At 70.0% G+C, this 115343-nt stretch carries 106 protein-coding genes and 2 tRNA genes (2 of these 108 running past the window's edge); 15 read left to right on the top strand and 93 right to left on the bottom strand.

Features of this window, described 5'->3' with window-relative positions:
• Positions 1-399, bottom strand: partial view of a P-loop nucleotide/nucleoside kinase family protein gene (locus ABEA62_RS01660; RefSeq protein WP_286215975.1) — the 5' portion only. The gene continues 93 nt to the left of window position 1, outside the view; 399 of the gene's 492 nt are visible here — the first part of the coding sequence; its start codon is at positions 397-399; its stop codon lies beyond the left edge, outside the window.
• 306 nt (positions 400-705) lie between these two features.
• On the opposite strand from ABEA62_RS01660, the gene ABEA62_RS01655 reads away from it, so the two are divergent.
• Positions 706-1290, top strand: a complete 585-nt coding sequence (locus ABEA62_RS01655; RefSeq protein ID WP_345378209.1) for a hypothetical protein — start codon at positions 706-708, stop codon at positions 1288-1290.
• Between the two features lie 145 nt (positions 1291-1435).
• Here ABEA62_RS01655 and ABEA62_RS01650 read toward each other — a convergent pair whose 3' ends face one another.
• Positions 1436-1993 (bottom strand): MarR family winged helix-turn-helix transcriptional regulator, encoded by a 558-nt coding sequence (locus ABEA62_RS01650; RefSeq protein WP_286215972.1) that lies wholly within the window; start codon positions 1991-1993, stop codon positions 1436-1438.
• A gap of 79 nt (positions 1994-2072) precedes the next feature.
• Here ABEA62_RS01650 and ABEA62_RS01645 point away from each other — a divergent pair, with 79 nt between their 5' ends.
• Both ABEA62_RS01645 and ABEA62_RS01640 read left to right on the top strand, forming a co-directional pair.
• Positions 2073-3014 (top strand): EamA family transporter, encoded by a 942-nt coding sequence (locus ABEA62_RS01645; RefSeq protein WP_286215971.1) that lies wholly within the window; start codon positions 2073-2075, stop codon positions 3012-3014.
• A gap of 21 nt (positions 3015-3035) precedes the next feature.
• The gene (locus tag ABEA62_RS01640) at positions 3036-3368 is read left to right on the top strand and encodes an RNA polymerase-binding protein RbpA (RefSeq protein ID WP_286215970.1); all 333 of its coding nucleotides are present in this window, start codon (positions 3036-3038) and stop codon (positions 3366-3368) included.
• A gap of 61 nt (positions 3369-3429) precedes the next feature.
• Here ABEA62_RS01640 and ABEA62_RS01635 read toward each other — a convergent pair whose 3' ends face one another.
• The 25 genes from ABEA62_RS01635 to ABEA62_RS01515 all read right to left on the bottom strand — a co-directional run bounded on the left by ABEA62_RS01635 (position 3430) and on the right by ABEA62_RS01515 (position 31596).
• Positions 3430-4173 (bottom strand): polyprenol monophosphomannose synthase, encoded by a 744-nt coding sequence (locus tag ABEA62_RS01635; protein WP_286216663.1) that lies wholly within the window; start codon positions 4171-4173, stop codon positions 3430-3432.
• A complete protein-coding gene (lnt, locus tag ABEA62_RS01630; protein WP_286215969.1) occupies positions 4167-5696 on the bottom strand; it encodes an apolipoprotein N-acyltransferase in 1530 nt (509 codons plus the stop codon). The genes ABEA62_RS01635 and lnt overlap by 7 nt, the downstream gene beginning before the upstream one ends.
• A 51-nt stretch (positions 5697-5747) precedes the next feature.
• Positions 5748-8516, bottom strand: coding sequence for a DEAD/DEAH box helicase (locus ABEA62_RS01625; RefSeq protein ID WP_286215968.1), 2769 nt, complete (start codon positions 8514-8516; stop codon positions 5748-5750).
• Positions 8517-8525: 9 nt separating this feature from the next.
• Positions 8526-9464, bottom strand: a complete 939-nt coding sequence (locus tag ABEA62_RS01620) for a diacylglycerol/lipid kinase family protein (RefSeq protein ID WP_286215967.1) — start codon at positions 9462-9464, stop codon at positions 8526-8528.
• A complete protein-coding gene (gene tatC, locus ABEA62_RS01615; RefSeq protein ID WP_286215966.1) occupies positions 9461-10204 on the bottom strand; it encodes a twin-arginine translocase subunit TatC in 744 nt (247 codons plus the stop codon). Before tatC ends, ABEA62_RS01620 begins: the two co-directional genes overlap by 4 nt.
• 28 nt (positions 10205-10232) lie before the next feature.
• Complete coding sequence (tatA, locus tag ABEA62_RS01610; RefSeq protein ID WP_286215964.1) at positions 10233-10511, bottom strand: Sec-independent protein translocase subunit TatA; 279 nt, start codon at positions 10509-10511, stop codon at positions 10233-10235.
• 35 nt (positions 10512-10546) lie between these two features.
• Complete coding sequence (locus ABEA62_RS01605; protein ID WP_286215963.1) at positions 10547-11455, bottom strand: helix-turn-helix transcriptional regulator; 909 nt, start codon at positions 11453-11455, stop codon at positions 10547-10549.
• Positions 11448-12422, bottom strand: a complete 975-nt coding sequence (locus ABEA62_RS01600) for a helix-turn-helix transcriptional regulator (protein ID WP_345378200.1) — start codon at positions 12420-12422, stop codon at positions 11448-11450. The genes ABEA62_RS01605 and ABEA62_RS01600 overlap by 8 nt, the downstream gene beginning before the upstream one ends.
• 2 nt (positions 12423-12424) lie before the next feature.
• Positions 12425-13267 carry an ATP phosphoribosyltransferase gene (gene hisG, locus ABEA62_RS01595; RefSeq protein WP_286215961.1) on the bottom strand — a complete coding sequence of 281 codons (843 nt, stop codon included), beginning with the start codon at positions 13265-13267 and terminating at the stop codon, positions 12425-12427.
• A gap of 9 nt (positions 13268-13276) precedes the next feature.
• Entirely contained in the window at positions 13277-13540 is a 264-nt protein-coding gene (locus ABEA62_RS01590; RefSeq protein ID WP_286215960.1) for a phosphoribosyl-ATP diphosphatase, read from the bottom strand.
• 10 nt (positions 13541-13550) lie between these two features.
• Positions 13551-15740, bottom strand: a complete 2190-nt coding sequence (locus ABEA62_RS01585; protein ID WP_345378196.1) for an alpha-galactosidase — start codon at positions 15738-15740, stop codon at positions 13551-13553.
• A gap of 48 nt (positions 15741-15788) precedes the next feature.
• Entirely contained in the window at positions 15789-16253 is a 465-nt protein-coding gene (gene ribH, locus ABEA62_RS01580; RefSeq protein ID WP_286215959.1) for a 6,7-dimethyl-8-ribityllumazine synthase, read from the bottom strand.
• Entirely contained in the window at positions 16250-17491 is a 1242-nt protein-coding gene (ribA, locus tag ABEA62_RS01575) for a GTP cyclohydrolase II (protein ID WP_286215958.1), read from the bottom strand. Before ribA ends, ribH begins: the two co-directional genes overlap by 4 nt.
• The gene (locus ABEA62_RS01570; RefSeq protein ID WP_286215957.1) at positions 17488-18072 is read right to left on the bottom strand and encodes a riboflavin synthase; all 585 of its coding nucleotides are present in this window, start codon (positions 18070-18072) and stop codon (positions 17488-17490) included. The genes ribA and ABEA62_RS01570 overlap by 4 nt, the downstream gene beginning before the upstream one ends.
• A complete protein-coding gene (ribD, locus tag ABEA62_RS01565) occupies positions 18073-19065 on the bottom strand; it encodes a bifunctional diaminohydroxyphosphoribosylaminopyrimidine deaminase/5-amino-6-(5-phosphoribosylamino)uracil reductase RibD (protein WP_286216662.1) in 993 nt (330 codons plus the stop codon). It lies immediately after the preceding gene.
• Positions 19066-19075: 10 nt separating this feature from the next.
• On the bottom strand, positions 19076-19744 hold the full coding sequence (gene rpe / locus ABEA62_RS01560; protein WP_286215956.1) for a ribulose-phosphate 3-epimerase: 669 nt from the start codon (positions 19742-19744) through the stop codon (positions 19076-19078).
• A 20-nt stretch (positions 19745-19764) separates the two neighbouring features.
• Positions 19765-21540 (bottom strand): ABC transporter ATP-binding protein, encoded by a 1776-nt coding sequence (locus ABEA62_RS01555; protein WP_345378192.1) that lies wholly within the window; start codon positions 21538-21540, stop codon positions 19765-19767.
• Entirely contained in the window at positions 21533-22447 is a 915-nt protein-coding gene (locus tag ABEA62_RS01550; RefSeq protein ID WP_286215954.1) for a PfkB family carbohydrate kinase, read from the bottom strand. The genes ABEA62_RS01555 and ABEA62_RS01550 overlap by 8 nt, the downstream gene beginning before the upstream one ends.
• Entirely contained in the window at positions 22444-23682 is a 1239-nt protein-coding gene (locus tag ABEA62_RS01545) for an AGE family epimerase/isomerase (RefSeq protein ID WP_286215953.1), read from the bottom strand. The genes ABEA62_RS01550 and ABEA62_RS01545 overlap by 4 nt, the downstream gene beginning before the upstream one ends.
• A complete protein-coding gene (locus tag ABEA62_RS01540) occupies positions 23679-24665 on the bottom strand; it encodes an acetylxylan esterase (protein WP_286215952.1) in 987 nt (328 codons plus the stop codon). Before ABEA62_RS01540 ends, ABEA62_RS01545 begins: the two co-directional genes overlap by 4 nt.
• A 9-nt stretch (positions 24666-24674) precedes the next feature.
• The gene (locus tag ABEA62_RS01535) at positions 24675-27185 is read right to left on the bottom strand and encodes a glycosyl hydrolase 2 galactose-binding domain-containing protein (RefSeq protein WP_345378188.1); all 2511 of its coding nucleotides are present in this window, start codon (positions 27183-27185) and stop codon (positions 24675-24677) included.
• Positions 27182-28000 carry a carbohydrate ABC transporter permease gene (locus ABEA62_RS01530; protein WP_286215949.1) on the bottom strand — a complete coding sequence of 273 codons (819 nt, stop codon included), beginning with the start codon at positions 27998-28000 and terminating at the stop codon, positions 27182-27184. The genes ABEA62_RS01535 and ABEA62_RS01530 overlap by 4 nt, the downstream gene beginning before the upstream one ends.
• Positions 27997-28950, bottom strand: coding sequence for a carbohydrate ABC transporter permease (locus ABEA62_RS01525; RefSeq protein ID WP_345378186.1), 954 nt, complete (start codon positions 28948-28950; stop codon positions 27997-27999). The genes ABEA62_RS01530 and ABEA62_RS01525 overlap by 4 nt, the downstream gene beginning before the upstream one ends.
• Positions 28951-29031: 81 nt before the next feature.
• Complete coding sequence (locus tag ABEA62_RS01520) at positions 29032-30369, bottom strand: ABC transporter substrate-binding protein (protein WP_345378184.1); 1338 nt, start codon at positions 30367-30369, stop codon at positions 29032-29034.
• A 165-nt stretch (positions 30370-30534) separates the two neighbouring features.
• A complete protein-coding gene (locus ABEA62_RS01515; RefSeq protein ID WP_286215946.1) occupies positions 30535-31596 on the bottom strand; it encodes a LacI family DNA-binding transcriptional regulator in 1062 nt (353 codons plus the stop codon).
• Between the two features lie 143 nt (positions 31597-31739).
• Between ABEA62_RS01515 and ABEA62_RS01510 the strand changes: the two genes are divergently transcribed.
• A complete protein-coding gene (locus ABEA62_RS01510) occupies positions 31740-32711 on the top strand; it encodes a glycoside hydrolase family 113 (protein ID WP_286215945.1) in 972 nt (323 codons plus the stop codon).
• 62 nt (positions 32712-32773) lie between these two features.
• On the top strand, positions 32774-33214 hold the full coding sequence (locus tag ABEA62_RS01505; protein WP_286215944.1) for a hypothetical protein: 441 nt from the start codon (positions 32774-32776) through the stop codon (positions 33212-33214).
• Positions 33215-33258: 44 nt separating this feature from the next.
• On the opposite strand, the gene ABEA62_RS01500 is transcribed toward ABEA62_RS01505, so the two are convergent.
• From ABEA62_RS01500 to ABEA62_RS01300, 41 genes are all read right to left on the bottom strand, one after another.
• Positions 33259-34605, bottom strand: a complete 1347-nt coding sequence (locus ABEA62_RS01500; protein WP_286215942.1) for an RsmB/NOP family class I SAM-dependent RNA methyltransferase — start codon at positions 34603-34605, stop codon at positions 33259-33261.
• Positions 34602-35537: a methionyl-tRNA formyltransferase gene (fmt, locus tag ABEA62_RS01495; RefSeq protein ID WP_286215941.1), complete on the bottom strand. Its 936-nt coding sequence runs from the start codon at positions 35535-35537 to the stop codon at positions 34602-34604. The genes ABEA62_RS01500 and fmt overlap by 4 nt, the downstream gene beginning before the upstream one ends.
• Positions 35538-35577: 40 nt before the next feature.
• Positions 35578-37521, bottom strand: coding sequence for a primosomal protein N' family DNA-binding protein (locus ABEA62_RS01490; protein ID WP_345378181.1), 1944 nt, complete (start codon positions 37519-37521; stop codon positions 35578-35580).
• A gap of 29 nt (positions 37522-37550) precedes the next feature.
• Complete coding sequence (gene metK, locus ABEA62_RS01485) at positions 37551-38717, bottom strand: methionine adenosyltransferase (protein ID WP_286215938.1); 1167 nt, start codon at positions 38715-38717, stop codon at positions 37551-37553.
• A gap of 44 nt (positions 38718-38761) precedes the next feature.
• Positions 38762-40015 (bottom strand): bifunctional phosphopantothenoylcysteine decarboxylase/phosphopantothenate--cysteine ligase CoaBC, encoded by a 1254-nt coding sequence (gene coaBC, locus ABEA62_RS01480; protein WP_286215937.1) that lies wholly within the window; start codon positions 40013-40015, stop codon positions 38762-38764.
• A gap of 3 nt (positions 40016-40018) precedes the next feature.
• Complete coding sequence (gene rpoZ / locus ABEA62_RS01475) at positions 40019-40285, bottom strand: DNA-directed RNA polymerase subunit omega (protein WP_345378178.1); 267 nt, start codon at positions 40283-40285, stop codon at positions 40019-40021.
• A 36-nt stretch (positions 40286-40321) separates the two neighbouring features.
• On the bottom strand, positions 40322-40876 hold the full coding sequence (gene gmk / locus ABEA62_RS01470) for a guanylate kinase (RefSeq protein ID WP_286215934.1): 555 nt from the start codon (positions 40874-40876) through the stop codon (positions 40322-40324).
• Positions 40873-41187 (bottom strand): integration host factor, actinobacterial type, encoded by a 315-nt coding sequence (mihF, locus tag ABEA62_RS01465; protein WP_286215933.1) that lies wholly within the window; start codon positions 41185-41187, stop codon positions 40873-40875. The genes gmk and mihF overlap by 4 nt, the downstream gene beginning before the upstream one ends.
• 3 nt (positions 41188-41190) lie before the next feature.
• Positions 41191-42054 (bottom strand): orotidine-5'-phosphate decarboxylase, encoded by an 864-nt coding sequence (pyrF, locus tag ABEA62_RS01460; protein WP_286215932.1) that lies wholly within the window; start codon positions 42052-42054, stop codon positions 41191-41193.
• Positions 42055-42127: 73 nt separating this feature from the next.
• Positions 42128-45421, bottom strand: coding sequence for a carbamoyl-phosphate synthase large subunit (carB, locus tag ABEA62_RS01455; RefSeq protein ID WP_286215930.1), 3294 nt, complete (start codon positions 45419-45421; stop codon positions 42128-42130).
• A complete protein-coding gene (carA, locus tag ABEA62_RS01450; protein ID WP_286215929.1) occupies positions 45421-46566 on the bottom strand; it encodes a glutamine-hydrolyzing carbamoyl-phosphate synthase small subunit in 1146 nt (381 codons plus the stop codon). Before carA ends, carB begins: the two co-directional genes overlap by 1 nt.
• Positions 46563-47855 (bottom strand): dihydroorotase, encoded by a 1293-nt coding sequence (locus ABEA62_RS01445; protein WP_425557944.1) that lies wholly within the window; start codon positions 47853-47855, stop codon positions 46563-46565. Before ABEA62_RS01445 ends, carA begins: the two co-directional genes overlap by 4 nt.
• An 8-nt stretch (positions 47856-47863) precedes the next feature.
• A complete protein-coding gene (locus tag ABEA62_RS01440) occupies positions 47864-48817 on the bottom strand; it encodes an aspartate carbamoyltransferase catalytic subunit (RefSeq protein ID WP_286215928.1) in 954 nt (317 codons plus the stop codon).
• Between the two features lie 2 nt (positions 48818-48819).
• Entirely contained in the window at positions 48820-49347 is a 528-nt protein-coding gene (gene pyrR / locus ABEA62_RS01435) for a bifunctional pyr operon transcriptional regulator/uracil phosphoribosyltransferase PyrR (RefSeq protein WP_345378290.1), read from the bottom strand.
• A gap of 123 nt (positions 49348-49470) precedes the next feature.
• The gene (locus ABEA62_RS01430; protein ID WP_286215927.1) at positions 49471-50970 is read right to left on the bottom strand and encodes an HNH endonuclease; all 1500 of its coding nucleotides are present in this window, start codon (positions 50968-50970) and stop codon (positions 49471-49473) included.
• 71 nt (positions 50971-51041) lie between these two features.
• Positions 51042-51464 carry a transcription antitermination factor NusB gene (nusB, locus tag ABEA62_RS01425; RefSeq protein ID WP_286215926.1) on the bottom strand — a complete coding sequence of 141 codons (423 nt, stop codon included), beginning with the start codon at positions 51462-51464 and terminating at the stop codon, positions 51042-51044.
• On the bottom strand, positions 51464-52027 hold the full coding sequence (efp, locus tag ABEA62_RS01420; RefSeq protein ID WP_286215925.1) for an elongation factor P: 564 nt from the start codon (positions 52025-52027) through the stop codon (positions 51464-51466). The genes nusB and efp overlap by 1 nt, the downstream gene beginning before the upstream one ends.
• Positions 52028-52072: 45 nt before the next feature.
• Positions 52073-52513, bottom strand: a complete 441-nt coding sequence (gene aroQ, locus ABEA62_RS01415) for a type II 3-dehydroquinate dehydratase (protein ID WP_286215924.1) — start codon at positions 52511-52513, stop codon at positions 52073-52075.
• Positions 52514-52635: 122 nt separating this feature from the next.
• Positions 52636-53700, bottom strand: a complete 1065-nt coding sequence (locus tag ABEA62_RS01410) for an ImmA/IrrE family metallo-endopeptidase (protein ID WP_286215923.1) — start codon at positions 53698-53700, stop codon at positions 52636-52638.
• A 31-nt stretch (positions 53701-53731) separates the two neighbouring features.
• Positions 53732-54031, bottom strand: a complete 300-nt coding sequence (locus ABEA62_RS01405; RefSeq protein ID WP_286215921.1) for a type II toxin-antitoxin system RelE/ParE family toxin — start codon at positions 54029-54031, stop codon at positions 53732-53734.
• 78 nt (positions 54032-54109) lie between these two features.
• Entirely contained in the window at positions 54110-55231 is a 1122-nt protein-coding gene (gene aroB, locus ABEA62_RS01400) for a 3-dehydroquinate synthase (protein ID WP_345378169.1), read from the bottom strand.
• A gap of 11 nt (positions 55232-55242) precedes the next feature.
• Complete coding sequence (locus ABEA62_RS01395) at positions 55243-55785, bottom strand: shikimate kinase (protein WP_345378168.1); 543 nt, start codon at positions 55783-55785, stop codon at positions 55243-55245.
• Positions 55785-56969, bottom strand: a complete 1185-nt coding sequence (aroC, locus tag ABEA62_RS01390) for a chorismate synthase (protein ID WP_286215920.1) — start codon at positions 56967-56969, stop codon at positions 55785-55787. Before aroC ends, ABEA62_RS01395 begins: the two co-directional genes overlap by 1 nt.
• A gap of 117 nt (positions 56970-57086) precedes the next feature.
• On the bottom strand, positions 57087-57974 hold the full coding sequence (locus ABEA62_RS01385) for a hypothetical protein (RefSeq protein WP_345378167.1): 888 nt from the start codon (positions 57972-57974) through the stop codon (positions 57087-57089).
• Positions 57974-58768, bottom strand: a complete 795-nt coding sequence (locus ABEA62_RS01380) for a PilN domain-containing protein (protein ID WP_345378166.1) — start codon at positions 58766-58768, stop codon at positions 57974-57976. The genes ABEA62_RS01385 and ABEA62_RS01380 overlap by 1 nt, the downstream gene beginning before the upstream one ends.
• Positions 58765-59826, bottom strand: coding sequence for a type IV pilus assembly protein PilM (gene pilM, locus ABEA62_RS01375; RefSeq protein WP_286215917.1), 1062 nt, complete (start codon positions 59824-59826; stop codon positions 58765-58767). Before pilM ends, ABEA62_RS01380 begins: the two co-directional genes overlap by 4 nt.
• A gap of 71 nt (positions 59827-59897) precedes the next feature.
• The gene (locus tag ABEA62_RS01370; RefSeq protein WP_345378288.1) at positions 59898-60677 is read right to left on the bottom strand and encodes a prepilin peptidase; all 780 of its coding nucleotides are present in this window, start codon (positions 60675-60677) and stop codon (positions 59898-59900) included.
• A gap of 3 nt (positions 60678-60680) precedes the next feature.
• Positions 60681-62204 (bottom strand): hypothetical protein, encoded by a 1524-nt coding sequence (locus ABEA62_RS01365; RefSeq protein ID WP_286215916.1) that lies wholly within the window; start codon positions 62202-62204, stop codon positions 60681-60683.
• Between the two features lie 9 nt (positions 62205-62213).
• A complete protein-coding gene (locus ABEA62_RS01360; RefSeq protein WP_286215915.1) occupies positions 62214-62879 on the bottom strand; it encodes a PilW family protein in 666 nt (221 codons plus the stop codon).
• Positions 62872-64692 (bottom strand): type IV pilus modification PilV family protein, encoded by a 1821-nt coding sequence (locus ABEA62_RS01355; RefSeq protein ID WP_286216656.1) that lies wholly within the window; start codon positions 64690-64692, stop codon positions 62872-62874. Before ABEA62_RS01355 ends, ABEA62_RS01360 begins: the two co-directional genes overlap by 8 nt.
• A 113-nt stretch (positions 64693-64805) precedes the next feature.
• On the bottom strand, positions 64806-65261 hold the full coding sequence (locus ABEA62_RS01350; RefSeq protein ID WP_286215914.1) for a type II secretion system protein: 456 nt from the start codon (positions 65259-65261) through the stop codon (positions 64806-64808).
• A 105-nt stretch (positions 65262-65366) separates the two neighbouring features.
• A complete protein-coding gene (locus tag ABEA62_RS01345; protein WP_286215913.1) occupies positions 65367-66602 on the bottom strand; it encodes a type II secretion system F family protein in 1236 nt (411 codons plus the stop codon).
• A gap of 2 nt (positions 66603-66604) precedes the next feature.
• Entirely contained in the window at positions 66605-68287 is a 1683-nt protein-coding gene (locus tag ABEA62_RS01340) for a type IV pilus twitching motility protein PilT (protein ID WP_345378161.1), read from the bottom strand.
• Between the two features lie 79 nt (positions 68288-68366).
• The gene (locus tag ABEA62_RS01335) at positions 68367-70025 is read right to left on the bottom strand and encodes a GspE/PulE family protein (RefSeq protein WP_345378159.1); all 1659 of its coding nucleotides are present in this window, start codon (positions 70023-70025) and stop codon (positions 68367-68369) included.
• A 72-nt stretch (positions 70026-70097) separates the two neighbouring features.
• Complete coding sequence (locus ABEA62_RS01330; protein WP_286215909.1) at positions 70098-70934, bottom strand: shikimate dehydrogenase; 837 nt, start codon at positions 70932-70934, stop codon at positions 70098-70100.
• Positions 70931-72064: an endolytic transglycosylase MltG gene (gene mltG / locus ABEA62_RS01325; RefSeq protein WP_345378156.1), complete on the bottom strand. Its 1134-nt coding sequence runs from the start codon at positions 72062-72064 to the stop codon at positions 70931-70933. The genes ABEA62_RS01330 and mltG overlap by 4 nt, the downstream gene beginning before the upstream one ends.
• Positions 72057-72512 carry a Holliday junction resolvase RuvX gene (ruvX, locus tag ABEA62_RS01320; protein WP_286215908.1) on the bottom strand — a complete coding sequence of 152 codons (456 nt, stop codon included), beginning with the start codon at positions 72510-72512 and terminating at the stop codon, positions 72057-72059. Before ruvX ends, mltG begins: the two co-directional genes overlap by 8 nt.
• Before the next feature lie 20 nt (positions 72513-72532).
• Complete coding sequence (gene alaS / locus ABEA62_RS01315) at positions 72533-75202, bottom strand: alanine--tRNA ligase (protein ID WP_286215907.1); 2670 nt, start codon at positions 75200-75202, stop codon at positions 72533-72535.
• Between the two features lie 151 nt (positions 75203-75353).
• Positions 75354-75980, bottom strand: a complete 627-nt coding sequence (gene rpsD, locus ABEA62_RS01310) for a 30S ribosomal protein S4 (RefSeq protein WP_286215906.1) — start codon at positions 75978-75980, stop codon at positions 75354-75356.
• Between the two features lie 167 nt (positions 75981-76147).
• A complete protein-coding gene (locus tag ABEA62_RS01305; RefSeq protein ID WP_286215905.1) occupies positions 76148-77482 on the bottom strand; it encodes a replication-associated recombination protein A in 1335 nt (444 codons plus the stop codon).
• A gap of 50 nt (positions 77483-77532) precedes the next feature.
• A complete protein-coding gene (locus tag ABEA62_RS01300) occupies positions 77533-79110 on the bottom strand; it encodes an S-layer homology domain-containing protein (protein ID WP_345378152.1) in 1578 nt (525 codons plus the stop codon).
• A gap of 206 nt (positions 79111-79316) precedes the next feature.
• Here ABEA62_RS01300 and ABEA62_RS01295 point away from each other — a divergent pair, with 206 nt between their 5' ends.
• The gene (locus tag ABEA62_RS01295) at positions 79317-81518 is read left to right on the top strand and encodes an MMPL family transporter (protein ID WP_286215903.1); all 2202 of its coding nucleotides are present in this window, start codon (positions 79317-79319) and stop codon (positions 81516-81518) included.
• A 27-nt stretch (positions 81519-81545) separates the two neighbouring features.
• Here ABEA62_RS01295 and ABEA62_RS01290 read toward each other — a convergent pair whose 3' ends face one another.
• Entirely contained in the window at positions 81546-82439 is an 894-nt protein-coding gene (locus ABEA62_RS01290) for a LysR family transcriptional regulator (RefSeq protein WP_286215902.1), read from the bottom strand.
• A 71-nt stretch (positions 82440-82510) separates the two neighbouring features.
• Between ABEA62_RS01290 and ABEA62_RS01285 the strand changes: the two genes are divergently transcribed.
• Complete coding sequence (locus ABEA62_RS01285; protein ID WP_286215901.1) at positions 82511-83470, top strand: EamA family transporter; 960 nt, start codon at positions 82511-82513, stop codon at positions 83468-83470.
• 82 nt (positions 83471-83552) lie between these two features.
• Here ABEA62_RS01285 and aspS read toward each other — a convergent pair whose 3' ends face one another.
• Both aspS and hisS read right to left on the bottom strand, forming a co-directional pair.
• Positions 83553-85322 carry an aspartate--tRNA ligase gene (gene aspS, locus ABEA62_RS01280; protein WP_286215900.1) on the bottom strand — a complete coding sequence of 590 codons (1770 nt, stop codon included), beginning with the start codon at positions 85320-85322 and terminating at the stop codon, positions 83553-83555.
• Positions 85323-85378: 56 nt separating this feature from the next.
• Complete coding sequence (gene hisS / locus ABEA62_RS01275) at positions 85379-86737, bottom strand: histidine--tRNA ligase (RefSeq protein ID WP_345378145.1); 1359 nt, start codon at positions 86735-86737, stop codon at positions 85379-85381.
• Between the two features lie 67 nt (positions 86738-86804).
• Between hisS and ABEA62_RS01270 the strand changes: the two genes are divergently transcribed.
• The 3 genes from ABEA62_RS01270 (at position 86805) to ABEA62_RS01260 (ending at position 89790) form a co-directional block, all read left to right on the top strand.
• Positions 86805-87578, top strand: coding sequence for a peptidylprolyl isomerase (locus ABEA62_RS01270; RefSeq protein ID WP_286215899.1), 774 nt, complete (start codon positions 86805-86807; stop codon positions 87576-87578).
• Positions 87575-89143: a DUF349 domain-containing protein gene (locus tag ABEA62_RS01265; protein ID WP_286215898.1), complete on the top strand. Its 1569-nt coding sequence runs from the start codon at positions 87575-87577 to the stop codon at positions 89141-89143. Before ABEA62_RS01270 ends, ABEA62_RS01265 begins: the two co-directional genes overlap by 4 nt.
• A gap of 83 nt (positions 89144-89226) precedes the next feature.
• The gene (locus ABEA62_RS01260) at positions 89227-89790 is read left to right on the top strand and encodes a hypothetical protein (RefSeq protein ID WP_286215896.1); all 564 of its coding nucleotides are present in this window, start codon (positions 89227-89229) and stop codon (positions 89788-89790) included.
• Between the two features lie 15 nt (positions 89791-89805).
• Here ABEA62_RS01260 and ABEA62_RS01255 read toward each other — a convergent pair whose 3' ends face one another.
• From ABEA62_RS01255 to ABEA62_RS01175, 17 genes are all read right to left on the bottom strand, one after another.
• Entirely contained in the window at positions 89806-92058 is a 2253-nt protein-coding gene (locus ABEA62_RS01255) for a RelA/SpoT family protein (RefSeq protein WP_286215895.1), read from the bottom strand.
• 316 nt (positions 92059-92374) lie between these two features.
• Positions 92375-93463 (bottom strand): protein translocase subunit SecF, encoded by a 1089-nt coding sequence (gene secF, locus ABEA62_RS01250; RefSeq protein WP_286215894.1) that lies wholly within the window; start codon positions 93461-93463, stop codon positions 92375-92377.
• On the bottom strand, positions 93463-95271 hold the full coding sequence (gene secD / locus ABEA62_RS01245; protein WP_345378138.1) for a protein translocase subunit SecD: 1809 nt from the start codon (positions 95269-95271) through the stop codon (positions 93463-93465). Before secD ends, secF begins: the two co-directional genes overlap by 1 nt.
• Before the next feature lie 107 nt (positions 95272-95378).
• Entirely contained in the window at positions 95379-96416 is a 1038-nt protein-coding gene (gene ruvB, locus ABEA62_RS01240) for a Holliday junction branch migration DNA helicase RuvB (protein ID WP_286215893.1), read from the bottom strand.
• The gene (ruvA, locus tag ABEA62_RS01235) at positions 96409-96999 is read right to left on the bottom strand and encodes a Holliday junction branch migration protein RuvA (protein WP_286215892.1); all 591 of its coding nucleotides are present in this window, start codon (positions 96997-96999) and stop codon (positions 96409-96411) included. The genes ruvB and ruvA overlap by 8 nt, the downstream gene beginning before the upstream one ends.
• 52 nt (positions 97000-97051) lie before the next feature.
• Positions 97052-97606 (bottom strand): crossover junction endodeoxyribonuclease RuvC, encoded by a 555-nt coding sequence (ruvC, locus tag ABEA62_RS01230; RefSeq protein WP_286215891.1) that lies wholly within the window; start codon positions 97604-97606, stop codon positions 97052-97054.
• 33 nt (positions 97607-97639) lie between these two features.
• A complete protein-coding gene (locus ABEA62_RS01225) occupies positions 97640-98395 on the bottom strand; it encodes a YebC/PmpR family DNA-binding transcriptional regulator (RefSeq protein ID WP_286215890.1) in 756 nt (251 codons plus the stop codon).
• A gap of 245 nt (positions 98396-98640) precedes the next feature.
• Positions 98641-99246, bottom strand: coding sequence for a pyridoxal 5'-phosphate synthase glutaminase subunit PdxT (pdxT, locus tag ABEA62_RS01220; protein ID WP_286215889.1), 606 nt, complete (start codon positions 99244-99246; stop codon positions 98641-98643).
• Complete coding sequence (locus tag ABEA62_RS01215) at positions 99243-99773, bottom strand: NUDIX hydrolase (protein ID WP_286215888.1); 531 nt, start codon at positions 99771-99773, stop codon at positions 99243-99245. The genes pdxT and ABEA62_RS01215 overlap by 4 nt, the downstream gene beginning before the upstream one ends.
• Before the next feature lie 21 nt (positions 99774-99794).
• The gene (pdxS, locus tag ABEA62_RS01210) at positions 99795-100703 is read right to left on the bottom strand and encodes a pyridoxal 5'-phosphate synthase lyase subunit PdxS (RefSeq protein ID WP_286215886.1); all 909 of its coding nucleotides are present in this window, start codon (positions 100701-100703) and stop codon (positions 99795-99797) included.
• Positions 100700-101854 (bottom strand): glycosyltransferase family 4 protein, encoded by a 1155-nt coding sequence (locus tag ABEA62_RS01205; protein ID WP_286215885.1) that lies wholly within the window; start codon positions 101852-101854, stop codon positions 100700-100702. The genes pdxS and ABEA62_RS01205 overlap by 4 nt, the downstream gene beginning before the upstream one ends.
• A gap of 1 nt (position 101855) precedes the next feature.
• Positions 101856-102743 carry a phosphatidylinositol mannoside acyltransferase gene (locus ABEA62_RS01200; RefSeq protein ID WP_286215884.1) on the bottom strand — a complete coding sequence of 296 codons (888 nt, stop codon included), beginning with the start codon at positions 102741-102743 and terminating at the stop codon, positions 101856-101858.
• A complete protein-coding gene (pgsA, locus tag ABEA62_RS01195; protein ID WP_286215883.1) occupies positions 102740-103399 on the bottom strand; it encodes a phosphatidylinositol phosphate synthase in 660 nt (219 codons plus the stop codon). Before pgsA ends, ABEA62_RS01200 begins: the two co-directional genes overlap by 4 nt.
• Positions 103400-103915 carry an HIT family protein gene (locus ABEA62_RS01190; RefSeq protein WP_286216653.1) on the bottom strand — a complete coding sequence of 172 codons (516 nt, stop codon included), beginning with the start codon at positions 103913-103915 and terminating at the stop codon, positions 103400-103402.
• 29 nt (positions 103916-103944) lie between these two features.
• Positions 103945-105936 carry a threonine--tRNA ligase gene (thrS, locus tag ABEA62_RS01185; protein ID WP_286215882.1) on the bottom strand — a complete coding sequence of 664 codons (1992 nt, stop codon included), beginning with the start codon at positions 105934-105936 and terminating at the stop codon, positions 103945-103947.
• 92 nt (positions 105937-106028) lie between these two features.
• Positions 106029-107573, bottom strand: a complete 1545-nt coding sequence (locus tag ABEA62_RS01180; protein WP_345378129.1) for a deoxyguanosinetriphosphate triphosphohydrolase family protein — start codon at positions 107571-107573, stop codon at positions 106029-106031.
• 139 nt (positions 107574-107712) lie between these two features.
• A complete protein-coding gene (locus ABEA62_RS01175; RefSeq protein WP_286215878.1) occupies positions 107713-107871 on the bottom strand; it encodes a hypothetical protein in 159 nt (52 codons plus the stop codon).
• A gap of 205 nt (positions 107872-108076) precedes the next feature.
• On the opposite strand from ABEA62_RS01175, the gene ABEA62_RS01170 reads away from it, so the two are divergent.
• Positions 108077-108412, top strand: coding sequence for a hypothetical protein (locus ABEA62_RS01170; RefSeq protein WP_345378127.1), 336 nt, complete (start codon positions 108077-108079; stop codon positions 108410-108412).
• A 113-nt stretch (positions 108413-108525) separates the two neighbouring features.
• Here the strand turns inward: ABEA62_RS01170 and ABEA62_RS01165 are convergent, their stop codons facing one another.
• Complete coding sequence (locus ABEA62_RS01165; RefSeq protein ID WP_286215873.1) at positions 108526-109719, bottom strand: phosphotransferase; 1194 nt, start codon at positions 109717-109719, stop codon at positions 108526-108528.
• An 88-nt stretch (positions 109720-109807) separates the two neighbouring features.
• Between ABEA62_RS01165 and ABEA62_RS01160 the strand changes: the two genes are divergently transcribed.
• The gene (locus ABEA62_RS01160; RefSeq protein WP_286215871.1) at positions 109808-110149 is read left to right on the top strand and encodes a YciI family protein; all 342 of its coding nucleotides are present in this window, start codon (positions 109808-109810) and stop codon (positions 110147-110149) included.
• A 66-nt stretch (positions 110150-110215) separates the two neighbouring features.
• On the opposite strand, the gene ABEA62_RS01155 is transcribed toward ABEA62_RS01160, so the two are convergent.
• Positions 110216-110290: transfer RNA gene (locus ABEA62_RS01155), tRNA-Val, on the bottom strand.
• 129 nt (positions 110291-110419) lie between these two features.
• Here ABEA62_RS01155 and ABEA62_RS01150 point away from each other — a divergent pair.
• Positions 110420-111973 (top strand): sensor histidine kinase, encoded by a 1554-nt coding sequence (locus tag ABEA62_RS01150; protein ID WP_286215870.1) that lies wholly within the window; start codon positions 110420-110422, stop codon positions 111971-111973.
• A complete protein-coding gene (locus ABEA62_RS01145) occupies positions 111970-112653 on the top strand; it encodes a response regulator transcription factor (protein WP_286215867.1) in 684 nt (227 codons plus the stop codon). The genes ABEA62_RS01150 and ABEA62_RS01145 overlap by 4 nt, the downstream gene beginning before the upstream one ends.
• 6 nt (positions 112654-112659) lie before the next feature.
• Here the strand turns inward: ABEA62_RS01145 and ABEA62_RS01140 are convergent, their stop codons facing one another.
• From ABEA62_RS01140 to ABEA62_RS01130, 3 genes are all read right to left on the bottom strand, one after another.
• Entirely contained in the window at positions 112660-113082 is a 423-nt protein-coding gene (locus ABEA62_RS01140; RefSeq protein WP_286215866.1) for a hypothetical protein, read from the bottom strand.
• A gap of 121 nt (positions 113083-113203) precedes the next feature.
• A complete protein-coding gene (locus ABEA62_RS01135) occupies positions 113204-114088 on the bottom strand; it encodes an aminotransferase class IV (RefSeq protein ID WP_286215865.1) in 885 nt (294 codons plus the stop codon).
• Complete coding sequence (locus tag ABEA62_RS01130; protein ID WP_286215863.1) at positions 114085-115182, bottom strand: chorismate-binding protein; 1098 nt, start codon at positions 115180-115182, stop codon at positions 114085-114087. The genes ABEA62_RS01135 and ABEA62_RS01130 overlap by 4 nt, the downstream gene beginning before the upstream one ends.
• A gap of 136 nt (positions 115183-115318) precedes the next feature.
• On the opposite strand from ABEA62_RS01130, the gene ABEA62_RS01125 reads away from it, so the two are divergent.
• Positions 115319-115343 (top strand) — tRNA-Gly (locus ABEA62_RS01125); it runs 48 nt beyond the window's last position.

The following is a 115343-nucleotide window of genomic DNA, read 5'->3' as shown; positions in this document are numbered from 1 at the left end:
CACGTCATGCGGCCCGTCGCCCCGGCGCCGAGAAAGGCGCTCGAGGATTATGGAGCGGGGCGTGTCGAGGTAGTAGACCACCGGGACGATTCCGGCGGGACGCAGGCACTCGCGGTAGTCGTCGCGTGACCGGCGCGACCAGAAGGACGTGTCGACGGCGACCGACTCACCCGCGGCCACGAGCGAGAGGAGACGGCGCTGGAGGTCGCGGTGGATCGCCTGCGCGACCTCCTCCGGAACGGGGTGGGACGTGTGGCCCCGGCTCCACGCCTCCTCGTCGAAGGACAGCACCTCGTAGCCCGCGTCGCGGCACGCCCGCGCGACCGTGGACTTGCCGGAGCCCGCGGGGCCGCACACCAAGATGACGCGGTCACTGGGGTGCGGAAGGCGGCTGGACATGATTGGCATCGTAGAGAAGCGTGGGCGTGTGCGTGTGGCCGAGCGGGACCGGGTGTGGCAGTGCGCACGCGGGCTTCGCGACCCGGCGATCGCACCAGGCGATGCGCGAAGGCCGATTCTGGGTCGAAAATCGGCAAATCCTCTGCGCGAAGCGGGGCTGGCGAGTGAGCGGCGGGGGAGTGGAGCGCAGGATCGGTCACTCGCGCGAGGCGCGTCGTGCGGGAACGCGGAGACCCGGATACAGTGCAATGCAGCAGGTAGATCCGGCTCGGTGAAGAGTCGCACGGCTTCGGGGGGAGCATGACGGTGAGCGTGTCGTCTCGCAAGTACTTGAGCGCCACTCTCGCCAAGCGTCGCGCCGGTCTCGCGACCGCGGTGGCATCCGTCGCGATTGCGGCCGTGGGCTGCTCGACGCCGGACCCCGTGCCGGAGGGCGAGTACTCGCGCGTCGCGTTCTATGACTCGCTTGAGGCGCTCAGGGCCGACAGCGACGCCGTGGTCGTCGGCCGGGTCATTGATCAGGAGGTAGCAGACGACGTCGAACCTGGGTTCCATTTCACCCTGTCCGATGTCGAAGTGATGGACGCCGATGCGACGTCCGGGCTGGCGGCCGGGGACACCATCGTCGTGCGCCAAGTCGGAGGAGCGGACACTCCGCCGCTGGCCAACCTCCTCGGGCCCGAGAACACGTACCTCTTGTTCTTGACCCTGTCGGGACTGGACGGAAGGCTGGCGACTCAGTTCTATCCGACTGGGGTCGTCGCGGGAATCTACGTCGCACCGGGGATCGACGGCGACACTGTGGAGCCCCTGACATTCACGCAGTTCGAGCGCGACGACGCGGACGACCTTCCGACCGAGATCACCGCGCGGGAAGCTCTGGGCTGGTGATGCGCGGACTGGCCGTGGGTGCGCAAGACATCAGCATGCACGTGCGAGGCGACGAGGAGGAGCGCCGCTGCTACGCGTAATGTCATAATGCGCATTATCGGCGTTAGGCGGAAGGGCGGGCGGAGGCGCGATCGCGACGCCCGGCTCACACCGCCGCGACGCCCTCGGATCGGTCGCCCAGCACCCGACCCATGGCGCGAAGTCCGTCGAGCAACGCCGACCGCTCGGCGTCGGACAGGCCCGACAGGATGCGCACCTCATTGGCCGCGTGCGCGGCGTGCGCGGCTGCCTGGATCTCGACGCCAGCATCGGTGAGCCGCACGCGGACCACGCGGCGGTCGTCATCGTCACGGCGGCGCGTGACAAAGCCGCGCGCCTCGAGGCGCGTCACGCGGTGCGTCGTGGTGCCCGACGTGATGAGCAACGCGCGGTCGAGTTCGCCCGGCGTCAGCTCATAGGGTGCACCCGCACGCCGGAGCGCGCTGAGCACGTCGAACTCCCAACTCTGCAACCCGTACTCGGCAAACACCGCGTCGAGCCGCGCCTGGACCAGCGCCGCGAACCGCGACAAACGTCCGATGATCTCGAGCGCACTCACGTCCAGGTCGGGACACTCCAATGCCCACTGACCCATAATCCGGTCGATCGCGTCCGCCTGCGCCGCCGCGTCCTCGGCGCTTCCCCTGGTATCCGGCTCGGTCATGGCACCATCATGCCAGCGGAATATCTTGACGTCGAGATACCGTTACTATCTTGACATCAAGATATTCGAACGGACCGCCATGAACCGCACCTCGCGCACGGTCGCGCTCACCGCACTCGCCCCGCTCGTGTGGGGCACCACGTACCTCGTCACCACCGAGTTCCTGCCCGCCGATCGCCCGCTGCTCACCGCGACGCTCCGCGCGCTTCCCGCGGGACTCGTGCTCGTCGCCCTCACGCGCACCCTCCCCCGCGGCTCGTGGTGGTGGAAGTCCGCGGTGCTCGGCACGCTCAACATCGGCGCATTCTTCGCGCTCATGTTCGTGGCCGCCTACCGGCTCCCCGGCGGTGTCGCGGCGACGCTCGCCGCGGTGCACCCCCTGCTCGTCACCGCCCTCGCGGGGAGGATCCTCCACGAGCGCGTCACTCCCCTGGCCCGCGCCGCCGCAGGGGTGGGCGTGCTGGGCGTCGCGCTCTTGGTCCTCACCCCCGGAGCTCGCCTCGACGGCTGGGGAATCGTCGCCGGGCTGGGCTCGGCGGCCGCGACGGCCGCCGGCGTACTCCTGACCAAGCGCTGGGGCAGGCCGTCCTCACTCGTCGCGTTCACGGGCTGGCAACTGATCGCGGGTGGACTCGTCCTTGCGGTGGCGCTGCTCGCCGTGGAGGGCCTTCCCGACGGCCTCACCGCCATCAACCTCGCCGGCTACGCGTGGCTCGCCCTGCCCGGCACGGCGCTCGCCTACCTGGCCTGGTTCTCGGGAATCCTGCGCCTGCCCGCGGCGCGTGTGAGCCTGCTGAGCTTCCTCACGCCCCTCACCGCGGGCGCGCTGGGCTGGATGATCCTCGGCCAGTCGCTCTCGACGACGCAACTCGTGGGCGGCGCTTTCGTGTTGGGAGCGGTCGGCGTGGGCGCCGTGGCCGGGCGAAGGGACGATGCTGGCAGGAGGGCCGACGTGCCAGTCGAGGTGGCCGCGGAACAACCGGCAGTCAGCAATCGTTCCGTCCTTGTGCAGGTCACGTGACCGCACGGAAGGAGGACCGCCATGGCCGATCGCGCGCTTCGAGGAATGCGACTGGGAACCCAGTCGATGGAGTCGATCCACAACGCCGAGCTCGCCGAGCGTGTCGAGGTGCACTATGACTGCCCTAACGGACACGTCATGTCGATGCCCTTCTCCGTCGAGGCCGACGTTCCGCTGTCGTGGGAGTGCCACTGCGGCGCCCTCGCGCTCCTCAGGGACGGCGACCGCCCCGAGCCCAAGGACGTCAAGCCGCAGCGCACGCACTGGGACATGCTCCTGGAGCGTCGCACGATCCCGGAGCTCGAGGAGCTCCTGGAGGAGCGTCTCGAGCTGCTTCGCGCGAGCCGCCGCTAGCGGCAGCCGACACCCCGAGCCGACGGCCTCACCTCACGGTGGGGCCGTTTTCTCGTGCTCCTCAGTGGCGTCCGCGTACCAGCCCCGCCGCCTGCCTGGCGCGATGCGCGGCGCCCCACGCCGTCACCTTGATCAGCGCCTCGCGAATGATCGCGCCGCTCATCTTCGACGTGCCCGCCTCGCGCTCCACGAAAGTGATGGGCACCTCGACGACGGATCCACCCGCACGGATCACGCGCCACGCCATGTCCACCTGGAAGCAATAGCCCTGGGACTCGACCGCGGCCAGGTCCAGCCGGCGCAGCATCGTCGCGCGGTAGACGCGGAAGCCGGCGGTGGCGTCCTTGACGCGCAGGCCCAGCGCGAGGCGCACGTACGTGTTCGCCCCCGTGGACAGCCACAGGCGATGGCGCGGCCAGTTGACCACCTCTCCCCCGTCGACCCACCGCGATCCGATCACGAGGTCGGCCTCGCCCGCGCGCGCGAGCAGCCGCGGCAGATCCACCGCACGGTGGGAACCGTCGGCGTCCATCTCGCACAGCAGGTCATAGCCCCGCTCGAGGCCCCACGCGAAGCCCGCGAGGTACGCGGCGCCCAGCCCGTCCTTCGCCGTGCGGCGCAGCACCTGGACCCGGGCATCGTCCCTGCTTCTGGACTCGGCCCAGTCGCCCGTTCCGTCGGGAGAGCCGTCGTCGACCACCAGAATGTCGACCTCGGGGGCGGCCGCGAGCACGGCGTCGAGCTGGCGCGGGAGCGACTCGCGCTCGTTGTAGGTGGGGATGATGACCAGGGTGCGGCTCACCAGTCATACCTTTCGGCGATGCGGCGGCGGATCGCGAGGAGCGCGATCGCCGTCGGAACAATGAGGACACCCCAGCCGATGAACCAGCCGAGTCGCACCGCAGGCGTGAGCTCGGTGCGCAGGCCGACCTTCTCGACCATGTGATCCGCCGTGAACAGGTCGGTGCCGTCGATCACGCGACCGCTCGGGTCGACCACCGCGCTCACGCCCACCGTGGAGATCTGGATGGCCCAGCGGCCCGTCTCGATCGCCCGGATCCGCGTCATCTGGAGCTGCTGCGTGCTCTCTGCGGTGCGTCCGAAGGTCGCGTTGTTGGTGGGGACGATCAGCAGCTCCGCGCCCGACGCGACGGCCTCGCGCACGATCGAGTCGTAGGCCACCTCGAAGCAGATCGGCGTCGCAATGCGCACGGCACGATCGAGGGACGCGATGGGCGCCTCGACCACGGCGGCGCGGCTGCCCGCGAGCATGTCCACCACGTTGTCGACCACGGGCGTGACCTGACGAGCGAGGTCGCGCAACGGCACGTACTCGGCGAAGGGCGCCGGCCGCTGCTTCGAGTAGGTGTCGAGCACCGTGCCCTGCGTGCCGTACAGGAGCATCGTGTTGTAGCGGCCGTCCGGGGGCGTGTAGTCAACCGTCCCGAGCAGCAGCGGCACGCCGGTCGCGGCGATCGCCTGGTCGACGGCCTCCTGCGTCGCGGCGTCGACCCTCGGATCGATGTCGGCCGCGTTCTCGGGCCACACCACGAGGTCGGGCGCGGACTCGGCGGACTCGGCCATGCGCACGGTCTCCGCAAGATGGTTCTGGGTGACCTCACGGGCCTGGTCGAACGAGTCAAGCCCGCGGTCGGGGACGTTGCCCTGAATGGCGGCCACGCGCAAGGTTCCGGCCTGCGCCTGCCCGTCGAGCGGAACAACGTATCCCGCGGCAAGCAGTCCCAGCGCGAGCACGGGCGCGATCGTTGCGGTCACCGCGCGCCGGGTCCGCGCGGCCTCCCACGCGAGGCCGACGAGCGCGCCGGCGAGCACCGTGACGAGGCTCACGAGTGGCACGCCACCGGCCCACGCGAGCCGCGCGACGGGCGTGTCGATCATCGCGTAGCCCAACCGTCCCCACGGGAAGCCGCCGAACGGAAGCATCGACCTCAGCTGCTCGGAGGCGACCCACAGCAACGCAAACACCGGAGCGAGCGCCCAGCGGTGCGTGTCGAGCATGCCCGAGCGGCGCACATGCGCCCACGCGGCGCCCACGAGCGCCCACGCGAGCCCCTCCGCGGCGCTCAGCGCGATCCATGGCACCAGCCCCACCGCGACGTTCGCCCACCACAGGTGCGGGAGCATGAAGGCCGTGCCGTAGACCCAACCGAGAGCGAAGCCACCCCAGGCCGTGGCGCGCTCGAGCGTCCACCACAGCACCGCGACGGAGGCCGGGGCGAGGTACCACCAGCCCGTGTCGGGAAACGCGAGATTGAGACCCACACCCGCGACGGCGGCCAGCAGCAGGTTCCTCAGTCCGGTCAGCACCAGCCAAGCGTAAGCGAGCCGACCGGCCCCTCCGGACAGGCGCGGCCGCTCTCAGTACGCGACGACTCCCCTGCGGATCGCCTTGATCGCGGTGAGCGCCGCGCCGCGCACCGAGGCGCTCGGCGCGACCTCCGCGATCTGGTCGAGGGCGTCGATCACCTGCTTGCACCAGCGCACCATGTCACCCGCCGCGAGGTCCGATCCCTTGAGCACGGCATCGAGGCCCTTGCCCTGCGTCCACCCGTGGATGGGGCCCACGATCCCCCAGTGGGGCGGCGGAAGGTCGGGAAGGCCGCGCTCCTTCTGCAGGTCGTCGACCGTCGACCACAGGCGCACGGTGTCACGCAGCGCCGTGCCCAGGACGCCCCTGGGGCCTCCTGGGATGTTCGGGGGACGCGTCTCGTCCTCCCGTCGCCCCTGGTACAGCAGCGATGAGACGGCCGCAGCCAGCGCGGGGGCGTGCAGTCCCTCCCACGCGCCCGTGCGCAGCGCCTCCGCGATGACGATGTCGTTCTCGGCGTAGAGCCTGCGCATCATCTCCCCGGCGCGGGTCAGTTCGGGAACGCCGTCGACCGTGTCGACGTAGCCGAGCGCGTCGAGGATCTGCAGGCGCTTGTCGAACACCTTCGCGATCGAGCCCGTCGCGCGCTGAATCTCCCCCACGACGCGGTCCTTGTCGCGCAGCGTGCGGTGATAGCGCTCGGCCCAGCGGGCGTGGGTCTCTCGATCGGGGCACTGGTGACAGGGGTGTTCGCGCAGGAGACGGCGCACCTCAAGCTCCTGCGCGGCGTTGCCGCCCGAGGCGTCACCGGCCTCCTCGGCGGCCGCGGCACGCGCCTTCGCCCTGCGCAGGGCGAAGTCCCCTCGCGACTCCTCGACGACCTGCGCGAGTTCGCGGCGGCTGCGCGCGTTGCGCGGGTCGAAACGGCGCGGCATGCGCACCGTGCCCACGGTCTCAATCCCGTGATGGAGCTCCGACACCGCGAGGCGGTGCACGCGGGCGTGCTCGGTCACCACGGTGGGCCGGGGAGCCACGGGGTTGTCGTCCGCCTCGACCACGACCGCGAGGCCCGAGCGGCGGCCGCCACCCACCCGGATCACGTCCCCTCGGCGCAGCGCGGCGAGCGTCGCCGCTGTCGCCTCCTTGCGCACGCGCGCGCTCGTGCGCGACGCGTTCTTCTGCAGCCTGCTCAGGCGCTCCCGCAGCGCCGCGTACTCGATGAAGTCGCCGCGGTCACACGCCACGGCCTCGGCGTAGCCCGCGAGCGTCGCGTCGAGCTCCTTGGCGCGCCGGGCCTTGCCCACGACGGACTGGTCCGCCTGGTACTGCGCGAAGGACATCTCGAGCACCTCGCGCGCACGCTCGACGCCCAGCGTCGCCACGAGGTTGATCGCCATGTTGTAGGTGGGCTGGAACGAGCTGATGAGCGGGTAGGTCCGCCGCGACGCGAGGCGACCCAGCTGGGTCGCGTCGAAGCCGGGATGCTCGACCACCACCGCATGGCCCTCGACGTCGATGCCGCGGCGACCGGCACGGCCCGTGAGCTGCGTGTACTCCCCCGCCGTGAGGTCCTTATGGCCCTGGCCGTCCCACTTCACGAGCTTCTCGAGCACCACCGACCGCGCGGGCATGTTGATCCCGAGCGCGAGGGTCTCCGTCGCGAACACCACGCGCAGCAGCCCCGCGACGAAGAGTTCCTCGACCACCTCCTTGAACAGCGGGATCATGCCGGCGTGATGCGCCGCGATGCCCGCCTCGAGGTTGTCGCGCCAGCGCGCGTAGCCGAGCGCGCCGAGGTCCGCGGCGGGCAGCGCCGAACAGCGCTCCTCGACGATTCGCGAGATCTCGTGGCGCTCCGCCTCGGTGGTCAGCACCATTCCTGCAGCGCGCACCTGGTCGACCGCGTCCTCGCAGCCGGCGCGCGAGAACACGAAGACGATCGCGGGGAGCAGGCCCTGCTGGTCGAGCACGTCGATGACCGCGAAGCGCGGCGGCGCGCGCCGACCCGCGGGGCGCCTGCCGCCGCGCGTCGGGCGTCCGCCCACGCGGGCGCCCGCCCTCGAGTCCTCGTATCGCGACCTCTTGGTGATCGCCTCGAGCTCGGGGTTGAGCGCAGGGGTGAGGCCGGGCGCCTGCGGATCGACGCCCGGCGCGTAGAGGTCGAAGATGCCCTCGCGCAGGAGCACGTGCGGCCACAGCGGCACGGGACGATGCTCGGAGACCACGACGCGCGTGTCGCCGCGTACCTCGCTCAGCCACGCCCCGAACTCCTCGGCATTCGAGACCGTGGCGGACAGCGCGACGATGCTCGTGCGCTCGGCGAGGTGAATGATGACCTCTTCCCACACGGATCCGCGGAACCGGTCCGCGAGGTAGTGGACCTCGTCGAGGATGACCACCCCCAGCCGGTCGAGCGTCGAGGATCCCGCGTAGATCATGTTGCGCAGGACCTCGGTGGTCATCACGACGATGTCCGCGTCGGGGTTGATCGTCGTGTCGCCCGTGAGCAGGCCCACCTTGCCCGGTCCGTAGGCGCGCGTCAGGTCGTGGAACTTCTGGTTCGACAGCGCCTTGATCGGGGTCGTGTAGAAGGACTTCTCGCCCTGACGGAACGCGTGGCGCACGGCGTACTCGCCCACGAGCGTCTTTCCCGCTCCCGTCGGAGCGGCGACCAGCACGCTGTGGCCCTCGGCCACCGCCTCGCACGCCGCGCGCTGGAAGGGGTCGAGCGGGAACGACAGCTCGCCTTCGAACTCGGCGAGGTCGGCGTGGCGCCTGCGCGCCCGGTCCGCGGCGTAGCGCTCGGCGGGAGAGGTCATACCGCCAGGCTACTGGCCCAGGTCCGCCCGTCCGCCCAGCACCGTGAGCGCGCGGGGCGCGACGGTGACCTTGAGCGGCGTGGCCCCCACGAGCTCGCCGTCCGCGAACGCAGGCGGCAGTGCCGCGCCGGAGGGGTCCGGCGCGATCTCGACCGTCTGTGCCTCGACGAACCGCACGCGCGGGTCGCTCACGTGGCTGCCGTCGCGCAGCTTCGGGAACAGGCGCAGGATGTCGAGGCGCGACATGGGCTCGGCGAGCACGAGTTCGAGCGTGCCGTCGTTCACCGACGAGCCTGGCGACACGATGAGCCCGCCGCCAAACACGCGCGCGTTGGCGACCGCGACGAGCGTGCAGCGCTGCGTCCACTCCTTGCCGTCGACCCGGAGCCGCACGCCGTACGGCGAGAAGCGCGGGATCTCGCGCATCGTCGCGACCGTGTACTTCAGCGGGCCCCGAGGATGCGTAATGCTGCGCGCATACGACGCGACGGCGGCATCGATTCCCGCCGACAACACCGCGCCGAAGAACCTGGGCCGCGCCGGCTCCTCGATCGCGTCGCCCACGACCTTGCCCACGTCGATGCTCACGGTCTCGCCGCGCAGACCGTCCTCGATGCGTGCAACCGCGGCCGCGATGTCGTGACGCGGGAGACCGACCGCCGAGGCGATGTCGTCACCCGAGCCGGCCGCGACGATTCCCAGGGGAAGCTTCCGCTCGGCACACACCTGCAGCCCCAGATGGGCCATGCCGTCTCCGCCGACGACGACGAGGGCGTCGAGTTCGCGCCGATGCCGCATGGCCGCCTCGTAGGACGCGGCCCATGAGCCGCGGGACAGGTCGATGAGCCGATGCCCACCCGCGGCAAGCGCCGCCTTCGCCTCGGTTCCCCACTTCGCGCCGCGCCCCGACCCCGAGGTGGGGTTCGTGATGATCCCGAGGGTCCTCACGCGGTCACGTCCGTGCGCGGCCGCCGTGCCACCGCGCGCTCGCGGAGCCGCGAGATGCCCACCGCCACGAAGTACAACGCCACCATCGGACCGGCCATGAAGAGCATCGTCACGGCATCGGGCGTCGGGGTGAGAATCGCGGCAGCGATGAAGATGAGCATGATCGCCCACCGCCATCCGCGCGCCCACGTGCGCGCGGGCACCAGGCCCACCCACGTGAGCGCGACCATGACCACGGGGAAGACGAAGGCGAGTCCGAACGCGAGCACCAGCCTCATCGCGAACGTCATGAACATCTGCGCATCGAGGTAGTTCGCCGCGCCCTCGGGGGTGAAGCCGGTGAGCACGCTGGTCGCGCGCGGGAAGACCCACGCACCGAACGCGACGCCCCCGAAGAACAGCGGAATCGCGGCCCCGAGGAAGGCGAACGTGTAGCGCCGCTCGCGTTGGTGAAGACCGGGAGCGACGAAGGCCCAGAGCTGATAGAGCCACCACGGGGCGCTCACGACGATCCCGAGCACGAGCGACATCTTGAGCTGCATGTCGAGCGCGGTCGCGATGCCGGCGAAGTTAACCTCGATGTTCGCGCCGTCTCGCTCGGCGGCCTCGAGGATCGGGCGCTGCAGCGCCTCGAACACGGGCGTGTAGAGGTACCAGCCCACGACCATGCCGACGGCGATGCCGGCGGCCGCAAGGATGAGGCGCTTGCGGAACTCCCTCAGGTGCTCGGCGAGGGACATCCGAGCATCGGGATTGTCCCGGCGGGCGCTACTTCTCGCCGTCACGCGGCTCGTCCGAGGACGACGTCGCGGTGGTGTCTGGCGTCGACGGCGCCACGGGAGTCGCGGCGGCGCCCGGGGCCGGAGGCATCGCGGGGGCCGCGCCGGACGTCGAGGCGCCGTCCTTCGAGTCGCTCGTGAGCGACGACGTCTCGTCCTTGAGGATGCGCAGCGACTGGCCCAGCGAGCGCGCGAGCTGCGGGAGCTTCGGGGCGCCGAACAGCAGCAGCACGATGACGAGGATGATGAGGATCTCGCGAGGTCCCATGCGGTGTGGCTCCTTCTGAATGGCTGACGGTCAGTCTACCGCTGCACGTCGAGCACGGCCGTAGCCTGCCGGTGCAGCGCGTCGACGAGCCTGCGGGGCGACACGGAGCGCAGGTGAGGGGCGACAGTGAGCAGGCGACCGGCCACCCATGCGTCGTCGGCGACGTCGAACGTGGCGATCACGTCGTCCTCGGCGTCCTCGATCCGCACGCCCGGCATGTCCTCGAGCGCCCAGCGACCCGCGCGGGCGATGCGCACGGTCGCGGTGAAGGCGGGCGTGAGGGTGAAGCCGGCGGAGTCGGTCGGCGGGTGCTCGACCGCGCCGTCGAGCACCGTGACGTCCTCGATGCGGTCGAGGCGCAGCACGCGGTAGTCCTCCGCGCGTCGGCAGTAGCACTCGAGGTACGCGTGGCCATCGATGAGGACCAGCCGATGCGGGTCGACCGTCCGCGAGGTGCGCCGGTCGAGCGCGTCGACGTACGCGACCTCGGCCTGCCGATAGCGGGCGATCGCGTCCACGAGGGCGTCGCGCACCCTGCCGTCCACGGCATCGTCCCCCAGCACGATCACGGGCTCCGCAAGGGCCTCACGCAGCTTCGCGAGCACCTGCGTGCCCGCCTCGGGAAGCGCCCCGGCCGCGCCCATCGTCGACAGCGCGCCGACCAGGGCCACCGCCTCGCGCGGGGACAGCCTCACCTGCGAGACGCCGTCGTTGCGCACGAGCGCGGCGACGTCGGCATCGAACGCGTCGGCGGAGAAGTCGATCGGGTACCACGAGTCGCCCGGCTCCGAGGCGAGCCACAGCGCGTCGATGTCGGCACGCACCTGGTCCACGGTGACGCCGAAGTGCTCCGCGAGCTCGGTGAATGGGGTGTCGCCATGCCGCTCGACGTACGTGAGGATGCCCAGCATGCGCACCAGGCGATCGGTCGCCTGCTCAGCCACGATCCACCTCCAGAGCCGCCGTGGCGGACCTCACTACCGCGGTCGCGAGGTCACGCGGGGTGACGATGCGCGCGCCCCCCGCGAGGCCGAGCACCTCCGCGACCAGGTCCTCGGGGTGCGCGTACTCGACGTCGTAGAGGTCCCAGCCGCCGTCGACGCCAGCGGGGGTGCCGCGGCGTCGCAGCCCGTGGCCGGACTCGGGGCGCAGCGCCACGCGTGCGGTCTTCACGTCTCCGCTCCCGTCGAGCGCGCCGAGCGGGATCTCGGCGGGGATCTCGTATGCGCCGGGGTCGCCGATCCTCGTCACGCGGCCGCCGATGCGCTGCACGCGGAACGTGCGGGGCGCCTCGCGATCGCGGTCGTAGCCGATCACGTACGCGACGCCCGCGCGCAGCACCACCGTCCAGGGGTCGATCGTCCGCGTCCCCACACCCGAACTCGACGAGGAGTACTCGAAGCGCACACTCTGGCGCTCCCCCACCGCCTCGACGAGAGTGCCGAACGCGTCGCTCGACACCGCGGGAAGCGCGGCGAACGGCAGCTCGACTCGCGGGCCGTGCTCGGCCGAGGACGCGAGCTTCATGACCGCCTGCTGGGCGGCGCCGTCGAGCACCGCGCCCCGCCAGTAGTCGGTCGCGATCGACAGCACGGCGAGCTCGGCGGCGGTCAGGTCGAGCGGCGGCATGGCCGCCTCAGCGGGGCGGATCCGATACCCGATCTCGTCGCCGTGGACCGGGTCCTCGACCGTCTCGATTGGCACGCCGAGCTCGCGCAGTTCCTTCTTGTCGCGCTCGAACATGCGCTCGAAGCTCTGCTCGGCCTTGCGGATCTCCTCCTCGGAGGCCCCTCGCGGCAGCGGCTCGTAGCCCTCGATCGTGTCGCGGATTTGCTCGCGCGTGAGGCGGTGCCTCGTGCTCGACAGGCCGACGATGAGGTTGAGCAGCCGCTGAGGCTTGGGGACCGCCACGGTCAGACCCTGACCGCGAGCAGTTCCGTCGTGAGGATCGCGCGTGCTCCCACGGCGTAAAGGGCATCCATGACGTTGTTCATGTCGGCGCGCGGCACCATGACGCGCACCGCGTGCCAGTCGGAGCCGTGCAGCGGAGTCACGGTGGGTGCCTCGAAGCCGGGGCTCACGGCGATCGCGGCGTCGAGGCGATCGGACGGCACGTCGTAGTCGACCAGCACGAACCGCCGCGCGGTGAGGACGCCACGCAGGCGCCCGGTGAGCACCGCGATGTCCTCCGCGGACGCGTCCTGGCCGCGGATCAGGATCGCCTCGGAGCTGAGAATGGGCTCGCCGAAGATCTCAAGGCCCGCGGCGCGCAACGTCGTCCCCGTCGACACGACGTCGGCCACGACGTCGGCCACCCCCAGTCGCACCGAGGATTCGACGGCGCCGTCGAGGCGCACGACGGAGGCCTCCACGCCGTGCGACGCGAGGTGCTGCTCGACGAGGCGCGGGTAGCTCGTCGCCACGCGCTTGCCCTGGACATCGGCGATCGACGCGGCGACCCCGGGTGCGGCGGCATAGCGGAACGTCGAGCCGCCGAATCCGAGCTCGAGGTGCTCGACGGCATCGGCACCCGAGTCGATGAGCAGGTCCCGGCCGGTGATGCCGGCGTGCACGGTGCCCGAGCCGACATACACCGCGACGTCGCGCGGTCGCAGGAAGAAGAACTCGACGTTGTTGCGCTCGTCGACCAACACCAGCTCGCGAGGGTCGCGGCGCTGCTTGTAGCCTGCCTCGCGCAGGAGGTCGCACGCGGGATCGGACAGGGAGCCCTTATTGGGCACGGCGATGCGGAGCACTTCTCTCCCCTAGAGGTTCTTGTACACGTCGTCAAGCGTGAGGCCCTTGGCGACCATCATCACCTGGGTCCAGTAGAGCAGCTGCGAGATCTCTTCCGCCGCGTCCTCACGCGACTGGAACTCGGCGGCCATCCAGGACTCGGCGGCCTCCTCGACCAGCTTCTTGCCGATCGCATGGACGCCCTTGTCGAGCATCGCGACGGTGCCGGAGCCCTCGGGGCGCTCCTCGGCGCGGCGCTTGAGCTCGTCGAACAGGTCCTCGAACGTCTTCACGGGCGCCAGCCTATCGGTCCCGCGGCGTTCCCTCCGCGACCACATGCAGCAGCACGGCGTCCTCGGGAGACAACGCGGGCACCTGGATGCCTCGCTCCGCGAGCACGCGTCCCGTGAGCGAGGCGCCACCGACCCACCAGCGCGGCAGCGCGCGACCCGGGCCCTCTCCCGCCCCCTCGGGAGCCAGCGGCGCGACGCGGTACACGACGTCGGGGTCGAGCCCACCCAGCCGCACCAGACCCACGGTCGACGTCTCGGACAGCGCGAGCGACGCGACGCTGAACACCGCGCTGCGCAGATCCGCAGCCACCACGCCGTGCACCGCGCACGCGGGATCGTCGACGTCAGAATTGACCACCGATCCCGTATGCAGCAGCCCGCGCAGTTTCCTGTGCAACGCGACCCATGCGGCGAGCTCGTCGCGCGCCTCGACCGCCTCGGGTGAGGTGACGTCCCACTCGATGCCGAGGTGGCCGAACATCGCGGTGGCGGCCCGGAACGTGAGGGTCGACGTGCGGTGCGTCGTGTGGGCACGGGGCGGCCCGATGTGAGCACCGATCATCTCGGGAGGCACGAGCAGCTGGGTCCACCGCTGAATCGACTGGCGTTCGAGCGGATCGTTGCAGTCCGACGCCCACACCCGGTCCGTGCGTTCCAGCACCTCGAGGTCGACGCGTGCGCCGCCGCCCGAGCACGACTCGATCTCGAGGCCGGGAAACGCCGCGCGCAACCCGTCGAGCAGGCGGTAGAAGGCGAGCGTCTGCGCGCGGCCGATGGGCCGCCCGTGCACGCTCGACCCCGCCTCGAGCAGGTCCCGGTTGTGGTCCCACTTGAGGTACGCGGGGCGCAGCTCGGCGACCAGCGCGTGAAGCCGCTCCTCGAGGTACGCGAAGGCCTCGGGATGGGTCAGGTCCAGCACCTGCTGGTGCCGCGCGGTGAGGGGAAGTCGGCCGTCGCCCGGCTGGGCGATCCACTCGGGGTGCGCACGCGCGAGGTCGGAGTCGGGATTGATCATCTCGGGCTCGACCCACAGGCCAAACTCCATCCCCAACTCGCGCACGCGGTTCGCGAGGAAGCCGAGACCCTCGGGATAGACGTCCTCGTCAACGTGCCAGTCGCCCAGGCCAGCATTGTCAGCCCTGCGGTGGCGAAACCAGCCGTCGTCGAGCACGAACCTCTCGGCGCCCACCCGTGCGGCCGCCTCCGCGAGAGCGAGCAGGCGGTCGTGGTCGTGGTCGAAGTAGACGGCCTCCCACGTGTTCACGGTCACGGGGCGGGGACGATGCGGATGGCCGGCACGGGCGCGCAGGTGGCGGTGGAAGCGGGCCGCGGCGGCGTCGAGACCGGCCGCCGAATACGCCCCGTAGACCCACGGCGACACGTAGGTGTCGCCCGCCTCGAGCCGCACCTCGCCGGCGCGCACCAGGTCTCCGCCGCCCACCACGGTGGCTCCCTCGCGCGAGCGCTCGGCCATCATCCGCACGTCTCCCGACCACGCGACGTGGGCGACCCACACCTCGCCGCGCGCGAAGCCGAAGCCGGGCTCGCCGAGCGCCATCACGAACGGCGCGTCGTGTCCCGGCTTGCCACGCCGCGACTCGCGCAGGCGGGTTCCCACGGTGAGCGGCGTCCGTTGCGGCGTGCGCTCGCGAATCCACCTGCCGGTGAAGTCGAGCACCTCTCGCGCCTGGGCGGGCACGGGCAATAGCAGGCGCAGCGCGTCGAGCTCGTACGGGGCGTCGCCCCCCAGGCTCGTCAGGGAGGCGCGGGTTCGCAGCAGCCCGGAGCCCAGCAGCTGAAGCCGGATCTCCAGACCCAGCTCGGCGGCGTCATCGACGGCGGCGACCGTGAGCTCCTGGACGCTCGCGTCGCCCTCGCCCCGCGCGTCACGTGAGAGCGCCCTCACCTCGAAGCGCGGGCTGTGGTGTCGTCCCGCGCGCGAGCCCTCGAGTCCCGGCGTGCCGAACCAGCCCCAAGCCGGCTCGGGGATCACCGACGCCTCGTGGGACTCGTCCAGTCCGCCAAACGCGTATCCCCCGCGTCCCGACTCGACCACGGCTCGCGCCTGGGCCGCGGCGAGGTCGCCAAGGTCAGCCCCCCAGTGGGCGATCCGCGGCAGCCGGCGCTCGCTCACGTCGAGGAGCACAGACACGCCCGCGGCGCGCAGGTAGATGAGGTCGTCGTCGACTCGCGTGTTCACGCGCACCACCTTAACCGTTTAAGGACTCTCGCGGGCGCGGCGCGCGGGCTACAGCGCGCGCAGGACCAGAGCGGTCGCGAGGGCGGCCTCGACGGCCTCGGCGCCCTTGTCCTCCTTCGAGTCCGGCAGTCCGGCCCTGTCGAGCGCCTGCGCGTCGTCGTCCGTCGTGAGAATCCCGAAGCCGACCGGGGTCATGTGCTCGCGCGCGACATCGGTGAGTCCGCGCGTCACCGCGTCACACACGTACTCGAAGTGAGGCGTTCCGCCGCGAATCACGACGCCCAGGCACGCGATGGCATCGGCCCCCGACCGCGCAAGCGACTCGGCGACCACGGGCAGCTCGAACGCGCCGGGCACCCGCGTCACGCGATACCGCGCGCCGGCCTTCTCGGCGGCCCGCACCGCGCCGGCGACCAGCCCGTCCATCACCTCGGTGTGCCACTGGCTTGCGACAATCTCGACCGTGAGGCCGCGCGCGTCGACCTCGACCGCGGGTGCTCCTGCTCCGCTCATGCGTTGTCTCCCAACAGGTGTCCCATGCGCTCCAGCTTGGTGCGCAGGTAGTTCTCGTTCTCGGGATGGGCTCCCACGCGATGCGGGATGCGCTCAACGCAGTCGACTCCCGAGGCGCGCAGTCCCTCGACCTTCGCGGGATTGTTCGTGAGCAGCCTCACGCGGTTGATGCCGAGGTCGTGCAGGATCGCCGCGGCCGCGCCGTACTCGCGGCGGTCGACGGGAAGACCCAGGTGGGTGTTCGCGTCCACGGTGTCGTAGCCCTGGTCCTGAAGGCCGTAAGCCTGCACCTTGGCACCGATCCCGATCCCGCGCCCCTCGTGACCCCGCAGATAGATGACCGCGCCGCCATCCTCAACCACGCGGGCGATCGCCGCGTCGAGTTGGGGCCCGCAGTCGCAGCGCAGCGAACCGAAGGCGTCGCCGGTGAGGCACTCCGAGTGGATGCGCACCACGGGCACCGCGTCGGCCTTGCCCGGCGCGACGAGCGCGACGTGCTCGTCTCCGGTGCGGGCGTCGCGGTACGCGTGGATCGTCACCTCGCCGTGGCGCGTGGGCAGGCGTGCCTCGCCACGGTGAAGCACGCGGTGCGGGCGCGCCTCGGTGGGCGGCGGGAGGTCGTTCGTGGCGCGACGGTACGCGACCAGGTCCTCGATCGTGAGGAAGACGAGGCCGTCACGCTCGGCGATCGCGGTGGCGTCCCCCTGGCGCATCATCGTGCCGTCGTCGTTGACCATCTCGCCGATCACCCCGACCGGCTCGAGTCCCGCGAGGCGGCAGAGGTCGACGCACGCCTCGGTGTGGCCGGGACGATGCAGGACGCCGCCGGGCACGGCCCGCAAGGGAAGCACGTGGCCGGGTCGGATAAGGTCCTCGGCTGTCGCCGAAGGGTCGGCGAGCACCGTGAGGGTGCGGTGCCTGTCGGCCGCCGAGATGCCCGTGGTCACCCCGGTCGCGGCATCCACGGACACGGTGTACGCGGTGCGACGCGGATCCTGGCTGCTCGGCACCATCAACGGCAGGCTCAGCGAGTCGGCCCGCTCGGCCGTCATGGGCGCGCACAGGTATCCGCTCGAGTGGCGGATGCCCCACGCCACCCAGTCGACCGTGGACGTCTGAGCGGCCATGATGAAGTCCGCCTCGTCCTCCCTGTCGCGCGAGTCGGACACCAGCACGGGCTTGCCCGCCCGCATGTCCGCCAGCGCCTGCTCGACCAGGGCGATCGAATCGACGGTCATGACCTCACCAGCTTCTCGACGTACTTGGCGACCACGTCGACCTCGACGTTGACGCGGTCGCCCACTGTCATCGCGCCGAAGGTGGTCTCCGCGAGGGTCGTGGGGATGAGCGACACCGTGACGCGCGTGCCGTCGAGCTCGGCGACCGTGAGCGATACTCCGCCCAGCGCGATCGAGCCCTTGCGCACCACGTAGCGCGTGAGGTCCTCGGGAACCTCGAAGGTGAGCGTGTCCCAGTCGGGGTGGGAGTCGCGCTCGACGAGCGTCGCGACGCCGTCCACGTGCCCCTGCATGATGTGGCCACCGAGGCGCCCGCCCGCGGGCACGGCCCGCTCAAGGTTGACGCGGTCACCCGGAGCAAGGCCGCCCAACGTGGTCGTCTCCAGCGTGACCCGCATGACGTCGGCGGTCCACATGGAGCCGTCGTGCTCGGCGACGGTCAGGCACACTCCGCCCACCGCGATGGACTCGCCGTGCGCGAGGTCCGTCATGCCGGGCGCCTCGATCGTGAGCCGCGACCGGGCTCCCTGCGGTGTGACCGCGGTGACGGTGCCGAGCGACTCGACTATGCCGGTGAACATCTACTGGGGTCCTCTCTGAAGGAACGCGGTGACCAGCGTATCGACGCCGAGGGCGGTGGCGGTCACGTCTCGACCCCTCAACGCACCGCCCATGGTCGCGATTCCCAGGTCGCCGACTGCGGCGGTTCCCGAGCCCAGGAGCGCGGGCGCGATGTAGGCGTGAAGCTCGTCGACGAGTCCCGCGCGCAGAAACGCAGTGGTGACCGTGCCGCCGCCCTCGACGACGACCGTGCGGACGTCTCTCGCGGCGAGCACCCGCAGCGCCTCATGCGGATCGTGCGAGTCAATCGCGACGGCGTTGCCGTCGCGCCACACGCGTGCCCCTGACGTATCCCGCCGTCCCATCACGGCCCGCAGCGGCTGGTGAGGCGCCTCCACGTGCGCGGGGCGTGCGGACAACTCGGGGTCGTCCGCCGCCACCGTGCCCGTGCCGACCAGGATCGCGTCGACCTCGGCCCTCACCCCGTGGGCATGAGCCCGCGCCTCGTCTCCCGTGATCCAGAAGCTCGTGCCGTCAGCCGCGGCGGTACGGCCGTCGAGGGTCTGTGCCCACTTGGCAATCACCCACGGTCGCCCCAGCGCGACCGCACCCAGCCAGCGCCTGTTCACGTCGCGCGCCTGCGCGACCGGCACGTGACGAGCCTCGATCCCGCGCGAGCGCAACACCTGCGCGCCGCCAGCCGCCTGAGGGTTGGGGTCCTCGACGGCGTAGACCACCGCGCCGACTCCCGCTCGCGAGAGGGCGTCGGTGCACGGTCCCGTGCGCCCGGTGTGCGCGCAGGGCTCGAGGGTGACGTAGGCGGTCGCGCCGCTCACGTCGTGACCGCGAGCCGCGGCGTCGGCGAGCGCGGCGGGCTCCGCGTGAGGGGTGCCCGCGCCCCGATGCCACCCCTCCCCGAGCATCGTCCCGTCGGGCCCGACGATCACGCAGCCCACACGCGGGTTGGGACCGTGGGCGGGACCGTGGAGCGCGAGCCCCGCCGCGCGGACCAGCCACTCCTCGTCAGTGGTGATGGCGCGCCTCCTCGCCCAGGTCGCGCAGCGCGCGAATCTCAGCGGCCCTGTCCTGAGCGCCGTACACGGCCGAGCCGGCGACGAGGACGTCGCCGCCCGCCTCGACCACGGTCTGGATGGTCTCTCGCGCGATGCCGCCGTCCGCCTGCAACCACACGTCGTGGCCTCCCGCCTCGGCGGCGGCACGCAGCCTCTCGAACTTGGGCATCATGTCCGCCATGAAGGCCTGGCCGCCGAATCCGGGCTCGACGGTCATGACGAGCACCATGTCGAGCGTGTCGAGCAGCGGCAGCACGTCCTCGACCGGGGTGCCGGGCTTGATCGCGCACGACGCGCGCGCACCTAGGGCGCGCAGCTGTGCGGCGATGGCCCGCGGATCCCGCGCGGCCTCGAGGTGGAACGTCACGGAGGTCGCGCCCACCTCGGCGTAGCGCGTGGCCCAGCGGTCGGGGTCCTCGATCATGAGGTGAACGTCGAGCGGCAGCGGCGAGACCTGCGCGATGCGCTCGACCACCGGCAACCCGAGCGTGAGGTTGGGCACGAAGTGCCCGTCCATGACGTCGACGTGCAGCCAGTCGGCCTCGGCGACGGCAAGGATGTCGCGCTCAAGGTTCGCGAAGTCGGCGGACAGGATGCTCGGAGCGATCTGAATGCCCATGCCACGAGCCTAGCCGCGCGTCAGCCCCTCCCGTGCAGTCGCGCGTACGGACCGCCCGCCTGGGCGAGCGTCGCGTGATCGCCGATCTCGGCGATCCTGCCGTCCTCAAGCACCACGATTCTGTCCGCGCCGCGAATCGTGGAGAGCCGATGCGCGACGACGAGGGTCGTGCGACCCCTCATGAGCGTGGCGAGCGCGCGCTGCACGAGCACCTCGGACTCCGTGTCGAGCGCCGACGTGGCCTCGTCGAGAATGAGGATGCGGGGGTCACGCACGAGGGCACGAGCGATCGTGAGGCGCTGGCGCTGTCCTCCCGACAGGCGCGCGCCCCGCTCTCCGATCCTCGCGTCGAGCCCGCCCATGTGACGCACGAACGCCCACGCCTGGGCCCCCTCAAGGGCGGCGACAACGGCATCGTCCGCCACGGCGGGACTGCCGTAGGTGACGTTGTCGCGCACCGTGCCCTCGAAGAGCAGTGCCTCCTGAGGCACCACCGCGATCTGGCGGCGTAGCGACCTCATGTCGAGGCCTGCGATGTCCGTGCCGTCCACGCGTATCGCGCCCTGCGTGGGGGCCACGAAGCCGATGACGGCGTTGAGCAGCGTCGACTTGCCCGAGCCGGACGGACCCACGAGGGCGACCGTCTCCCCCGGCTCCACACTCAGCGTCACGCGGTCGAGAGCGGGCTGGTCGGGGACCTCGGGATACGCGACGGTAAGGGCGTCGATTTCGATCGCGCCGGCGATAGGTCCGATCGCGGGCTTGCCCGCGTTGCGCTCGAGGTCGTCCGCACCGAGGACCTCGCCCACGGAGCGCACCGCCTCGAGCCCACGGCTGAGAAACGGAACGATCGCGACGAGCGCGGTCACGGCCCCCGTGAGCTGGACGAAGTACGCCGACAGCATGACGACGTCGCCCGCCCCGATCCCCCACCAGCCATGCCACGCGAGCATCGCGGCGCCCACGAGGCACGCGACGGACAGCAGTTGGAAGCCGATCCACGACACCGCTCCGAAGCGCCCATTCACCACATCGAGCTCGAGACCCGCGGTGCGCACGCCGGTGACCGCGGCGTCGACGCGCTCGGCCTCGCGCTCCTCGGATGCGTGCGCGCGGGTCACGGGAATCAGGTGTGCCATCTCGGCCACTCGGACCGACATCCGCTCCATCTCGGTGCGAAACAGCGCGTTGCGTTCGCGCATGCGCCGCCTGCTCGCGATCACGAGGACCGCGGCGGCCGGAACCGCGATCGCGTAGACCGCCAGGAACTCGGGGACGCGCACCGCCGTAAGCACCAGCGCTCCCGCGAGGGTCGTGAGCGCCGCGAGGCCCGTGTCGAGCGTCTGTCGCGACGCCTCGACGATGCTCTCGACGTCGCGGATCACCTTGGCCTGCACCACGCCGGCGCTCGTGCGCCGGTGGTAGCCGATCGACAGCTCCTGGAGGCGACGCGTCAGCGCGATGCGCAGCGACGCCTCGACGTTGCGGATCGCCAGGCTCTGCCGCCGCACGTAGAGAAGCCCGATCGGATAGTTCTGGGCGACGATCACGACCATGACGGCCGCGGCCCACGCGAGGCGCGACAGCGGCTCGTGGTCCACCACCACATCGATGATGATCGCCGTCATCAGCGGCGTGATCCACACCGGCGAGTGCTTGATCGCGAATGCGACCGCCGCGATCGCCAGGTGGCGTCGCTCGCGTCGGTACAGCCGCGCGAGCGTGCGCAGGGGTCGGGCGCCGTCGAAGGCGCCCACCACGGCGTCGGGACCCGACGGCGTGCCGCCGCTACTCACCGAGCTCCGCGAGCGTCGGCGGGTTGGCTCCCGCGCGCGACACGGTGATGGCGGCGGCACGGGCGGCTCGCTCGACCACGCCGCGTACGGTCGCGGCGTCGGTCACGGCGAGGCGCTCGCGGCCGCCGGGCCCGACCAGGCCCGCGCGGGCGAGCCCATCGACGAGCGCCGCCATGTAGGAGTCGCCCGCGCCGACGGTGTCGACGACGTCGACGCGAAGCGGCGCCACCTCGAGGATCTCTCCCCTCAGGCACGCGAGTGAGCCCTCGGCGCCCAGCGTGGCCACCACCAGCGACGGACCGCTCGCGCACCACGCGCGCAGGACGTCGGCCACCGGAGTGCCGGGGTAGAGCCAGTCGAGGTCCTCGTCGCTGGCCTTGACCACGTCGGAACGCGCCACGATCCACTCGGTCCGGTCCACCACGGCGGAGCGCTCGCCCACCAGGCTCGCGCGCACGTTCGGGTCGTAGCTCACGGTCGCATGTGTCCGTGCCGCCTCGACGATGTCCTCGACCGCGCGCGCGCCGGGGTCGATGTGTGCGGCTATCGAACCGGTGTGCACGTGAGTCGCGCCGTCCACGAGCGCGCCGTGGTCGCCGGCGAGCGTCCACGCGATGTCGAATGCGTAGGTCGCGGCGCCGTCGGGACCGATCGTGGCCCGGGCGACGGGAGTCCTTGTCGACGACTCCGCGCACGCCGTGGTCACGCCGGCCGCGGCGAGGTGCGCGAGGATCGCGGCACCGGCGGGGTCGTCTCCGAGCTCCGTGAGCAGGGTCGCGTCCTGACTCAATCGGGCAAGTCCCACCGCGACGTTGGCGGGGCTGCCTCCCGGGTGGGCCGTCACGGTGCCGTCGGCGGTCTCGACCTCGTCGAGCACGCACTCCCCGACGACGAGCACGCGGCTCACGCGAGGCCCCCACGCACCGCGAGGGCCGTCGCGAAGGACGGCGCGATCGGCAGCTCGGGCAAGACCGCCGCCTGGTACGCGTGGTAGACGTCGGGCTTGCCGGGCCACACGGTGCCCGCCGGGCGGTTGTGCGTGTCGAGCTCGTGGTGCCACGATCCGCGGTCGTGGTCGATGAGGACGCGATCGGCATACGACCACCACTGCGCGGCGTCGTCGGCGTAGCGCGACTGTCCCGTCACCTGACGCAGCGCCTCCGCCGCGTTGACCGCCTCCGCGAGTACCCAGTGCATGCGGGACCGCACGACCGGTGCGCCCGACCAGTCGGTCGTATAGACAAATCCCGGAGCGCCGTCGGCGTCCCAGCCGTCCGCGACGGCGCGGTCGTACAGCGCAACCGCGGCCTCGCGGAGGCCAGCGGGGGCCGCGTCACCGAGCGTGGCGTCGACGGACAGCAGGAGCCGCGCCCACTCGAGTCCGTGCCCCACCGTCGCGCCGTACGGCCGGAACGGATGTGCCGGCTCGTCCCTGTTGTGCTCGAGCAACGGCGTCCAGGTCGCGTCGAAGTGCTCAGGAATGCGCCAGTCGTTCGCGGCCGCCCAGCCAGCGACGCGTGCCGCGATGCGACCCGCGCGCTCGTGCCACACGGCATCGGCGGTGACATCTCCCGCCGCGAGGTAGGCCTCGACGGTGTGCATGTTCGCATTGACGCCCCGGTACGTGTCGAGCGTTGTCCACGCGGCATCCCACTCCTCGACGGAGAGACCCTCGCGCTCGTCCCAGAAGCGCTCCGCGGACACCGTCAGTGCCTCGGCGAGCAGGGCATCGGCGCCCGGCACCCCGGCCTTCGCGGCGGAGGAGGCCGCGAGGATGACGAAGGCGTGTCCGTACGCCTGCTTCGTCGCGAGCGTGGCCGCGCCGTCCACCACGGCGGCGAACCACCCGCCGTTCGCGTGGTCGCGCAGGGGGCCCGCGAGCGACGCGACGCCGTGCGCGGCGAGCGCTGCCAGCTCCGCGCGGTCGGGACCGCCCGCGGCCGGCGGCTCGTTCGCGAGCACGCCGAGCGCGGCCACGTGGGTCATACGACACGTGATCCACAGCTCCACTGGCCGGGCCGTGTCGACCTCGCCAAGCTCGTCGAGCCAGCCAAAGCCGTCGGGCCTGCGCGCGCCAGCCATGAAGCGCAACAGGTCGGCTCGCTGCGTGGCGAGGTAGGCGGCGTCTCCCGGGATGCTCATCGGTTCTCCCACAGGTGGTCGAGGAACGTGAGCTGGCGGCGCTGCTGATACGCCTGGCCGCCCTCGTGTCCGTTGTACGGGTACACCACCATCTGCGCGGGCCCCGCCCACGCGTGATAGGCGGCGTAGACGGTCGACGGCGGGCAGACGTCATCGCGCAGCGCGACCGAGAACAGCGCGGGCGCCTGGGCGCGGGCGGCGTGGTGCACGCCATCCACGTAGGCGAGGGTGCGGAAGGTTTCCTCCTCGCGGTCCCTGTGCACCGCGAGGTAGCGGGCGATCTCCTGATATGGGTCGTGCTCGGCGACGCGCACGCCGCGCTCGATGTGGCACAGGAACGGCACGTCGACCAGGGCGCCCGCGACATCGGGCACGAGCCCGGCGGCCGCGATCGCGAGGCCTCCTCCTTGGCTCGCTCCTGCGACCACGACGCGCGTCGGATCGATCCCTGGCAGGGTGCGCACCGCGTCGACGCAGCGCGCGGCGTCGGTGAGGAGGCGGCGGAAGTAGTACGTCTCGACTTCGCGCACTCCCCTGGTCATGAAGCCGGGGAGGGCGGGGGCGCCCGCGTCCCCGCCGCCCGACGCGTCTGCGGTGTCGCCGCCGTTGCCCCATGCGGATCCCTGCCCGCGCGTGTCCATGAACACGTAGTGGTAGCCGGCGGCGGCCCATAGGAGTCGCTCGTGCACCAGCCCGCGGCCGCCACCGTAGCCGTTGAACTCGACCACGACCGGCGCAGTGGCCGTCAGCCCGCGCGGACGCAGCCACCACGCGCGCACCGGGTCACCGCCGAAGCCGGGGAACGTCACGTCCGAGGCCTCGATCAGCGCGAGTCCCGCGTCGACGGGAGTCACCGCAACCTCGCCTCCCGCCGCGCGCGCCTCGGCGAGGGTCGCCGTCCAGCGCTCGTCGAAGTCGGCGGGCGCCGGCAGGTCGGGACGGTACGACTCGAGCGCCTCGCGGCTCATGTCGGAGAAGGGCATCGATCGCTCCTACGAGATCCTGAGCGCCGTCCCCGCCGCGAGCAGGCACGCCCACCGCGACGGGTCGAGGGCCTCCACGCCCTCGCCGCGCACGGTGAGCGTAGCGCGCTCGCCGGGCAGGAGGAGAACCAGTTGGCGGTCGGCGCATGCGTCCCCGAGGCCGGGCTCCGTCTCCGCGAGGATCACGAGGTCGCGCACCAGGGACTCGGCCCTCACCGCGATGTCGACGCGCCCGCGAGCGACCTCGACCGCCTCGATCTCGAGAGCGGCTTCGGGGTGGGAGAGCGCGAGGTCGGGAACAATCCACCGTGCGGCGCGCAGCTCTCCGGCGTCGACCACGATTGCCGCGGCGCCGGCCGGCACCACGGTCGGTCGCACCACGGCGTGACCGTCGGCGGGCACCGTCACGTCGAGCCTGTCCTCGTGAAGGATGGTTCCTCGCTCATCCACCACCGCCAGCCGTCCGGTGACCTGCCATGCCTCGGGCACGTCGTTGACGAGGGTGAGCCCATGCGGGTCGCCGTCCGCGGTGGTGATCACGGCACGCGCCGCCATCACCTCGGCGGCCGCATACCACGCGAGTTTGCGCCGTCCCGCCGCGTCGATGACGGACCACGACATCGCCGGCCAGCAGTCGTCGAGCTGCCACCACAGGGCGCCCGAGCACGTGTCGTGCAGGCTCCTGAAGCGTCCGATCGCGGCGCGGAGTGCGCGCGCCTGCACCAACTGAGTCGCGAGGTACCAGCCGCGGCCGTCCGTAGGCGGGTGCGGGACGTGATCGGCAATAGCGCGGTCGAGCGCGGCGGCGCCCTCGGGATGCTTCTGCAGGCGCTGCAGGTCGGGATCCGCTCCGCTCGTCGGCTCGTGGCCGATTCCCGTGACGAGCGTCGCCCACGAGGCCGGCGCCTGCCATCCGAATTCGGACGCGAAGCGCGAGCGCTTGTCCTCGAAGTGGACGTAGTCGAGCTGGTTCCACGTGTCCCAGTGGTGGGTGGTGCCCTGGGTCTCGTCGTTGGGGTGGCGGTCGGGATCGGGCGAGAACGGCGAGCCGGGGATGTAGGGACGATGCGGGTCGAGCGCGGCCAGGACGCCGGGGATGACGTCGTGGTACAGGTGGGCGCCCCATCCTGCGCCGTTCAGTTTCTCCTTCCAGCCCCAGTCCTCGTAGCCCCACAGGTTCTCGTTGCATCCGCACCACAGCGCGAGCGACGCACGATGACCGACGCGGACCACGGCATCCTCGACCTCGCGGCGCACGCGCGCCACCTGGTCCTCATCCTCCGCGTACGCGGCGCACGCAAACGAGTAGTCCTGCCACACGAGGATGCCGAGCTCGTCACACGCGTCGTAGAAGTCGTCCGACTCGATGATCCCGCCGCCCCACACCCGCAGCATCGTCGCGCCCGTGGCGGCCGCCTCCGCCACCAGCGACCTCACCCGCTCTCGCGTGACCCGCTCGGGAAGCACATCCGCAGGGATCCAGTTGAATCCGCGTGCCCAGACGCGCGCGCCGTTGACGTGGATCTCGAAGCGGCGCCCCGCGGCATCCGGCTCCTGGACCAGTGCCACCGCACGGAAGCCCACCCTGCGCGCGGCCGCGTCGATCGCCTCACCGTGCGCGCCGATCGCCTCGACGCTCACGTCGTAGAGCGGCTGCTCGCCGCGGCCCCTCACGTCCCACCGCGACGCGCCGGGAACCTCGAGCTCGAAGGACACGCTCGCGGTGTCGACCGACGCCACGTATTGCAGCAGCGGAGGCTCCTCCCCCGGCGCGCTCACGCGCACCACCACGCGGTCGACCGCACCCTCGACGACGACGCTTCCGCGCAGCACGGCACCGTCACCCAACACCGCGCCGCCGCGCCACGTGGGGCTCAGCAGGGTCCGCAGGATTCGCCCCGCACCCTCGCGCTCAACCTGAACCCCGCGATACAGGCCGGCCGTCATCGTCGTCGGTCCCCAGTCCCAGCCGAACGAGCACGCCATCTTGCGCACCTGGTTGAACGGGATCTCGTACATGTCGGCGCGCGGCAGGGGCGCGACCGCCTCCGCGGCCCGCGCGACGGGCTCGGCGGGGCGCAACTCGACCTCGACGTCCCAGGCACCCGGAGCATCGTCCCTGCCCAGATCGACGACCCAGCGGTGGAACATGTCGTCCGCCTCGAGGACGGCATTGCCGTCGACCGTGACGGTGGCGATCGTGTCGATGCCCTCGAACACGACGCGCACGTGGGCACCGTCCCCGCGCTTGGGAATCGACGTCCGGTACGCCCACGTCGAGGCGGCGGCCCAGGCCACCTGCTCCTCGGTGCCGTTGACCGTGACGTCGGTGGCGAGTCCAGCGTCGATGAGCGTGCCCAGCACGCTGCCGGGAACACGCGTAGGGATCCCGCGCGAGAGGGCCCGCACGGCAGCCACAGGGGCGTCAGGTGCCGGGTCCACGAGGTGGAGCGTCCACTCCGAGTGTGCCGCGCGCTCCGTGGTGGGCGCTGCTGGCGCGAGCGTGCGATCGGGGTTCACTTGACGGCTCCCTGGGTCAGTCCTCGGTAGATCCACTTCTGCAGGAGGACGAAGGCGATCACGGTGGGAATCACGACCAGCACGGTGGCCGCGGTGATGAGCTCCCACTGCCCCCCATAGGGGCCCTTGAATCTGAAGAGCGATGTCGAGATCAGGCCCTCGGATGGCAGATAGAGGAAGGGAAGGTAGAACTCGTTGTAGATCGCGATGCCCTTCACGATCACCACGGTCGCGATCGCGGGCTTGAGCAGCGGCAGGATCACGCGCCAGTAGATGGTCCAGCGGTTGGCGCCGTCGATCATCGCGGCCTCGTCGAGAGCGACGGGGATCGACTGCATGAACTGGATGAAGATGTAGATCGCGATGATGTCCGTGCCCATGAAGAGCAGCACCAGCGCGGCCTTGGTGTTGTACAGGCCCAGGCCGGAGATGATCTGGAACGTCGCGACCTGGCTGGTCACACTCGGGATGAGGGTCGCGACCAGGAACATGCCCATCACCAACTTCTTGCCACGGAAGTCAAACCGATCCACGGCGTAGGCCGCCATGGTGCCGATGATGATCGTGCCCGTGAGCGAGATCGCCAGCACGATTGACGTGTTGATGAGGCCGGACACCATGTCGCTCTTGACGGCGGCGTCGATAAAGTTCTGGAAATTGAGCCAGTTGGTGGGCGGAGTGAGCGGACCGGAGTTCGCGTACTCCTCCTTGGTCTTGAAGCTGGCGAACACCACCACCACGAGGGGCAGGAGCACCACGACCACGGCGCCGACGAGCGACGCGTACTTGAATGTGCTGGCAAGCGTGCGCTTCACGTGAGGTCCACCTTCTCGTCGGGGAAGAACTTCCGCTGGACCCAGGTCACGAACAGCACGATCGCGAGCAGCACGACGGCCATCGCCGACGCGAGCCCGACCTGCCGGAACTGGAACGCGGTTTGAATGGTCTGGATCACGAAGGTCGAGGTGCCATTGGCGCCGCCTGTCATGATGTAAGGGATCTCGAAGACGGACAGGCTGCCCGCCACCGCAAGAATGAACGACAGCCCGATGATCCGTCGGATGCCAGGGAAGATGATGTGCTTGAACTGCTGCCAGCGGTTCGCGCCGTCGAGATCAGCGGCCTCGTAGATGTCGCCGGGGATCGACTGGATCGCGCCGAGGAAGAGCACGAAGTTCAGGCCGGTGTACCGCCACACCGAGGTCCCCGCCAGCGAGTAGTTCGCGATCGAGGCGTCACCCAGCCACTGGGGGGTCTCCGCCATCCCGAACCACGCGAGGACGGTGTCGAGCGTGCCGCCCGGCTGGAACAGGTAGAGGAAGACGAAGCCGATCGCGACGCCGTTCATGAGGTAGGGGAAGAACAGGATGCCGCGGAAGAAGCTCGAGAACTTCGTGTTGAAGCTCAGCAACGTAGCGAAGTACAGCGCGAGACCCATCTGCAGGAACGATGCGGCGAAGTAATACAGGCTCACGCCGAACACGCCGAAGATGGCGGGGTCGGTGAAGACCGCGACGTAGTTGTCGAGGCCCACGAAGTCGTCGACGGGACCGAATCCGGTCCAGTCGTTGAGGCTGTACCAGATCATGTTGGCCGCGGGGATGTAGGTGAGCAGGACCAGCAGTCCCACCGCCACCGCGACAAAGAGATACGGCGTGAGCCTGCTCAACAACCAACCCTTGCGGGGGCGCGGTGGGCGCTCCCTGACCGAGTCCTGGGTGTCCGGGACGCCCGCGCGCAGCGAACCGTTCGCCGTGACCGACATGATGCTCCTCGAGGATGAGTGGGGGTGAGTGAGGCGGCCCCCGGCGCCCGCGGGATGCCCGCAGGCGCCGGAGGCGTCAGATCAGGACGCGAGCTCCTGCACGGCCTCGGCCCAGCGGGCGTTGAGGTCGGCGAAGAACGAGTCCTTGTCACCGTCGGCCTGACCACGGGCCACGTCGACCAGCTGCTGACGGTAGAGGTTGCCCCACACGTCGACCTTGGACGTGTCCGCGATCTGGTTGAGCAGTCCCTCCTCGCCCGCAGGTGCGGGCGCTGCCTCGATGAGCTCGACCGAGTTCTCCTCGAGGGAGGCGAGGTTGGCGGGCAGCGGCGCGGTCATGAGCGCGGAGATCATGCCCTGGTCGTCGGTGAAGCCCGAGTCCTCGAGCAGGAAGTCCATCCACGCGCGCGCCGCCTCCTTGTGGGAGGAGTTCACGTTGATCGCGAGGTTGTAGTCGCCACCGATGGTCGCGTACTGCACGCCGTCCTCCGCAGTGGCCGGCCAGGCCATGAAGCCCACGTTCGAGGGGTCAGCACCCGCGTCGGTCGCTGCGGCCTGGAACTGCGAGATCGCCCACGAGCCGAGCACCATCGTCGCGATCTTTCCGGTCGCGAAGTCGCCCTTCGACTGCTCCCAGTTGGTGGTGAGCGGGTCGGGCTCGGTGAGGCCGGCAGCGACCGCGTCGTAGAGCACGGAGTCGATCACGTACGCGTCCTTGCCCTCAACCCACGGCGACTCATCGTGGATCATCTCGTTCTGCGCCTCGACGTTGCCCGAGACCGCGCCGACGTTCGCGAACCACTGCCCCCCGAGCGGCCAACCGTCCTTGTAGTTGGTGTACAGCGGGATGGCGTCGGTCGAATCCGCGATCTTCTGCAGCGCCGCGAGGAAGTCCTCGGACGAGGTCGGCATCTCCGTGATGCCTGCCTCGGCCCACACCGCGGTGTTGTACAGCACGCCGTTGGCGTTGCCGCCGAGCGCGATGCCGTACTGCGTGCCGTCGAAGCTCGCCGGAGCCTGGAATCGGTAGGTCTCCGAGAGCTCGTCCACCGTGCCGAGCGGCTCGAAGAACGTCGGGAATTCCTCGGCGGGAACCGAGGCGGGAATCATGAGCACGTCGCCGTAGCCGTTGGGGGTGCTCATGCGCGTGCGGACGTCGTCGGCGTAGTTGGTGATGCCCTCGACGTTGACGTTGATCAGGGGGTACTCCTCCTGGAACGTCGCGACGTACTCGTCAAACGTGCCGTTCTCCTGGAGGTCAGTGCGGTTGGTGAGGAACGTGATGTCGCCCTCAAGGGTCGCACCCGAGGCGCCCCCCGTGGACGACCCCTCGGGGGTGCTGGAGCCTTCGCTGCACGCCGCGAGCGTGAGCATGAGGCCCGTGGTCGCCGCGAACGCGGCCACATTGCGCATCTTCATTGATGTTCTCCTGTCAGGACCTGCCTACCGCCGCATCGCGGAGGCACCGCGTCTGCGGCACTCGCAACTATATCGATTAAGTCGCAGAGTCGCCCTTACCGGCAGTCGTTGTTACTTAATCGTTACAGTGGCCGTCGCGAGAAGGTCTGACTCCCGGACAACTGGTTACGACGCGGCGTCGGCGACGACGTCGTGCGGCGCCGGGCCGAGCGATCCGCGATCCACGAGGGTCGCGATGCTGATCGAGGAGGCAAGCGCTCCGTCGTGGCCCTTGACGGTGGCAAGCAGCGCACGCGCCGCCTCGGCCCCGTAGGCCGCCACGTCCCTGCTCAGCGCGCTGAGCGGCGGCTCCGTGAGGCTGCACAGAGGGGAGTCGTCCCACGCGAGAAGCGACAGGTCGCGGGGGACGTCGACGCCGCGGGTGCGCGCCGCTCGCAGTGCCCCGAGCGCGGTGAGGTCGTTGTCGAAGACCATCGCTGTGGGGCGGCGCTCGAGATTGAGCAGCGCGCCGCAGGCACGGGCCCCGTCGTCGAACGTGTAGTCGGTGTGGATCTCCGCGACGATCTCGACGCCCAGTCGCCCGCCGGCGGCGCGCATCGCCTCGCTGCGCCGAAGCGTGTGCACGAACCTCTCGGGGCCCGCGACGTGCGCGATGCGCCGGTGGCCCAGCTGCGCGAGCCGCGCGACGGCCTGCTCGGCCGCCCCGGCATCGTCCGATCCGACGGCGGTCAGTCCTCCGGCGTACGCCGGGTCACCCACGACGACCGCGGGCAATCCGATGTCCTCGAGGATCGCGAGACGAGGATCGTCGACCGTGAGGTCCGTGAGAAAGATGCCGTCGACGCGTCGCGCCGACCACCACTCTCGGTAGGTTGCGGTCTCGCGCGCGGGATCGGGCGTCACCTGCAGCAGGAGCGCGAAGCCCTGCTCGGAGATGACCTGCTCGATGCCCGCGATGAAGGACATGAAGAACGGCTCAATGCCCAGCATCTGCGGCTCGCGCGTGATGACCAGGCCGACCGTGGCCGCTCCCCCGCCACGCAGGGCCCTCGCCGCGGTGCTCGGCACCCACCCCACTTCACGCGCGACCTCGAGGATCCGTGCGCGCGTCTCGTCCGAGACCCCGGGTCTCCCGTTGAGGGCATACGAGACGGCACCAGGCGAGACACCCACGCGCTCGGCGATCAGGGCGATCGTCGGACGGGTCTGAGCCTTGCGGGCCGCCATGCCCCACCTCCTCGGCGAGGGCGCACGCCCTCGATTTGTGTCGGGGACCACCATATCGGGCGCCCACGTGCGCGGGGGCGGCGGCGCGCCGCATCGTTCTCAATCGATTAAGGTGTGCGCAACACGCCAGCAAGGAGACACCGATGTCCACGACCGCCGTCACCAGCCCCCGCACCCTGCCGCCCGGGCCCTTCCAAGCGATGACCTGGGGGTGGACGGGCGTGCGCGGCACGTGGACCACCGCGGCGGCGCGCGCCTCGATGGAGGCGATGCTGGAGGTCCGACCCACGTGGGTGGTGCTCGCGTATGCGGCGCTGCAAGACACCGCTCAGTCGACCACGATCCGGTGGCAGGAGGCGCCGAGCCTCACCGATGGCGAGATTCGAGCGGCCGCCGCACATGCGCGCGAGCTGGGCCTGCGCGTGTGCCTCAAGCCCACCGTGAACGTCGCGGATGGCACGTGGCGCGCCCACATCGGCTTCTTCGATCGGGACGTGCCAGGCGAGCCCACGTGGGACGAGTGGTTTGATTCGTACGACGCATACATCCTTCATCACGCGGCGCTCGCCGAGGAGCTGGGCGCCGACCTCTTCTCGATCGGCTGCGAGATGGTGCGTGCGGATGCACGCGAGGACAGGTGGAGGTCACTCGCGGCCCGCGTGCGCGAGGTCTACTCGGGGCCCATCACCTACAACTGCGACAAGTACCAAGAGGACCGCCTCGCATGGTGGGATGCGGTCGACGTCCTCAGCTCATCCGGCTACTACCCCACCGGCACGTGGGATGAGCACCTCTCCCGCATCGAACCCGTGGTCGAGCGCCACGATCGGGAGTTCGTCTTCCTCGAGGCGGGCTGCCCGAGCCGCGACACCTCCCCAGCGCGGCCCAACGACTGGAACATGGTGGGCGTCCCCGATGAACACGCGCAGGCAGCCTACCTCGACGAGATGTTGACCGCGCTTGCGGGACGCGCATGGGTGCGTGGGGTCGCGCTGTGGGACTGGCCGCCCGCGCTGTACGCGCGTGAGGAGGCGGCCCTCAACGACGACTACTGCATGTTCGGCAAGGCGGGTGCCGCGGTGGTCGCGAGGCACTTCGCGGCCCCGCTCGCATAGCGCCACGCGCGCGCGTAGCGCGCCACGCGCGCTCGTGGCACGATGCCCGCGGAGGGTTCACCATGACTGAAGCGTCACCGCAGGGGTTCAGCGAGGCGGAGCGGGCCGCGATGCGCCAGCGCGCCGAGGAGTTGCGGTCCTCGAAGGGCCTCAAGGGCGCCGCCAAGCGTGCCAAGGAGTACGAGGCGTGTATCGCGGCGATCGAGGCGCTCGAGGGCGTCGACCTCGCGGTGGCGTCGCGCCTCCACGTGATCGTCGGTGAGGAGGCCCCTCACCTCGAGCCGAAGACGTGGTACGGCTTCCCGTCCTACGCGCGCGACGGCTCCGTCGTGGTGTTCTACCAGCCGGCGTCGAAGTTTGGCACCCGGTATGGCTCGGTCGGCTTCAACGAGGACGCGCGTCTCGATGACGGGCCGATGTGGGCCACCGCCTTCGCGGTGGTCGACATGACGGACGAGGTCGAGACGCGCCTGCGCGACCTCGTGCGCCGCGCGGCGGGGTAAGAAGCGGGGTACGACGCGGGATAAGCCGCGGGGTAGCCGGCGCCTCAGGAGGCGGGCTTCTCGAGGAGCGCGAGGAACATCGCGTCCGTGCCGTGCACGTGGGTCCACAACTGCACGTGCGGGCCGCTTCCCCACATGCGCGCGGTCGTGCCCGTCACGCGAGCCACCGCCTCTCGTGCGTCGAGCTGTCGCAGCCCTGACCCTGCGACCACGTCGCGGGTCTCGGCGACCACCGGCGAGCACGTGATGTACGCCAGCACCCCACCGGGCGCGAGCAGCCGCTCCGCGTTGGCGAGCAGGGCGCGCTGGAGCGGCACCAGCTCCTCGAGGTCCTCGGGCTGGCGTCGCCAGCGCGACTCGGGCCGCCTGCGCAGCGCGCCGAGGCCCGAGCATGGGGCATCGAGCACGATGCGGTCGTATGCGCCGTCCTCGCCGAAGTCCGTGGCATCCGCGACGCGCACGGTCACGGTGCCGTCGGGGACAGCCTTGATCGAGCCGCGTACAAGCTCGGCGCGGTGAGGATGCAGTTCGAGCGCCTCAAGGAACGCGCCGTGCTCCGCGGCGAGGGCGCCGAGGAGGGCCGCCTTGCCGCCGGGTCCCGCGCACATGTCGAGCCACCGTTCGCCCGGCTCCGCCTCGCGCACGCTCGCGAGAGCGGCGGCGACCACCTGGCTTCCCTCGTCCTGCACCGCGGCGGTGCCGTCCGCGACCGACTTCAGGTCGCCCGGCCGCCCGCCGGACATCACGACCGCGTAGGGCGAGTACTCCCCCGCCTCGCCGCCCGCCTCGTGCGCGAGGTCATCCCTGTCGACGAGTCCGGGGCGCGCCACCAGCGTCACCCGGGCCGGGGAGTTGTCGGCGTCGAGCAGCGCGGAGATCTCGCCCGCCCGGCCGTCCTCGGCGAGCGCACGCTCGAGCTCCTCGACCACCCACGCGGGATGAGAGTGCCTCACCGCCATCGCATCGCGACCGGTGCCGGACGCGACCACCGACATCCACTGCTCGGCGTCGCGCTCGGTGACGCGCCGCATCACGGCGTTGGCGAGCTTGGCGGCACCCGCGCCGCGCTCGCGCCTCACCTGGTCGACCGTCTCACTCACGGCGGCGTGCGGCGGCACCCGCATGGCGAGGGCCTGATGGGCACCGAGCCACAGCGCGACGCGCAGCTCGGGGTCGAGGTCGCGCGGATCGCGTCGCGAGGCATGAGCGATGATCGCGTCGTAGAGGCCTCGCATCCGCAGCGCGCCGTAGGCGAGCTCGGTCGCGAATCCCGCGTCACGACCGTCGAGGCCAGCCTTGCGCAGCAGCGACGGCATGATGAGGTTCGCGTAGGCGCCCTCGGTGGACGCAGACATCACGCACGCGTACGCGACGTCGCGCGCGCGGCTCATGCCTCACCCAACTGAGCGCCCTCGCCCAGGCGTGCGCCGCGCCACCAGTCGGCGGCCGGCATCGGCTTCTTGCCCGCGGGGGCGATCCATCCCAACGCGACGGGCTCCGTTCCCGTGCCCACGAGCACCTCGCCCGCCTCCTCCCGCAGCTGGCCGGGCACGGTCCGCGCACGCTGCGGCCGGGGCGACACCGGCCCCAGCTTCGCGACCGAGCCGTCCGGCAGCGTGGTCCAGGCGCCGGGCGCGGGCGTGCAGCCCCTGATGCGGCGGTCGACCACGTGAGCGGCGAGGTCCCAGCGCACGTACGCGTCCTCGCGCGTGAGCTTGTCGGCGTAGCTGACGCCGTCGTCGGGCTGAGCGAGGGGCCGAGCCGTGCCCGCGTCGAGTGCCGCGAGGGAGTCCACCATGAGGGGCGCGCCCAGCACGCCGAGCCGGTCGAGGAGCGTGCCTGCGGTGTCCGTGGCACGGATGCGCTCGGTCAGCGTCCCGATCACGGGTCCCGTGTCCAGCCCGCGTTCGAGCATGAACGTCGTCGCGCCCGTGACGTCGTCGCCCGCCATGATCGCGCGCTGGACCGGCGCGGCACCTCGCCAGGCGGGAAGCACCGAGAAGTGCAGGTTGACCCACGCGAGACGCACCGCCTCGAGCAACCGGGGACGCAGGATCTGGCCGTAAGCGACCACCGCGGCCGCGTCCACGTCGAGTGCGCGCACGCGCTCGACGACTTCAGGTGCCGAGGCCTTCTCGGGGGTCCACACGTCCAGCCCGCGCTCGAGCGCGTGGACCTTGACCGGGGACGGGTGCAGCGTGCGTCCCCTGCGTCCGGGGGCATCCGGCTGCGTCAGCACGGCCACGATGTCGTGGCCCGCGTCCTCGAGCGCGGCCAGGGTCGGGACGGCGATCTCGGGGGTTCCGGCGAAGATCAGGCGCATCGGACCATCGTAGGGGGACGATGCCGGGGCCGGCTTCGCGTTACGAGACCGGCTCGAGGGGCGCGTCGACCCGCAGGCGCAGTTCTCCCTCGCCGGCTCGCGAGAGGTCCTGCTGGCGGCGCCTCAACGCGTCCACGACGGACTGCGCCGCCCTGCGCGTGACGAGCAGGAACACCCCGTCCTTTGCGGGCACGATCGCGACCTCGGTGTGGCGCACGAGGCGTTCTCCCTCGACCCGCTCCGAAAGCGCGAGCGTGATGATGGCGGGGTCTCCCCACAGCCGGATCGCGCGTCGCATCGGAGGTAGCCCCAGGTCCGCACGCTCGCCGTATGCGTCCCACGCGGCCTCGGCTCCGGTCCACGCGACCATAGGGTCGCGCACCGCCGGCGGCAGCTGTCCCACCGCGACCACCTCTCCGCGCTCACCGCGCGGCCTCGCGAGGGCCGCGATGCCAAGCCACCACCGCAGGGCCTGCAGCTCCGCGCCCAGTCCCCCTCCGGCGGGAACGTCCGCGCCCACGATGACGATCCTCGCGTAGCCGCCCGCCACCGCGGGCAACGCCGCGGGCGTTGCCACGACGAATCCCTCATCCACCGCTCCGTCCGGAAGCGTCCCCACGGCCCCGGCGGACAGCGCGACCGGCGCGTCACCTGCCATCGCCCGCACCTGCTCGGCGATCCGCTCGACCCCTTGGCGCAGCTGCTTGGTCGCCGCGGAATGACACTCGGGGCAGTGCCAGTCGGGGTGCGGGGTGTCGCACTCGCCGCACCTCAGCGTCGCCGTCGCGGACTCCTTGCGCAACGGACCACCGCACGCGGTGCACGAGGACCACTCGCCGCAACGCGCGCACGCCGTGGCGCGTACGTAGCCGGCGCGGGGCACGACGATCCCCACGGGGCCGCTCGCGAGGGCATCGCGCGCCCCCCTCCACACGGAGCCGGGCATCCAGTGCCAGCCGCTCGCGCCCTCGGCCTCGCGCTTCTGATCGTCGATCACCGTCATGAGCGGGGTCGAGGTGCGCACGAGAGCGCGCGGGACGTCGGCGCGCTCGGCCCATCCGTGCGCGACCAGCGCCATCGCCTCGACGCTGGGCGCGTAGCCCGCGAGGAGCATGCCCGCGCCAGCCTCGTCGGCTCGCATTGCCGCGACCGTCCGGGCGTGGGGGTAGGGCGCGTGGGGGTCCTCGTACACGTTCGAGGCCTCGTCCCACATCACCAGCAGTCCCAGGCCCCGGACCGGCTGCAGCGCGGCGGGGCGCGTGCCCAGCACGATGCGTGCGTGGCCCGTCATCGCCGCCAGGTAGTTGCCGAAACGCACCGCGGGCCCGTCCTCAGCGTGCACCACCGCGAAGTGTCCGCCCGAGCGCGCATTCCATCGCGACAGGCCCGCGCGGACCAGGGCGTCGCCCGCCGCGGCGAGAGCACGCGCGTCGGGCAGGATGACGAGCGCCGTCTGGCCACGCGCCGCGACGGCAGCCGCGGGAGACAACAGCGCGTCGATCGGGAGCCCGTGGCGCCGGGACGGGTCGGGCACCGCCTCCCACACGAGGCGCGCGCCCGCCGCGAGCGAGGCATCGTCCAGCGCCACCGCCGCGGCCTCCTCGGCAAGCGCCTCGTGAGCGAGCGCATAGGCCTGCTCGTCGTGATCGACGCCCGACCAGTCCCTCTTCTCCACGGCAGCGACCCTAGGCGGCGCCATGAGCCGCAGGACGTCCCACAGCCCGCCGCCGTAGCGGCGCGCCACCTGGCCCGCGAACGCGATCGCGTCCGCCGTGTACGAGGGCATGGCCGAGCTCGAGTGGATCGGGGCCAGCGTCCCCTCGAAGTCACTCGAGTCGGACAGTGCGGTCACCACACCGTTGATGAGCCGCCCCGCGAAGCGAACGCGCACCCTCGACCCGACGTCGACCACGCCGCGCAGCGCGTCGGGAATCGAGTAGTCGAACGGCCGGTCGAGGTGCGGCTGGGCACTGTCGACGCACACCTGCGCGACAGTGCGGGGCGCGGTGAGGTCTATACCGCGCTCCGCAGCGCGTCGGCGCGGTCGGTGCGCTCCCACGTGAAGTCGGCGAGCTCGCGGCCGAAGTGGCCGTACGCGGCGGTCTGGCGGTAGACGGGGCGGCGCAGGTCGAGCGCGTCGATGATCGCGCCGGGGCGCAGGTCGAAGACCTCGCGAATCGCGGCGACGATGCTCTCGTCGGGCACGGTCGACGTGCCGAAGGTCTCGACGTAGAGGCCCACGGGGTGCGCGGTGCCGATCGCGTACGCGACCTGCACCTCGCAGCGGCCGGCGAGTCCCGCCGCGACCACGTTCTTGGCGACCCAGCGCATCGCGTACGCGGCGCTGCGGTCCACCTTGGAGGGGTCCTTGCCTGAGAACGCGCCGCCGCCGTGGCGCGCCATGCCGCCATACGTGTCGACGATGATCTTGCGGCCGGTGAGTCCCGCGTCTCCCGCGGGTCCGCCGATCTCGAAGCGTCCCGTGGGGTTGATGAGCGAGCGGTGGGCGCTCGCGTCGAGCGCGTAGCGAGAGAGCACGGGGGCGATCACGCTCTCCTCGATCGCGCCTCGCAGGGTCCCGGTCTCCCACGACTCGGCGTGCTGCGTCGACACCACGACCGTGTCGACGGTGACGGCGGTGTCGCCGTCATAGCCGATCGTGACCTGCGCCTTGCCGTCGGGGCGCAGGCCCTCGACCTCACCCGAGCGGCGGACCTCGGCCAGCCGGGCGGTCAGCGCGTGCGCGAGGTGAATCGGAAGCGGCATGAGCTCGGGCGTGTCGCGGCACGCGTAGCCGAACATTAGGCCCTGGTCGCCCGCGCCGAGCTCGCCGGAGTCGGAGTCGGTCGCGTGGCCCACGCCCATCCAGATGTCGGGCGACTGCTCGCCGATCGACACGGAGACGCCGCACGAGTCACCGTCGAAGCCCACGCGCGAGGACGTGTATCCGATGCCGTTGACGACACTGCGAATGGTGCCGGGGATGTCGACGTAGGCCTCGGTGCTGACCTCGCCCGCGACGTGCACGAGTCCCGTGGTGACCATGGTCTCGACGGCCACGCGCGACAGCGGATCCTGGCGCAGCATCTCGTCGAGGATCGCGTCCGAGACCTGGTCGCAGATCTTGTCGGGGTGGCCCTCGGTCACGGATTCGGACGTGAACAAGCGCAACGAAGTCATGGCCGCCAGCATACTGGCGGGCGCCGACGCCGCCCCGCCTCGCGTCAGTCGCCGCGGACGCCGCTCTCCGTGCGCACCGCCAGCACCGCGTCGAGCACCGCATGCGCCACCGCAAGCTTCGAACCAGTGGCCCGTCCGACCTCGTTTCCCTCGGCATCGAGCATCGTCACCTCGTTGGGCACGTCCCCGAACCCGCGGCCCCCGCCGACGGGGTTGAAGACCAGGAGATCGGCCCCCTTGCGACGCGCCTTCGCGCGCGCGTGGTCGAGAGCCGAGGCCGCATCGTCCCCCGTCTCCGCGGCAAAACCCACGACGGTGCGGCCCTGAGTCGCGTCCCGCACCAGCGACGCGAGGATGTCCTCAGTCTCGACGAGCTCGAGAGTCATCCCGCCCGTGCCGTCCTTCTTGATCTTCGTGGCGGCGATCGCGCGCGGCCTGAAGTCGGCCACGGCCGCGGCCATGATGACGACGTCCGAATCGACGCCACGCACGGCCTCGGCGAGCTCCGCGGAGGTCTCGACATCGACGCGCGTGATCCCCTCGCCCAGCGGCAGGGCGACGTTCGCGGCGATCACGGTGACGGTCGCGCCTCGCTCGCGCGCCGCCTCGGCGAGGGCGAAGCCCTGCAGGCCTGTCGAACGGTTGCCCAGAAACCGCACGGCATCGAGGGGTTCGTGGGTGCCCCCGGCGGTGATGACGATGCTCAGCCCCGAGAGGTCTCCCCACGCACCGCGGATTCCCGCCTCGGGGGCACGGGCCTCGGCGGGGACGGCGCCCTCAGCGACGGCGTATAGCGCCGCGACCAGGTCCTCCGGTTCGGGAAGGCGTCCGGGCCCCGAATCGGGACCGGTGAGGCGGCCGACCGCGGGCTCGATCACCGTGACGCCGCGCGCGCGCAAGGTCTCGACGTTGGCCCGGGTCGACGCCTTCTCCCACATTTCGGTGTGCATCGCGGGCGCGACCACGACGGGTGCGCGCGTCGCAAGAAGCGCGTTACCCAGCAGGTCGCGCGCCTCGCCGTGGGCGAGCTGCGCGAGGAAGTCAGCGGTCGCGGGTGCCACCAGCACGATGTCCGCCTGCTGGCCCAGCCTCACGTGCTCGACCGCGGGCACGTTCTCGAAGGTGTCCGACGTCGCGGGCAGCCCCGACAGCGCCTCCCACGTCGCGCGCCCCACGAATTCGAGGGACGCGCGCGTCGGGATGACGCGCACCACATGGCCGTCCTCCTTGAGGCGCCTCAGCACGATGGCGACCTTGTAGGCCGCGACCCCGCCCGTGACGCCCAGGAGGACGCGCATGCGCTACTTCTCGGAGTCGCCGAGCTCCAGCAGGTTGCCCTGGTTGAGCTCGCGCAGGGCCACGGACAGGGGCTTGTCGGTGGTGTCGGCCTCGACGAGCGGGCCCACGTTCTCGAAGTGGCCCTCGCCGAGCGCCTCGTAATACGAGTTGATCTGGCGCGCGCGCTTGGACGCGTAGATCACCAGGGCGTACTTGGAGTCGACCTTCGCCAGCAGTTCGTCGATCGGGGGGTTGGTGATGCCCTCGGGGTTCGCAACGGTTCCGGCCACAATCACTCCTCTAGTTGTGCAAAGACTCCGGGTATTCTACCCGGTCGCGCGGACCACCGAGAGGAGCTCGGCCGCGGCGCGCTCGACGGTGTCGTTGATGATCGTCTGATCGAACTCTCCGGCGGCGGCCATCTCCTCCCGCGCGGTCACGAGGCGGCGCTCCCGCTCCTCCTCGCCCTCGGTGCCGCGCCCGACCAGCCGAACGACAAGCTCCTCCCACGAGGGAGGCGCGAGGAAGACGAAGTGCGCGTCCGGCATCGTCTCCTTCACCTGGCGCGCGCCCTGCAGGTCGATCTCGAGCAGGCACGGGCGTCCCGACGCCAGGCAGTCGTCCACCGGCCCGCGCAGGGTTCCGTAGCGGTTGACCCCGTGAACCACGGCCCACTCGAGGAACTCGCCCGCCTCGACGCGCCGCGTGAAGTCATCCGCGTCGAGGAAGTGGTAGTCCACGCCGTCAGTCTCGCCGGGGCGAGGGTCGCGGGTCGTCGCGGAGATCGAGACGTAAACCTCGGGTGCCATGGCGCGCAGCGCGCGCACGACCGTCCCCTTGCCGACCGCGGTCGGGCCGGCAAGGACGACGAGTCGGCTCACCTGCGTTCGCGCTCGAGCAGGGCTTCGACCTGGTGCTGGCCCAGCCCGCGGATGCGCCGCGCGAGGGAGATGCCGATGTCCTCCATCACCAGTTGCGCACGCTTGGGGCCGATGCCGGGCAGGCACTGCAGGAGATCGCGCACGCGGATGCCGGCGAGGGCATCGTCCGCCTTGGCGCGGCGGATCGCCTCGGCGAGACTCATCTCTCCGCGCGTCAGCTCCTCCTTGAACACGCGGCGCGCGGAGCGCACCGCGGTCGCCTTCACCAGCGCGGCCGCGCGCTGCTCATCGGTAAGTTCCGGGGTGGCCATGGCCTATCCCTTCCGCTCGACCTGCGACTCGCGCAGGATGCTTGTCACGTCCGCGGCCGCCGCAACGACGGCTTCACGGAGTTTCTCGACGATGGGGCCTGCCTGAAGCACACCCCTCGACTGATTGACGAGCACGCAACCCCTCGCGTTCCCGAAGACCAGGGACAATTCTGCCGCACCCGCGCCCTGCGCACCCACGCCGGGCGACAGGAGCGGGCCATTGACCCGGTCGAGTTCGATGCCAAGACGCTGCACCGCGTCTCCCACGGTCGCGCCGACCACGAGGCCCACGCTTCCCATCGGACTGGCACCGCTGTTGAGCGCGGCCGCCGAGTCGGCGACCACGGCCGCGACGGCTCTGCCGTCCGGCGCGATGGCGTGCTGGACCTCCGCCCCCTCGGGGTTAGAGGTGAGCGCCAGCACGAAGACTCCCTTGCCGTGTTCCTGGGCGAGCTCAAACGCCGGGGCAAGCGACCCGAAGCCGAGGTACGGCGACACCGTCACCGAGTCAGCCTCGAGCGGCGCGCCGGGCCGCAGATACGAGTCCGCGTAGCCCTGCATCGTGGAGCCGATGTCGCCCCGCTTCGCATCGAGAATGGTGAGCAGCCCCACCTCGCGCGCCCTCCCGAGCAGCTGCTCGAGCGCCGCGACACCCGCCGAGCCGTGGCGCTCGAAGAACGCGGCGTTGGGCTTGATCGCCGCACAGGCGCCCGTGCTCGCCTCGAGCACGGCGTCGCCGAAGGTCACGAGGGACGATGCGGTGTCGGGAAGCCCCCACTGCGCGAGCAGTCCGGGGTGCGGATCGACGCCCACGCACAGCGGGCCGTGCGCGTCCATCGCGGCCGCGAGACGGGCACCAAACGTCATCGCTTCCTCCTTTGAGGCCGCGGGGACCGGCCTGCCATTGCTACTCTACCTGCGATGTTGAGGCCTCGCTGGGTCAACGTGCCGCGTCCTGAAGGCTCAGCACGTCGAACGGCCCCGCCTGCAGCGCCTCGATCGCGAGCACGGCGGCCGCGAGCTGCTGCGTGGTGGTCACGATCGCGATGTCGGCCGCGGTCGCGGCAGCACGGATCTCGTAGCCGTCGGCGCGCGCGCCCTGACCGGACGGGGTGTTGATAACCAGGTCCACCTTGTCCTCGTGAATAAGGTCGACGATGGTCGGCTCGCCGTTGGGGCCGCGTCCCTGCGAGTTCTTGCGCACCACCGTCGAGGGGATGCCCATACGCTGGAGGACCTGGGCGGTGCCCTCGGTCGCGAGGATCTCGAAGCCCAGCTGGCGCAGCCGCGCGATCGGGAACGTGATCGAGCGCTTGTCGCGGTCGGAGATCGACACGAAGGCCGTGCCGCCGGTGGGCAGCCCGCCGAACGCCGCGGCTTGGGACTTCGCGAACGCGAGTGGGAAGGTCTCGTCGAAGCCCATCACCTCGCCGGTCGAGCGCATCTCGGGGCCCAACACGGAGTCGACCGCGATCCCCTCGTGCGTGCGGAAGCGCTTGAAGGGCAGCACCGCCTCCTTGACCGCGATGCGCTGCGTCATGTCGATCACGCTCGCGTCGTGCTCGGGAAGCACGCCACGCGCCCGCAGCGACGCGATCGACTCCCCCGCCATGACCTCGGACGCCGCGCTTGCCAGCGCCACGCCCGTGGCCTTCGCGACGAACGGCACGGTGCGCGAGGCACGCGGGTTCGCCTCGAGGACGTAGAGGATGTCCGAAACCAAGGCGAACTGCACGTTCATCAGTCCCCGGACGCCGATGCCCCTGGCCAGGGCCTCGGTCGAGGTGCGGATGCGCGCGAGCTCCGCGGCGGACAGCGAGAACGGCGGCAGCACGCAGGCCGAGTCGCCGGAGTGGATGCCGGCCTCCTCGATGTGCTCCATCACGCCGCCGAGGAAGAGCTCCTCGCCGTCGAACAGCGCGTCGACGTCGATCTCGATTGCGTCGTCGAGGAAGCGGTCGACCAGCAGCGGCGCGTCGGTCGCGTGATCGCCCACGTCACCCATGCGCGTGCCGTAGTCGCGCAACTGCTCCTGCGAGTACACGATCTCCATGCCGCGGCCGCCCAGCACATAGGACGGGCGCACGAGCACGGGGTAGCCGATCCGCTCCGCGATCTCGACGGCCTCGTCGATGCCGTGCGCGGTGCCGTAGGCCGGAGCGGGCAGCTCGGCGGCCTCCAGCACGCGGCCGAAGGCCGCGCGGTCCTCGGCGTTGTCGATCGCCTCGGGCGACGTGCCCAGAATCGGCACCCCGGCATCGGCAAGGCGCTGCGCGAGCGACAGGGGCGTCTGCCCGCCCAGCTGCACGAACACGCCCTTCACCGGACCCGCGGCGAGCTCGGCGTGGTAGACGGCCATGACGTCCTCGAACGTGAGCGGCTCGAAGTAGAGGCGGTTCGCGGTGTCGTAGTCGGTGGACACGGTCTCGGGGTTGCAGTTGACCATGATGGTCTCGTAGCGGTCCTTGAGCGTCAGGGCCGCGTGGACGCACGAGTAGTCGAACTCGATGCCCTGACCGATCCTGTTGGGGCCGGACCCCAGGATCAGGATCGCCTCGCGGTCTCGCGGGCGGACCTCATCCTCGACGTCGTACGAGCTGTAGTGGTACGGCGTGCTCGCCTCGAACTCCGCGGCGCACGTGTCGACGGTCTTGAAGACGGGCTGGACTCCCAGCTCGCCGCGCAGTCGATAGACGTCACCCACCTCGAGGCCGCGCAGGGCCGCGATCTGGGTGTCGGCCAGGCCGTGCGACTTGGCCTCGCGCAGCAGTTCGGCCGTGAGGTCGGCGGCGCTCGCGACCCGCGTCGCGACCTCGTTCATGAGCAGCATCTGGTCGAGGAACCACGGGTCGATGCGACACGACTGGTAGACGTCGTCGAGCGTGATGGTGCCCGCCTCGACGGCGCGCAGGGCCTGCTGCACCTGCACGAAGCGCTTCTCGGTGGGCACCGCGATCTCGCGCAGCAACTCCTCGAGGGCCGCTCCCGACGGCACCGGGCCGTCCCAGTGGAAGTTCATGCCCTTCTTGTCGATCGAGCGCAGCGCCTTGCCCAGCGCCTCCGTGAAGTTGCGGCCCAGGCTCATCGCCTCGCCCACGGACTTCATGGTCGTCGTGAGCACGGGGTCCGCGGCGGGGAACTTCTCGAACGCGAAGCGCGGGACCTTCACGACGATGTAGTCGAGGGTGGGCTCGAAGCTCGCGGGGGTCGAGCCGGTGATGTCGTTCGGGATCTCGTCGAGCGTGTAGCCGATCGCGAGGCGAGCCGCGATCTTCGCGATCGGGAAGCCCGTCGCCTTGGAGGCCAGCGCGGAGGAGCGCGACACGCGCGGGTTCATCTCGATGACGATCAGTCGGCCCGTCTCGGGCTCGACGGCGAACTGCACGTTGCAGCCGCCGGTGTCGACGCCCACCTCACGGATGATCGCGATGCCCACGTCGCGCATGCGCTGGTACTCGCGGTCGGTCAGCGTGAGCGCCGGCGCGACCGTCACGGAGTCTCCGGTGTGCACGCCCACGGGGTCGACGTTCTCGATCGAGCACACGACCACGACGTTGTCGTGCTTGTCGCGCATCAGCTCGAGCTCGTACTCCTTCCACCCCAGGATCGACTCCTCGAGGAGCACCTCGGTGGTCGGCGAATAATGCAGACCGGCACCGGCGATGCGGCGCAGGTCCTCCTCGTTGTACGCGAAGCCGGAACCCAGCCCGCCCATCGTGAAGGACGGGCGCACCACGACCGGGTACTGCAGTTCCTCGGCGGCCGCGAGGCACTCGTCCATCGTGTGGCAGATCACGGACTTCGCCGAGTCCGCGCCGCAGCGCTCGACCACTCCCTTGAAGAGCTCGCGGTTCTCGCCCAGGTGGATCGCCTCGAGGTTCGCGCCGATCAGCTCGACGTCGTACTTCTCGAGGATGCCCGCCTCGGCGGCAGCGATCGCGGCGTTGAGCGCGGTCTGTCCGCCCAGCGTGGGCAACAGCGCGTCAGGGCGCTCCTTGGCGATCACGCGCTCGATGACCTCGGTCGTGATCGGCTCGACGTAGGTCGCGTCGGCGAACTCGGGGTCGGTCATGATCGTGGCCGGGTTCGAGTTGATGAGGATCACGCGAATCCCCTCGGCCTTGAGGACGCGGCACGCCTGGGTGCCGGAGTAGTCGAACTCGCAGGCCTGGCCGATCACGATCGGGCCGGAGCCGATGACGAGGACGGAGGAAATGTCGTCGCGCCGGGGCACTAGCGGTCACCCTTCATGAGGTCGAGGAAGCGGTCGAAGAGGTACGAGGCGTCGTGCGGTCCCGCCGCGGCCTCGGGATGGTACTGGACGGAAAACGCCGGCAGGTCGAGGCACTCGAGCCCCTCCACGACGTCGTCGTTGAGGCACACGTGGCTCACGCGCACGCGACCGTAGCCCGCGGGAGAGTCGGACTCCCCGTCGAGCGGGGCGTCCACCGCGAAGCCGTGGTTGTGCGCGGTGATCTCGACCTTGCCGGTCGTCCGGTCCATCACGGGCTGGTTGATGCCGCGGTGGCCGAACGCTAGCTTGTACGTCCCGTATCCGAGCGCGCGGCCCAGGATCTGGTTGCCGAAGCAGATGCCGAAGAAGGGCACCTTCGCGTCGAGCACCTCGCGCAGCGTCGCGACGGCGCGCTCCGCGGCGGCGGGGTCGCCGGGTCCGTTCGAGAAGAACACGCCGTCCGGCTTCATCTCCAGGATCGCCGATGCCGTGGTCGAGGAGGGCACCACGGTCACCCGGATGCCGCGCTGGGACATCTGCTCGGGCGTCATCGCCTTGATGCCCAGGTCGACGGCGACCACGTGAGCCTTCTCGTCTCCCTGCGCGGGCACGGTGTACGGCTCGGCGGTCGTCACCTCGTCCGCGAGGTGGGCGCCCTTCATCTCGGCCGCCCCGCGCACGCGGGCCACCAGGTCCTCCACGGCGACCGGGGCATCGTCGCTCCCCAGCGCCCGTCCCGAGAAGATCCCGGCCCTCATCACGCCGGCGGTGCGCAGAATGCGCGTGAGCTGACGGGTGTCGATCCCCGAGATGCCCACGATCCCCTGCGCGACCAGGTCGTCGTCGAGGGAGCGTTGCGCACGCCAGTTGGACGGCCGGCGCGCGGGGTCGCGAACGACGTAGCCGGCGACCCAGATGCGGCGCGACTCGTCGTCCTCGTCGTTGACGCCGGTGTTGCCGATGTGCGGCGCGGTCATCACGACGATCTGCTTGTGATAGCTCGGGTCGGTGAGAGTCTCCTGGTAGCCGGTCATGCCGGTGTTGAAGACGATCTCGCCGAGCGTCTCGCCGAGGGCGCCATACGGGCGGCCCTCGAACGTGCGGCCGTCTTCGAGCACCAAGACGGCGCGGGTGGCCTCGCTCATGCGAACGCTCCTTCGAAACGGGGGTCGAGGTGGGTGGGCACGCCGCGCAGCAGCGTGATGACGGCGCGGCCGGGCAGCTCGATGCCGCCGTACGGGGTGTTGCGGGCACGCGAGGCGAGGTCCTCGGGACGGACGGTCCACGCGGCCCGCGGGTCGACGAGCGTGATGTTTGCCGGCTCGCCCGCGGCGAGCGGGCGGCCGTGTGCGTCGTCGACGCTGCCGATGCGCGCGGGGGCCTCCGACATCAGTCGCGCGACGTCGCGCCACGTGGCGGCGCCGGTGTCGACCAGCACCTTCTGCACGATTCCGAGCGCGGTCTCGAGCCCGAGCATGCCGAACGATGCGGCGGCCCACTCGCAGTCCTTGTCCTCGCTCGCGTGCGGGGCGTGGTCGGTCGCGATGATGTCGATGGTGCCGTCGGCGACGGCGGCGCGCAGGGCGTCGACGTCCGTCTGGGTGCGCAGCGGCGGGTTGACCTTGAAGAGGGGGTCGTAGGTGCGCGCCTCCTCGTGCGTGAGGAGCAGGTGGTGAGGAGTCGCCTCGGCGGTGACATTGATCCCGCGTCCCTTGGCCCAGCGGATGATCTCCACCGAGCCTGCGGTCGACAGGTGCTGGACGTGCACGCGCGAGCCCACGTGCTCGGCGAGCAGCGCATCACGCGCGACGATCGACTCCTCCGCGACGGCGGGCCAGCCCGCGAGGCCGAGCTCGGCGGACACCTCGCCCTCGTGCATCTGCGCGCCCTCGGTGAGGCGCAGGTCCTGCGCGTGCTGGACCACGGCGCCGTCGAAGGCCTTCACGTACTCGAGAGCGCGGCGCATGATGACGGGGTCGTAGACGCATACGCCGTCGTCGGAGAAGAGCCGCACGCGGGCCTTCGAGTGGGCCATCGCGCCCATCTCGGACAGGTGCTCGCCCTTGAGGCCCACGGTGACGGCGCCGATGGGGTAGACGTCGACCAGCCCGATCTCCTGTCCCCTGCTCCACACCTGCTCGACCACGCCCGCCGTGTCGGCGACGGGGGTGGTGTTCGCCATCGCGTGGACTGCGGTCCACCCGCCGCGCGCCGCGGCGCGGGAGCCGGTCTCGATCGTCTCGGCGTCCTCGCGTCCCGGCTCGCGCAGGTGGGTGTGCAGGTCGACGAGCCCGGGCAGCGCGACCAGCCCGGTGGCGTCGATCACGACCGCCCCCTCGGGCCGCGTGTCGGAGTCGACCGCGGTGATGACGCCGTCCTCGACCACCAGGGTCGCGACGGTGTCGCCGTAGAGGGAAGCGTTCTGGATGACGATGGGGCGACTCACGAGGCGCCCTCCTCTCCGGCTAGCAGCAGATACAGGGCGGCCATGCGCACGGCAACGCCGTTCGCGACCTGCTCGACGATCACGGAGCGTGACGAGTCGGCGGCCTCGGCCGAGATTTCGAGGCCCCTGTTCATGGGACCGGGGTGCATGACGATGCCGTGGTCGGGTAGTCGCGACATGCGGTCGGCGTCGAGACCGTAGAGGCGCGTGTACTCGCCGGGGCTCGGGAAGAACCCGCCTCCCGTCATGCGCTCGCGCTGGACGCGCAGCATCATGAGGGCGTCGATCTCGTGCGTCTCGAGTGCCTCGTCGAGCGTGTGCACCAGGGTGCACGGCCACGGCTCGATGCCCACGGGAACCAGGGTGGGCGGCGCGACCAGCACCACGCGCGCACCCAGGGTGTGAAGCAGGTAGACGTTCGAGCGCGCGACGCGGCTGTGCAGGACGTCGCCCACGATCGCGACGGTGAGGCCAGCGAGGTCCGCCCCCGTGGGGTCGCTCACCAGGTGGCGGCGCATCGTGAAGGCGTCGAGCAGCGCTTGCGTGGGGTGCTGGTGGGTGCCGTCCCCCGCGTTGAGGACGCTGCCGTGGAGCCAGCCGCCGTGCGCGAGCTGATACGCCGCGCCGGAGGCCCAGTGGCGGACCACCACGGCGTCGGCGCCCATGGCCTGAAGCGTGAGGGCGGTGTCCTTGAGCGACTCTCCCTTGCTCACGGAGCTGCCCTTGGCGGAGAAGTTGATGACGTCCGCGCTCAGTCGCTTGGCGGCCGCCTCGAACGAGATGCGCGTCCGGGTCGAGTCCTCGAAGAAGAGGTTGACGACGGTCTTGCCGCGCAGCGTGGGGAGCTTGCGCACCTCGCGCTCCTGGGTGGCGGCCATCTGTCCGGCGGTGTCGAGAAGCGTGATCGCGTCCTCGCGAGAGAGGTCACGCGTGCTCAGGAGGTGACGCATGCTCACTCCCCCTTCCGCAAGATCACGGCGTCCTCGCCGTCGATCTCCTCGAGGCGCACGTCCACGCGCTCCGAGCGGGCGGTCGGGATGTTCTTGCCCACGTAGTCGGCGCGAATGGGAAGCTCGCGGTGTCCGCGGTCGACCAGGGTCGCGAGCTGCACGGCGGCGGGCCGGCCAAGGTCGCGGATCGCGTCGAGTGCGGCCCGGATGGTGCGCCCGGTGTGGAAGACGTCGTCGACCAGGACCACCACGGCATCGTCGATGCCGGCTGCGGGGACTGACGTCACGCCGATCGCTCGCGTGGGGTTCTTGAACAGGTCGTCCCTGTACATGGTGATGTCGAGCGCTCCGCAGCGGTGCTCGGCCTCGAAGCCGGGCTCGACCTGCGCGATGCGCGCGGCCAGCCGATGCGCCAGCGGCAGTCCACGCGTGGGAATCCCCAGCAGGACGATCGATGCTGCGCCGTCGTTGCGCTCCACGATCTCGTGGGCGATGCGCGTGAGGGCTCGGGCGATATCCGCCTCGCCCATGATGGTGCCAGTCACCTGGCGACCTCCTTCCCCGCCTCGCAGGACGGTCCTTAAAGGATGTCTGGGTTGTGACGGCAAGCCTACCCGACCCGTGGCGCCGCGACCTGCCACCCGCCGCCCCAGCTACCCCGACGGGCCGGCTCGCTCCTCGCCACCGGATCCGCCGCCCACGTCCCGGTCGGTCACCGTGGTGAGTGCCCGGAAGCCCGGCCGTGGTCGCCTTTCCGGGTCCACGGATCGCGGCGGGATGAACTCCGGGCTCCCCTGGCGCATCCTGATGGCCCAACCGTCATGGTGGATCCAGTGATGGCAGCCGACGCACAGCATGATGCCGTCGCGGACGTTCGTCTCTCCCCCGCGCTCCCACGGGACGATGTGGTGCACGTCGCAGTGACTCGGCGGGGCCCCGCACCAGGCGCAGCCGCGATCCCGCTCGGCGATCGCGCGCCGCTGAGCCGCGGTGAAGAGTCGCTTCGCGCGGCCGTGGTCGAGCACCTCGGAGCCCATGCCGAACACCGTAGGGACCACCTGCGCATCGGCCGCATGCCTGCGCAGCACCCCGACCGGCACGCGGACCGTGATGCCGTCGACGTCGCCGTACCCCTCGCCCGCCCGGAGGTCGGCAAGGCTCATGCGGATCGAGACCGTGGTCTTGACGCCGTCGTGGGTCGCGTCGCAGCCCGTGGCGTGTCGCCCCAGCCAGCCCAGTCCGTCCGCGCGCAGCTGGTCTCCCGTCCGCGCGTCCTGGGACTCCTGGTCGCGCCGCGCGCGGAACGCCTTCTTCACGTACCCCTCGACCGCCGCCTTGAGCGGCGCGGCGGTCATGGGATCCAGGAGAGCGGTGAGGCTCACCATGCCGTCGCGCTCCTCGCGGAAGCGTGCGAAGCGGCGCTCGTGGAGCTCCTCGTAGCGTTCCTCGGCCGTCACGGACGCGGTGAGATCCGCGGTGAGGGCGTGCGCGAGGGACCGCACGGTCCGCAGTGGCTGCCCCTCCGCCTTGGCGATCGCGGTCTTCTCCACCGCCTCAAGTGGCCGGCGCCCCAGCGGGGTCGTCCGCACGGAATCGTCCACGACGAGCCCCACCCGCTCACGTGCCTCGGGGTGCAGCATGAGCGCCTCGCGCAGCAGCGCGCACGCATCCGGGCTCAGCCGCCCCGCGCTCGCCGCGGCCGCGAGCAGCGGCAGGGGCGACACCGCGCCTCTCCCAGGCCCGGCACCCCTCCCAGGCCCGGCATCGTCCCCCAACCTGCCCCGAGCATCGTCCCCCGCCCCGGATCCGGCAGGCCCACCGGCCCCGGCAGACCCACCCGCGCCGCCGGGAGACCCGGCAATGAGGTGCCCCATGGTGCGCAGCCGCTCGGCCTCCGCCACGGTGCCACCGGTCTCGCTCGCGATGAGCTGGTCGACGGACCGGAAACCGGCCCGCCGCGCCATCCCGCTCGCCCCGGCCTGCGACCGACGGTCGAGGTCCGCGGAGATCAGCGCGAGCACCACGTCGATGTCGCGCCTCACCCCGACGGCCTCGCGCTTGAGCGCGAGCACCTCCCGCTCGGTGAGCGCGCCGACTCCCTCCGCACGGGCGCGCAGCCCGGCGAGAGCATCGGAGACCATGGAGAACGCCATGACCCCAGTCCATCACCGGGGTCTGACAGCGAACCCGGCAATCCGGACAAACGCCACGAAACTGTGGAGAACTACTTCGCAGCCTTCAGCGCCGGCGCCTCGCGCGCGATGGTCCCCAGGACTCCGTTGATGAAGGCCGGAGAGTCGTCCGTCGAGAGATCCGCGGCAAGCTTCACGGCCTCGTCAATCGCTGTACCCAGGGAGATCTCGTCGTTGCACAGGATCTCCCACGCCCCGATCCGCAGCAGCGCACGGTCCACCGCGGGCATCCGCGTGAGCTGCCACTCGGGCGAGGCGTCCTGGATGATCGCGTTGAGCTCGGGCCACCACTGCACCACTCCGCGCACGATCTGCTCGGCGTACAGCGGCAGCGGCGTCTCGCGGCCCGAGTCGACCAGCCGCGTCTGAAGCACCGACAGCACGTTGTCGCCGCGCTGGTCCGCCTCGAACAGGACGTCGAGGGCGCGCTTGCGAGCCTTGGTCCGGGCCGCCACTAGTCGTTGACGCGACCGAGGTAGTCCCCGGACGCCGTGTTGACCTTGACCTTGGTGCCCACCTCGAGGAACAGCGGGACCTGGATCTCCTTGCCGGTCTGGAGCGTCGCGGGCTTGGTGCCACCCGACGAGCGGTCGCCCTGCAGACCGGGCTCGGTGTACGTGACCTCAAGCACGACGGAGGCGGGCAACTCGAGGAAGATCGGGTTGCCGTTGTTCGAGCCGATCACGGCGGACTCGTTCTCGAGCAGGTAGTCGGTCGCGTTGCCCATGACGGCCTCGGACACGGGGATCTGCTCGAAGGACTGGGGGTCCATGAAGATGTAGGACGTGCCGTCGAAGTACAGGTACTGCATGTCGCGGCGGTCGACCGTCTCAAACTCGACCTTGGCACCTGCGTTGAACGTCTTGTCGACCACCTTGCCGGTCATCACGTTCTTGAGCTTGGTGCGCACGAACGCCCCGCCCTTGCCGGGCTTGACGTGCTGGAACTCGATGACGGTCCAGAGGTTGCCGTCGAGGTTGAGCACGGAGCCGTTCTTGATGTCGTTCGAAGTCGCCACAGGGGTGTCCTTTAAGAATGTCTGGGATGAAGTCCGCAGACGATTCTAGCCGACGCGCCGCGCGACGGCCTCGAGAGCCAGGCGGTACGAGTCGATCCCCAGCCCCGCGATGGTTCCCGTCGCGATACCGCTGATGACGCTGGTGTGACGGAAGGCCTCGCGGGCGTGCGGGTTGGTGAGGTGCACCTCGATCAGGTTGAGGCCCTCCGCGGTCACCAGCGCGGCCGCGTCCCGCAGCGCGTACGAGTAGTGCGTGAACGCCGCCGGGTTGATCACGACGTGGGTGCCGGCGTCGACGCTCTCGTGCATCCAGTGGACCAGGTCCGCCTCGTCGTCCGACTGGCGCACCTCGACGTCGAGACCCAGGTCCGCGCCCCACTGCGTGACCAACACGGTGAGCTCCTCGTGGGTGGTGCTGCCGTACTTCTCGGGCTCGCGCGTGCCGAGCCTGCGCAGGTTGGGACCGTTGACCACCAGGACGTTCATGCGGCCAGCGTAGCGGGGACGATGCCCCGGTTGGGTTGGGCGCGCGAAGGGACGATGCGGTGGTTCAGACATGCTGTGAGCTTTCCGGATTCTCCGGAGAGTTCACCGGCTACGCATCTCGTCTACGCGTGGGCGAGAGCGAACTCTAGCTTCGTGTGTAGCTCGTGACCCCATGCGTAGTCCTTGGACTCGCGTTGCGCGCGGCCGAGAACGATGCTCGGCGCCACCCCCAACGCGTCGGCGAGTGCCAGTACCGCTCCCGTATCGCGCGTCCGTGGAAGCCGGTCAACAACATCGGGCGGGATCAGCAGATCAGATGCGAAGGCGTTCGCCTCGTCCTCTGCCTGAGTCGCATCCCCGTTGACATACAACTCCTTGTCGCCGTGGAGGAGTACGTGACCGATCTCATGGAACAGCGTGAACCACATCTGATCATCGCGTTTCCACAACAGGGAGAGCTGGACGATGGGGCGCCCATTGAGCCATCGTGTCGCGCCGTGAATGCCGAGGCCCGGCACGGCTGGCACGAAGCAAAGGACCACGCCGACCTCAAGGAGCCGAGCCCTCGCCTCATCGATGGCGGCGACCGGCTCCGCGGCAGTGAGCGCCCGTAGCGACGGCAGAAGGAGCTCGAGGCCACGCCGGTCAAACGGAGGCATGCCGTCGAGTCCATCGTGGTGGCGCTCGGCGAGGGCGAGCCAGGTCGCCAGCGCAGGTGCGTGATCACGCCCCACCGCCGACCGCCGATACGCCACGCTTCCCTGTCGCCAGGTGTCGTCGAAGGCGTCAAGGGTCGCGACGCCCAGGATCCCGAGCAACTCGCGCACGGAATCCGCGTGGTTTCGGGCGGGTGCCTTGATGTACCCCCACTTGCGCAGATAGCTAAGCGGGAACTGCTTTGCTTGTTCGTACTGCGCGGCGAGTCTTTCCGTCTCCTCGCCACGAGCGAGGTCGCTGCGATAGCCGCTCTCATACTGATTCCAGATGCGCGCGGGCACGCCCGTGACACGCTCGAGCGCGAGGGAAAGCGGGTGCGACAACGGCGCCTTGCCGCTGAGCAACTCGCTCACATGCTTGCGTGTCACTCCCAGGCGGCGCGCCAGTTCGGCGGCGTTGATGCCCTCACCTTCCATCCACTCGGATATGAAGTCGCCAGTGGTGACGATGTAGGTGGGCTCGGCGGACACGGTGTCCTCCTTTCGACTCGGCAGCATCTGGTCAACGACGGTGATAGTCGACGATCTCGACCACCAGCACCGTGAGCACGTTGTCCGGGCACGGCTCGACGATGAGGCGCCAGTTGGCACTGAGTCTCGCGGACCACTGCCCGGATCTATCGCCGCTGAGCTGTTCCCAGCGACCGGTGCCGACCAGGAGATCCGCCGGCTCGGTGGCGTACCTCAATTCGGCGATACGCAACATGAGCGCCTTCGCGACATGGGCGTCGAGCGTGCGCTTCATGTAGCGCTCGTCGGTGCACTGCCGCTCAAGGTCGCGGGTCGCGTACTCGAGGTGCATGACTAGATGTTACCCAAATCGTAACACCACGACCAGTGTCGTGGATAGAGGCGTGTCGCGGGACAATGCGGGGCGGCCTCATGCCGACACGGCAGCGTACGCACCCTGCAGGATCGCAGGGTCTGGCCCCTCGAAGCGCACGGGGTTCTGGAGCCCGTTGAGAATCACAAAGCGCAGCAGGTCGCCGCGCGTCTTCTTGTCCCGGCGCATCGCGGTGAGCAGGGCGTCCCAGCGGTGCCCGGGGTAGGTAGTTGGCAACCCCAGGCCGGAGAGGATCGCGCGGTGGCGGTCCACCTCCTCCTCGGTGAGCTTGCCCGCCAGGTGCGCGAGCTCCGCGACGAACACCATGCCCACCGACACCGCCGCGCCGTGACGCCACTGGTACCGCTCCGTGTATTCGATCGCGTGCGCGAAGGTGTGGCCGTAGTTGAGGATCTCGCGCAGGTAGGACTCCTTGAGGTCCGCGGCGACCACGTCCGCCTTCACCTGGATCGCGCGGGTGATCAGCTCGATCAGCACCGCACGCGTCGCATCGTCCAGGTTCCCGTCGCGACTCTCGCCGCGCAGCAGCGTGAGGTTGTCCTCGACAATCGTCAGGATCTCTGCGTCGCGGATGAACCCGCACTTGACCACCTCGGCCAGCCCCGCCACCAGGTCGTGCTGCGGAAGCGTGTCGAGGGCGCGCACGTCACACCACACGCTGAGCGGCTCGTGAAAGGCGCCGACCAGGTTCTTGCCCTCGGCCGTGTTGATGCCCGTCTTGCCTCCGACGGCCGCGTCCACCATCGCGAGAAGCGTGGTGGGAACCTGAATCACGCCGACCCCACGCAACCAAGTCGCGGCGACGAACCCGGCGAGGTCGGTCACCGCTCCCCCGCCGAACCCGATGACCACGTCGCTGCGCGTGAAGTCGGACTTGCCCAGGACACCCCAGCAGAACGCGAGCACCTCGGCTGACTTGCCCTCCTCCGCGTCGGGCACCTCCGCGATGACCACGGTGAGCCCACGCGCGTCGAGAAGCGCCTTGAGGTTGTCGACGTGGCGGCGCAGCGGCGCGGCGGTCACCACCAGGACCCGCATCGCGGCCTCCGGCACCGAGTCGGCGACGTCCTGGAGCAGGTTCTCGCCGATGGTGACGTCGTACGGTGCAGCCGTCGCGACGTGGACGATGCGGGGGGTCGTCGTGCGGTGGTCGGGCATGGCTTCTCCGTTCAGCCGGCAGTGGCGTCGATCGCCTGGACGATCTCGCGGGCGGCCTGGTTCGGGGTGAGCTTGTCGGTGAGCACCGTGACGGTGGCGAGGCGCTCGTAGATGGGTCGACGCGCCTCCATCAGGTCGAGCCACTGACGGCGAGGGTTGCCCACCAGCAACGGGCGCGCGTTGTTGAGGCCCACGCGCGGCGCGGCGGCACTGAGCGAGACGTCGAGGAACACGACCGCTCCCCCGCGCGCGCCGTACGCCTCGAGCAGTGCCTGCGTCTCCGGCGCGAGGACCGCGCCGCCGCCCAGCGACAGCACGCCCACGTGCTCAGCCACCGCGGTCGCGACCGCGGTCCGTTCGAGCGCACGGAACGCCTGCTCGCCGTCGTCGACGAAGATCTCCGCGATCTCCTTGCCGGCCGTCGCCTCGATATCGGCGTCGGTGTCCCGGCGTTCGACGTCCCACAGCGTGGCGAGTGCCTTGGCCACGGTCGACTTCCCCGAGCCTGGCGGGCCGATCAGCACCGCCCTGGGCCCGTTGCCCACGCCCGACATCAGCGCAGGTGCTCCGGGATGGAAGCGACGTAGGACTCGATGTTGCGGCGAACCTCGTCGACCGAGTCGCCGCCGAACTTCTCCAGCAGCGCGTCGGCGAGCGTCAGCGCGACCATGGCCTGGGCGACCACCGCGGCCGGGGCCACCGCGCACACGTCGGAGCGCTGGTGGATGGCCTTGGCTGCCTCGCCCGTGGCTGTGTCGATGGTGTCGAGAGCACGCGGCACCGTGCTGATGGGCTTCATGGCGGCGCGCACGCGGAGCGGCGCACCGTTGGTCATGCCGCCCTCGACGCCTCCGGCACGGTTGGTGCGGCGCTGGACGCCGTCAGCGCCGTACTCGATCTCGTCATGGGCCTGCGAACCGCGGCGAGCGGCGGTACGGAAGCCGTCGCCGACCTCGACACCCTTGATGGCCTGAATGCCCATGAGCGCGGCCGCGAGGCGCGCGTCGAGCCGGCGGTCCCAGTGAACGTGGCTGCCCAGGCCCACGGGAAGGCCGTAGGCGACCACCTCGACCACGCCGCCGAGCGTGTCGCCGGCCTTCTGGCAGTCGTCGATCTCGGCGAGCATCGCGGCCGAGGTCTCGGCGTGGAAGCAACGAATCGGGTCCGCGTCGAGCTGGGGCGTGGCGTGCGCGGGCGGCAACGGCGCATCGTCCGGAACGGCGACGGGGCCCACCTGGACCGTGTGCGACACCAGGGCGACGCCGGCCGCCTGCGCGAGGAAGTTCTCGGCGACCTGGCCCAGCGCAACCCGCGCGGCCGTCTCGCGTGCGCTCGCGCGCTCGAGCACGGGCCGCGCATCGTCGAAGCGGTACTTGGTCATGCCCACCAGGTCGGCATGACCGGGGCGCGGGCGCGTGAGAGCGGCGCCGCGGGCGCCGGCGAGCTCCGACTCGTCGATCGGGTCGGCCGACATCACGGTCTCCCACTTGGGCCACTCGGTGTTCCCGACCATGACCGCGACGGGGCCGCCCTGGCTCAACCCGTGGCGCACGCCGCCCAGGATGGTGACCTGGTCCTGCTCAAACTTCATGCGGGCGCCGCGCCCGGCGCCCAGTCGGCGGCGGGCCAGCGCGTCCTGGATCTCCTGGCTGGTGATCTCGACGCCGGAGGGCAGACCCTCGAGCGTGCCGACCAGCGCGGGGCCGTGCGATTCTCCTGCGGTGAGCCATCTGAGCATGGCTGTCATTCTTCCACGGGTGGATGGCAAGTCCGGATGGTGAGACGTCGATGGGCGCCGACCTTGCGGCCGGCGCCCATCGAGCGAGCGTGCTGGTGGTTGGCCAGGTGCCGATCGTCAGTTCGCCGCGGACTCCTCGGTACCAGGAAGGGGCCTGAACGCGTTGTCCACCGGCGAACCCGGCACGTACTCCGGAAGGTCGGTGTCGTCGTCCGCCACAAAGGACCGGGTGTCATCGAGGAGGGAGAACACCATGCCAGTGATGGTCACCGTCCACTGGTCCTCGGTCAGCGCGGGCCGACCGGGCGACTCCTCCGCCGGCGCTGCCTTGGCGATGGTGAATCCGGTCACGGTGTAGAAGCGGGTCAGTTGCGTCTCCATCGACTTGATGAAGTTGAGGACCCTGACCGGATCACCTTCCGTCGTGATCGAGACAGGCATGGCGAGCAGGCCATCAAACGGCGCCTCTACCACCGGCGTCGCCCCGGTGTCACCCGCAGCTCCGCCCGTGGTGCCGTCGGTACTCGTCTCATCGGCGTCCGCCGCGGCGGTGGCTGAAGGCGAAGGGGACGGGCTTGGTGTCGCGGCCGTGCCGTCCGTGGTTGCTGGCTCCGCGATGGTTGGAGGCTCGGTTCCTGCGGCGGCGAGCGGATCGATGGCCTCGGGCCTTCCGGTGGTGAAATCGACGAGCGGGAGACCCGCAGTTGCGAGACTGTCGGCGACGAGCCGTTCCAAGGAAGGCTGCGCGACTCGTGGAGGCATGTCGAGCGAGATCTTGGCGATTTGCTCACGCCAGTCAGGCACCTCCTGCTCAAGCGCCTTCATCTGCTGAATCTGAATCTCGGTCAGATCGTTCGCATCGCGAGCGATCTGCGCCTCCTCGGAGGCGGCAGTCGCCTTGTCGAGTTCGGGGCTGATGAGCGTCAAGTACGCAAGCGCGCCCACGACGATCGCCAGCACGATCGCCGCGAACACCCAGGCGCCAGTCCTCTGCTGAGTCTTCATCAGTTGGCTCCCTCTCCGGTGGGCGCAGGCGATGCGGATGGGACCGCCTCAGATGCCTCGATCTCGGCAAGCAACTCCTCGGGCACCGTGGTCTGCTCGGTGACCGTACGGCCCGACAGCGCACTGAACGTGATCCGCGTCGCACCCGAGTACTGCCAGAACACCGCACCGTTCTCGTTGTTGCCCTGCAGTTGCTTGGCCTCGACCCAGGTGTCGCTGAAGCCTGGCAATGCGTCGAAGGCCTCGATGAGCGCCGCAGTCAGGTCTGGGGTGCTCGCGCGACCGGTGAATACGATCGAGCCCATGTCGGGCTGCGCAAAGGCGGTCCCATCGGTGGCGATCACGCCTGCCGGAGTACCCTGCGCCATCGCCATGTCAGTGAAGGTGATGCCGTCCGGCGCACTGCTCAGCAGCGCGGTCAGATGCGTGGCCCAGTCGATATCCGTCGAGCCGGCCCACTCACGCGCCTTCACGGAGTTGTCGAAGGTATCTGCGAGGGTGTTGATGTAACCGTAGGTCGCCAACTCCGTCTGGAGCTGGGTCCGGCGGTCGTTCTCCGCCTGGAGCTCGTCCTCTGCGGAACTACGAATCGCGACCACCAGGAAATACGCGGCGGCCACGACAACGAGGAAGATGCCGAATACCAGGACGATCACTGCCTTGACACGCCCCTGCGTGCGGCGCGCCGCGATCTCGGGGGGAAGCAGGTTGACCTGGGGCGCCGGAGGCGCGCCGACCGGCGAGGAAACAGGCATGATCGAACTCACGTTCGACGGTGCGGATCCCGGGTTCATGATGCCTCCCCAAAAGCGAGACCGATAGGCACGGCCGCTCGCACCTCGAGCCCCTGGACAACCTCAGGGCGCACCTTCTTGCCCAGTGCGACGCGTGCGAAGGCGTTGCCGTAGCGCACGGGGAGCCTGGTAGCCGATGCGAGGTACTGACCTAGTCCGTTCAGCAACGAGCCGCCACCGGTCATGACGACGTGGGCAGGCGCCTCGCCGGGATTGCTCGATGCGAAGTACACAAACGTGTTGCGCACTCCCTCTACGAGGGCACGGGCGCTCTGTGCGAGTGGATCGATTGCGGCTTCCCTCCCGGGGACGGCGCGGCCACCGAGGCCCATCTGAATCTTGACCTCCTCCGCCTCGACCGCGCTGATCTGGAGCGATCCGGCCACTGCGTCGGTGAGATCCTGGCCGCCCTGAGGGAGCGTTCGGACAAGACGTGGCACGCCGTGGCTGGTGATCACCACGGTGGTGAGGCGTGCGCCGATGTCGACAAAAGCGACGCCGCCGGCCATCACGTCTTCGGTGTACTGACTGCGGAGGAGCGCGAAACCAGCGAGATCCACCATCTTGGGCCGCAGGCCTGCGGCCTCGACGGCGAGCAGGTTCTGGGTCACGGTCGACTTGGGCGCCGCGACCATGATGCCGCGCACCACCTTGGAGCTCTCAAGCTCCTTCTCGCCGGTGGGGTAGAAGTCCAGGAGGACCTCATCGACCGACATCGGCAGCGTCTCCTGGACGTGGAAAGGGAGCGAGGACTTCAACTGGGGCATGGGAAGGGCTGGCAGCTCGATCTCGCGAACCACGACGTTGGCGGAGCCGACCCCCACGTGGGCATCCTTGACGCTGATCACCGCGTCCTGTGCCGCTTGCCTGATCGCATTCCCCACTCCGGAAACGTCCACGACCTCGCCGGCCTGGACGGCCCCGCGCGGCAACGGGACTTCCGCGTACCCGGTCAGCGTCCCGCGGCCACGGGCGGCCGCACCCTTTCCGGAGAACTCGACCTCCGCGACCCGCACATGCGTGCCGCCGATGTCGACCCCGACTCTCTTGATTGCCACTGCTCCCCCTTCGGTCCGGGAATGTCCTGTGTATCGGCGCCTCGCGCCCTCAACTCAAACTGCGTCGCGTCTTACACGGCCCACCCCGTGGCCCACTCCACATACCACGACGAGATCGCTGGCCCCCAGAGGACGGCGATCCAGAATGCCGTGATGATTGCTGGTCCATAGGCCAACCTGACGCCGCGCACACCGCCCGCCCTGACGCCAGCGGCGATCGCGAGCAGGCCACCGACGAACGGACCTAGGAACGCGCCCACGGCGAGCGCCCCCCAACCGAGGTACCCCAGGATGGCACCGATCGGCACGGCCAACTTGACGTCGCCGAAGCCGAGGCCCTTGGGGTACACGAACCACAGCACAAAGTAGAAACCCCCGAGCGCAAGCGCACCGAGTCCGGCTCGCCCCAGTGACGCCCACGCTCCGGATAGTGCGGCGTCGGCGACCAGCAACAGCACCGCCGCGCCGGCCAGGGTGAAGACAAGCGCGTCGGGCAAGCGGTGATGCTCCAGGTCGATCGCGGTCAACGCCACTGTGAGGAGGGCGCTGAGCGCGAGCAACCACGTGACCGCACCCGAACCGAACTGCCAGGCGACGAGGCCGAAGAGGACGCCCACGGTGAGCTCAACAAGAGGGTAACGAGCGGAGATTGGCTCCTTGCAGTGTCGGCACCGTCGGCGTAGCACCAACCAGGAGAGCACCGGGATGTTGTCATACCACGCGATGTCATGCCGACACGTGGGACATCGGCTGGAGCCCCGCACCCAGCCTTCGCCTGAGGGTACGCGGGCAATGAGCACATTCGCGAAGGACCCGCACAACAGGCCCAGCGCGACGGCGGCCAGGATCACCACTCAGGACACCTCGCGCTTGTAAACCACCGAAACGTCGTAGCCGGTCACGGTGCTCATACCAGCCGCAAGGTCGTACCCGGGAATACCGACGTATGAATACTCAAGGCTGAACGCGTTCTTCGGGCTCACGCTGCACCCGTACCACTGCCCGCGCGTGCCCTCATGCGGGTTGAGCGAGATAGCACCCGGAGAGTACGCGAAGATCGACGCTGGCGCCGTCACCAGGAAGTCGGTCGAGTTGGAGTCCATCCCGCCCTTGCTGCAGTCATTGGGGGTCGTGGTTGACGCATACTCGTACGGCACGATGAGCCAGATCTTGTAGTCCCCGGACGCTGTCACGTGAAACGTGGTCTTGACGCTCATCGAGCGCATGATGATCGCCACGTCACCGTTGAGGTTCGCGTAGAACTTCTGGACCTGCCAACCATTCGAGCACGACGTGAGGTCGTAGACCGTCTTCCCGGCAGGAAACTGCACGGGTGAACCGGACGACCCGGCGTCCATGTTCTTGCCGCAGGGGTTGGTTCCGAACAAGGTTTGCGCGTCCGAAGTCGACTTCACGGTGAAGTTCTGCGGCGAGGACGTCCACGTGGTCTTGTTGGGGCTCGGCTTCGACGTGTCCCAGTAGATCTTGGGAAGGCCGACGGGAGCGAAACTCGAGGGCACCGCAGCGGCCCCAAGCATAGGCTGGATACCGCCGAGCGCCGTGAGGTTTGCCGGCGTTGCACCCGCCAGCTTCGCGGCTCCCTTGATGGTGAACGGCGTGCCAATACTCGTCGCGCCGCCCACCGCCAAGTTCCCGGACCCAGTCATCGAGGTGCCCGAGGCATTTCCCGCGACCGTGAAGTCCTTCTTCACCAGCACATCACCGTCGATCGAGCAACCCTTGCCAATATTGAGGCTCCCGGCTGCCACGAAGACAGAACCATACAGGTTCGCGCCCGTACCACCCGCGCCACAATCCCAATTGCCGTTGTCGACCCAAATATCGGCACTCTCTCCGAGATCAGACCGAGTGATCTCCAACTTGTTGCTCGGAGTGAAACCATTCGCGGAGAAGATCGCTGCGTTGGCTCCCACGGACTTCACCGGATTAAGCAGCACCTTTGCCTGCATCTTCCGGACAGGGGCGACACCCTGTTGCGGCGCAGTGCCGGATGAAGTGGCAGTGATCACGGCTGTCGCGGGTGTACCAGACAGGACGCCAGCATTGCACGTCAGTTTCACGCCAGTCGCGTCCCAGTACTCCACACCAACGGCAGTTGACGTTGCCTGAGCGCCAGTGCCGTCGGTTGTAGTTGACATGCACGGCGTGCTGCTCTGGAGGGTCACCATGGTGGCGTCGACCGCGCCCTCGGCAGTGTGGATCTCCGTGGTGCGGACACGATCGCGACCCGAGTCATTCACGGCAACGATGGTGGCAGTGACGACCACCCCCGCCACCACCATCGCGATCAACGCGATACCCATTGCCATGACGAGGGCGACGCCCTCATCCGTGTGGAAACGTGCTCGAGAGACCATCTCTACCTCCTACGGTGCCGGAACCGCGCTGCAGAACGTTGACGAGTAACCGAATATCGTGTTGCGACCGGTAACTACCGATGTCAGCACTTGGGACTTCGCATCCGATCGTGCCTGCGGATCCCCCATCCTCAACGTAATGCGTACATTCTTCGCGTCAGACGTGCCAGTGTTGGGAGTATCAACCCAGAAGGGCGGCCACGTGGTGGGATCGCCGGAATCAATCACCGAACCCATCGCCCGCTCGACGTTTGACGCCACTCGGGTCCATGAAGTGACGGTGGCAACGTCTGCCGGATCCCATTCGCGGTACTCAAGCTGACCGAAACGGGCCGTGCTGCTAGCGAAGTTCACGCGCCACTGCACGCAACTGTCGAGCCCGCCCTCCTGGGTATAAATGCGCAGTGAATAGTACTCGGGGACGCCAGCCGTCGTATCCGACGCCGGATCCATGATGAGATTGCCCGACCGGATCTGCCGATCAATCTGCGAGAGCCCTAGCCGCGCCTGTTCTACGGCCCGCTGCCGCCCAAGGTTGTCCTGTGCCTGTTCGCTCATGCGGATCATGAGACCGGTAAGCAGAGCCATGAGAATCGAAAAGATCGTCATGGCGATCAGCAGCTCAACGAGAGTGAAACCCTTGTCTGCACGCGCCACCCGCAAGCGTTCACGCATTCGGGGCCTCCTTGAACAACGCCGCCGCCTGAGAACCGTTGATGGTCGTCGCGACCGCGATCCGCCACGGCGCGAAAGTCGAACCGCCGGCGGGTGCGACATGGTACTCAGTGACGACGCTCACATAGCCATTGGTCGCAGTGACCGAGCAGCCCTCTACACCCTTGCAGGCCGTCGACGACTTGACTGATGCGGATGACCCCGTGACCTGGAGCCGCGCGGTCGCCGTGATCACCGCAGCGCCGGTGGTCCACGTCACCGCCGGGACGTCTGCCGTAAATGCGCTGCTCGCGGTGATAGCGACCGGAGACGAGTAGCCCGTGCCGTTCCAGTAGGTAACCGAAGCGGACCGGCTAAAGGCAGGAGCCGTCGACGCAAACCCGACGCCGCGCTGCACGCTGACCGCGTCCGAGTAGCCGGAGATCACTACGAGCCCGTTCGCGGCGTTCGCATCCCACTCAGTACCTGTCTGAACATCGCCAATGACCACCGAGCCGAAGGTCTGCTGCGCGCCCGCCGACGCGCAACCCGACCCACTCAACGTCTGGCAACCAACACTCGCGTTACCCGCCACGGTCAGGAATCGCCCGGCCCACGCGTGATTAACCGACGTGGTGGGCGATGCCTTCACTCCTGCGAGAAGTAGTTCCTCACCAGAGACGCTCAGCGTCATCTGGCCGGTGCCACTCGCATTTGCGCTGAGGCCCGCGTGTGCGCAGGGCGCTCCGGCCGCGATCGCGCTAGCCAAACCGGTGCTGCACGACTGCGTCGTGGTGGCCGCCAGGGAGGCCAACCTGCTCTCGTCCGAGCGCGCCGCCAACGAGAACACTCCGCCTGCGATAGAACCGACGCTCGACGCACCGGCGCCCGAGACGCCGACGGGGTTCGCGGGCGCGGCGCCCGTGGTCGTGTCATTCGAAGCGCGAAGACTGTACTGCGTGAAGCCCTTGCTCCACCCCTGCGCGGCAGGTTCCGTTGTCGGATCGGAATCATCCCATTCCACACCGCCGAACGGGGCGAAAGCCGAGGCATTCGACACCTGCTGGCTGGAGACACGGGCCGCTGCACCTGCAGTCGACATGTGCATGGAGTAGTAGCTTGAACCGGGGAGAACCGGCGACTCGCCAAGCCCGTCATCGGTGCTAGCAGTAACGGAGACGTCCACGCGCGATGCGGATGCCGTAGCCTCGAACGAAGCCTGACACGCGGCGAGGAAGGGCGCGGTCTCCGTGCTCCCGCACGTCGAACCAGTGGGCGCATACGCTGTCGAGGTCAGCACCGTGCGTTGGGTGGAACCGTCCGATGGCTTGGTCCACGTGGCGACCACGATGAGGCCCACCGCGTCGGTGGCTCCGGCGCCGGAGACTGTGGTCGTATACGATCTCAACTCGATCGAAGTTCCATTGCCGGAACCGGACGTAAGCGTCTGCTTATTGGAGCCGGAGGCATCGAACAGCGGTGGCCACGGCTTGGCAAGGTCCGTAGCGGTGGTGCCCATCTTCAACGTGTACGGCGTGCCGGTGACGGTGAGTGTGCTCCCCGATACGTACGAGTCACCACCAGCGGCGGTGACAAAACCCGAGTAGAGACCCTTGCGCAGGTAATTCCATGGCATTGCACGGAGCTGCTCCATGGCCTGATTCGCAGCGGCCGTGGCCTGCTGGCGAGCTTGGCTTTCGGCGTTCGTGGTCAGGGCCTTGGCCTGCACAAAGACGATCGAGAGCATCACGATGGCAAGCACGAACATCGCCACGATCACCTCGACCAACGTGAACCCGCCATCACGTTGACCCAGGACACGGTGCCGACTCATCGCTCGCATCGCTGTCTCCCCAACATTCGTGTACCGCAAGGTCTCGACCCGGTTGGGTTCCTGTGGACGGGCAAGCGACCGAGCCACAGGAACCCAACGTTGATCGGAATAGATCAGCAAGTACCCTCTTCGAGGCCGCCAGCGGCCGAGTACTTGTAGCCGACAACCGCCTTGTCGCCCAAGGCGTTGGTCACGTCGACGCACCAGGTGGTGGACGTGCCGCCACCCTCGAGGCCGTCCGCGCCGAGTGCAACATTCTTCGACGCATTGCCAATCTTATTCGCCGTAGCTGCGGCAGCGGTGGCGCCAAGGCCGTAGAAGCCACCGGTGGCGGCCGACTGGTTGACCACCGGCGCGGTCGTGTTGTCCACGTACCAGGTTGCGATCTCCTTGCCGAGCGTCGAGACATCGGCCTTCGCGGCGGAGTCCTCCGCCTTCTTGCGCTGGTTGAGGAACAGCGGGATTGCGATCGCGGCGAGGATGCCGATGATGATCATGACGACGAGGAGCTCGATAAGGGTGAAACCCTTGTCGTCCTTCTCCTCGATGCTCTTGCGAATGCGAGCCATCGCAGTCATTGTCTTCTCCTGATCAGTTTCAGTTTCTATGTGTTGATGAGGACCCTTGCGGGCCCCTCCTCCGCAGCACACCCTCAGGTGCGCCGCGGCGAAGTCTTATGCGACGAGGTCGAAGACCCCGAAGATGGGCATATACAGACCGATGACCATAAAGCCGACGATTCCGCCGAGCACCGCGATCATGATGGGCTCGATGAGAGAGGTGAGCGCCTCCGTGGTCGCCTCGACCTCTTGGTCATAGAAGTCGGCGATCTTGTCGAGCATGTCGTCGAGCGCTCCGGTGTCCTCGCCGACCGCCATCATTTGGACCACCATGGGCGGGAAGACCGGGTGCTCCGCGAGCGGCTTCGCGAGTGAGTTACCTGTGCGCACGGATTCACGCACCGCTTTGGCCGCGCGCTCGATCACGATGTTGCCGCTCGCCTCACCGACGATGTCGAGCGCTTGGAGAATCGGCACTCCCGACCTAAGCATCGACGCGAGGTTGCGTGTGAAGCGCGCGACCGCGATCTTTTGGGTGAGACCACCGAAGACCGGAACCTTCAGGTAGAACGGTTCGACCTTCTCGCGGAACCCCTCCTTATAGCGATTCTTCCTGTAGAGCCACGCGCCAACGAAGATCGCGATGACCAAGGGGATGATGAGCACCTTGAGCGCGTCGGACATCCACACGAGGATCTGCGTCAGGAACGGCAGCTCGCCGCCCAGGTCGCTGAACATGGTCGCGAACACGGGCACGATGAACAGCAACATGCCGGTCACCGCAAGGATTGCGATGACAAACACGACGATCGGGTACGTCATCGCGGACTTCACCTTGCCGCGGAGCGCCACTTCGGATTCAAAATTCTGCGCGACCGACAGCAGGACCTGGTCTAGGAAGCCGCCGACCTCGCCGGCGCGCACCATGTTGACCATGAGCGGCGGGAATGTGTCATGCTTGCCGAGCGCCTGCGAGAAAGATGAGCCGGCCTCGACATCCGCGCGGACCTCGTGAACGATCTTGGCGAGCGCCTTGTTTTCAGTCTGCTCCGCGAGGATGGACAGCGCGCGCAGGAGCGACAGACCCGCGGCGATCATGGTCGCGAGCTGACGCGACAGGATTGCGATGTCCTTGAGCTTGATCCGATCCGTCAGGCCCGGGATCTTGATCTCGGACTGCAGCCCGCCGGTCTTGACCTCGGTGATGGCGACCGTGGTCAGCCCCATCTCCTTGAGGCGTCCGGCGACGGCAGCTTCCGACGGGGCCTCGATGGTGCCCTTCTGGATCTTGCCCTGGGCGTCACGAACCTCGTAGTTGTACTTCTTGACGGTGGCGGTGGAGGTTGCCATCACTAAACCTCCGCCCCGGCCAGCGAGCCACGACCGCACAGGCGGTTGAAGTCCTCGAGGTGATGGCACATCTCGGCGCCCGTGTCGTAGGAGATGCGGCCCTGCTTCACCAGGGACGCGAGGTGCTGGTCCATGGTCTGCATGCCCTGCTTCGAGCCCGCCTGGAGCATCGAGTAGATCTGGTGCGTCTTGCCCTCGCGGATGAGGTTGCGGATAGCCGGCGTCGCGACCATGACCTCGACCGCGACGGCACGGCCCGGGCCGTCCGAGCGCTTGCACAGCGCCTGGCACATCACGCCCTGGATCGCAGTGCCGAGCTGCGTGCGCACCTGCGCCTGCTGCTCCGCCGGGAACACGTCGATGATGCGGTCGATGGTCTGCGCCGTGTCCTGCGTGTGCAGCGTCGCAAACACCAGGTGGCCAGTTTCGGCGGCGGTCAGCGCCACCTGGATGGTCTCCAGGTCACGCATCTCGCCCACGAGGATGACGTCGGGGTCCTGGCGCAGCACGTGCTTGAGCGCGTTCTTGAAGGACAGCGTGTCCGCGCCGACCTCGCGCTGGTTGACCAGCGACTTCTTGTGCTTGTGCAGGAACTCAATCGGGTCCTCGACCGTCATGATGTGGTCCGCGCGCTGGCGGTTCACGAGGTCGATGAGCGACGCGAGCGTGGTCGACTTGCCGGAACCCGTGGGCCCCGTCACCAGCACCAGTCCGCGCGGCTTGGACGCGAACTCCGCGACGGCCGGCGGGATGCCCAGGGCCTCGAGCGGCTTGATCTCATACGGGATCACACGGAACGCGGCGCCCACCGACGAGCGCTGCATGTAGAGGTTGACGCGGAAGCGCGCCTCCCCCACCAGGGCGTACGAAAAGTCGAGTTCAAGGTGCTCCTCGAACGTCTCGCGCTGCTTCTGCGTGAGGATCGAGTACATGGTGCGCTGCAAGCCCTCGGGGTTGAGCTTGCTGAACCCCTCAAGCGGCTGAAGCTCGCCGTCGAGACGCACCATGGGCGGTGCGCCCGTGGTGACGTGGAGGTCGGAGGCGCCCAACTTCATCATCTGGCGTAGCGCCACGTTGATGTCGAGGTCGTTCTCGTCGCGGTCGAGCGTCATGCCCACGCGCTTGCCCACCGGCTGCGCCTTCGGACCCGGCGCGGCCTGCGCCGCCGCGGGTGTGGGAGGGGCCTTCGGCTCCTCCTTCACGGGGGCAGGCTCGGGTGCCGGCATAAAGGCGCCCTGCTGCTGTGCGGCGGCGGCGAAGGCGGCGGCCGCATCGACGGGCGGTACGGGCGCCTGCATCGCGGTAGGCGCGGCTGGAGCCGATACAACGGGCGACGATGCGGCGGGAACCTGCTGCGCTCCGACGGGCGCGTCAGGCTGGCCAGTGTACGGGCGGCGCTCCTCGAGGAACGGCGCGCGCCGCGTGTTCTGGGGACCAGCGTGGTGCAACGACGGAGCCGCGGGCGCAGTGGGCAGCGGCGCCTCGGGCGACTGGGGAGCGAACACCGGATTGCCCGCCTGCGGTGCCACTGGGGGCACTGGAGCGGCAGCAACCGGAGCAACCGGCTGGGGGTCGACGGGAGGCGTCGTGGGCGCGGGCGGCTGAGCGGCGACCGGGCGCTGAGGCGCGGCGCCACCCTGCGGCGCGAACCATGCGCCGTTCCCAGGCTGGAACTCCGAAGTCATGCGTCCTCCCCCGAAATGCGCGCCTTTTATGCGCATTCCCTCAAACTATCGGCGTGAATCTACCATTCTAAGACATTCCCTATTTCACGACTCGCAGCAGCTCCTCCACGGAGGTGAGTCCGTCGCGGACCTTCGCCCAACCGTCCTCGATGAGCGTCTGCATGCCGGCCGCACGGGCCACGCGGCCGATGTCGGCGGACGAGGCGCGAGCGACCGCAAGCCGCTCGAGCTCTTCGTTTACCGGCATGATCTCATGGAGCGCGAGGCGCCCCCGGTAGCCAGTGCGGGAGCACCGCGCGCAGCCTGCGGGCCGGAACAGTTCGGGAAGTTCCTCGCCTGCCTGCCATCCGAAGCGCTCGAGCTCGTAGCCCGTCGGCGAGTACGTCTCCTTGCAGTGCGGGCAGAGCCGGCGCGCGAGGCGCTGCGCAATCACACAGTCGACCGCGGACCCGACGAGGAACGGCTCGATGCCCATCTCGGTCAGTCGCGTGATCGCGCTCGGCGCGTCGTTGGTGTGCAGCGTCGACAGCACCAGGTGACCGGTGAGCGCCGCCTCGATCGCGATCTGAGCGGTCTCGCCGTCACGGATCTCACCGAGCAGCACCACGTCAGGGTCGGAGCGCAGAATCGAGCGCAAAGCGCCGGCGAACGTCAGGCCAGCCTTGACGTTGACCTGCACCTGGTTGATCCCCGGAATCCGGTACTCGACTGGGTCCTCGACGGTGATGACGTTGATCTCGGGACGCGACACCTGGTTGAGCGTCGCGTACAGCGTGGTGGACTTTCCAGAGCCGGTAGGGCCCGTCACCAGGATCATCCCGTAAGGCTTGGTGTACGACTGCTGGTAAAGATCGAGATTGTGCTGGCGAATGCCAAGCTCTTCGAGGTCGAGCGTCGCCGTCGAGTTGTCGAGGATACGCATGACGACCTTTTCGCCCCACACCGTGGGGAGCGTCGCGACGCGCAGGTCGATCTTGCGGCCCTGGTGGTTGACGGAGAGGCGTCCGTCCTGCGGCTTGCGCCGCTCGGCGATGTCGATGTCGGACATGATCTTGATGCGCGAGATCACGCCGTTCTGGGTCGACTTGGGGGCCGCGTTCATCTCGTGCAGCACGCCGTCGATTCGATAGCGGACCCTGAGGTCTTTCTCCCCCGGCTCGAGGTGAATGTCGGACGCACGGTCCTGGATCGCCTGCGTGATGAGCAGGTTGACGAACCTCACGATCGGCGCATCGTCTTCGATGACGTCGCCGATCTGCGAGAGGTCGACCTCCTCCTGCTCGTCGAGCGCGCCCTGAAGGTCCTTCATCTCCGCGTCGGAGCGGCAGTACCGGTCGATCGCCTGCATGAGGTCGTCGTGCGCCGCCACCACGGGGATGACGGTCCTGTGGGTGATCTGTCGAATGTCGTCGACCGCCACCACGTTGCCCGGGTTGGACATCGCGACCTTGAGGCGCTCGCCCTCGAAGCCGATCGGCAGCGCCGCGTGGCGCCGGCAGACGGTGTCGGGGATGAGCGCGACAGCCGCGCGATCCACGGGGTACTCGGCGAGTTCCACGAACTCCATACCCACCTGAGAAGCGAGCGCACGCACCAACTGACCCTCGGAGATGTACCCCATCTCCACCAGGGTCCGCCCGAGCGACTGCCCCCGAGCCTGCTGCTCGTCGATCGCGTCGACCAGCTGCTCCTCGGTGAGCACGCCCTCCTCGAGCAGGATGCTTCCTAGCTGCTTCATTCGCGCTCCCTCATGCGCCAGAACCATTAGCGCCGAACCTACCATCGGCAGCGCTCAGGCCCACCTGAAGTGTTACCTATTCAACATTCCACGCAGAGCGGCATCCATCACGCCAATCGGTGCAGAACGCCCCGTCATGAGTCGTACCTGCTCAGCAGCCTGATGAAGCAACATGCGCTCCCCGCCGATGCGCGTCCCACCCAGGCGGGCCCACGCGCCTCCCAGCGGGGTCACCAAGGGGTCGTAGACCGCGTCGAGCAGCGCCGCCCCCGCACGCACCAAGGTGAGGGTCCCCGCGACCTCCGCACCGGCATCGGCCGGAACGGTGGACACCACCACGTCGACTCCCTCCGCAAGCAACGGCACCTCATCGAAGCCCACCAACCGCGGACGCAGTCCCATGCGACTCGCGGCGCGCACCAGTCCTCCGGCGCGTCCGCGCGCGCGCACCGCGACCAGCAGGGCCTCGACGCCAAGCGCTCCCAGCGCGGCCATCGCGGACGTCGCCGTCGCTCCCCCGCCCAGGATCATGCCCGACCGGGCCGACTCGACGCCCGCCTCGCGGAAGGCCTCCTGGATGCCCCACACGTCGGTGTTGGCACCAGTGAGCTGGCGCACGCCGCCGATGTCCTGGATGAGCACCGTGTTCACCGCGCCCACCAGCTTGGCCATCGACTCGACGTAGTGCATGAGCGGCACGGCCTCGACCTTGAGCGGCATCGTCAACGACAGCCCCGCCCAGGCGGCGTCGAGGCCCCCGAGAAAGGCGGCTAGCCCTCCCGCGGGCACGTCGTACGCGCCGTACTCCCAGTCCAGTCCCAGCGCGTCGTAGGCGGCGCGGTGCAGCACCGGGGAGAGCGAGTGCCCGATGGGGTGACCCAGGACGCCCGCGCGGCGGACGGCGCTCACTCCGCGTCGGACTCGGTCTGGTTGGCGGCGACCCACGCGCGCAGGGTCTCGACGTTCGCGAGGTGGTCCGAGTACTCGGTCGCGTACAGCGTCTCGCCCGTGTCGAGGTTGACCGTCACGAAGAACAGGTAGTCGGTCTCCGCCGGCGACAGCGCCGCCTTGATCGACGCCTCTCCCGGTGCCGCGATCGGGCCAGGGGGAAGGCCCACATTCGCGTACGTGTTGTACGGAGAGTCGATCGCGCGCTCGTCGTCCGAGGTGAAGACCCCCTCTGACGGGGACAGGTACTTGACGGTCGAGTCGAGCTCGAGCTTCATGTCGATGTCGAGGCGGTTGTAGATCACCGAAGAGATGAGCGCACGGTCGTCGTCGAGGCGCGCCTCGCGCTCGATGAGCGACGCGACGGTGAGGATGCGCACACGGTCCTCAGGTGCCACACCATTCCTGTCGAGGATGGTCACCGTCTGGGCGATCATTTTGGTCAGGATCTCCTGCGGGGTCACGCCGGGGTTGAACTCGTAGGTCGACGGGAACAGCCAGCCCTCGAGATTGCCGCCCGCCTCCTCGGGGAGGCCGAGCGCCTCGGTGTTCTCCGCGGCCGCCTGCACCTCCTCCTTGGTGGTGCCGGTGAGGTTCGCGATCGCCTGGAAGTAGTGGTCGAGTGTCCTGCCCTCGGGGATGGTGATCGCGCGTACGTCGCGGTTCGCGGGGTCGAGCAGCGCCTCCAGTGCGTACTCGGCCTTCATCTCCTTGTGCATGAAGTAGTAGCCGGGGGTGATCGACGCGGACTCCGCGTTGTCATTCGCGGCGATGATGAAGGCCTGCGTCGATGCGATCACGCCCGCGTCGTAGAGCGTCGCTGCGATGTCCGCCCCGGTGGCACCGCTCTCGATGACCACCTGGACGTTGCCCTGACCGGGGCCGTCGTAGTCCGCGATCTCGGTGGTGGTCGACTCGAAGCCCTGGAGGAAGTTCACCGCGATCGAGCCGCCGATCGCGAACAACACCACCGCGACGGCGGTCACGATCAGCGTGAGCCGCCTGCGCGCCGCGCGTCGCTTGCTGCGCTGAAGGCGCCGCAGGTCGAGAGACGTGGTGGTCGTGGCCTCAGCCTCGAAAAGGTCAGTCATCATTCCCCTTGCGCGGAACCTCGATGGTCACCGCATCGAGATTACCGTTCCTGTCAACGTCGAGGGCGTTCTCGAGAATCACCACGGCGGCCGCCTGGTCGATCACCTGCCGCTGTCGCTTCGCGCTGCGGCCGGCGCTGCGCATCGCCTGGGATGCGGTGGCCGTCGAAAATCGCTCGTCGATCAAACGAACCGACGCCTCGGTGAGTTCCGCGAGGGCCGCAGCGAACCCGCGCGCGTCCTGAGCGCTCGCGCCCTCGGCGCCGGCGAGGGTGCGCGGCAGCCCGACGAAGACGCGGACCGCCCCGCGCTCCGCGGCGATTGCGGCCACGGCCGCGACGTCGCCCTTGCCCCGCTGCACCGTGTCGACGGGAAACGCCATGAGCCCGTCAGGGTCGGACGCCGCTACGCCCACGCGGACGGTGCCCACGTCGACGGCGAGACGCACTCCCCTATCCACGCGCCGCCCTAGGCACGTGAGGCCACCGTTGCCTGCACGGCCTCGAGCGCGTCGGGGATGCGCGCGGCATCCTGACCGCCGCCCTGCGCGAGGTCCGGCTTGCCGCCGCCCCCGCCGCCCAGGATGGACGATGCCGTGCGCACCAGGTCTCCCGCCTTCAGGCCGGCGTCGCGCGCGGGTCCGTTGGTCGCGATCACGATCTGCGGCCGGCCGCCGAACTCGCCCGCGATCGCCACCACCGCAGGTGTCGACTCGCCGAGACGAGCACGCACGTCCGTCACGAGCGTCCGGAGGTCGTCCCCGTCCCCCGCCTCGTGAGACGCATGGGTCACGACGCGCACGCCGTTGACCGTCACCGCGTGGTCGACCAGACCGGCGGCCGCCTGCTGCATGGCCTGCTGACGATAGCCCGCGAGCTGGCGCTCGGCCTCGGCGAGACGCTCGAGTACCTTCTCGACCCGCCCCTTGAGCTCGCCGGGCTGCACCTTAAGTGTGGTCGTGAGTTCGGAGACCAGCGCGCGCTCGGCGGCGAGCTTCTGGAAGGCCTCGATGCCCACCATCGCCTCGATGCGACGCGAGCCCGAGCCCACCGAGGACTCGCCCGTGAGCGCGACGAGTCCGACCTGGCTCGAGTGATCCACGTGCGTGCCACCGCACAGCTCGCGCGACCACGGACCGCCGATCTGAATGACGCGCACCGTCTCGTCGTACGTCTCGCCGAACAGCGCGACGGCGCCCCACTCCTTGGCCTCGGGCAGGGTCATGTACTGCGCGGACACGTCGAGATCGCGACGGATCGCGCGGTTGGTGACCTCTTCGATCTCGGACCGCGTCGCCGCGGACAGCGCGGAGTTCCACGCGAAGTCGAGGCGAAGGTAGCCCGGCTTGTTGTACGAGCCCGACTGCAGCGCATCGGGGCCGAGGACCTCGCGCAGCGCCGCATGCACCAGGTGCGTGCCCGAGTGCGCCTGACGCGCGCCAAGCCGCCACTCCGTGTCGACCTCGGCGGAGACCTCGTCGCCCACGGCGATCTCGCCCTCGATCACCGTCACGGTGTGCACCACCAGTCCCTTGACGGGCTTCTGGACGTCGACCACCTCGAGCGTGCCGCGCGCGGACCGGATGATGCCCGAGTCGGCCTCCTGGCCGCCCGACTCCGCGTAGAACGGCGTCTGCGGGAGGATGACCTCGACGGTTTCGCCCGTCAGGGCGACGGGTACGCCCACCCCGTCGCGCACGATTGCCTGAATCTCGGTGGCGGTGACGAGCTCCTCATAGCCACGGAACTCCGTCGCGCGCGTCTCCTTGATCCCGTTGTAGACGCTGACGTCGGCGTGGCCGCCCTTCTTGGCCTTGGCATCGGCGCGGGCGCGCTCACGCTGCTCCTTCATGAGCTCACGGAACTTTGCCTCGTCGACCTGGATGCCCTGTTCGGCCGCCATCTCGAGGGTGATGTCGATCGGGAAGCCGTAGGTGTCGTGCAGCGTGAACGCGTCGGAGCCGGACAGCGCGGGGGTGCCGGATTGCTTCGCCTTGTCGACCGCGAGGTCGAAGATGGTCGTGCCCTGCGCGAGCGTGCGCCGGAACGCGTCCTCCTCGGTGTACGCGACGGACTCGATGCGCGAGCGACCGGTCTCGAGCTCGGGGTAGGCGCTGGCCATCGCGTCGATCGACACGGGCAGCAACTCGGGCAGCGAGCGGTCCTCGACACCCAGCAGGCGCATGGCGCGCACCGAGCGGCGAATGAGGCGGCGCAGCACATAGCCACGGCCCTCGTTGCCAGGCGTGACGCCGTCGCCGATCAGCATGAGCGACGAGCGCACATGGTCCGCGATGACGCGCATGCGGACATCGTCCGTCTCGTTGTCGCCATACGTCTTACCCGACAGCTCCTGCGCCTTCGCAATCACCGGGAAGACCTGGTCGATCTCGTACATATTCGACACGCCCTGCTTGAGGTACGCGAGGCGCTCCAGACCCGCACCGGTGTCGATCGCCTTCTGGTCGAGCTCGCGGATCAGCGGGTAGTCCTTGCCGGAGCCCTCTCCTCGCAGGAACTGGTCGAAGACAAGGTTCCACACCTCGAGGTAGCGGTCGCCGCCGGGGTCCACGGTGCCGCCCACGGCCTCGGGACCAAACTCGGGCCCGCGGTCGTAGTGCCACTCCGCGCAGGGACCCGCGGGACCGGGCTGGCCCGTGTCCCAGAAGTTCTCTTCGCGCGTGAGTCGCACGATGCGCGACGGGTCGACGCCCACGTTGACGAGGTGCGACAGCGCCTCCTCGTCCTCGTTCCAGATGGTCACCCAAAAACGCTCCGGGTCGAAGCCCAGATTGCCCTCCGACTCGGGTCCCGTGAGGAACTCCCACGCGAAGTCGATCGCGCCTTCCTTGAAGTAGTCCCCGAACGAGAAGTTGCCGAGCATCTGGAAGAAGGTGCCGTGGCGCGTGGTCTTTCCCACCTCCTCGATGTCCTTGGTGCGAATGCACTTCTGGACAGAGGCGATGCGCGGGTGCGGCGCGGTGTCCGTGCCGATGATGTACGGGATGAAGGGGACCATGCCCGCGACCGTGAAGAGCAGCGACGGATCCGGCGACACGAGCGACGCGCTCGGCGCGATGTGGTGGTCGCGCTTGGCAAAGAAGTCGACCCATCGCGTGGCGATCTCGGAAGTCTGCATGGCTCTCCTACGTGTCCTTACCTGTCATCCGGCGTGGGGCGGGACCTGCCCGGCGCCTGCATCGTACAGAAAGGGCCGCGGCGCACCGCCCCTCAGGGGCGCCGCGCCGCGGCCTCTCAGTGTGTGGCTCGTCGAAGCCTCACGGGTGCGACTAGCGCGCGTAGTACTCGACGACCAGCTGCACGTCGCAGGTCACGGGGACCTCGGCGCGCTTGGGACGGCGGACCAGGCGGGCGCTGAGCTTCTCGAGCGTGACGTCGAGGTACTCGGGCACCTGCGGGAGCACGTCACGGTGCGCGCCGGCGGCGGCGGCCATGTAGGGCTCGAGGGTGACGGCCTTGGGCTTGACCTGGATGGTCTGGCCCGGCTTCACGCGGAACGAGGGACGGTCGACGATCTTGCCATCCACGAGGATGTGGCGGTGCAGGACCGACTGACGCGCCTGGAGGATGGTGCGGGCAAAGCCGGCACGCAGCACCAGGGCGTCGAGACGCATCTCGAGCAGCTCGACGAAGGCCTCACCGGTCAGGCCGGACTCCTTCTTCGCCTCGGCGTAGGTCGAGGTCATCTGCTTCTCGCGGAGGCCGTACTGGGCGCGAAGACGCTGCTTCTCGCGCAGACGAACCGCGTAGTCGCTTTCCTTGCGGCGGGCGGTACGGCCGTGCTCGCCGGGCGGGTAGGGACGCTTCTCGAAGTGCTTGACGGCCTTCGGAGTCAGCGCGATCCCGAGGCTGCGCGACAGGCGGACCTGGCGGCGTGCCTTCTGTACTGAGGTCATGATGTCCTTAATAACTTCCCGGGCGCGCGGATGCGCCGGGAAATAATCGATGTGCTGAGTGCTGGAGTTCGCGGGGCAGCAGCCAACCGTCCGCGAGGGCTCGAATAGTGTAGCAAAGCGGGTGGGGGCCGCACACCCCGCGACACGCGCGGAACTCTCGACGGACCCTAGTCCCTGCCGAGCATGCGGCGAATCGTCGTGAGCCGCTCGCTCAGGGTGCGTTCGAAGCCGTGCTCGGTGGGCTCGTAGTAGCGCGCGCCCTCGAGCGCCTCGGGCAGGTACTCCTGCGCGGCGACCCCGTGGGGAGCATCGTGCGCGTAGCGATAGCCCTGGCCATGGCCGATGCGCTCGGCTCCCGCGTAGTGCGCGTCCCTGAGGTGGTCGGGGACCACGCCGGCGCGGCCGGCACGCACGTCGGCGATGGCCTTGTCGATCGCGACGTACGCGCGGTTCGACTTGGGAGCGCTCGCCAGATACGCGGTCGCCTCCGCGAGCACGATGCGCCCCTCGGGCATCCCGATGAAGCTCACCGCCTCGGCGGCCGCCTGCGCGATCACCAGACCCTGAGGGTCGGCAAGGCCGATGTCCTCGGCGGCGAGGATCACGAGCCTGCGCGCGATGAACCGCGGGTCCTCCCCCGCGACGACCATGCGCGCCAAGTAGTGCAGCGCCGCGTCGACGTCCGACCCGCGCACCGACTTGATGAATGCGCTGATGACGTCGTAGTGCTGGTCGCCCGACTTGTCGTACGCGACCAGGGCGGCATCCATGGTCGCCTCGGTCAGCGCGGCCGTGATGAGCCCGCCCTCCGAGGACTGCAGCGCGGACTGAGCGACCGACTCGAGCAGGGTGAGCGCCTTGCGGGCGTCGGCCCCCGCGACACGCAGGATGTGGTCGCGCGCACCGTCCTCGAGGGTCACCGTGCCACCGAGACCGCGCTCCTCCACGATCGCGCGGTCCACCACCTCTCCCACATCCGTGGCCGCGAGCGGCTGCAGCGTGAGCAGCAGCGAACGGGACAGGAGCGGCCCCACGACCGAGAACGACGGATTCTCCGTGGTCGCGCCGATGAGCGTGACCCAGCGGTTCTCCACCGCGGGCAGCAACGCGTCCTGCTGCGAACGCGTAAAGCGGTGGATCTCATCCACGAACAGCACTGTCTCGCGCTCTCCAGTCGCGATCCGCCGCTTCGAGTCGTCGATCACGGCGCGCACGTCCTTGACTCCCGCGGTAACGGCCGACAGCTCGACGAACCTCCTGTTGCCCGCGACCAGGTACGCCAACGTGGTCTTGCCCGTGCCGGGCGGTCCCCACAGGATCACCGAGGTTGCGGGTGCCGCCTCGCCAATGAGCCGCCGCAGCGGCGAGCCCTCCGCGAGCAGGTGTGCCTGCCCCACGACCTCATCAAGGGTGCGCGGTCGCATGCGCACCGCAAGCGGCGCGTTGCCGAGCGCCTCCGGCACGCCGGTGGCGTCCATGCGCGCGGAGTCGAACAGATCCATGGGTTCAGCGTAGGCGCAGGGTCTGACAGCACACGCCGCGCCGGCCGCTGCTAGTACCCGTTGACTCGGGCGAACTCGTCCGGGTTGAACACCCCATACATGTCGACGATTCGCCTCTCCCTGACGAAGACGCCGCGCGTCGGGTCACCCGTGCCGTCAGAGGTGTTGCCCTCGACCAGGATCACGTTGCTGCCGACCACCCGGTCAACGATGCCCGCGTGAGTGGGCCCCGTATACGGCGGCCAGTCGACCAACACCACGTGGCCCGGCTTGAGATCCGCCGCGGTCACCGTGCGATCGACGATGCCCGACGCGAGTGCCTCGCGCGCCCAGTCCGAATACAGCAGCTCGAACGGCACGCCCTGCTTGAAGCCCGACTTGTCGAACACCCACATGACGAACACCATGCACCACGGGTTGCGACCGCCCGCCCAGTCGTTGAACTTGTTGTCGTTGTACGACACGGCGCGATAGCCGACCTGGGAGTGCGCGGTGCGCAACACCGCGGCGGCGTCGAACGGCCTCACGACGTTCATGTGCATGGCGGGGGCCCACGCGAGTCGATCGCGGAATCGCACCTGCCACCAGTCGCCGCGAATGACGCCGGTGAACTCGCCACGCTCGCCGCGGCGGATCTTCATCAGGACCGTGTCGTTGTTCGACGGGCCGTCGCGAAACCACAACTCGTCAACCTTGATGCCCACGCGAGTCACCGTGAAGGACGGCTCGGTCGTGCGCAAGTACTCCGAGGGCGCCCATCCCTTGACGCCGCCCATTTCCACGCGCTGCCATCCATGCTCGCGTGCGCCATCGAAGGTTCCGCTCGCGTTCCTCCGTGCAGACACCACGACGGCCGAGTTCCAGGTGGGCTGCGCCCGCAGATGAAGGGTCGATGCGGTGACCCATACCGTGGCGCGAGGCGCCAGCACCGGTGCATGGGCGGTCACGGGCTCCGCGCCGTGCTCGAGCCGGTAGAGGAATGCAGCCATTGCGTCGCGGGTGATGGTCTGGAGCGGCTTGTAGACCCGCCCGCGCCAGTTCACCCACCCCTGCGAGATGCCCTGGGTCGCGAGCCACTCGATCGCGTCGGCATGCTCGGGGGACTCGTCCGAGTCGACATAGACCTGCTCACCCGACGGCGCGGAGCCCCCCTCGAAGCGGTAGAGGAACGAGGCCATGGCGTCGCGAGTGATCGCCCGCGTGGGCTTGAAGGTGCCGTCGGACCAGCCGCCCGCAATGCCCTGAGCCGCGGCCCACTCGATTTGGACGTAGAAGTCGGACGTCTCGGGGGTGACGTCGGAGAAGGTCGGCTCGCTGGGAGCCTCAAACTCGGGCGAGCCGGCGTAGCGGTAGAGGAACGCGGCCATGGCGTCGCGCGTGACGCGACCGAATGGCCTGTACTCGCGTCCCGCCGTCGTGGCGTAGCCAAGCGAGATGCCCGTCTCGCCCATCCAGGCGATCTCATCGGTAAACTCCGGCGAGCGATCCACGTCGACGAACTCGACGGGGGCCTCGACGGCCTCCTCGGCGGCCGCGGCGGGCACGGCGATCACGGCGGTGAGTGCGCCGGAGACGAGCAGCGCCGCGACACGGACGAGTCGGCGGTGGATGTGGACGGTCTCAGACATCGACCGGCTCCGTTCTCCGCCCGTCTCAGGGCGGCGCTCAGGACGCGACCCTCCCCGCGACCGTTGGACCTGGCGGCTTCCCAGCGCGGCCACAGTATCAAACTGATTCCGCGCCGGGCCGCAGCCCACCGTGAGACTCCGCGCCACCGTGGCGCCCCGCATCGTCCCCGCTGCCCCCGTGGTCCCGCGCGTCTAGCCTGGTGACCATGGGAATCTTCACCCGGCTGGGTCATGCCATCGCACGCGCGCCGCGGCTGGTCGTGATTCTCGCCACACTCGCCACGATCTGCCTTTACGCGCTCGCGACCGTGGGCGTCAACGGAGAGGGACTCTTCCAGCGGGTCACCACCGGGCCGCCGCTCGTGGACGGCTCGCAGTCGTGGGAGGTGACGCAGGCCCAGGAACGCACCGCTGACCCCGCGGTCGGGCCTCGCCTCGCGTCGTATGTCCGGGACGCACGCCCGGACGATGCCGGGGTTCAGGCGGCCATGGAGGCCGCCCTCGCGCGCATCGCCGAGGTCGACCACGTGGCGTCGGTGGCCACGCCCTTCGCCGGCCCGCCCGAGGCGCGCGCGGCGCTCGTCGACGCCACGGGCACCGGCTTCCTGGTCGACGTGGCGTTCGCCGACCCGGGCGACGACGCACTCGCGCTCCACGAGGAGGTCGCGGCGATCATGGCTGGCGCCGTCGCGGACATGCGCGCGAGTCAGCCGGAGGCGACCGTGCTGACGTTCTCGGGCCCGCTCGTGTTCGACGACTTCACTCATCAGCTCGAGCGAGACCTCGTCACGGGCGAGCTCATCGCGCTGCCCGCGGCGCTCATCGTGATGGTGTTCGTGTTCGGCGGCTTTCTCGCCGCGGCGACACCGCTCACCGGTGCCATCGCCTCGATCGCGGGCGGCCTGGCGGTGCTGTACGGATTCTCCTACCTGCTGGATCTCGATCAGAGCGCCGTGAACGTCGTGACGGTGCTCGGCATCGGCCTGTCGATCGACTACGGGCTGCTGCTCGTGTCGCGGTTCCGCGAGGAGCTTCACCGGCTCGGAGGCGACCCGCGCGAGGCGCGTGACGAGGCACTCGTGCGCACCCTCTCCACCGCGGGCAGGACCGTCGCCTTCTCGGGCCTGATCGTGGCGGTCTCGGTGGGCGGCATGCTCGCCTTCTCCCCCGAGATGATCAGGGGCATCGGCGGCGCCGCGGTGGGTGTGGTCACCACCGCGATGGTCGCCGCGCTCACGGTCGTGCCCGCCGTGCTGTATCTGCTCGCGCCACGCATCGTGGGGGCGGGACTGCTCGCGCGGCTACCCGGGGTGCGGAGGGTCGTGTCCGTCACGTCCAATGTCGACCGCGAGGACGGCGCGTTCGCGCGTCTCGCCACGCGGGTCCAGCGCCACCCGTGGCTCGTGATGATCGGCGCCACGGCGCTGCTTCTGCTGCTGGCGTCGCCCGTGCTGGGACTCACGCTGCGCAACTCGGATATCGAGGCGCTGCCGGTCGGCAACGAACGGCGCGACTACGTCGTCGCATTCGAGGAGGGCTTCCCTCACCTCGTGGAGCCCGCCGTCACGGTGCACTCGCTCGAGTCGCCCGCTGCCCTCGCGGACTGGCTCACGGCGGTGGCCGAGCTCGGCGGGGTGGCGGGGGTCGAGGAGCCGGTGGTGCTCGAGGGCGAGACCTTCGTCGGCGTGCGCCTCGACACGACGGACGCGACCGGCCCCGAGGCCGCCTCGACCGTGCGTGAGATGCGCGAGTTGCCCGCCGACGTGACCATCAACGTGGGTGGTGCCGCCGCGACGCAGATCGACTTCATCGACGCGATCGCCGAGGGCGCCCTGGTGGCCGGGGCGCTCGTCGTCGTCGCGACCTTCGTGTTGCTGTTCCTCATGACGGGATCGCTGCTCGTCCCGGTCAAGACCCTCCTCATCAACGCGCTGTCCCTGCTCGCGACGCTGGGCGTGGTGACGTGGATCTTCGGGGAGGGCAATCTCGAGTCGCTGCTGGGCTTCACCTCGACGGGAGGCGTGGAGACGTATGTCGCGGTGATCATCGTGGCGTTCGGCTTTGGGCTCGCGATGGACTACGAGGTGTTCCTGCTCGCGCGCGTCAAGGAATACGTCGACGCAGGCGAGAGCAACGATGCCGCGGTCCGCAAGGGTCTGCAGCGGTCCGGTCGCATCATCACCTCGGCGGCCGCAGTCATCGTGCTGGTCTTCCTCGGCTTCGCGATGGGCGACCTGCTCATGATCAAGGAGGTGGGCGTCGGACTCGCGTTCGCGGTGCTGCTCGACGCGACCGTGGTGCGCTTGCTGCTCGTGCCCGCGACCATGACCCTTCTGGGGGACTGGAACTGGTGGGCACCCGGGCCCCTGCGCCGGCTCCACCAGCGCATCGGCCTCACGCACGAGTGACCGGCCGCCGGGCGCTTCCGCGCGACCTCAGCTGAGACCGGCGCCCACGTCCGTGAGGACGTCGAGCACCGCGCGCACCGCGTGTCGTTCCACCCGATCATGGCGACCGATCGCGACGATCGCGCGGGTCGCATGCACGCCCTCAAGCGGGAGGAGCCGGTAGGCCGGGGACCGCGGGGTCGAGAACCGGGGTAGCAGCGCGATCCCTAGCCCCTCGCCCACCAGGCTCTCGACCAGGCGGTTGTCCCGCACCTCGACGATACGGTCAAGAGTGACGCCGGTGACCGCCTCGATCGACTCGTGCACGGTCGCGAACGGGAAGCCTCGCGGCACCGCGATCCATCGCTCACGCGCGAGGTCCTCGGGCCGCACGCGCGGGCTGCTCGCGAGCCGATGCTCCGCGGGCACCGCGACGTCGATCGGCTCGCGCGCGATCACCACCGAGAACAGCCGCTCGGCGCCGGCGGGGACATCCGCGGCGAGGCTGTGCGCGATCACCAGGTCGTGATCGAGCGTCCTGTGCGCGTAGTCCGCCTCGGCGAGGTCGAAGTCCTCGACCTCGATGCGCAACTGCGAACCCACGAGTCTCGACATCAGCCCCGGCAGGAGCGCGGCGCCCGCGCTCGGAAGGGTGCCGATGCGCACGGTGCCGCGAGGCTCGCCGCGGCCTGCGTCGAGAGCGGACTGCACGCGTGCCAGCGCCGCGAGGACGTCGTCGGCGCCCGCGGCGAGGATCTCGCCCGCCCATGTCAGGCGAAGCCCCCGCGCGGCGGGTTCGACCAGCGCGACTCCCACCTCACGCTCGGCCGTCCTCAGCTGCTGGGACAGCGCCGACGGCGTGCGGTAGGTCGCGGCGGCCACCGCACCGAGAGTGCCGCGCTCCTTGAGGTCCCTCAGCAGTTCGAGATGACGCGCTTCCATGAAGGCATCCTAAACATCTGGGACACGAATGCTCGCTTGTCCTTCACCCGTGCGCGCTCGAGACTGGCCCCATGCCCGCCCGTCACGCCGCCCTCGCGGTGCTCGTCGCCGTCCTCTGGGGCGTCAACTTCCTCGCGATCCATGCGTCGCTCGCGCACTTCCCGCCCCTGTTCCTCGTGGCGCTGCGTTTCGCGCTCATCGCGGTGCCGACGATTCTGCTGGTGCCACGGCCGCGAGTGCCGGTGCGCTGGCTGCTCCTCTACGGCCTGGGCTTCGGCACGCTCCAGTTCCTCTTCCTGTATCTGGGCATGGCCGCGGGCTTCCCCACCGGCCTCGCCTCGCTCGTGCTGCAGGCCTCGGCGCCGTTCACTGTCGTGCTCGGCGCGGTGTTCTTGCGGGAGGGATGGGGCTTGGCTCGACTCGTCGGCGTCGCGGTGGCCACCGCGGGGCTCGCGGTGGTCGGGCTCAGCTACGGAGCGACGGCGCCGTTCGCACCGTTCGCCCTGGTACTCCTCGGGGCCCTCGGGTGGTCGCTCGGCAACCTCGCCTCGCGGCATGCCCGCGCGGAGCGCCCGCTCCACCTGGTGCTGTGGATGAGCGTCGTGCCGCCCCTACCCATGGTCGCGCTGTCGCTCGCCGTCGAGGGACCAGGGCGCGTGGGCGAGGCGCTGTCGACCTCGCTCACCGCCGAGGCCGTGCCCGCATGGATCGGACTCGCCTACACGGTGCTCCTCGGCACGCTCGCGGGCTCGGGCATCTGGGTGTGGCTCATGGCCCGCCACCCCGCGGGTGCCGTCGCCCCGTTCTCGATGCTCGTGCCCGTGGTCGGGCTCTTGACCGCATGGCTGGTGCTCGAAGAGACACCCGGGCTCGGCGAACTCGTGGGCGGCGCGCTCGTGATCGCGGGCGTCATCGCGGCGTCGCGGGCGGGGCGACCGTCACGTGCCGTCAGCATCGATGCGACCACCGGGCCCGCGCATCGTCCCCCCGCCAGCACGTCTGGCGAGGTCCTCAGTGCCCGAAACCGGTGATTCCGGGCACTGAGGACCTCATACGGCGCAGCACCTCATGCCGCGCAGCACCTCGTGCCGCGCAACACCTCCGAAGGCTCGACTACGCCTCCGCCTGCTCCTTCTTCTCGGGGACGAAGTCGACCCCGGCCTCCTTGCGCTGCTCGGGAGTGATCGGCGCGGGCGCCTGCGTCAGGGGGTCGTAGCCTCCGCCGGACTTGGGGAACGCGATGACGTCGCGAATCGAATCCGCCTTGGCGAGCAGCGCCGTGACGCGGTCCCAGCCGAGCGCGATGCCGCCGTGAGGCGGGGCGCCGAACTGGAAGGCGTCGAGGAGGAAGCCGAACTTCTCCTGAGCCTCCTCGGCCCCGATGCCCATCACCTTGAAGACGCGCTCCTGCACGTCCTGGCGGTGGATACGGATCGAGCCTCCGCCGATCTCGTTGCCGTTGCACACGATGTCGTACGCGTAGGCGAGCGCGGGTCCGGGATCCGTGTCGAACGTGTCCATGAACTCGGGCTTGGGGCTCGTGAAGGCGTGGTGGACCGCGGTCCACGCGCTCGTGCCCAGGACGACGTCGTCATCGTCCCCGTCGACCGCCTTGAACAGCGGCGCATCCACGACCCACACGAACTCGAAGCGGTCCTCGTCGATCAGGCCCACGCGGCGCGCGATCTCGTTGCGCGCGGCGCCCAGCAGCGCGCGCGAGGTCGATGCCTTGCCCGCGGCGAAGAAGATGCAGTCGCCCGGCTCGGCGCCCACGGCGGCCGCGAGTCCCTCGAGCTCCGTCTCGGACAGGTTCTTCGCCACCGGACCGCCGAGCGTGCCGTCCTCCTGCACCAGCACGTACGCGAGGCCCTTGGCGCCGCGCTGCTTCGCCCACTCCTGCCACGCGTCGAGGGTCTTGCGCGGCTGCGACGCGCCGCCCGGCATGACCACCGCGCCCACGTAGTCCGCCTGGAACACGCGGAACGGGGTGTCGGCAAAGTAGGACGTCAGCTCGGTGAGCTCGAGACCGAAGCGGAGGTCCGGCTTGTCGGTGCCGAAGCGCGCCATCGCGTCGGCGTAGGTGAGGCGCGGGATGGGCAGCGACACCTCGTAGCCGATCAGCGCCCACAGCTCGCGCACGAGCTCCTCGCCGAGAGCGATGACGTCGTCCTGGTCGACGAAGCTCATCTCGATGTCGAGCTGCGTGAACTCGGGCTGGCGGTCCGCGCGGAAGTCCTCGTCGCGGTAGCAGCGCGCGATCTGGTAGTACCGCTCCATGCCCGCGACCATGAGCAGCTGCTTGAAGAGCTGCGGGGACTGCGGCAGGGCGTACCACGAGCCCGGCGACAGACGGGCGGGCACCACGAAGTCGCGGGCACCCTCCGGCGTCGAGCGCGTGAGCGTCGGGGTCTCGATCTCGAGGAAGTCGTGGCGCTCGAGCACGCGACGGGCCGCCTGGTTGACCTTGGAGCGCAGCACGATGTTGGCGCGCGGCTGCGGGCGACGCAGGTCGAGGTAGCGGTGCTTGAGGCGCGCCTCCTCCCCGACCGTGACGTGGTCGTCGATCGGGAACGGGGTGGGGACGGACTCGTTGAGGATCGTGACCTCGTGGACGTCGACCTCGATCTCGCCCGAGGGCAGGTTCGGGTTCGAGGACCCCTCGGGCCGCGTGCGCACCTCACCGGTGACCTGGATGACGTACTCGGTGCGCAGCGCGTGAGCGATCTCCTCGCGAATCACCAGCTGAGCGAAGCCCGACGCGTCACGCAGGTCGATGAACGCGACGCCGCCGTGATCGCGGCGGCGACCCACCCAACCGGCGAGGGTGACGGTCGCGCCCGAGTCGGCGGCGCGGAGGTTTCCAGCGAGATGCGTGCGGAGCAAGACAAGGCCTTTCGTACGCGCGGGTGGCGCGGGTCAAGTGAAGAGCGGGACTCAGTCTAGCGGCGGACGATGCGCGGCTTGAGGTCGTCCGCGGGAGGCACCCAGGCGTCGGCATCGGCCGGCACCTGGTCACCCGTGCGAATGTCCTTCACCTCGCCGTCGGGAGCGGTCTCCCCCGCCCCCGGGAACCACACGAACGGGATGCCCCGGCGATCCGCGTACTGGATCTGCTTGCCGAACTTGGCGGCGGTCGGCGACACCTCGCACGGAATGCCGCGCGCCCGCAGCCGGTCCGCGATCGCGGCCGAGGCGGCCCGGTGCGCCTCGTCGGTCACGGCGACCAGGACCGCCTGCGGGACCGCGCGCGTGGACGCGGCGAGGTTCGCGCTCAGCATGCGGCTCACGAGCCGGCTCACACCGATCGACATCCCCACGCCGGGGAAGCCGCCGCCCGCGACGAGCGAGTCGTAGCGTCCGCCCGAGCAGATCGACCCGAGGTCCTCGTGGCCGTCGAGCACCGTCTCGTACACCGCGCCCGTGTAGTAGTCCAGGCCGCGAGCGATCCTGAGATCCGCGATCGCGGCGCCAGGAACCGCGGCATTGACCGCGTCGACCAGGGCCGCGAGGGAGCGAGCGCCGCGATCGAACTCCGCCCGCGCATCGTCCGCGTCCTCGACGATGGGTGCGTGGTCCCACAGCGCCTCGACCAGGCCAAAGAACGAGTCGTCGGGCGTCTGGATGGCCGCGAGCTCGAGGATGGCCGCGACGGCCTCGGGCGACACACCCTTCGCGTGAAGCTCGTCACGCACGCCGTCGGGCCCGATCTTGTCGAGCTTGTCGACGCTGCGCAGCGCGCCCGCGACGTCGACAATCCCCACGCCGCGATAGAAGCCCTCGACGAGCGCGCGGTTGTTGAGGTGCATGCGCGCGGTCGGAATCGGGAGGGCGGCCAGCGCCCTGGCCATGACGATCGCGACCTCGGCCTCGAGGTGCTCGGGCAGGTGGTCGCGGCCCACGACGTCGATGTCCGCCTGATAGAACTCCCGGAACCGCCCCTCCTGGGGGCGCTCGCCGCGCCACACCTTCTGGATCTGGAAGCGCCGGAACGGGAAGTGCAGGCGTCCCTGGTTCTCCTCGACATAGCGCGCGAACGGCACGGTGAGGTCGAAGTGCAGACCCAGGCGCGCCTCGCGACCCGACTGCTCGTCGGCGTTGAGACGACCGATCGCGTAGATCTCCTTGGACGCCTCCGAGTCGCCGGCGAGGCGCTCGACGGGCTCGACGGCCCGCGTCTCGATCTCGCCGAATCCGTGCAGCGCGAAGACCTCGCGCAACGTCTCAAGGACGTGCGCCTCCACCAGACGCTCTTGCGGTGACCATTCGGGGAATCCGGAGAGGGGTTGCACGCGTGCCATGCGGCCATTGTTCCGCATCGCCCCGCCGTAGACTGACCTGGCACATCTCCCGGCACGAGAAGGACCGATGACCAGCAACAAGCAGGCCAAGGCCGCCGCAAAGAAGCGACAGGCCGCATTCGAGGAGCGGATCGCCGCGAGGCAGCGCCACAAGGAACGCGTCATCCGCATCACGGCGATCGTGGTCGCGGCCGGGCTCCTCCTGGGTGGCGGACTCGCGGTCCTGCTCGTCGCGCTCAACCAGAACCGCACCGAGGCGCGCGCGGAGACCCCCTCCGGGACCTCGAGCGCGGAGTCCACCGTGTCGACGGACCTCGCGGTTCCCGATCCCTCGATCGCCGAATCCCGCACGTGGACCGCGACGCTCGCGACCAACCGCGGCGACATCGTGCTCGAGTTGGACGGCGCCGCGGCACCGCAGGCCGTGGCGAGCTTCGTGTCGCTCGCACAAGACGGCTTCTTCGACGGCACCGACTGCCACCGCCTCACGACCGAGGGCATCTACGTGCTCCAGTGTGGTGACCCGACGGGCACCGGATCCGGCGGCCCGGGCTACACGTATGGGCCGATCGAGAACGCTCCCGAGGACGACCTATACCCCGCCGGAACCATCGCGATGGCGCGCGTGCCGGGCGACGGCGAGTCCATGGGCAGCCAGTTCTTCATCGTCTACCAGGACTCCGTCATCCCGTCCGATGCGGCCGGCGGATACACCGTGCTGGGAAGGGTCGTTGACGGGACCGCTAGTGTGGTGGATGTTGCCGACGCAGGCACCATCACCGGGGACACCGATGGTCCGCCGGCTTTGTCCGTCATCGTGAACGAGGTATCCGTCTCATGACCGAGTCGCCCGACGCCCCCGCGTCGCAGACCGAGGCCGTCGTGGCCGCGTCCCAGCCCACCCCCGAGACCGCGGCCGATGTCGCGACTCCCGACGCCGCGCCCGAGGTGACGCCGGAGGCGGCAACCGAGGTCGCTTCAGAGGCCGCATCAGAGGCCGCGCCCGAGGCAAGCGCTCCTAAGCCGGCCGCACCCGAAGCCAGCGCACCCAAGCCGGCTGCGCCCAAGCCAGGCGTGCCCAAGCCCGGCGCCTTCAAGGCGCCGACGCCCGCCGCGGTCGCCAAGCAGGCAACCCACGTGGTGGTGCCCGTGCCCGTCGCTGCCGAGGTGCCGGATGAGCGCTTCGAGGAGGCGCTCGCGCACGGACTCGTCGAGGACGGCGTGGCCTACGTGATCGTGGCCGAAGAGCGCGTCGAGGTGGGCCCCGCGGCCGACGACGACGCGCTGCGCCCGTACGCCCACGCCTTCTTCGAGCTCGAGGCCGCGGTGGAGCGCTTCCATGCACGCCTCGCGACCGCGGACCTCGCGCCCAAGGACATCGACGAGTCGCTCGCGTCGCTCGAGTCCTCGCTCACGCCGCCCAGCGTCGTCGGCGACCTCGACACGCTGCTCGAGCGCTTCGCCGCGGTGAAGGCGGAGGCGGAGGCGATCCGCACCCGCATCCAGGAGGAGCGCAAGGCAGCCCGCGAGGCAGCGGTCGCGGCTCGCGAAGAGATCGTGGTGACCGCCGAGGCGCTCGCGAACAAGCCCGAGTCGAAGGTGCACTGGAAGAACGACACCGTCGAGCTCAGGGCGTTGCTGGACGCGTGGAAGGAGGCGCAGCGTTCAGGCGCGCGCATCCCCAAGGACGTCGAGCGTGCCCTATGGACGCGCTTCACTCACGCACGCTCGGCCTTCGAGAAGGCGCGCAAGCACCACTTCGCCGAGCTCGACAGGGCCAATACCGACGTGGCCGCCCGCAAGGAGGCGCTCGTCGCCAAGGCCGAGGAGCTCGCGCAGACCACCGACTGGGACCGCGGCGCGCGCGGCTTCCGCGACCTCATGAACGAGTGGCGCACCGCCGGCCGTGGCCGACGCAGCGTCGACGACGCGCTGTGGAAGCGATTCCAGGCGGCACAGGACGCGTTCTTCCAGTCGCGTCGCGGCGCGTCCGATGCCGAGGATGAGGCCCTCGCGGGCAACGTCGAGGCGAAGGAGGCCGCGGTCGTCGAGGCCGAGGCCCTGCTTCCCATCAAGGACCTGCAGGCGACCAAGCAGGCGCTCCGCCCGATCCAGGACCGCTTCGAGGCCGCGGGTCGTGTGCCGCGCGCCGACGTCGCACGCCTGACGAAGCGCATGGGCGCGGTCGAGAAGGCCGTGCGGGATGCCGAGGACGCGCAGTGGAACTCGCGCAACCCCGAACTCGAGGCGCGCGCGAGCGGCGCCGCGGCGCAGCTCCACGCCGCGATCGAGGCCCTCAAGGCCGAGATCGCGGAGGCGAAGGCGGCAAAGAAGGACACCTCGAAGCTCGAGGAGTCTCTCGCGGCCCGTCAGGCGTGGCTGTCGCAGATCGAGGGCGTGCGCTAGAGACGCACGGCAGAACACCGACAGCGGGCCGGACCCCTCCACAGGGGCTGGCCCGCTGTCGCGTGTGCGGTGACGATGAACCCATGATCCTCGTCACCCCGGCCGACGTCGGGCGGCCGCAATTTGCGCGCCTGCTCAGGGACGGCATCGTCGCCCCACTCGCGGCGGGTGTCGCTCGCCCCCTCGACGTGCCCTCCTCCCCCGGCCTGCGTGCCCTCGCGTGCGCGCACGTGCCGCGCCACACCGTGCTCACGGGCCTCGCGGCGCTCTGGGTGCATGGCCGGTGGGCACGCGTCGACGGCTCCGCGCCCCAGGCCCCGTGGCACGTCGTGGGCGTGCGTGGGCTCTCGCGCACGGACGATGCCCGGCTGGCGTTCCACTCCGGGGTCACCTCGCGCATGGGCGAGCACATGGGCCCCGTCAGGGTCGCCCCCGTGGCGCGCGCGTGCCTGGACGCGCTGCGATGGGAGGACGAGCACGTCACTCGCGCGGCGACGGTCGCCGGACTGGCCGCGGGGTGGGTGACCGCGCCCGAACTGCGCGCCTCGCTCGCGCTCGATCCCTCGAACGGGGCCGGCTACGCGCGCGTCGCGGCGATCGTCCGGGAACTCGTGGACGGTGTGCCGTCCGTCCCTGAGGGCTTCTGAAAGCCGTTGCGGTCGCTACGGTCGCTTCGCGCCGGTGATCCGGCGCGCGTCGTAGACGCCATCGATGCGCCGTACCGCGCTCAGGATCGCGCCGAGGTGCGACGGATCCGCCATCTCAAAGACGAAGCTTGACAGCGCGACGCGATCGCGCGAGGTCGACACGTTGGCGGACAGGATGTTGACGTGGTGGTCGGACAGCACCTGGGTCACGTCGGACAGCAGGCGGTTGCGGTCGAGCGCCTCCACCTCGATGTTGACCAGGAAGGTCCCTGCGTTGTGGCCGGTCCACTCGACGTCGATGAGTCGCTCGCTCTGGCTCTTCAGCTGCGCGAGGTTGTCGCAATCGGCGCGGTGGACGCTCACGCCCGAGCCGCGCGTGACGAATCCCTGGATCGGGTCCCCCGGCACCGGCGTGCAGCAGCGCGCGAGTTTGACCACGACATCGGTGAGGCCGTGCACCGAGACTCCAGGGTCGCCGCGACGCGAGGACCGCGCGGCCGGCAGCCCCGGGCGCGTGATCTCGGTCAGGTCCTCGTCGGCGCCCTCCTGGCCGCCCACCGCCTCGACCATCCGCACCACGACATCGGCGGCCCGCTCCTTGTGCTCGCCGATCGCCGCGTACAGCGAGTCGACGTCCTCGTAGTGCATCTCCTTGGCGAGCGCGAGCAGGGTGGACCGGCTCATCAGGCGCTGCATCGGCAGGTGCTGGCGACGGATCGCGCGCGCGAGCATGTCGCGCCCCGTCTCGATCGACTCCTCGCGACGCTCGCGCGTGAACCATTGGCGGATCTTGTTGCGCGCGCGGGTGGACTGCACGAACTCGAGCCAGTCGCGTTTGGGATGCGCGTTCTCGTCCGAGGTGGTGAGGACCTCGACCGTATCGCCGTTCTCGAGCGTCGAGTCGAGCGGCACCAGGCGGCCGTTGACCTTGGCGCCGATGGTCTTGTGGCCCACCTCGGTGTGGACAGCGTACGCGAAGTCGACAGGCGTCGCCCCCTGCGGCAGCGACAGCAGCTTGCCGCGCGGCGTGAAGACGTAGACCTCGGCCTTGGAGATCTCTCCCCGCAGGCTGTCGAGGAACTCGGTCGGGTCGGCGGTCTCCTGCTGCCAGTCGGCGATCTGGCGCAGCCAACCCATGTCGCCCTGGCCGCCGCCACCCTTGCCGCCGGTCTTGGCCGTCTCCTTGTAGCGCCAGTGCGCCGCGAGGCCGTATTCGGCACGGCGGTGCATGTCGTACGTGCGGATCTGCAGCTCGACGGGCTTGCCGGTCGGGCCAATCACCGTGGTGTGAAGCGACTGGTAGAGGTTGAACTTGGGCATCGCGATGTAGTCCTTGAACCGGCCCGGAACGGGCTGGTAGCGGGCGTGCATGGCGCCCAGGACCGCGTAGCAGTCGCGCACGGACTCGACCAGGATGCGGATGCCCACCAGGTCGTAGATGTCGTTGAGGTCGCGGCCTCGCACGATCATCTTCTGATACACCGAGTAGTAGTGCTTGGGGCGGCCCGTGATCTCGGCCTTGATGCGCATCGCGCGCAGGTCCTTCTCGATCTCGGAGCGCACCTGCGCGAGGTACTTCTCGCGCTCGGGTGCGCGCTCCGTCACGACCTCGACGATCTCCTGATAGATCTTCGGGTACAGGGTCTGGAAGCTGAGGTCCTCGAGCTCCCACTTGATCGCGTTGAGCCCCATGCGATGCGCGAGCGGGGCGTAGATCTCGATGGTCTCTTGCGCCTTCTTGCGGGCCGACTCCGGCGACACGTGCTTCCACGTGCGCGCGTTGTGGAGCCGGTCGCACAGCTTGAGCAACAGGACGCGGATGTCCTTAGCCATCGCGACGACCATCTTGCGCACGGTCTCTGCCTGCGCGGCGTCCCCGTAGGTCACCTTGTCGAGCTTGGTGACACCGTCGACGATCATCGCGACCTCGTCGCCGAACTCCTCGCGCATGCGCTCGAGCGGATACTCGGTGTCCTCGACCACGTCGTGGAGCAGCGCCGCGGCAATGACGGAATCGGACATTCCGAGATCCGCGATGATCTGCGCCACCGCGATGGGATGAGTGATGTACGGCTCGCCGCTCTTGCGCAGCTGACCGCGGTGAGCCTCGTCGGCGACCTTGTACGCGCGCTCGATGAGCCCCGTCCGACCGCGCGGATACATGCGGCGATACGTGTCGAGCACGCCGTCGATCGCGCTCGCCTCGCGGCTGCCCCGGCGGAGGAATCCGAGCCCGAGCGCCCCGGTCGAGGGACGAGTCTCCGTCACGCGCACCTCCCAGGCTGGTAGGGGCCCAGTCTACCGAGTGCGCCGCACCGCCCCATCACACGTACGGACCTGCGCCTCCGCCACACGGCTCGCGGGCGGAGCGACAGTGGAGGTCCCATGGGAGGCGCCGACCTCGCGAAAGCGACCATGGAGGTCCCATTGCGCGAGCGTGTGTGGCGGAGCCGACATGACGTGTGGCGGAGCCGGTGGGCCGCGCGGAGTGCGTGGGGCATGGGTCGCGCCGGAAACGGCCGGAGGGGACGATGCCGTGGTGTCGGCATCGTCCCCCTCCTGGTCAGTCTGGGATGGGGTGGCGTCAGGCCTTGCGGTTCTTGCGCCGCGGCTGGGCGGCGGTGCCCTGGTGGTGTCCAGGAGTCACGGCACCCACGCGCACCTCGCCGGTCTCCGAAATCGCGACGTCCGTCTCACCGGAGGCACGCATCGCGAGCACCCTGGCGGTGTGCTCCTTGATCTTGGGCTCCGAACCACGAAGCGCCACCTCGAACGGGGTCGCTACAAAGATTGACGACCACGTGCCGATGGCCATGCCGATGAACAGCGCGAGCGAGATGTCCATGAGCGTGCCCGCGCCCAGCCACCACGCGCCCACGACGAGGATCGCGGTCACGGGAAGCAGCGCCACCACGGACGTGTTGATCGAGCGCACCAGCGTCTGGTTGAGACCCAGGTTCGCGAGCTCGGCATACGTGTAGCGGTGCTGCGACGTGAGGTTGGCGGTGTTCTCGCGCACCTTGTCGAAGACCACCACGGTGTCGTAAAGCGAATAGCCCAGGATCGTGAGGAATCCGATCACCGAGGCGGGGGTGACCTCGAAACCCACGAGCGCGTAGACACCCACCGTGATGATGAGGTCGTGGGCGAGCGCAATGAGAGCCGCCGCGGCCATGCGCCACGCGCGGAAATACAGCGACATCACCACGGACACGAGGATGAGGAAGATGATGAGGCCCTGGATCGCGGCCTTGCCCACCGACGCACCCCACGTGGGGCCGATCTGCGTGAAGCCGACGGCTGCCTCGTCGACCCCGTACGCGTCCGCAAGCGCCTCGGAGATCTGGCGAGCCGTGTCCGCATCGACCACGCCGATCTGGATGCGGATGTCGTCGTCGCCCAGCAGCGTGACGCGCGGCGTCTCGTCGGCAGCGAGCTCCTCGACCACCTCCTGCGCGATCGAGACCTCGGCGATTCCGGAGCCCGTGACGCGGAACTCGGTGCCTCCGGCAAAGTCGATGCCGGGGTTGAGCCCCTTGAACACGAGGATGAGGATGGACGCCGCGAGGAGCGCAGCGGACACCACGAACCAGCGCTTGCGCTGCTGGACGATCGGATAGGTGATCTCGCCAGCGTGGAGCTTGTTGCCCCACTGTGCCAGGTTGGTCTTCATCAGGCGTCCTCCCCCTCGGGGCGTGCGCCGGCGGCGGCCGCGGCGGCCTTGCGCTCGGCGAGGGTGGGCTGGGTCGGGTTGATCGCCACCCGGCCACGGCCCTTGTAGATGGTGTCGCGGCCCAGCTGGCGCGGGTCGAGTCCCGACCACGGGTGACCCGAGCCGAAGAACTTCGTCTTACCCAGCAACGCGAGCACCGGGTGGGTGAACATCATCACGACGATCACGTCGACGATGGTCGTGAGACCGAGCGTGAAGGCGAAGCCACGCACGCCGCCCACCGCGAGCACGTACAGGACCACGGCGGCAAGCAGGTTGATCGCGTCGGAGGCGAGGATGGTGCGGCGTGCGCGGCGCCATCCGTGCTCGATCGCGGCATTGAGGCTGCGGCCCTCGCGGAGCTCGTCGCGAACGCGTTCGAAGTACACGATGAACGAGTCCGCCGTCACACCGATCGCCACGATCAGACCCGCGACACCCGCGAGCGAGAGGCGGTAGTCGATGAGCCACGACAACAGCGCAATGAGCACATACGTGAGCGCACCCGCGATGACGAGCGAGCCCACGGTCACGAGGCCGAGCGCGCGGTACTGGATGAGCGAGTAGATCACCACGAGCACGAGGCCGATCGCACCGGCGATGAGACCCTTCTGGAGCTGGTCGGCACCCAGGGTCGCGGAGATCTGCTGCTCGGACTGCACCTCGAGGGTGATCGGCAGCGCACCGAACTTCAGCTGGTTGGCCAGCTGCTGCGCGGACTCCTGAGTAAAGGTGCCGGTAATCGACGCCTGGCCACCCGTGATCGGCCCGGAGACACCCGGGGCGGAGATCACCACTCCGTCGAGCACCATCGCGAACTGGTCGCGCGGCGACTCGAGGGTCGAGATGCGCTCCGTGATCTGGGCGAAGGTGGATCCTCCGTCGCCCGTGAGCTCGAGGCGCACCTCGAAGCGGCCGGTGAGCGTGCCCTGCTGGCTCAGCTCGGGGCCCGAGGTCGCGGTATCGATGTCGGAGCCGTCCATCTCGACCGGGCCCAGGATGTACTTGGCGAGTCCGTACTGGTCACACGCGACATCGGCCGCTGCGGGGTCGCCCGGGGTCACGCCCGACAGGTTCTCGGGCAGCGTGCAGTCGAGGGCGTCGTAGCGCTCCTGCACCTCGGTGGTGATCCACTCGAGGGACGATGCATCGGTGGGCTCCGCGTCGGGCGTCGCCTCCGCGCTCGGTGAGGCACTGGGCTCAGCGCTGGGCTCCGCCGACGCGGTCGCCTCGGCGGTCGGCTCGGCCGAGGCGCTGGCCTCGGGCACGGCCGATGCCTCGGCGCTCGGGACCTCGGACGGCTCGGCCGACGGCTCGGCGGAGGCTGACGCCTCCGGCGAGGGCGTCGCGCTCGGGTCGGTGATGGTCGACGCGGTCGGCGCGCCTGCCACCAGCACCGGACGGAACTGAAGCTGAGCGCTCTGACGCACCAGTGCGACCGTCTCGTCCGACGGGTTACCCGGCAGCGCGACCACCACGTTCTGGCCCTGCGTACTGATCTCCGCCTCGGCCACACCCGAGGCGTCGATGCGCCGGCGGATGATGTCAACGGCCTGGTCAAGGTCGGACTGGTCGACCGTCTGCTCTGCGCCCTCGATAAGGGTCGGAGTCAGGACGATCTCGCGGCCGCCCGCGAGGTCGAGAGCCAGGGAGGGCGTCCAGCCCGCACCACCGGTCACGACGCCCAGCGCCAACAGTCCATAGAGGCCGACGACGATGGCGCCCAGCCAGGTGAGCGCACGACGCGCCCCATTCTTCACACGTGCCACAGGAATCCTCACGGTCTCGGCTCGACTGAGCCCCGGGCGATTCTAGGCGGCTCGCGGGCCCCGAGTCGAATACGGCACGCGGGAGCCCGCCGCATCCGGGCCGCGCGTCAGTCGAACAGGCGCGAACCCGTCGCGCCGCCCACGGCGTCGACTGGTGGCTCGAGGCCCAGGTGGAGCCACGCATCGGCCGTCGCGATTCTCCCTCGCGGCGTCCTGCTCATGAGCCCCTCGCGCACGAGGAAGGGCTCCGCGACGGTCTCGACCGTCTCGGTCTCCTCCCCCACGGTCACCGCGAGGGTCGACAGGCCCACCGGCCCGCCGCCAAAGCGCAGGCACAGCGCCTTGAGCACCGCGCGGTCGAGCCGGTCGAGACCGCGCTCGTCGACCTCGTACACGGCGAGCGCCTCCCGCGCGGCGTCCAGGTCCGCGCGCCCCGTGCCGTGCACCTGCGCCCAGTCGCGCACGCGGCGCAGGAGCCGGTTCGCGATGCGAGGCGTGCCGCGCGAGCGCGACGCGATCTCGTGCGCGGCATCGTGCTCGATCGACACGCCCAGCCGCCCCGCCGAGCGCACCACAATCGCCTTGAGCTCGTGATCCTCGTAGAAGTCGAGATGGCCCGTGAATCCAAACCTGTCGCGCAGCGGCGCGGGCAACAGTCCCGCGCGCGTGGTCGCGCCCACCACGGTGAAGGGCGGCAGGCTCAGCGGGATCGACGTCGCGCCGGCTCCCTTGCCCACCACGACGTCGACACGGAAGTCCTCCATCGCGAGGTAGAGCATCTCCTCGGCGGGCCGCGCGAGGCGGTGGATCTCGTCGAGGAACAGCACGTCGCCCTCGTCGAGCGAGGACAACACCGCCGCGAGGTCGCCCGCATGCTGGATCGCGGGGCCCGAGGTGATGCGCAGGGTCGCGCCCAGCTCCGCCGCGATGATCATCGCGAGCGTGGTCTTGCCCAGCCCCGGCGGTCCGGACAACAGCACGTGGTCGGGTGTCGATCCACGGCCCGTCGCGGCGCTCAGCACGAGTCCCAGCTGTTCGCGCACCACACGTTGACCGACGAACTCATCGAGGTTGGCGGGGCGCAGCGCGGCCTCGTTGGACCGCTCGATCGCGTCCGCGTCGGGATTGACCACGCGCTCATCCACGGGTGCCTCCCAGGTGCTTGAGGGCGGCCCTCAGTACCGCACCCGTCTCGGCCTGCGACACGGGCTGCTCGGCGACGGCGTCGACGGCCGCCTGCGCCTGCTTCACGGGGTATCCCAGTCCGACCAGCGCCTCGACCACCTCGGCACGCGCGTCGCCAACCGGGGCGCCCGGGGTGTGCTCGTCGAGCACCAGCTTGCCGCCGAGCTCGAGCAGGAGCCGCGACGCGACCTTGGGGCCGATTCCGGGCACCTTGGTGAGGGCCTTCTGGTCGCCCGCGGCCACCGCCTGCGCGAGAGCCTCGGGCGAATGCACCGCGAGCATCGCCAGCGCGAGCTTCGCGCCCACGCCCTGCACCGATTGAAGCTGCTCGAAGGTGTCCCGCTCCCCCGCCGTCAAGAACCCGAACAGCGTCATCGAGTCCTCGCGCACCACGAGGTGCGTGTGGAGCGTCGCCGACTGGCCGCCCCGCAGCTCCCCGAGGGTCGCCGGCGTGGCCAGCACGCGGTATCCGACCCCCGCGACGTCGAGCACGAGCGCGGACGCGCCCACGTGCGCAACGCTTCCCGACAGCTGAGCGATCACCCGGAGCCCCTCTCGAACATGTGTACGAACAGGCTAGCCGAGCGCACCGACGTCATCCGCGACGGCGCGCCGCCTTCTCGGCCTCGGTCCAGCGCCGCTGAGCGGGCGTCGTCGCGGCCGATCCCACCGGTGCGGCACCCCCACGCCACGCGTGCGCGATCGCGATCGCGAGGGCGTCCGCGGCATCGGCCGGTCGTGGGGCCTGCGCGAGACCCAGCAGCCGCGTCACCATGAACGTCACCTGCTCCTTGCCGGCGCGGCCATCTCCGGTCACCGCGGCCTTGACCTCGGACGGCGTGTAGAGCGACAGCGGGAGCCCCCGCCGCTCGGCCGCGAGCATGATCACGCCGGAGACCTGGGCGGTGCCCATGATCGTCGACACGTCGGAGCGCGCGAAGATGCGCTCCATCGCGACCGCCTCGGGACGATGCTCGTCGAGCATCGCCTCGACCACGTCCGCGATCTGGGCGAGCCGCGCCGGGGTCTCGAGGGTCGATGGCGACGTCGCCACCCGCACGTCGAGCATCGTCACGCGCCGCGCAGCGCCCGACTCGACCACTCCCAACCCGCACCTGGTGAGGCCGGGATCGACCCCCAGGATGCGCATCGGCCCTGCTTCCCCTCCGCCGCGCGCGAGCCGCTAGGCCTGCGCGGCCTCGAGGACCTCGTCGCTCGCGTCGAAGTTCGCCCACACGTTCTGGACGTCGTCCGAGTCCTCGAGGGCGTCGATGAGACGCAGCATCTTCTTGGTGCCCTCGACCTCGAGCTCGATCTTCATCGAGGGGAGGAAGGTCGCCTCGGCGCTGTCGTAGTCGATGCCGGCCTCCTGGAGCGCGGTGCGCACTGCCACGAAGTCGGTGGCCTCCGAGATGATCTCGAACACGTCGCCGAGATCGTTGATCTCCTCGGCACCCGCATCGAGAGCGGCCTCCATGAGGTCGTCCTCGGTCGCGCCGCCGTCCTTGGCGACAATCACCTGGCCCTTGCGGGAGAACAGGTACGACACCGAGCCGGGGTCAGCGAGCGAGCCGCCGTTGCGCGTGAGCGCCACGCGCACCTCGGTGGCCGCACGGTTGCGGTTGTCGGTGAGGCACTCGATGAGCACGGCCACACCGCCGGGGCCGTAGCCCTCGTACATGATGGTCTCGTAGTCGGCTCCGCCCGCCTCGAGCCCCGAGCCGCGCTTGACCGCGCGGTCGATGTTGTCGTTGGGCACCGAGGACTTCTTGGCCTTCTGCACCGCGTCGAACAGGGTCGGGTTGCCCGCGAGATCGCCGCCGCCGGTCCGGGCAGCGACCTCGATGTTCTTGATGAGCTTGGCGAACAGCTTGCCGCGCTTGGCGTCGATGACGGCCTTCTTGTGCTTGGTCGTCGCCCACTTGGAATGCCCGGACACGTGTGCTCCTCGTCGAATGTCGGTCTGGAATCCCGTCCAGTGTAGTGCGTGGCGAGGCCCGGAACCGGTCCCACACCATCGCGGCTCCGCCACACGGATTCGCGGCTCCGCCACACGGATTCGCGGCTCCGCCACACAGCGCTCGGCGTGTCGCCGGCGTGTCGTGCCCGGAGAGCCCGCTGAGGGCCGATGCCGGGGTGGCTTGTGTGGCGGAGCCGCGGGGGGGGCAGCCGCAGCGGGGATGGCTACGACGCGATGAGGTCGACGAGCAGCCGATGTACGCGGTCGTCCGCGGTGCCACCCGGCGCGACGATCTCGGGGTGGAAGCTCGTCGCGATCGCCGCGCGGTGGCGCACCGCGACGGGATGACGCATGCCGTCGGGGCCGGCGGCGGTCGCGAGCACCTCGACCGCCGGATCCCACGACTCAACCCACGGCGCACGGATGAACGTCGCGTGCATGATCGAGCCGTCCGGCTCCCACACCAACTCGGTCTCGGCCGAGTCGACCTGCCGCCCGAACGCGTTGCGGCGCACCGTCATGGGGATGCCGCCCAGCGACCGCTGCCCTTCGATCGCCCCGATGATGTCCGTCGCAAGCATGATCATGCCCGCGCACGAGCCCATCACGGGCATGCCCTCGGCGATCCGCGACCGCAGCGGCTCGAACAGGTCGAATGCGCGCAGGAGCTTGTCGATCGTGGTGGACTCGCCGCCGGGGATGACGAGCGCGTCGACGGCCTCGAGCTCCGCGAGACGGCGCACGCGCGTCGCGGTCGCGCCCACGCGCTCGAGCGCGGCCGCATGCTCGCGCACATCGCCCTGCAGGGCCAGCACACCCACGGTGCTCATTCGTCCACCTCTCCCAGGTCCCTCGTCACGCCGTCCCAGTCGAGGAACCACGCCCATGGCTCCCGCAACTGGGCCGGAAACACCTCGATCATCGACTCGCGGAGCTCGCGCTCCGTGAGCCACGTGACCTCGTCGATGGTCTCGCGTTCGACCTCGGTCCATTCCTCGGCCGTGCGTGCGCGCCGGTCGGCGTCCTCGAGCCGGCCGACGTAGATCTCTTCGAACTGCGTGTAGGGCCGCGACGCGAAGTCGAACACCGCTGTGCGCCTCCACACGGGACCCACGAGCTCGTGAGGCTCGAGCACGTAGCCGGTCTCCTCGACCAGCTCGCGCACCGCCGCCTCGAGCATCGTCTCTCCCGGCTCGATCCCGCCGCCCGGCGTGAACCAGAAGGAGCGCGCCGTGTCGTGAGGATCATGCCCCTGCACCATGAGCAGGCGGGGACCCTCGCCGTCGTCCCCCGCGGGCGCGACGAGCAACACGCGGGCGCCGCGTCGGTGGATCCTGTCCCCCGTCGCGGCGCCCATGCGTGATCGAACAGCCGGGGTTTACCAGCCGCGCTCGGCGAGGCGGTGCGGCTCGGGGACCTCGTCGACGTTGATGCCGACCATCGCCTCGCCCAGCCCGCGCGACACGTCGGCGATCACCGACGGGTCGTCGAAGAACGTCGTCGCCTTGACGATCGCCGCGGCGCGCTGCGCGGGGTTGCCCGACTTGAAGATGCCGGAGCCGACGAACACGCCCTCGGCGCCCAGCTGCATCATCATCGCGGCGTCGGCGGGCGTCGCGATGCCACCCGCGGTGAAGAGCACCACGGGGAGCTTGCCGGTCTCGGCGATCTCCTGCACGAGCGGCAGCGGCGCCTGGAGCTCCTTGGCGGCGACGTACAGCTCGTCCTTGGGCAGCGCGGTGAGCGCCTTGATCTCCGCGCGGATCTGACGCATGTGCGTGGTCGCGTTCGACACGTCGCCCGTGCCGGCCTCGCCCTTCGAGCGGATCATGGCCGCACCCTCGGAGATGCGGCGCAGCGCCTCGCCCAGGTTGGTCGCGCCGCACACGAAGGGAACCGTGAAGTTCCACTTGTCGATGTGGTGCGTGTAGTCCGCGGGGGTGAGCACCTCGGACTCGTCGATGTAGTCGACGCCGAGCGACTGCAGCACCTGCGCCTCGACGAAGTGGCCGATGCGCGCCTTGGCCATCACGGGGATCGAGACGGTGTCGATGATGCCCTGGATGAGGTCGGGGTCGCTCATGCGCGCCACGCCGCCTTGCGCACGGATGTCGGCGGGCACCCGCTCGAGCGCCATCACGGCGACCGCGCCCGCGTCCTCGGCGATGCGAGCCTGCTCGGGGGTGACCACGTCCATGATGACGCCGCCCTTGAGCATCTCGGCCATGCCGCGCTTCACGAGGTCGGTGCCAACCTGGGGCTGAGTGGTGTCGTCGGTGGTGGTCATGGCGATGTGACGTCCTTCGTCGGATGGGGATGGAACTCGGCATCCATCCTAATGGCGTCGCGGTACGTCTCTTCGACGCGGGGCGCGACGTTGGACCAGTCAAAGGCGGCGGCGCATTCGCGCCCCCGCTCGGCGAGCGCGGCGCGCTCCGCCGGGTCATCGAGGAGCGCGATGACGCTCGCGCCGATCGACGCGGGATCGCCGACCGCGTGGTGCGCGGCGGCGTGACCGCCGTCGGCGAGCGTCGACACGTCCATGAACGCCGTGAGATCCGAGGCCACGACGGCGGCCCCGGCGGCCATCGCCTCAACCAGCACGATCCCGAAGCTCTCGCCGCCCAGGTTGGGCGCGCAGTAGATGTCGACCGAGGCCATGAAGCGCGCCTTCTGCGCCTCGTCGAGCTCCCCGACGACCTCGGCGCCGGCGCGCGCGGCCTTGGCGGCCACTCGATCCGAGAAGCGGCCCGCGACCAGGAAGCGCGCGTGCGGATGCGCCGCACGGACCGCAGGGATCGCGGCAAGGAAGTCCTCGAGCCCCTTGCGCGGCTCGTCGAGGCGTCCCAGGATGCCGATGCTCGGGGCCTCGGCCGTGCCCGTCCACCGGGGGTCGGGGACGGCCGTGACGTAGTGCGAGGTGTCGACCCCGTTGGGAATGATGTGCGTGGCCTCGACCCTCAGGTGGTCGCGCACGGTCGCCGCGGCGGAGGGCGACACCGCGATGCGCGCGTCGAGCTCCTCGTAGCCCGGCTTAATCCACGGCTTCGCGAGCCGCATCGCCGCGGACTCCGACTGCGAACTGTGGAACGTCGCCACGGTGGGCCCGATCCGCGCCCACATCGCGATGAGGCTGAGCGACGGGGCGCCCGGCTCGTGCAGGTGGACCACATCGAAGTGACCGAGCTTGAGCCACTCACGCACGCGGGACGCGGCCATGAGACCGAACGTGAGGCGCGCCGTCGAGCCGTTATAGCGGATCGGAATCGATCGCCCCGCACTCGACACGTACGGCGGCACGGGTGTGTCCTCGGCGGCGGGGGCCAGCACCGAGACGTCGTGGCCGCGCGCGATGAGCGCCTGGGCGAGGTCGAGAACGTGCAGCTGCACGCCGCCGGGCCGGTCGAGCGAGTACGGGCAGACGATGCCGATCCTCATCTCACTCCGTCCATCCGAACCGTTGCAGCATGTGCCAATCCTGGGGGTGCCTGCGGATGGCGTCGCCCATGAACCCTACCCAGGCCCGCGTGAGGTGACCCACGCGGTCGTCGCCAGGGGCATCGGCCGGAGAGACCGCCGCACCAAAGGTGAGCACGGTCCCCCACCGCGACCGCGCCGCGCGCCGGCGCTTTCCCCGCAGCCGCTCGTAGCGCACCATGACGGGCACGAGCATCGTGTCGGTCGCCGCGGCCAGCGCTGCCGGTCCGGGCGCCACCTTCGCGCGGTGACCCGCGAAGTCCACCTCGATGCCCGAACCCGTGAGGTCCCGGTCCGCGAGCAGGCAGATGAGTCCGCCGTCGCCGCGTGCGATACGGATCAGCTCCCTGAAGGTGGATCCCCCTTCGAGGCCGAGGATCCGCATGCCCACGCCCTCGCGCAGCGCGACGAACTCCTCGAAGACCTCACGCGGCTTCAGCACCTCCGCGACGGACACGACGGGACCCAGGTTCCGGCACGCGAAAGCGCCCACCAGATCCCAGTTGCCCGAGTGCGAGAGCGCGATCACCACGCGGCCGTGCTCGCGGATGATCTCCCTGATCTCGGCCTCGTTCTCCATACGCACGCGCGCGTCGATGACGTCAGCGGTCATGCGAGGCAACTCGAAGGCCTCGGCGTAGTAGCGCGCGGCGGAGGCCATGCCCGCGCGGCTGAGGCGGCGCAGGTCACGCCCCTCGAGCCCCGTGACGCGATGCAGGTTCTCCTCGAGACGGCGGGCGGGCTTGGCGCGGCGCACCCATTGCGCCATCGTGCCCGCCCACAGTGCGCCGCGGGTGACGGAGACCGGGAGGTAGCGCGAGGCCCGGAACGCGAACAGGAAGCCGTTCATTCGTGCGGGTAGAGCTGGCGCCCGGCCTCGAGACTGCTCGCGTTCCACGCGGGGTCGCGTCGCGCGCGCTGCACCACCGCGTTGATCCGCTGCGCGACGGTGATCGCCGCCATCGCCGCGAGCACCCACAGGGTCCACGTCAGCACGGGCAGCGGCACGCCGAGTCCCACGATTCCGGTCGCGGTCAGCCCGATCACGAGCCTGTCCGAGCGCTCGGCGATGCCCACCTTCGCGTCGACGCCGATCGACTCGGCACGCGCGCGGGCGTAGGGCACGAGCGAACCGATGGCGAGGCACGCGAGTGCGGCCAGGGCTGTCGCGCGATCGTTGTCGATGAAGGACCATGCGAGGGCGCCGAAGATCGCGGCGTCGGCGACCCTGTCGAGCGTCGAATCCAGGAACGCGCCCAGGCGAGAGCTCTTGCCTCCCAGCCGGGCCATCGTCCCGTCGAGCATGTCCGTCACCACGAACACGGTGATGAAGATGACGCCCCAGAACAGCCAGATCCCGCCCTTGGGCAGGAAGAACAGCGCGCCGAACACCACGCCGGCCGTGCCGAGGATGGTCATGACGTTGGGGTGGACACCCAGCCCGAGCAGCGCGCGTGCGGGCGCCTGCCACAGGGCCGCCATGAGCGGCCGTAGCCTGCCGAACATCTACTGGTCCTCTCTGAAGGCGTCGCTCACGCGTCGCCACGTGTCGTCGAGCAGTTCGGGCACCGCCTTGGTGCGCGCGATGATGGGGAGGAAGTTCGAGTCTCCCTCCCAGCTCGGCACCACGTGCTGGTGGAGGTGAGCGGAGATCCCCGCTCCGCCCGCGGTTCCCTGATTGATCCCGATGTTGAAGCCCTGCGGGCTGCTCACCCGGGCCAGCACGCGCATCGCGCGCTGGGTCAGCACCGCCATCTCGTCTCGCTCGGCGTCGGTGGCGTCCGTGTAGAGCGCGACATGGCGATACGGGCACACCATGAGGTGGCCGGGGTTGTACGGGAACAGGTTGAGCACCACGTAGCAGTGCTCTCCCCTGTGGACCACCAGGTGGGCGCGGTCGTCAGACTCGGTCTTCTTGCACAGCGGGCAGCCGCGCGGCTCGCCTTCGGGTCGCTCCGCCTTGACGTAGGCGAGCCGATGCGGGGTCCACAGTCTCTCGAGCCCGTCGGGCTCGCCTCCCATGGTGTCCGCGTCGACGGCCTCGGGCACCGTCAGACCTGAGCCTTCGTGGTCACGGCCTCGACGATGCGCGCGACGGCCTCGTCGAGCGGCACCTGGTTGTCCTGGCTGCCGTCGCGATAGCGGAAGGACACCGCGTTCGCGTCGGCGTCGTCGCCGCCCGCGATGAGGACGAACGGAATCTTCTCCTTCGAGGCGGTGCGGATCTTCTTGGGGAAGCGCTCGTCCGAGGCGTCGAGCTCGGCGCGCACGCCCGCCGCGCGCAGTCGCGCGACCAGCTCGCCCAGGTAGTCGTTGAACGGCTCGGCGACCGGGATCGCGCGCACCTGGACCGGTGCGAGCCACACGGGGAACTGACCCGCATAGTGCTCGGTAAGGATCGCGAAGAAGCGCTCAATCGAGCCGAACAGCGCACGGTGAATCATCACGGGGCGCTGGCGCGAGCCGTCCGAGGCCGTGTACTCGAGCTCAAAGCGCTCGGGAAGGTTGAAGTCGAGCTGGATGGTCGACATCTGCCACGTGCGCCCGATCGCGTCGCGCGCCTGCACGGAGATCTTGGGTCCGTAGAACGCCGCGCCACCCGGGTCGGGCACCAGTTCGAGGCCCGACGCGAGGCCCACCTCGCGCAGGGTCGCGGTGGCCTCCTCCCAGATCTCGTCCGAGCCGACCGACTTCTCGGGATTGCGGGTCGACAGTTCGAGGTAGAAGTCCTCGAGCCCGTAGTCCTTGAGCAGTCCGAGCACGAACTCGAGGGTGGTGGTGAGCTCATCCTTCATCTGCTCGCGCGTGCAGTAGATGTGCGCGTCATCCTGCGTGAAGCCGCGCGCACGGGTGAGGCCGTGCACCACGCCCGACTTCTCGTTGCGGTACACCGTGCCGAACTCGAACAGGCGCAGCGGCAGCTCGCGATACGACCGGCCACGCGCGCCGAAGATGAGGTTGTGCATCGGGCAGTTCATGGGCTTGAGGTAGTAGTCCTGGCCCTGCTTCGTGATGTTGCCCGCGGCGTCGCGCTCCTCGTCCATCTGCATGGGCGGGTACATGCCGTCCGCGTACCAGTCGAGGTGACCCGAGGTCTGGAACAGCTGCGCCTTGGTCGCGTGGGGGGTGTAGACGAACTCGTACCCCTCCTCGATGTGGCGCCTGCGGGAGTACTCCTCCATCTCCATGCGGATCACGCCGCCCTTGGGGTGGAAGACGGCGAGCCCCGAGCCGATCTCGTCGGGGAAGGAGAAGAGGTCCATCTCCGCGCCGAGCTTGCGGTGGTCGCGGCGCTCCGCCTCGGCGAGCCGCTCCTTGTACGCGGTGAGTTCCTCCTTGGAGGGCCACGCCGTGCCGTACACGCGCTGGAGCTGCGGGTTCTTCTCGGAGCCCTTCCAGTATGCGGCGGCGGAGCGCATGAGCGACCACCCGTTCTGCAGCACACGGGTGCTGGGCACGTGAGGACCGCGGCACAGGTCCTTCCATGCGACCTCGCCCCCGCGGCGCACGTTGTCGTAGATGGTGATGTCGCCATCGCCGATCTCGACCGAGGCACCCTCGGCACCCGCGGTGTCCTGCGTGAGCAGCTCGCACTTGAAGGGCTCGTGAGCGAGCTCCGCGAGCGCCTCGTCGCGGGTCACCTCGCGACGCACGAAGGCCTGACCCTCCTTGACGATGCGCTGCATCGCCTTCTCGAGTGCCTTGAGGTCCTCGGGGGTGAAGGGCGTCTCGACGTCGAAGTCGTAGTAGAAGCCGTTCTCGATGGGCGGGCCGACGCCCAGCTTGGCGTCGGGGTTAACGGCCTGAACGGCCTGCGCGAGCACGTGCGCGGTCGAGTGGCGCAGCACCATGAGGCCGTCGGGCTCGGAGACCGTCACGGCGTCGACGGAGGCGCCGGCGGGGACCTCGCGCGCGAGATCCCACAGCGCGCCGTCGACCCTCATCACGACCACGTCGCGGCGCTCACCGAACAGATCGGCGCCCGTCGTGCCCGGTGCGAGCTCTCGCTCGACGCCGTCGATGGTCGCAGTCAGGCTTGACACCGGTGTTCTCCTCGGGTGGTGGGGCGTACGGGGACGATGCTACCGAGGGTCCGTGCGGTCGCGTCACCGCCGCGCGTGAGCGCGGGTGGCGGCTACAGCCCCTGTCCCCCGTCCCACAGCCGCTCGGAGGCGCCCGAGACGAGCGCCGCGACCGACATCGCCTGCGCATCGGTGAGCGAGGCGACGTAGTCGATGATGCCGCGGCCCGTGGCGTAGCGCCGCAACGCCGCGGCATCGGTGGTCGGCAGGGCCTCCGGCGACCGATCCCTCACCCTGAGGTAGTCCTCGGCGGCGATCTCGACCAGGTCCAGGAGGCGCCGGGGGGCGCGGCGCACGTCGTCATCGTCGTCGAGCCATGCCGCGAAGCTGGTCACGAGCCTCTCGATCACGCTCGCCTGGCCGCGCTGATACACCGCGAGGTCGGGACGGTGGAGGACGAACCGCTCCTGGAGGAACTTCAGGACAGCGACGTCGTGCCACGCCGCGGTGTCGAGGCTCACGTGGCCCGACCTCACGTGGGGGTCGCGTTCGACGGAGACCGAGTGCTGGAGGCGGGCGATCCATCCGGACATGAACACCGCGAGCCCGCGGTCGGCCGCGAGCGAGCCGTCGTATGGGACCGACAGCAGGCCGTCCACGACCTCGTCGGCGACCCTCGCGACGGACTCGCCGAAGGCATCGTCCCCCGCGACCCACGGGTCCTTCTCGACCATCCGCCTGCGCAGCAGTTCGAGGCCGTGTCCCGGCGTGCGCGGGGCGCGCAGGAGCTCCTCGCGCGGGATTCGTGCGAGCGCCGCGCGGTCCCTGATCCACGTGCGGAACTCCGCGGACACCGCCGCCTGGTTGAGGAGGTCCGCGCGGTAGAAGTCGTCGAGGTCGTGCAGCGAGTAGGCGATGTCGTCCGCGATGTCCATGACCGAGCACTCGACGGTCTGCTGGAGCGGCGCGATCGCGGGGTATGCGGCCCGAGCCTGCGCGAAGTCGGCGGCGTCGAGGGTGTACGCCGAGAACTTGAGCGCGCCCTCCCCCGGCCTGGCGGGCGCGAGACCGCGCGGCGTCGCGGCGCCCACGGGCCAGCGCTGGCCCTCGGCCCGCATCCAGGGGTACTTCAGCACCGCGGCCCTCACCGCGGCCGTGAGGTTCAGGCCGGAGCCGGCCCGATCGTACTCGTCGAGACGCGTGAGGATGCGGAAGGTCTGGGCATTGCCCTCGAAGCCCTCGTCGAGCCCGAAGCGCTCGCGGGCCAGGCGATTGAGGGTCTGCTCGCCCAGGTGGCCGAACGGCGGATGGCCGAGGTCGTGCGCGGCTGCGGCCGCCTGCACCACGACCGGGTCGCATCCACCCAGATCCCGTACGAGCGCGCCACGCTCGCCTCGGTCGCCCACGAGCGAGACGGCGATCGCGCGCGCGACGGCCGTCACCTTCACGGAATGCGTGAGGCGGTTGTGGACCGCGAGTCCGGCGCCGGACTGCGAGATCACCTGAGTGACCGCGGACAGCCGCGAGAAGTACGGCGAGAAGCGGATGCGCTCGAGGTCGACGCGGAACTCGGGGCGATACTCGACCAGCTGAAACTCGTCGAGTTGCTCGGCGACGCGACGCGCGATGCGCGGGTCCACCGCCGCCGGCTCACTCATGCGACCTCCCCTGGTCGGTCCCCGTCCTTCGGCTATCGAGGACGCTATCGACGCCCGACGCCGGGTGTCCAGCCGCGCGGACGCGCATGCCGGGGCATGACACAGGCGCCGCCTCCCGAGGGAGACGGCGCCTGAGGGGTCAGTCCTTGTTGTGGTCCTTGGCCCACTGCTCGGCCTTCGCGACCTGCACGTCCACGTTGTCGGGGGTGTGCTCGCGAATCTTGTCGCCGACCTTGCCGAGGGTCTCATCGTCCGGAAGGGCGTCCTTGGCCTTGTTGGCGAGATCCTTCATGTCCATCACTGCCTCCTGAGATAGGGGTGCTCTTGGCATGGGCGACAACGCGGGCCAGGGTCCTGCCATTCCGGACGATGCGTGGGGCGCCTAGTTCGAGGGCGCGCTCGGCGCGGACTGGGCGGACTGGGCGGACTGCGCCGAGACCGGCGACTGGGCGCTGACCGGCGACACCGGCGAGGGTGCGGACTGCGGCGACACGGGCGACTGGGTGCTCACGGGCGAGGGTGCGGACTGCGGCGACACGGGCGACTGCGTGCTCACCGGCGAGGGGCTCGACGCGGGGGTCGCGGGCGACTGCGTGCTCACCGGCGAGGGGCTCGACGCGGGGGTCGCGGGCGACACGGAGGACCGGACGGACACCGTCGACCGCACGGACATCGTGCTCGACAGCGGAACGATCGACGAGGGCGAGACGCGGGGCGTCTCGCTCGCGGTGTCGGACGGGCTGGGCTGGGGGGTCGGCGCGTCGCCAGTGGCCGCGTTGGCCGCGACGCCCACACCGATGACGCCGAGCGTGCCGGCGACGATCCACGCGCTCCTGTGACGGATGTTCATGATGGTCTCCTGTGATCTCGGTCAGACCCGGGTGGCCTGTCTCGATGGCACCACCATGACGGGCACACATGAACGGCCTAGGAGAGGATCGTGAGAGTCCTCTCATGCGGGCGGAAGCGAGGCCACCTCCGACTCGGCACGCTCGAGCCAGCGCTGCGCGAGCGAGCGATCCGCGATGCCAGACGCGAGCGAGACGAGCACCGCCGCGATGCGTGCCGCGAGCTGTTCCGCGGGCACCGCGTCCGCGAGCGCGGCACGGACCGCGTCGATCCACGCCGGCACGTCCGCGTAGCCCTCGCCGTCAAAGTCCTCGAGCGTGAGGAGGTGAGCGAGCAGGCATGCGAGGTCATCCGCGCGGTACCCGGGGCCGAGCGTGTCGACGTCGATGAGCGCCGTGGGTCGGGGGTCGCGGGTGGCCGAGACGAAGACGTTCGCCGCGTGAAAGTCCCCGTGGGTCGCGACCACCGGACCGGGAGCCTCGCGCGTGGCGGCGGCGATCCGCGCCGCGACGGCGCGCACGCGAGACTCCTCGAGTCCCGCGGCGATCGCCGCGTCGGCGTAGCGGGAGAGCTCCTCCGTGGGGGACGGCCGCCTGTCGAGGGCCGTGGCCGCCTCCGGGAGCGCGTCGAGCACGTCGAGGATCAGCGCGGGGTCGAGGGGCGCACGCCCTTCGGGCGCGGTCGGCAGATACAGGTGGGAGGTGAGGGGGATGCCCTCGGCGGCGTCGATGAGGACGATGCCGTCGCACAGGTCCCGCGCACGCGGCGCGAGGGCACACATCGCGTGCCGCTCGAGCAGCCGCGCGGCACGGCGAGGACGCACCACCTTGACGAACACCGCGGACTCGACGCCGTCGCGGGTCACGCGCGCACGCAGGACCGCGCGGCGCATGGGCCGCAGGACCATCATCTCGAGGCCGGTGACCTCGCACGGCTCACCGTCGGCGGCTGCGATCCTGGCGGCGAGAGCCTCGGGCACACAGGCATCCGCGAGGCCGGTGAGTTCGGGGTCCGCGGGATGGCGCCACACCGTCACGGCGCCCTGCTCGTTCTCCAGGCGCACGGCGCCCACCCTGGCGCGCACGGCATCGTCGATATCCGCGGTCGACGCGATGAGGTAGATGCGCTCCCCCGACGCGACCACGTCGTAGGCCACCGAGGTTTCCGCGCCGGGGCGCGCGTGCACGGCGTCGATGGTCCACGACTCGAGCGCGGCGCCCGACGCGCCCAGGGCCGCCACCAGCATGGGCTCAGGGTCCTCGCGCAGCAGGACGGCCAGGTCGGGGACGACTGTCATGGGGTCCATCCCACCATGGCGGCGGGCGAGGCGGCGCACTCGTCACCGTGCGGTTGCGCCGCCGGGGATGGCGCGTGACGATCGCTCCATGCCTCACTTCCTGGTCTCCTTTCCCGCGAGCGCGATGGCGGACCTCAGTCCCGAGGAACTCGCGCAGGCGAGTGTTGACTCGCACGCCGCGATCGAGGACGCCAAAGCCGCCGGCGTCTACGTCTTCGGCGGCGGCATCGACACGTCGGTGGCGCCCGTGCGCGTCAACGGCCACGGCGAGGTGTCCGCGACGACGTACCCGGGATACGTGCTCGACGGCGGCTTCGCGGTACTGAGGGTCGCGTCCCAGGACGAGGCGGTCGCGTGGGCGGCCAGGCTCGCGGCGGCCTGCCGCTGCCCTCAGGAGGTCCGGCGCTTGGGCGACGATCCCGCGAGCTGAGGCAGCGCGTCTCTGGGCCGAGACACACGTCAGGCCCCGGCGGACCGGGGCCTGAATCGCTGAAGATGGTGGGCGATACTGGGATCGAACCAGTGACCTCTTCCGTGTGAAGGAAGCGCGCTACCCCTGCGCCAATCGCCCATCGAGCGGTCACCATAGTAGCGCCTCCGCCGGGGTGCGAGTGACACCCCCGGTCGCGGCCGGGTCCGCGGGCGCCCGCATGAGAGAACTCTCATGCCGCGCCCACGCTCACGATGGGACACTAGCCACGTGTCCACCGACCCGAGCCCTGCCAGCGACGATGCCGCGGCTCGCCCCATGCACGACACCGCGCCTCGCGCCTCGCGCCGCGGCCTCACGGTCCGCACGTGGATCCTTGCGGCGGTGTTTGGCCTCAGCGCGCTCGCGCTGCTCACCGCGGGCGTGACGGTGGCCCGGCTGCAGGAACTACGCGTCGAGACACGCATCGACGACGACCTCCGGTCCTCGGCCGAGGAGTTCCGCCTGCTGTCCTCCGAGGGCGTCGACCCGGAGACCGGCGAGGCCTTCACGTCGCCGGCGGATCTCGTGCGCACGGCGATGGCGCGCATCATCCCCGGCCGCAATGAGGGAGTCGTGGGTGTCGTGGGCGGCGAAATCGCGTACACCGCGCGCGGCGCGGACGTCGCGCTCGAGGACGATCCGGCGCTGGTGGCCGCACTGGGTCCACTGGTCACGGGGGACGCGACGTCGTTCACGACCGTCGAGACCCCCGTCACGACGTATCGGGTCGCGGCGATCCCCGTGCGCACGGCGGCGGACGGATCTCTTGCTGAGGGTCCGGACGACTCGTCGCCGCCGGCGGACTCCGTCGCGGCACTCGTCTTCGCGTACGACCTCACGGCCGAGCGCGCGGATTTTGGCGAGGTGTTCCGGAGCTATGCGCTCGTCGCCGCCGCCTCGCTGGTGGTCGTGACGGTCGTGGGTTGGCTGGTCGCGGGGCAGCTGCTCCGGCCCATCCGCGTCCTCGCGGCGTCGGCGCGCAGGATCGGACGCGAGGACCTCTCCGAGCGCATCCCTGTCAGAGGCAACGACGACCTCGCCGACATGACGCGCTCCGTCAACGAGATGCTCGAGCGACTCGACGACGCGTTCGACGCGCAGCGCCAGCTCATCGACGATGTCAACCACGAGCTGCGCACACCCCTCACCGTCGTGAGGGGCCATCTCGAGCTCATGGATGCCGAGGATCCCGACGATGCCCGCGAGGTGCGGGCGCTCGCGCTCGACGAGGTCGCGCGCATGAACAGGGTCATCGACGACCTCACGACGCTGGCCACCGCGGAACGTCCCGACTTCGTGCGCGCCGAGCCCATCGAACTGGGCGCCCTCACGGACGAGATCTTCGACAAGGCCGTGGCCCTGGGCGAGCGGCAGTGGCGACTCGAGCAGCGCGCGGAGGGGGTCGCGGAGGCAGACCGTCAGCGGCTCACGCAGGCCCTCCTGCAGCTCGCGGCCAACGCCGTCAAGTTCTCCCCGGCCGGTTCGCGGATCTCGCTGGGCAGCAGAATCGAGGGCTCCCGGGCCGTGCTGTGGGTCGCCGACGAGGGACCTGGTGTGGCACCCGAGGACCGCGAGCGTGTCTTCGAGCGCTTCGCACGCGTGGGCGACCGCTCCGCTCCGGGCTCGGGGCTGGGCCTGGCGATCGTCGCGGCCATCGCCCACGCCCACGAGGGCCGGGCCCGGTGCGGCGGGGCGCCCGGCGGCGGCGCACTGTTCACGATCGAGATTCCCCGGGCGCGAGCCCACACCGACACCCCCACCACCGCAGAGGAGGCTCCGTGACCCAGATCCTGGTGATCGAGGACGAGGACAGGATCGCGACCTTCGTCGCGAAGGGCCTGAAGTCGGCCGGATACGCGACGCAGCGCGCGGCCACCGCGAAGGAGGGCTTCGAGGCCGCACTATCGGGCGACCCCGACCTCATCGTGCTCGACCTGGGTCTGCCCGACGGCGACGGCCTCGAGCTGCTGGCTCGCATGCGCGCCTCGGGCGTCGGCGTGCCCGTCATCATCCTCACGGCGCGGCGGTCGGTCGATGACACCGTCGCCGGCCTCGAGGGCGGCGCGGACGACTACATGGCCAAGCCCTTCGGCTTCGACGAACTCCTCGCCAGGATCCGGCTGCGCCTGCGCGTCGAGAGCCAGGGTGAGGCGACCACGCTGTCCCACGGGTCGCTGTCGCTCGACCTGCGCACGCGCCGCGCGACCATCGAGAGTCGCGAAGTCGACCTGTCCGCGCGAGAGTTCACGCTCGCGGAGACGCTGCTGCGCAATCCCGGGCAGGCACTCAGCCGCGAGCAGCTGCTCTCTCGCGTGTGGGGATACGACTTCGACCCCGGCTCGAACGTGGTCGACGTCTACGTCCGCTACCTCCGCGCAAAGATCGGCGCGGATCGCATCGAGACGGTGCGCGGGGTGGGCTACCGGCTGGTGGCACCGCGGCCCGGCACCGGATTCTCGTAGGCCTCGCTAGTCCGCGGACTGCGGGCTGGGAGCCGACGCCGCGCTCGCGGGCGACGCGGCGCTCGCCTGCGCGGGCGCGGGCGCGGGCGCCGGGTCCGCCGGGCTTGCCGCGCTGGGGGCCGATGCCGCGGTCGCCGGCGCGGCCGGCGTCGCGGGGGACGGCGAGACCACCGAGACGCGCGTGACGGGAGAGGCGGTTGCGGTCGGGCTCGATGCCGCGGTGATGGCGGAGATCGCCGTCACAGGAGTGACGGGTGTGACGGTCGAACTCACCTTGAGGATGAGCGCCTCCGGCGACGAGGGTGCGCTCACCTCGATCCCCGGAACGGGGTCGTTGGACGGGCCCCCGCTGGCCGCAAACGCGACACCAGCACCCACCGCGACGATGCCAAAGGCGCCGGTGACGATCCATGTCGACTGCGTGGCCATCGCGTGTTCCTTCCCGTCGTGTGCGTCGGCGCGGGCACTGGCGCGCGCGTCACCCCAGCATCGTCCCGCGCGGTGAGCCCTTCAGGAGAGCTTCATGAGAAAACTCTCATGAACCACGCGGTCACGCGCGGCGCGGCTGAGGATCGGTGTCGCGCGCGGAACGGTCGGCGAAGACCTCCGCCAGGGCCGTCAGGAGGGGCCCGGGGGCCAACTCCACGCCGTCAAGGGAGGCGAGCGGCTGGACGCGACGCGTCGAGGAGGTCACCGCGGCGTGCGCCGCGCCGCTCGTGACCTCGTCGAGGACTCCCAGTTCGAGCTCTCCCGGGGCGGCGACCCTGATGGGCAGGCTGGCCTCGGCGCCCCACTCGAGAGCAAGCCCTCGCACGGTGCCGGGTAGACAGCCAGAGGCAAGCGGCGGGGTGACGATCTCCCCTTCGCGTTCGATGAGGATGTTGGATGCCGTGCCCTCGCACAGGTGGCCATGGGTGTTGGCCATGAGTGCCTCGTCCGCGCCGCGCGAGCGCGCGAACTCCATCATCACCACGTTCTCGGCGTAGGACGTGCTCTTCACGCCCGCGAGCGGCGACCGTTCGTTGCGACGCCACGGCACCCGCACCGCGCGACACTCCGTGAGCGCCGGGGAGTCGTTCGCCACCACGACGAGCGTATGGGGCCCGTCGCCGCGCGCACTGCTCATGGGTCCGGCGCCGGACGACACGGTGATGCGCAGGCGAGTGAGGCCCTCGGCGGCGGAGAGCACCTCACCCACGGCCTCGCGCACCCACTCGGTGTCGACGGGCTCCATGCCCATGCGCGCCATCGAGTACTCGAGACGCTTGAGGTGGCGCGTGAGCGCGAAGGCGCGGCCGTGGACCACCTCCATGGTCTCGAAGACGCCGTCGCCGACCGTCCAGCCATGGTCTCGCGCCGCGACGACCGGCTCGTCAGCGTCATCGAGAAGCCCACCACCACGCAGGCGTCCCCCCACCCACACCAGCGTTGTCATGGGCCCATTGTGTCCGCGGATGCCAGAGCTATCAAGCGTCGCGCCTTCAACTCCGTCTCGGCCCACTCTCCCGCCGCCTCCGACCCCCACGTGATGCCGGCGCCGGTACCGAAGGACAGGCGTCCGCCCTGGTCAGGGCGCCACACGAAGGTGCGAATGCCCACCGCGAGCTCGGCGCGACGGGAATCGGCATCGATCCACCCGATCGCACCGCAGTACGGACCGCGAGGCACGGGCTCCTCGCGCGCGATGATTGCCAGCGCGGACCCCTTGGGTGCGCCGCTCACGGACCCCGGCGGAAACGTGCCGTCCATCAGGGCCGGCCACAGTCGCTCGGTCCAGTCGAAGTCGGGCGCGAGCGTCGCCGCGACCGTGGACTGCAGGTGCACCAGTCCCGGGTGCTCGTGCAGGCCGAGCAGCTCCGGCACCCTCACCGAGCCGGGCGCGGCGACGTGCGAGACGTCGTTGCGGATGAGGTCGGTGATCATCACGTTCTCGGCCTCGTCCTTGGGGAGCATCTGCTCCCCCGGTGCCGCGGTTCCCTTGATCGGGCTCGAGGTCACCGTGGCACCGTCCACCCTCAGGTAAAGCTCGGGAGACGCCGAGACCACCCAGGCCCCCGGCCACGCCGCGGTGCGGGGAATCACGATGCGCGACGCGAAGCGTGCGGGGTTGCCCGTCGCGAGCCGATGCGCGAGCGCCACGGCGTCCGGCCCCGGTTCAGCCGCGGGAAGCGGCGCGTCGAGCATGCGACAGAGGTTGACCTGATAGACGTCGCCATCGCGGATGTCCGCGCGGATCCGGTCGACGCCCGCCATGTACGCGTCGCGATCGAGGGACGAGGTCCACGAGGAAGCCAGCGGACCGCGCCAGGCGCGGCCGGGAGGCGGCTCGGGCACGGCATCGTCCCTGGTCACGGCCTCCATGCGCCACGCGTCGAGGCGGCCCTCGAAGCTCCCCACGACGACCCAGAAGCCGCCCGCGGCGACCTTGGCGCCGTCGACGGTGAGGTCCGCATGGTCGACGGGTGAGGCGGCGCGGACGCCCCGGAACGCGGCGCTGCCGGTCCGGCGCGGATCGTCCTCCCACCTCACGGAGACCACGCTAGTGGGGCGCGCGCGTGACGCTGGTCGACGGGGTCTCGCGCGCCACGCCCGGGCGTCGACCGATTTGGTCCGGCGGCGTTCTATCCGCTAGGGTCTATCTCTCGTCAGGGCACAGCCCCGACATGCGGACGTGGCTCAGTTGGTAGAGC

The organism is Demequina sediminis, from assembly GCF_039545075.1.
GTDB classification, from domain to species: domain Bacteria; phylum Actinomycetota; class Actinomycetes; order Actinomycetales; family Demequinaceae; genus Demequina; species Demequina sediminis.
This window is presented reverse-complemented; position numbering and strand designations above follow the sequence as displayed.

Excerpts from the sequence above, each read along its gene's own strand:
- ABEA62_RS01650 (WP_286215972.1), bottom strand. The coding sequence starts at position 1,993 with ATGACCGAGCCGGATACCAGGGGAAGCGCCGAGGACGCGGCGGCGCAG.
- ABEA62_RS01645 (WP_286215971.1), top strand. The coding sequence starts at position 2,073 with ATGAACCGCACCTCGCGCACGGTCGCGCTCACCGCACTCGCCCCGCTC.
- ABEA62_RS01640 (WP_286215970.1), top strand. The coding sequence starts at position 3,036 with ATGGCCGATCGCGCGCTTCGAGGAATGCGACTGGGAACCCAGTCGATG.
- ABEA62_RS01625 (WP_286215968.1), bottom strand. The coding sequence starts at position 8,516 with ATGACCTCTCCCGCCGAGCGCTACGCCGCGGACCGGGCGCGCAGGCGC.
- tatC (WP_286215966.1), bottom strand. The coding sequence starts at position 10,204 with ATGTCCCTCGCCGAGCACCTGAGGGAGTTCCGCAAGCGCCTCATCCTT.
- tatA (WP_286215964.1), bottom strand. The coding sequence starts at position 10,511 with ATGGGACCTCGCGAGATCCTCATCATCCTCGTCATCGTGCTGCTGCTG.
- ribH (WP_286215959.1), bottom strand. The coding sequence starts at position 16,253 with ATGAGCGGAGCAGGAGCACCCGCGGTCGAGGTCGACGCGCGCGGCCTC.
- ribA (WP_286215958.1), bottom strand. The coding sequence starts at position 17,491 with ATGACCGTCGATTCGATCGCCCTGGTCGAGCAGGCGCTGGCGGACATG.
- ABEA62_RS01570 (WP_286215957.1), bottom strand. The coding sequence starts at position 18,072 with ATGTTCACCGGCATAGTCGAGTCGCTCGGCACCGTCACCGCGGTCACA.
- rpe (WP_286215956.1), bottom strand. The coding sequence starts at position 19,744 with ATGGGCATTCAGATCGCTCCGAGCATCCTGTCCGCCGACTTCGCGAAC.
- ABEA62_RS01545 (WP_286215953.1), bottom strand. The coding sequence starts at position 23,682 with ATGAGCATCCCGGGAGACGCCGCCTACCTCGCCACGCAGCGAGCCGAC.
- ABEA62_RS01540 (WP_286215952.1), bottom strand. The coding sequence starts at position 24,665 with ATGCCCTTCTCCGACATGAGCCGCGAGGCGCTCGAGTCGTACCGTCCC.
- ABEA62_RS01525 (WP_345378186.1), bottom strand. The coding sequence starts at position 28,950 with ATGTCGGTCACGGCGAACGGTTCGCTGCGCGCGGGCGTCCCGGACACC.
- ABEA62_RS01520 (WP_345378184.1), bottom strand. The coding sequence starts at position 30,369 with ATGAAGATGCGCAATGTGGCCGCGTTCGCGGCGACCACGGGCCTCATG.
- ABEA62_RS01515 (WP_286215946.1), bottom strand. The coding sequence starts at position 31,596 with ATGGCGGCCCGCAAGGCTCAGACCCGTCCGACGATCGCCCTGATCGCC.
- ABEA62_RS01510 (WP_286215945.1), top strand. The coding sequence starts at position 31,740 with ATGTCCACGACCGCCGTCACCAGCCCCCGCACCCTGCCGCCCGGGCCC.
- ABEA62_RS01505 (WP_286215944.1), top strand. The coding sequence starts at position 32,774 with ATGACTGAAGCGTCACCGCAGGGGTTCAGCGAGGCGGAGCGGGCCGCG.
- ABEA62_RS01500 (WP_286215942.1), bottom strand. The coding sequence starts at position 34,605 with ATGAGCCGCGCGCGCGACGTCGCGTACGCGTGCGTGATGTCTGCGTCC.
- fmt (WP_286215941.1), bottom strand. The coding sequence starts at position 35,537 with ATGCGCCTGATCTTCGCCGGAACCCCCGAGATCGCCGTCCCGACCCTG.
- metK (WP_286215938.1), bottom strand. The coding sequence starts at position 38,717 with ATGACTTCGTTGCGCTTGTTCACGTCCGAATCCGTGACCGAGGGCCAC.
- coaBC (WP_286215937.1), bottom strand. The coding sequence starts at position 40,015 with ATGCGCGTCCTCCTGGGCGTCACGGGCGGGGTCGCGGCCTACAAGGTC.
- mihF (WP_286215933.1), bottom strand. The coding sequence starts at position 41,187 with ATGGCCACCCCGGAACTTACCGATGAGCAGCGCGCGGCCGCGCTGGTG.
- pyrF (WP_286215932.1), bottom strand. The coding sequence starts at position 42,054 with ATGACGTTTGGTGCCCGTCTCGCGGCCGCGATGGACGCGCACGGCCCG.
- carA (WP_286215929.1), bottom strand. The coding sequence starts at position 46,566 with ATGAGCGAGGCCACCCGCGCCGTCTTGGTGCTCGAAGACGGCCGCACG.
- ABEA62_RS01440 (WP_286215928.1), bottom strand. The coding sequence starts at position 48,817 with ATGCGTCACCTCCTGAGCACGCGTGACCTCTCTCGCGAGGACGCGATC.
- pyrR (WP_345378290.1), bottom strand. The coding sequence starts at position 49,347 with ATGGGCGAGGCGGATATCGCCCGAGCCCTCACGCGCATCGCCCACGAG.
- ABEA62_RS01430 (WP_286215927.1), bottom strand. The coding sequence starts at position 50,970 with ATGGCGTTCTCCATGGTCTCCGATGCTCTCGCCGGGCTGCGCGCCCGT.
- aroQ (WP_286215924.1), bottom strand. The coding sequence starts at position 52,513 with ATGAACGTCCTGGTGGTCAACGGTCCCAACCTGCGCAGGCTCGGCACG.
- ABEA62_RS01405 (WP_286215921.1), bottom strand. The coding sequence starts at position 54,031 with ATGCACCTCGAGTACGCGACCCGCGACCTTGAGCGGCAGTGCACCGAC.
- aroB (WP_345378169.1), bottom strand. The coding sequence starts at position 55,231 with ATGCCCGACCACCGCACGACGACCCCCCGCATCGTCCACGTCGCGACG.
- ABEA62_RS01395 (WP_345378168.1), bottom strand. The coding sequence starts at position 55,785 with ATGTCGGGCGTGGGCAACGGGCCCAGGGCGGTGCTGATCGGCCCGCCA.
- aroC (WP_286215920.1), bottom strand. The coding sequence starts at position 56,969 with ATGCTCAGATGGCTCACCGCAGGAGAATCGCACGGCCCCGCGCTGGTC.
- ABEA62_RS01385 (WP_345378167.1), bottom strand. The coding sequence starts at position 57,974 with ATGAAGACTCAGCAGAGGACTGGCGCCTGGGTGTTCGCGGCGATCGTG.
- ABEA62_RS01380 (WP_345378166.1), bottom strand. The coding sequence starts at position 58,768 with ATGAACCCGGGATCCGCACCGTCGAACGTGAGTTCGATCATGCCTGTT.
- ABEA62_RS01365 (WP_286215916.1), bottom strand. The coding sequence starts at position 62,204 with ATGGTCTCTCGAGCACGTTTCCACACGGATGAGGGCGTCGCCCTCGTC.
- ABEA62_RS01360 (WP_286215915.1), bottom strand. The coding sequence starts at position 62,879 with ATGCGTGAACGCTTGCGGGTGGCGCGTGCAGACAAGGGTTTCACTCTC.
- ABEA62_RS01355 (WP_286216656.1), bottom strand. The coding sequence starts at position 64,692 with ATGAGTCGGCACCGTGTCCTGGGTCAACGTGATGGCGGGTTCACGTTG.
- ABEA62_RS01350 (WP_286215914.1), bottom strand. The coding sequence starts at position 65,261 with ATGGCTCGCATTCGCAAGAGCATCGAGGAGAAGGACGACAAGGGTTTC.
- ABEA62_RS01345 (WP_286215913.1), bottom strand. The coding sequence starts at position 66,602 with ATGGCAACCTCCACCGCCACCGTCAAGAAGTACAACTACGAGGTTCGT.
- ABEA62_RS01340 (WP_345378161.1), bottom strand. The coding sequence starts at position 68,287 with ATGACTTCGGAGTTCCAGCCTGGGAACGGCGCATGGTTCGCGCCGCAG.
- ABEA62_RS01335 (WP_345378159.1), bottom strand. The coding sequence starts at position 70,025 with ATGAAGCAGCTAGGAAGCATCCTGCTCGAGGAGGGCGTGCTCACCGAG.
- mltG (WP_345378156.1), bottom strand. The coding sequence starts at position 72,064 with ATGACTGACCTTTTCGAGGCTGAGGCCACGACCACCACGTCTCTCGAC.
- alaS (WP_286215907.1), bottom strand. The coding sequence starts at position 75,202 with ATGCAGACTTCCGAGATCGCCACGCGATGGGTCGACTTCTTTGCCAAG.
- rpsD (WP_286215906.1), bottom strand. The coding sequence starts at position 75,980 with ATGACCTCAGTACAGAAGGCACGCCGCCAGGTCCGCCTGTCGCGCAGC.
- ABEA62_RS01305 (WP_286215905.1), bottom strand. The coding sequence starts at position 77,482 with ATGGATCTGTTCGACTCCGCGCGCATGGACGCCACCGGCGTGCCGGAG.
- ABEA62_RS01300 (WP_345378152.1), bottom strand. The coding sequence starts at position 79,110 with ATGTCTGAGACCGTCCACATCCACCGCCGACTCGTCCGTGTCGCGGCG.
- ABEA62_RS01295 (WP_286215903.1), top strand. The coding sequence starts at position 79,317 with ATGGGAATCTTCACCCGGCTGGGTCATGCCATCGCACGCGCGCCGCGG.
- ABEA62_RS01290 (WP_286215902.1), bottom strand. The coding sequence starts at position 82,439 with ATGGAAGCGCGTCATCTCGAACTGCTGAGGGACCTCAAGGAGCGCGGC.
- ABEA62_RS01285 (WP_286215901.1), top strand. The coding sequence starts at position 82,511 with ATGCCCGCCCGTCACGCCGCCCTCGCGGTGCTCGTCGCCGTCCTCTGG.
- hisS (WP_345378145.1), bottom strand. The coding sequence starts at position 86,737 with ATGGCACGCGTGCAACCCCTCTCCGGATTCCCCGAATGGTCACCGCAA.
- ABEA62_RS01270 (WP_286215899.1), top strand. The coding sequence starts at position 86,805 with ATGACCAGCAACAAGCAGGCCAAGGCCGCCGCAAAGAAGCGACAGGCC.
- ABEA62_RS01265 (WP_286215898.1), top strand. The coding sequence starts at position 87,575 with ATGACCGAGTCGCCCGACGCCCCCGCGTCGCAGACCGAGGCCGTCGTG.
- ABEA62_RS01260 (WP_286215896.1), top strand. The coding sequence starts at position 89,227 with ATGATCCTCGTCACCCCGGCCGACGTCGGGCGGCCGCAATTTGCGCGC.
- secF (WP_286215894.1), bottom strand. The coding sequence starts at position 93,463 with ATGAAGACCAACCTGGCACAGTGGGGCAACAAGCTCCACGCTGGCGAG.
- ruvC (WP_286215891.1), bottom strand. The coding sequence starts at position 97,606 with ATGCGCATCCTGGGGGTCGATCCCGGCCTCACCAGGTGCGGGTTGGGA.
- pdxT (WP_286215889.1), bottom strand. The coding sequence starts at position 99,246 with ATGAGCACCGTGGGTGTGCTGGCCCTGCAGGGCGATGTGCGCGAGCAT.
- ABEA62_RS01215 (WP_286215888.1), bottom strand. The coding sequence starts at position 99,773 with ATGGGCGCCGCGACGGGGGACAGGATCCACCGACGCGGCGCCCGCGTG.
- pdxS (WP_286215886.1), bottom strand. The coding sequence starts at position 100,703 with ATGACCACCACCGACGACACCACTCAGCCCCAGGTTGGCACCGACCTC.
- ABEA62_RS01205 (WP_286215885.1), bottom strand. The coding sequence starts at position 101,854 with ATGAGGATCGGCATCGTCTGCCCGTACTCGCTCGACCGGCCCGGCGGC.
- ABEA62_RS01200 (WP_286215884.1), bottom strand. The coding sequence starts at position 102,743 with ATGAACGGCTTCCTGTTCGCGTTCCGGGCCTCGCGCTACCTCCCGGTC.
- pgsA (WP_286215883.1), bottom strand. The coding sequence starts at position 103,399 with ATGTTCGGCAGGCTACGGCCGCTCATGGCGGCCCTGTGGCAGGCGCCC.
- ABEA62_RS01190 (WP_286216653.1), bottom strand. The coding sequence starts at position 103,915 with ATGGGAGGCGAGCCCGACGGGCTCGAGAGACTGTGGACCCCGCATCGG.
- ABEA62_RS01180 (WP_345378129.1), bottom strand. The coding sequence starts at position 107,573 with ATGAGTGAGCCGGCGGCGGTGGACCCGCGCATCGCGCGTCGCGTCGCC.
- ABEA62_RS01175 (WP_286215878.1), bottom strand. The coding sequence starts at position 107,871 with ATGGACATGAAGGATCTCGCCAACAAGGCCAAGGACGCCCTTCCGGAC.
- ABEA62_RS01165 (WP_286215873.1), bottom strand. The coding sequence starts at position 109,719 with ATGACAGTCGTCCCCGACCTGGCCGTCCTGCTGCGCGAGGACCCTGAG.
- ABEA62_RS01160 (WP_286215871.1), top strand. The coding sequence starts at position 109,808 with ATGCCTCACTTCCTGGTCTCCTTTCCCGCGAGCGCGATGGCGGACCTC.
- ABEA62_RS01140 (WP_286215866.1), bottom strand. The coding sequence starts at position 113,082 with ATGGCCACGCAGTCGACATGGATCGTCACCGGCGCCTTTGGCATCGTC.
- ABEA62_RS01135 (WP_286215865.1), bottom strand. The coding sequence starts at position 114,088 with ATGACAACGCTGGTGTGGGTGGGGGGACGCCTGCGTGGTGGTGGGCTT.